Origin of the sequence: Jannaschia halovivens (genome assembly GCF_046452375.1) — a bacterium.
Lineage (GTDB): Bacteria > Pseudomonadota > Alphaproteobacteria > Rhodobacterales > Rhodobacteraceae > Jannaschia > Jannaschia halovivens.
Map to the genome: position 1 here is coordinate 2377338 of NZ_JBKFDJ010000001.1, position 112189 is coordinate 2489526.

General features: G+C 68.9%; 108 protein-coding genes (2 of these 108 only partly in view). 51 read left to right on the plus strand and 57 right to left on the minus strand.

Annotated elements, in window-relative coordinates:
- From ACK8OR_RS12070 to ACK8OR_RS12085, 4 genes are all read left to right on the plus strand, one after another.
- A protein-coding gene (locus ACK8OR_RS12070) for an ABC transporter substrate-binding protein (protein WP_410189632.1) crosses the window boundary here: on the plus strand, window positions 1-671 show its 3' portion. 118 nt of this gene lie to the left of the window's left edge; 671 of the gene's 789 nt are visible here — the last part of the coding sequence; the start codon falls outside the window, past its left edge; the stop codon is at window positions 669-671.
- A gap of 159 nt (window positions 672-830) precedes the next feature.
- Complete coding sequence (locus ACK8OR_RS12075; protein WP_458363907.1) at window positions 831-1802, plus strand: ABC transporter substrate-binding protein; 972 nt, start codon at window positions 831-833, stop codon at window positions 1800-1802.
- 61 nt (window positions 1803-1863) lie between these two features.
- Window positions 1864-2889: an ABC transporter permease gene (locus ACK8OR_RS12080; RefSeq protein ID WP_410189634.1), complete on the plus strand. Its 1026-nt coding sequence runs from the start codon at window positions 1864-1866 to the stop codon at window positions 2887-2889.
- Complete coding sequence (locus ACK8OR_RS12085; protein ID WP_410189635.1) at window positions 2886-3947, plus strand: quaternary amine ABC transporter ATP-binding protein; 1062 nt, start codon at window positions 2886-2888, stop codon at window positions 3945-3947. The genes ACK8OR_RS12080 and ACK8OR_RS12085 overlap by 4 nt, the downstream gene beginning before the upstream one ends.
- A gap of 81 nt (window positions 3948-4028) precedes the next feature.
- On the opposite strand, the gene betA is transcribed toward ACK8OR_RS12085, so the two are convergent.
- The 5 genes from betA to ACK8OR_RS12110 all read right to left on the minus strand — a co-directional run bounded on the left by betA (window position 4029) and on the right by ACK8OR_RS12110 (window position 10210).
- Window positions 4029-5675 (minus strand): choline dehydrogenase, encoded by a 1647-nt coding sequence (gene betA, locus ACK8OR_RS12090; protein WP_410189636.1) that lies wholly within the window; start codon window positions 5673-5675, stop codon window positions 4029-4031.
- 1 nt (window position 5676) lies between these two features.
- Window positions 5677-7137 (minus strand): betaine-aldehyde dehydrogenase, encoded by a 1461-nt coding sequence (gene betB, locus ACK8OR_RS12095; RefSeq protein ID WP_410189637.1) that lies wholly within the window; start codon window positions 7135-7137, stop codon window positions 5677-5679.
- A gap of 71 nt (window positions 7138-7208) precedes the next feature.
- On the minus strand, window positions 7209-8717 hold the full coding sequence (gene betC / locus ACK8OR_RS12100; RefSeq protein ID WP_410189638.1) for a choline-sulfatase: 1509 nt from the start codon (window positions 8715-8717) through the stop codon (window positions 7209-7211).
- The gene (gene betI / locus ACK8OR_RS12105) at window positions 8714-9274 is read right to left on the minus strand and encodes a choline-binding transcriptional repressor BetI (RefSeq protein ID WP_410189639.1); all 561 of its coding nucleotides are present in this window, start codon (window positions 9272-9274) and stop codon (window positions 8714-8716) included. Before betI ends, betC begins: the two co-directional genes overlap by 4 nt.
- Window positions 9275-9325: 51 nt before the next feature.
- Window positions 9326-10210 carry a hydrogen peroxide-inducible genes activator gene (locus ACK8OR_RS12110; RefSeq protein WP_410189640.1) on the minus strand — a complete coding sequence of 295 codons (885 nt, stop codon included), beginning with the start codon at window positions 10208-10210 and terminating at the stop codon, window positions 9326-9328.
- Window positions 10211-10324: 114 nt separating this feature from the next.
- On the opposite strand from ACK8OR_RS12110, the gene katG reads away from it, so the two are divergent.
- Entirely contained in the window at window positions 10325-12529 is a 2205-nt protein-coding gene (gene katG / locus ACK8OR_RS12115) for a catalase/peroxidase HPI (protein WP_410189900.1), read from the plus strand.
- A gap of 43 nt (window positions 12530-12572) precedes the next feature.
- Here katG and ACK8OR_RS12120 read toward each other — a convergent pair whose 3' ends face one another.
- Both ACK8OR_RS12120 and ACK8OR_RS12125 read right to left on the minus strand, forming a co-directional pair.
- Window positions 12573-14474, minus strand: coding sequence for a polysaccharide biosynthesis protein (locus ACK8OR_RS12120; protein ID WP_410189641.1), 1902 nt, complete (start codon window positions 14472-14474; stop codon window positions 12573-12575).
- Window positions 14475-14591: 117 nt separating this feature from the next.
- Window positions 14592-16697 carry a polysaccharide biosynthesis tyrosine autokinase gene (locus tag ACK8OR_RS12125; RefSeq protein ID WP_410189642.1) on the minus strand — a complete coding sequence of 702 codons (2106 nt, stop codon included), beginning with the start codon at window positions 16695-16697 and terminating at the stop codon, window positions 14592-14594.
- A 114-nt stretch (window positions 16698-16811) separates the two neighbouring features.
- Between ACK8OR_RS12125 and ACK8OR_RS12130 the strand changes: the two genes are divergently transcribed.
- Complete coding sequence (locus ACK8OR_RS12130; protein WP_410189643.1) at window positions 16812-17591, plus strand: metallophosphoesterase; 780 nt, start codon at window positions 16812-16814, stop codon at window positions 17589-17591.
- A gap of 18 nt (window positions 17592-17609) precedes the next feature.
- On the opposite strand, the gene ACK8OR_RS12135 is transcribed toward ACK8OR_RS12130, so the two are convergent.
- The 9 genes from ACK8OR_RS12135 to ACK8OR_RS12175 form a co-directional block, all read right to left on the minus strand.
- Window positions 17610-18959: a polysaccharide biosynthesis/export family protein gene (locus tag ACK8OR_RS12135; RefSeq protein ID WP_410189644.1), complete on the minus strand. Its 1350-nt coding sequence runs from the start codon at window positions 18957-18959 to the stop codon at window positions 17610-17612.
- Window positions 18960-19174: 215 nt separating this feature from the next.
- The gene (locus ACK8OR_RS12140) at window positions 19175-19399 is read right to left on the minus strand and encodes a hypothetical protein (RefSeq protein ID WP_410189645.1); all 225 of its coding nucleotides are present in this window, start codon (window positions 19397-19399) and stop codon (window positions 19175-19177) included.
- 92 nt (window positions 19400-19491) lie between these two features.
- On the minus strand, window positions 19492-20127 hold the full coding sequence (locus tag ACK8OR_RS12145; protein WP_410189646.1) for a YjbF family lipoprotein: 636 nt from the start codon (window positions 20125-20127) through the stop codon (window positions 19492-19494).
- Between the two features lie 8 nt (window positions 20128-20135).
- A complete protein-coding gene (locus ACK8OR_RS12150) occupies window positions 20136-22265 on the minus strand; it encodes a YjbH domain-containing protein (RefSeq protein WP_410189647.1) in 2130 nt (709 codons plus the stop codon).
- Window positions 22266-22365: 100 nt separating this feature from the next.
- A complete protein-coding gene (locus ACK8OR_RS12155) occupies window positions 22366-23472 on the minus strand; it encodes an NAD(P)/FAD-dependent oxidoreductase (RefSeq protein ID WP_410189648.1) in 1107 nt (368 codons plus the stop codon).
- A complete protein-coding gene (locus ACK8OR_RS12160; RefSeq protein WP_410189649.1) occupies window positions 23469-25040 on the minus strand; it encodes a thiamine pyrophosphate-binding protein in 1572 nt (523 codons plus the stop codon). Before ACK8OR_RS12160 ends, ACK8OR_RS12155 begins: the two co-directional genes overlap by 4 nt.
- Entirely contained in the window at window positions 25037-26536 is a 1500-nt protein-coding gene (locus ACK8OR_RS12165; protein WP_410189650.1) for a tripartite tricarboxylate transporter permease, read from the minus strand. The genes ACK8OR_RS12160 and ACK8OR_RS12165 overlap by 4 nt, the downstream gene beginning before the upstream one ends.
- Entirely contained in the window at window positions 26533-27000 is a 468-nt protein-coding gene (locus ACK8OR_RS12170; protein ID WP_410189651.1) for a tripartite tricarboxylate transporter TctB family protein, read from the minus strand. Before ACK8OR_RS12170 ends, ACK8OR_RS12165 begins: the two co-directional genes overlap by 4 nt.
- Window positions 27001-27093: 93 nt before the next feature.
- A complete protein-coding gene (locus ACK8OR_RS12175; protein WP_410189652.1) occupies window positions 27094-28071 on the minus strand; it encodes a Bug family tripartite tricarboxylate transporter substrate binding protein in 978 nt (325 codons plus the stop codon).
- 179 nt (window positions 28072-28250) lie between these two features.
- Between ACK8OR_RS12175 and ACK8OR_RS12180 the strand changes: the two genes are divergently transcribed.
- Together ACK8OR_RS12180 and ACK8OR_RS12185 are read left to right on the plus strand one after the other, a co-directional pair.
- Window positions 28251-29147 (plus strand): LysR substrate-binding domain-containing protein, encoded by an 897-nt coding sequence (locus tag ACK8OR_RS12180; RefSeq protein ID WP_410189653.1) that lies wholly within the window; start codon window positions 28251-28253, stop codon window positions 29145-29147.
- Complete coding sequence (locus ACK8OR_RS12185; protein WP_410189654.1) at window positions 29137-29880, plus strand: sulfite exporter TauE/SafE family protein; 744 nt, start codon at window positions 29137-29139, stop codon at window positions 29878-29880. The genes ACK8OR_RS12180 and ACK8OR_RS12185 overlap by 11 nt, the downstream gene beginning before the upstream one ends.
- Window positions 29881-29899: 19 nt before the next feature.
- Here ACK8OR_RS12185 and secB read toward each other — a convergent pair whose 3' ends face one another.
- Both secB and ACK8OR_RS12195 read right to left on the minus strand, forming a co-directional pair.
- Entirely contained in the window at window positions 29900-30424 is a 525-nt protein-coding gene (secB, locus tag ACK8OR_RS12190; RefSeq protein ID WP_410189655.1) for a protein-export chaperone SecB, read from the minus strand.
- 96 nt (window positions 30425-30520) lie between these two features.
- On the minus strand, window positions 30521-31015 hold the full coding sequence (locus ACK8OR_RS12195) for an FxsA family protein (RefSeq protein ID WP_410189656.1): 495 nt from the start codon (window positions 31013-31015) through the stop codon (window positions 30521-30523).
- 105 nt (window positions 31016-31120) lie between these two features.
- On the opposite strand from ACK8OR_RS12195, the gene ACK8OR_RS12200 reads away from it, so the two are divergent.
- Genes ACK8OR_RS12200 through ACK8OR_RS12210 form a run of 3 tightly spaced genes read left to right on the plus strand, consistent with a single transcriptional unit; the run spans window position 31121 to window position 33252 of the window.
- A complete protein-coding gene (locus ACK8OR_RS12200) occupies window positions 31121-31783 on the plus strand; it encodes a Tim44/TimA family putative adaptor protein (RefSeq protein ID WP_410189657.1) in 663 nt (220 codons plus the stop codon).
- 3 nt (window positions 31784-31786) lie between these two features.
- On the plus strand, window positions 31787-32671 hold the full coding sequence (gene mltA, locus ACK8OR_RS12205) for a murein transglycosylase A (RefSeq protein ID WP_410189658.1): 885 nt from the start codon (window positions 31787-31789) through the stop codon (window positions 32669-32671).
- Window positions 32668-33252: a Smr/MutS family protein gene (locus tag ACK8OR_RS12210; RefSeq protein ID WP_410189659.1), complete on the plus strand. Its 585-nt coding sequence runs from the start codon at window positions 32668-32670 to the stop codon at window positions 33250-33252. The genes mltA and ACK8OR_RS12210 overlap by 4 nt, the downstream gene beginning before the upstream one ends.
- On the opposite strand, the gene ACK8OR_RS12215 is transcribed toward ACK8OR_RS12210, so the two are convergent.
- On the minus strand, window positions 33220-34476 hold the full coding sequence (locus ACK8OR_RS12215; RefSeq protein ID WP_410189660.1) for an MFS transporter: 1257 nt from the start codon (window positions 34474-34476) through the stop codon (window positions 33220-33222). The genes ACK8OR_RS12210 and ACK8OR_RS12215 overlap by 33 nt on opposite strands.
- Window positions 34473-35771 (minus strand): ATP-dependent protease ATPase subunit HslU, encoded by a 1299-nt coding sequence (gene hslU / locus ACK8OR_RS12220; RefSeq protein WP_410189661.1) that lies wholly within the window; start codon window positions 35769-35771, stop codon window positions 34473-34475. Before hslU ends, ACK8OR_RS12215 begins: the two co-directional genes overlap by 4 nt.
- Window positions 35772-35906: 135 nt before the next feature.
- Here hslU and ACK8OR_RS12225 point away from each other — a divergent pair, with 135 nt between their 5' ends.
- A complete protein-coding gene (locus tag ACK8OR_RS12225; RefSeq protein WP_410189662.1) occupies window positions 35907-36281 on the plus strand; it encodes a DM13 domain-containing protein in 375 nt (124 codons plus the stop codon).
- A gap of 30 nt (window positions 36282-36311) precedes the next feature.
- Here the strand turns inward: ACK8OR_RS12225 and ACK8OR_RS12230 are convergent, their stop codons facing one another.
- The 14 genes from ACK8OR_RS12230 to ACK8OR_RS12295 form a co-directional block, all read right to left on the minus strand.
- Window positions 36312-37529: an acyl-CoA dehydrogenase gene (locus tag ACK8OR_RS12230; RefSeq protein ID WP_410189663.1), complete on the minus strand. Its 1218-nt coding sequence runs from the start codon at window positions 37527-37529 to the stop codon at window positions 36312-36314.
- 12 nt (window positions 37530-37541) lie between these two features.
- Entirely contained in the window at window positions 37542-39032 is a 1491-nt protein-coding gene (locus ACK8OR_RS12235; RefSeq protein ID WP_410189664.1) for a class I adenylate-forming enzyme family protein, read from the minus strand.
- On the minus strand, window positions 39029-40012 hold the full coding sequence (locus tag ACK8OR_RS12240) for an NAD(P)H-dependent flavin oxidoreductase (RefSeq protein WP_410189665.1): 984 nt from the start codon (window positions 40010-40012) through the stop codon (window positions 39029-39031). The genes ACK8OR_RS12235 and ACK8OR_RS12240 overlap by 4 nt, the downstream gene beginning before the upstream one ends.
- 8 nt (window positions 40013-40020) lie before the next feature.
- Complete coding sequence (locus tag ACK8OR_RS12245; protein WP_410189666.1) at window positions 40021-40800, minus strand: oxepin-CoA hydrolase, alternative type; 780 nt, start codon at window positions 40798-40800, stop codon at window positions 40021-40023.
- Complete coding sequence (locus ACK8OR_RS12250) at window positions 40797-41204, minus strand: PaaI family thioesterase (RefSeq protein WP_410189667.1); 408 nt, start codon at window positions 41202-41204, stop codon at window positions 40797-40799. Before ACK8OR_RS12250 ends, ACK8OR_RS12245 begins: the two co-directional genes overlap by 4 nt.
- 1 nt (window position 41205) lies before the next feature.
- Window positions 41206-42279: an acyl-CoA dehydrogenase family protein gene (locus ACK8OR_RS12255; protein ID WP_410189668.1), complete on the minus strand. Its 1074-nt coding sequence runs from the start codon at window positions 42277-42279 to the stop codon at window positions 41206-41208.
- A gap of 1 nt (window position 42280) precedes the next feature.
- Window positions 42281-43474, minus strand: coding sequence for an acyl-CoA dehydrogenase family protein (locus ACK8OR_RS12260; RefSeq protein ID WP_410189669.1), 1194 nt, complete (start codon window positions 43472-43474; stop codon window positions 42281-42283).
- The gene (locus tag ACK8OR_RS12265) at window positions 43471-44661 is read right to left on the minus strand and encodes an acetyl-CoA C-acyltransferase (protein ID WP_410189670.1); all 1191 of its coding nucleotides are present in this window, start codon (window positions 44659-44661) and stop codon (window positions 43471-43473) included. The genes ACK8OR_RS12260 and ACK8OR_RS12265 overlap by 4 nt, the downstream gene beginning before the upstream one ends.
- Window positions 44658-46730: a 3-hydroxyacyl-CoA dehydrogenase NAD-binding domain-containing protein gene (locus ACK8OR_RS12270; RefSeq protein ID WP_410189671.1), complete on the minus strand. Its 2073-nt coding sequence runs from the start codon at window positions 46728-46730 to the stop codon at window positions 44658-44660. The genes ACK8OR_RS12265 and ACK8OR_RS12270 overlap by 4 nt, the downstream gene beginning before the upstream one ends.
- A complete protein-coding gene (locus tag ACK8OR_RS12275; RefSeq protein ID WP_410189672.1) occupies window positions 46727-47551 on the minus strand; it encodes an IclR family transcriptional regulator in 825 nt (274 codons plus the stop codon). Before ACK8OR_RS12275 ends, ACK8OR_RS12270 begins: the two co-directional genes overlap by 4 nt.
- Window positions 47551-48888: a TRAP transporter large permease gene (locus ACK8OR_RS12280; RefSeq protein WP_410189673.1), complete on the minus strand. Its 1338-nt coding sequence runs from the start codon at window positions 48886-48888 to the stop codon at window positions 47551-47553. The genes ACK8OR_RS12275 and ACK8OR_RS12280 overlap by 1 nt, the downstream gene beginning before the upstream one ends.
- Entirely contained in the window at window positions 48888-49409 is a 522-nt protein-coding gene (locus ACK8OR_RS12285; protein ID WP_410189674.1) for a TRAP transporter small permease, read from the minus strand. The genes ACK8OR_RS12280 and ACK8OR_RS12285 overlap by 1 nt, the downstream gene beginning before the upstream one ends.
- 69 nt (window positions 49410-49478) lie before the next feature.
- The gene (locus ACK8OR_RS12290) at window positions 49479-50519 is read right to left on the minus strand and encodes a C4-dicarboxylate TRAP transporter substrate-binding protein (RefSeq protein ID WP_410189675.1); all 1041 of its coding nucleotides are present in this window, start codon (window positions 50517-50519) and stop codon (window positions 49479-49481) included.
- A gap of 99 nt (window positions 50520-50618) precedes the next feature.
- Window positions 50619-52493, minus strand: a complete 1875-nt coding sequence (locus tag ACK8OR_RS12295) for a DEAD/DEAH box helicase (protein WP_410189676.1) — start codon at window positions 52491-52493, stop codon at window positions 50619-50621.
- 180 nt (window positions 52494-52673) lie between these two features.
- Here ACK8OR_RS12295 and phnD point away from each other — a divergent pair, with 180 nt between their 5' ends.
- The 5 genes from phnD (at window position 52674) to ACK8OR_RS12320 (ending at window position 57028) form a co-directional block, all read left to right on the plus strand.
- Window positions 52674-53642 (plus strand): phosphate/phosphite/phosphonate ABC transporter substrate-binding protein, encoded by a 969-nt coding sequence (gene phnD / locus ACK8OR_RS12300; RefSeq protein WP_410189677.1) that lies wholly within the window; start codon window positions 52674-52676, stop codon window positions 53640-53642.
- 70 nt (window positions 53643-53712) lie between these two features.
- A complete protein-coding gene (gene phnC / locus ACK8OR_RS12305) occupies window positions 53713-54501 on the plus strand; it encodes a phosphonate ABC transporter ATP-binding protein (RefSeq protein ID WP_410189678.1) in 789 nt (262 codons plus the stop codon).
- Window positions 54498-55322 carry a phosphonate ABC transporter, permease protein PhnE gene (gene phnE / locus ACK8OR_RS12310; protein WP_410189679.1) on the plus strand — a complete coding sequence of 275 codons (825 nt, stop codon included), beginning with the start codon at window positions 54498-54500 and terminating at the stop codon, window positions 55320-55322. Before phnC ends, phnE (ACK8OR_RS12310) begins: the two co-directional genes overlap by 4 nt.
- Window positions 55323-55382: 60 nt before the next feature.
- A complete protein-coding gene (phnE, locus tag ACK8OR_RS12315; protein WP_410189901.1) occupies window positions 55383-56138 on the plus strand; it encodes a phosphonate ABC transporter, permease protein PhnE in 756 nt (251 codons plus the stop codon).
- The gene (locus ACK8OR_RS12320) at window positions 56138-57028 is read left to right on the plus strand and encodes an HAD-IIA family hydrolase (protein WP_410189680.1); all 891 of its coding nucleotides are present in this window, start codon (window positions 56138-56140) and stop codon (window positions 57026-57028) included. The genes phnE (ACK8OR_RS12315) and ACK8OR_RS12320 overlap by 1 nt, the downstream gene beginning before the upstream one ends.
- Here the strand turns inward: ACK8OR_RS12320 and ACK8OR_RS12325 are convergent.
- Complete coding sequence (locus ACK8OR_RS12325) at window positions 57025-57951, minus strand: beta-keto acid cleavage family enzyme (RefSeq protein WP_410189681.1); 927 nt, start codon at window positions 57949-57951, stop codon at window positions 57025-57027. The two genes, ACK8OR_RS12320 and ACK8OR_RS12325, sit on opposite strands and share 4 nt — an antisense overlap.
- 40 nt (window positions 57952-57991) lie before the next feature.
- Between ACK8OR_RS12325 and ACK8OR_RS12330 the strand changes: the two genes are divergently transcribed.
- Window positions 57992-58762 (plus strand): SDR family oxidoreductase, encoded by a 771-nt coding sequence (locus ACK8OR_RS12330; RefSeq protein WP_410189682.1) that lies wholly within the window; start codon window positions 57992-57994, stop codon window positions 58760-58762.
- Between the two features lie 7 nt (window positions 58763-58769).
- Here ACK8OR_RS12330 and ACK8OR_RS12335 read toward each other — a convergent pair whose 3' ends face one another.
- The 3 genes from ACK8OR_RS12335 to ACK8OR_RS12345 are packed head-to-tail and all read right to left on the minus strand — an operon-like array spanning window position 58770 to window position 60039.
- Entirely contained in the window at window positions 58770-59153 is a 384-nt protein-coding gene (locus tag ACK8OR_RS12335) for a rhodanese-like domain-containing protein (protein WP_410189683.1), read from the minus strand.
- A gap of 11 nt (window positions 59154-59164) precedes the next feature.
- Window positions 59165-59584 carry a DUF6691 family protein gene (locus ACK8OR_RS12340; protein ID WP_410189684.1) on the minus strand — a complete coding sequence of 140 codons (420 nt, stop codon included), beginning with the start codon at window positions 59582-59584 and terminating at the stop codon, window positions 59165-59167.
- Window positions 59584-60039, minus strand: a complete 456-nt coding sequence (locus tag ACK8OR_RS12345; RefSeq protein ID WP_410189685.1) for a YeeE/YedE family protein — start codon at window positions 60037-60039, stop codon at window positions 59584-59586. The genes ACK8OR_RS12340 and ACK8OR_RS12345 overlap by 1 nt, the downstream gene beginning before the upstream one ends.
- 123 nt (window positions 60040-60162) lie before the next feature.
- On the opposite strand from ACK8OR_RS12345, the gene ACK8OR_RS12350 reads away from it, so the two are divergent.
- Window positions 60163-61800 (plus strand): thiamine pyrophosphate-binding protein, encoded by a 1638-nt coding sequence (locus tag ACK8OR_RS12350; RefSeq protein ID WP_410189686.1) that lies wholly within the window; start codon window positions 60163-60165, stop codon window positions 61798-61800.
- Here the strand turns inward: ACK8OR_RS12350 and ACK8OR_RS12355 are convergent.
- Both ACK8OR_RS12355 and uraH read right to left on the minus strand, forming a co-directional pair.
- Window positions 61797-63044, minus strand: coding sequence for a urate hydroxylase PuuD (locus tag ACK8OR_RS12355; protein WP_410189687.1), 1248 nt, complete (start codon window positions 63042-63044; stop codon window positions 61797-61799). The two genes, ACK8OR_RS12350 and ACK8OR_RS12355, sit on opposite strands and share 4 nt — an antisense overlap.
- 1 nt (window position 63045) lies before the next feature.
- On the minus strand, window positions 63046-63396 hold the full coding sequence (gene uraH, locus ACK8OR_RS12360) for a hydroxyisourate hydrolase (RefSeq protein WP_410189688.1): 351 nt from the start codon (window positions 63394-63396) through the stop codon (window positions 63046-63048).
- Between the two features lie 66 nt (window positions 63397-63462).
- Here uraH and puuE point away from each other — a divergent pair, with 66 nt between their 5' ends.
- Together puuE and ACK8OR_RS12370 are read left to right on the plus strand one after the other, a co-directional pair.
- On the plus strand, window positions 63463-64863 hold the full coding sequence (gene puuE / locus ACK8OR_RS12365) for an allantoinase PuuE (protein WP_410189689.1): 1401 nt from the start codon (window positions 63463-63465) through the stop codon (window positions 64861-64863).
- Window positions 64860-65342, plus strand: coding sequence for an ureidoglycolate lyase (locus ACK8OR_RS12370; RefSeq protein ID WP_410189690.1), 483 nt, complete (start codon window positions 64860-64862; stop codon window positions 65340-65342). The genes puuE and ACK8OR_RS12370 overlap by 4 nt, the downstream gene beginning before the upstream one ends.
- A gap of 9 nt (window positions 65343-65351) precedes the next feature.
- On the opposite strand, the gene ACK8OR_RS12375 is transcribed toward ACK8OR_RS12370, so the two are convergent.
- Genes ACK8OR_RS12375 through crtD form a run of 5 tightly spaced genes read right to left on the minus strand, consistent with a single transcriptional unit; the run spans window position 65352 to window position 70244 of the window.
- Entirely contained in the window at window positions 65352-66176 is an 825-nt protein-coding gene (locus ACK8OR_RS12375; protein WP_410189691.1) for a bifunctional allantoicase/(S)-ureidoglycine aminohydrolase, read from the minus strand.
- A gap of 18 nt (window positions 66177-66194) precedes the next feature.
- Window positions 66195-67253 (minus strand): hypothetical protein, encoded by a 1059-nt coding sequence (locus ACK8OR_RS12380; RefSeq protein ID WP_410189692.1) that lies wholly within the window; start codon window positions 67251-67253, stop codon window positions 66195-66197.
- Window positions 67250-67801, minus strand: coding sequence for an ATP-dependent protease subunit HslV (gene hslV / locus ACK8OR_RS12385; RefSeq protein WP_410189693.1), 552 nt, complete (start codon window positions 67799-67801; stop codon window positions 67250-67252). The genes ACK8OR_RS12380 and hslV overlap by 4 nt, the downstream gene beginning before the upstream one ends.
- 53 nt (window positions 67802-67854) lie before the next feature.
- Entirely contained in the window at window positions 67855-68700 is an 846-nt protein-coding gene (crtC, locus tag ACK8OR_RS12390) for a carotenoid 1,2-hydratase (RefSeq protein WP_410189694.1), read from the minus strand.
- Window positions 68697-70244, minus strand: coding sequence for a 1-hydroxycarotenoid 3,4-desaturase CrtD (gene crtD / locus ACK8OR_RS12395; RefSeq protein WP_410189695.1), 1548 nt, complete (start codon window positions 70242-70244; stop codon window positions 68697-68699). The genes crtC and crtD overlap by 4 nt, the downstream gene beginning before the upstream one ends.
- Before the next feature lie 91 nt (window positions 70245-70335).
- Between crtD and ACK8OR_RS12400 the strand changes: the two genes are divergently transcribed.
- The 12 genes from ACK8OR_RS12400 (at window position 70336) to pufC (ending at window position 81122) form a co-directional block, all read left to right on the plus strand.
- A complete protein-coding gene (locus ACK8OR_RS12400; protein ID WP_410189696.1) occupies window positions 70336-71214 on the plus strand; it encodes a polyprenyl synthetase family protein in 879 nt (292 codons plus the stop codon).
- A gap of 55 nt (window positions 71215-71269) precedes the next feature.
- Entirely contained in the window at window positions 71270-72340 is a 1071-nt protein-coding gene (locus ACK8OR_RS12405) for a methyltransferase (protein ID WP_410189697.1), read from the plus strand.
- Between the two features lie 96 nt (window positions 72341-72436).
- Complete coding sequence (bchC, locus tag ACK8OR_RS12410) at window positions 72437-73372, plus strand: chlorophyll synthesis pathway protein BchC (protein WP_410189698.1); 936 nt, start codon at window positions 72437-72439, stop codon at window positions 73370-73372.
- Window positions 73369-74370, plus strand: a complete 1002-nt coding sequence (locus tag ACK8OR_RS12415) for a chlorophyllide a reductase iron protein subunit X (RefSeq protein ID WP_410189699.1) — start codon at window positions 73369-73371, stop codon at window positions 74368-74370. Before bchC ends, ACK8OR_RS12415 begins: the two co-directional genes overlap by 4 nt.
- Entirely contained in the window at window positions 74363-75865 is a 1503-nt protein-coding gene (gene bchY / locus ACK8OR_RS12420; RefSeq protein WP_410189700.1) for a chlorophyllide a reductase subunit Y, read from the plus strand. Before ACK8OR_RS12415 ends, bchY begins: the two co-directional genes overlap by 8 nt.
- Window positions 75865-77340 (plus strand): chlorophyllide a reductase subunit Z, encoded by a 1476-nt coding sequence (bchZ, locus tag ACK8OR_RS12425; protein ID WP_410189701.1) that lies wholly within the window; start codon window positions 75865-75867, stop codon window positions 77338-77340. Before bchY ends, bchZ begins: the two co-directional genes overlap by 1 nt.
- Window positions 77333-77554 carry a cytochrome PufQ gene (gene pufQ, locus ACK8OR_RS12430; protein ID WP_298437888.1) on the plus strand — a complete coding sequence of 74 codons (222 nt, stop codon included), beginning with the start codon at window positions 77333-77335 and terminating at the stop codon, window positions 77552-77554. Before bchZ ends, pufQ begins: the two co-directional genes overlap by 8 nt.
- 190 nt (window positions 77555-77744) lie before the next feature.
- Window positions 77745-77900: a light-harvesting antenna LH1, beta subunit gene (gene pufB / locus ACK8OR_RS12435; RefSeq protein WP_298437891.1), complete on the plus strand. Its 156-nt coding sequence runs from the start codon at window positions 77745-77747 to the stop codon at window positions 77898-77900.
- 12 nt (window positions 77901-77912) lie between these two features.
- Window positions 77913-78083 carry a light-harvesting antenna LH1, alpha subunit gene (gene pufA / locus ACK8OR_RS12440; RefSeq protein ID WP_298437894.1) on the plus strand — a complete coding sequence of 57 codons (171 nt, stop codon included), beginning with the start codon at window positions 77913-77915 and terminating at the stop codon, window positions 78081-78083.
- Between the two features lie 117 nt (window positions 78084-78200).
- The gene (pufL, locus tag ACK8OR_RS12445) at window positions 78201-79043 is read left to right on the plus strand and encodes a photosynthetic reaction center subunit L (protein ID WP_410189702.1); all 843 of its coding nucleotides are present in this window, start codon (window positions 78201-78203) and stop codon (window positions 79041-79043) included.
- Window positions 79044-79053: 10 nt separating this feature from the next.
- Window positions 79054-80022, plus strand: coding sequence for a photosynthetic reaction center subunit M (gene pufM / locus ACK8OR_RS12450; protein ID WP_410189703.1), 969 nt, complete (start codon window positions 79054-79056; stop codon window positions 80020-80022).
- Complete coding sequence (gene pufC / locus ACK8OR_RS12455; RefSeq protein WP_410189704.1) at window positions 80022-81122, plus strand: photosynthetic reaction center cytochrome PufC; 1101 nt, start codon at window positions 80022-80024, stop codon at window positions 81120-81122. The genes pufM and pufC overlap by 1 nt, the downstream gene beginning before the upstream one ends.
- A 260-nt stretch (window positions 81123-81382) precedes the next feature.
- On the opposite strand, the gene idi is transcribed toward pufC, so the two are convergent.
- The 6 genes from idi to ACK8OR_RS12485 form a co-directional block, all read right to left on the minus strand.
- Window positions 81383-81913, minus strand: coding sequence for an isopentenyl-diphosphate Delta-isomerase (idi, locus tag ACK8OR_RS12460; RefSeq protein WP_410189705.1), 531 nt, complete (start codon window positions 81911-81913; stop codon window positions 81383-81385).
- 3 nt (window positions 81914-81916) lie between these two features.
- Window positions 81917-83125, minus strand: a complete 1209-nt coding sequence (locus ACK8OR_RS12465) for a geranylgeranyl diphosphate reductase (protein ID WP_410189706.1) — start codon at window positions 83123-83125, stop codon at window positions 81917-81919.
- A 2-nt stretch (window positions 83126-83127) separates the two neighbouring features.
- Window positions 83128-84381 carry a BCD family MFS transporter gene (locus tag ACK8OR_RS12470; protein ID WP_410189707.1) on the minus strand — a complete coding sequence of 418 codons (1254 nt, stop codon included), beginning with the start codon at window positions 84379-84381 and terminating at the stop codon, window positions 83128-83130.
- A gap of 1 nt (window position 84382) precedes the next feature.
- Entirely contained in the window at window positions 84383-85285 is a 903-nt protein-coding gene (gene chlG / locus ACK8OR_RS12475) for a chlorophyll synthase ChlG (RefSeq protein ID WP_410189708.1), read from the minus strand.
- An 88-nt stretch (window positions 85286-85373) separates the two neighbouring features.
- On the minus strand, window positions 85374-86759 hold the full coding sequence (gene ppsR, locus ACK8OR_RS12480) for a transcriptional regulator PpsR (RefSeq protein WP_410189709.1): 1386 nt from the start codon (window positions 86757-86759) through the stop codon (window positions 85374-85376).
- 58 nt (window positions 86760-86817) lie between these two features.
- Window positions 86818-87603: a hypothetical protein gene (locus ACK8OR_RS12485; protein WP_410189710.1), complete on the minus strand. Its 786-nt coding sequence runs from the start codon at window positions 87601-87603 to the stop codon at window positions 86818-86820.
- Between the two features lie 191 nt (window positions 87604-87794).
- On the opposite strand from ACK8OR_RS12485, the gene bchF reads away from it, so the two are divergent.
- From bchF to ACK8OR_RS12560, 15 genes are all read left to right on the plus strand, one after another.
- Complete coding sequence (bchF, locus tag ACK8OR_RS12490) at window positions 87795-88274, plus strand: 2-vinyl bacteriochlorophyllide hydratase (RefSeq protein WP_410189711.1); 480 nt, start codon at window positions 87795-87797, stop codon at window positions 88272-88274.
- Window positions 88271-89557: a ferredoxin:protochlorophyllide reductase (ATP-dependent) subunit N gene (locus ACK8OR_RS12495; RefSeq protein ID WP_410189712.1), complete on the plus strand. Its 1287-nt coding sequence runs from the start codon at window positions 88271-88273 to the stop codon at window positions 89555-89557. The genes bchF and ACK8OR_RS12495 overlap by 4 nt, the downstream gene beginning before the upstream one ends.
- 88 nt (window positions 89558-89645) lie before the next feature.
- Entirely contained in the window at window positions 89646-91163 is a 1518-nt protein-coding gene (bchB, locus tag ACK8OR_RS12500) for a ferredoxin:protochlorophyllide reductase (ATP-dependent) subunit B (RefSeq protein WP_410189713.1), read from the plus strand.
- Window positions 91153-94665, plus strand: a complete 3513-nt coding sequence (locus ACK8OR_RS12505) for a cobaltochelatase subunit CobN (RefSeq protein WP_410189714.1) — start codon at window positions 91153-91155, stop codon at window positions 94663-94665. The genes bchB and ACK8OR_RS12505 overlap by 11 nt, the downstream gene beginning before the upstream one ends.
- A gap of 9 nt (window positions 94666-94674) precedes the next feature.
- Window positions 94675-95562, plus strand: a complete 888-nt coding sequence (gene bchL, locus ACK8OR_RS12510) for a ferredoxin:protochlorophyllide reductase (ATP-dependent) iron-sulfur ATP-binding protein (protein ID WP_298437934.1) — start codon at window positions 94675-94677, stop codon at window positions 95560-95562.
- Entirely contained in the window at window positions 95563-96237 is a 675-nt protein-coding gene (gene bchM, locus ACK8OR_RS12515; RefSeq protein ID WP_410189715.1) for a magnesium protoporphyrin IX methyltransferase, read from the plus strand.
- Window positions 96234-97676: a PucC family protein gene (locus ACK8OR_RS12520; protein WP_410189716.1), complete on the plus strand. Its 1443-nt coding sequence runs from the start codon at window positions 96234-96236 to the stop codon at window positions 97674-97676. Before bchM ends, ACK8OR_RS12520 begins: the two co-directional genes overlap by 4 nt.
- Before the next feature lie 16 nt (window positions 97677-97692).
- On the plus strand, window positions 97693-98451 hold the full coding sequence (gene puhA / locus ACK8OR_RS12525; RefSeq protein WP_410189717.1) for a photosynthetic reaction center subunit H: 759 nt from the start codon (window positions 97693-97695) through the stop codon (window positions 98449-98451).
- A 36-nt stretch (window positions 98452-98487) separates the two neighbouring features.
- Entirely contained in the window at window positions 98488-99144 is a 657-nt protein-coding gene (gene puhB, locus ACK8OR_RS12530) for a photosynthetic complex putative assembly protein PuhB (protein ID WP_410189718.1), read from the plus strand.
- Window positions 99145-99149: 5 nt separating this feature from the next.
- Window positions 99150-99617 carry a photosynthetic complex assembly protein PuhC gene (puhC, locus tag ACK8OR_RS12535; protein ID WP_410189719.1) on the plus strand — a complete coding sequence of 156 codons (468 nt, stop codon included), beginning with the start codon at window positions 99150-99152 and terminating at the stop codon, window positions 99615-99617.
- Between the two features lie 20 nt (window positions 99618-99637).
- Entirely contained in the window at window positions 99638-99934 is a 297-nt protein-coding gene (locus ACK8OR_RS12540) for a hypothetical protein (protein WP_410189720.1), read from the plus strand.
- Window positions 99931-101055: a magnesium-protoporphyrin IX monomethyl ester (oxidative) cyclase gene (gene acsF, locus ACK8OR_RS12545; RefSeq protein ID WP_410189721.1), complete on the plus strand. Its 1125-nt coding sequence runs from the start codon at window positions 99931-99933 to the stop codon at window positions 101053-101055. Before ACK8OR_RS12540 ends, acsF begins: the two co-directional genes overlap by 4 nt.
- On the plus strand, window positions 101055-101846 hold the full coding sequence (gene puhE, locus ACK8OR_RS12550; protein WP_410189722.1) for a putative photosynthetic complex assembly protein PuhE: 792 nt from the start codon (window positions 101055-101057) through the stop codon (window positions 101844-101846). The genes acsF and puhE overlap by 1 nt, the downstream gene beginning before the upstream one ends.
- A complete protein-coding gene (gene hemA / locus ACK8OR_RS12555) occupies window positions 101833-103047 on the plus strand; it encodes a 5-aminolevulinate synthase (protein ID WP_410189723.1) in 1215 nt (404 codons plus the stop codon). The genes puhE and hemA overlap by 14 nt, the downstream gene beginning before the upstream one ends.
- Before the next feature lie 87 nt (window positions 103048-103134).
- A complete protein-coding gene (locus tag ACK8OR_RS12560) occupies window positions 103135-103596 on the plus strand; it encodes a c-type cytochrome (protein ID WP_410189724.1) in 462 nt (153 codons plus the stop codon).
- On the opposite strand, the gene bchO is transcribed toward ACK8OR_RS12560, so the two are convergent.
- Genes bchO through crtA form a run of 4 tightly spaced genes read right to left on the minus strand, consistent with a single transcriptional unit; the run spans window position 103568 to window position 107797 of the window.
- Window positions 103568-104443 (minus strand): alpha/beta fold hydrolase BchO, encoded by an 876-nt coding sequence (gene bchO / locus ACK8OR_RS12565; protein ID WP_410189725.1) that lies wholly within the window; start codon window positions 104441-104443, stop codon window positions 103568-103570. The genes ACK8OR_RS12560 and bchO overlap by 29 nt on opposite strands.
- Window positions 104440-106053, minus strand: coding sequence for a VWA domain-containing protein (locus ACK8OR_RS12570; RefSeq protein WP_410189726.1), 1614 nt, complete (start codon window positions 106051-106053; stop codon window positions 104440-104442). The genes bchO and ACK8OR_RS12570 overlap by 4 nt, the downstream gene beginning before the upstream one ends.
- Entirely contained in the window at window positions 106050-107051 is a 1002-nt protein-coding gene (gene bchI, locus ACK8OR_RS12575) for a magnesium chelatase ATPase subunit I (RefSeq protein WP_410189727.1), read from the minus strand. Before bchI ends, ACK8OR_RS12570 begins: the two co-directional genes overlap by 4 nt.
- The gene (crtA, locus tag ACK8OR_RS12580; RefSeq protein WP_410189728.1) at window positions 107048-107797 is read right to left on the minus strand and encodes a spheroidene monooxygenase; all 750 of its coding nucleotides are present in this window, start codon (window positions 107795-107797) and stop codon (window positions 107048-107050) included. Before crtA ends, bchI begins: the two co-directional genes overlap by 4 nt.
- Window positions 107798-107862: 65 nt before the next feature.
- On the opposite strand from crtA, the gene ACK8OR_RS12585 reads away from it, so the two are divergent.
- Genes ACK8OR_RS12585 through tspO form a run of 3 tightly spaced genes read left to right on the plus strand, consistent with a single transcriptional unit; the run spans window position 107863 to window position 110921 of the window.
- A complete protein-coding gene (locus tag ACK8OR_RS12585) occupies window positions 107863-109398 on the plus strand; it encodes a phytoene desaturase (RefSeq protein ID WP_410189729.1) in 1536 nt (511 codons plus the stop codon).
- Window positions 109395-110432, plus strand: a complete 1038-nt coding sequence (gene crtB, locus ACK8OR_RS12590; protein WP_410189730.1) for a 15-cis-phytoene synthase — start codon at window positions 109395-109397, stop codon at window positions 110430-110432. Before ACK8OR_RS12585 ends, crtB begins: the two co-directional genes overlap by 4 nt.
- A 30-nt stretch (window positions 110433-110462) precedes the next feature.
- The gene (gene tspO / locus ACK8OR_RS12595; protein ID WP_410189731.1) at window positions 110463-110921 is read left to right on the plus strand and encodes a tryptophan-rich sensory protein TspO; all 459 of its coding nucleotides are present in this window, start codon (window positions 110463-110465) and stop codon (window positions 110919-110921) included.
- Here tspO and ACK8OR_RS12600 read toward each other — a convergent pair.
- Both ACK8OR_RS12600 and ACK8OR_RS12605 read right to left on the minus strand, forming a co-directional pair.
- Complete coding sequence (locus ACK8OR_RS12600) at window positions 110912-111607, minus strand: thiamine ABC transporter ATP-binding protein (RefSeq protein ID WP_410189732.1); 696 nt, start codon at window positions 111605-111607, stop codon at window positions 110912-110914. The genes tspO and ACK8OR_RS12600 overlap by 10 nt on opposite strands.
- A protein-coding gene (locus ACK8OR_RS12605) for an ABC transporter permease family protein (protein ID WP_410189733.1) crosses the window boundary here: on the minus strand, window positions 111597-112189 show its 3' end. Its footprint extends 901 nt past the window's final position; 593 of the gene's 1494 nt are visible here — the last part of the coding sequence; the start codon falls outside the window, past its right edge; it ends in the stop codon at window positions 111597-111599. The genes ACK8OR_RS12600 and ACK8OR_RS12605 overlap by 11 nt, the downstream gene beginning before the upstream one ends.

The following is a 112189-nucleotide window of genomic DNA, read 5'->3' on the forward strand; positions in this document are numbered from 1 at the left end:
CGATCCGCGAGGAGACGGGGCTCGAGGTGGCGCTCCTGGTGGTCGGAACGGGTCAGGCGTTGCGGCTCGGGGCGGCGGGGGATGTCGATGCCGTGCTGGTTCACGACGCCGCCGCCGAAGCCGCCTTCGTGGCCGCGGGACACGCAACCCATCGGCGCGAGATCATGTATAACGATTTCGTCCTGATCGGTCCCGCGTCCGACCCGGCGGGCCTGCGCCACGCGGCAAGCGCCCGCGACGCGCTCGCCGCCATCGCCCGGACCGAAACGCCCTTCGTCAGCCGGGGCGACGACAGCGGGACCCACAAGGCCGAGCTTCGCCTCTGGGACGCCGCGGGGATCGAGCCGGACGGGCCGTGGTATCGCCCCGTCGGTGCCGGCATGGGCGCCGCGCTCAACACCGCGACGGCGATGCGGGCCCATATCCTGTCGGACCGGGCAAGCTGGCTGAACTTCGGCAATCGTGCGGGGCTGGCCATCCTCTTCGAGGGCGATCCAGCACTTTTCAACCAATACGCGTTCCTGCCGGTGAACCCCGCGCGCCATCCCCATGTCGATGCGGCGGGGGCCGTGCAGCTCGAGGACTGGCTCGTCTCCGACCGCGCGCGCGCCCTGATCGACGGGCACCGGATCGCGGGCGCGGCCACGTTCACGTGGAATGCCGTGCGCTGAGGTCGCACCCGTAACGTCCCTGTTCCAATTCCGTCGCGGATATGTCGTTATCGGGCGATTGCAGGTGTTTGCCCTTCGGTGGCGGACCCGCATGACGACGACCGCGACGATCCGGCCTGACTGAAATGGACCGGGCGCGCCCACAGGGAGAAACCAATGATCAAGACGACCACACTCGGTCTGGCGCTCGCGCTGCCGCTGACCGCCGGGGCCGCGCTGGCCGACGGCCATGGCTGCGGCGAGGTGTCCATCACCGAGATGAACTGGGCTTCGTCCGCCGTGGTGACGGCGGTGTCCAAGTTCCTGATGGAACAGGGCTACGGCTGCACGGTGAACAGCATTCCGTCCTCGACCAACCCCGCGATCACGTCGGTCGCCGAGACGGGCGAGCCGGACATCCTGACCGAACTCTGGGTCAACGCGGCGCCGGTCTACGACCGCCTCGCGGCCGAAGGAAAGGTCGAGCCCCTGACCGAAGTGCTGTCGGATGGCGGCATCGAGGGATGGTGGGTGCCGACCTACGTGGTCGAGGCCAACCCCGAGGCGGCGACGCTGGAAGGCATCCTCGCCAATCCCGAACTGGTCGGGAACCGCTTCCACCAGTGCCCGGACGGTTGGGCCTGCAAGACGGTGAACATGAACAACCTTGCCGCCGCGGGCACCGAAGCCGCCGGTATCGAGACCTTCGTGCACGGCTCGGGCGAGACGATGGCGACCTCCATCGCCGCCGCCTTCGAGAACGAGGAGCCGTGGTTCGGCTATTACTGGGCGCCGACCAGCGTGCTCGGCAAGTACCCGATGACCCTCGTGGACGTGGGCGAGTTCGACGCCGAGGCGCATACCTGCAACGCGCTCGACCCGTGCCCGGACCCGGCCCTCTCGGCCTATCCGCGCGGCAAGGTACTGACCGTAGTGACGGCCGACTTCCGGGACAACAACCCCGAGGTCACCGAGCTGATGCGCAACGTATCGTTCACCAACGCCCAGATGGGCGAGGTGCTGGCCTGGCAGGAGGACAACTCCGCCTCGGCCGAAGAGGCCGCGGTCTACTTCCTGACCAACTATAAGGACGTGTGGCCCAACTGGCTGAACGACGACGCCCGCGAAAAGCTGGCGGCGATCATTCAGTAGGCACGCGATGGACGGGCCGGGGGGCGACCTCCGGCCCGATCCACATCCGGGGGACGGAACGATGGCATATTACGACGGCGCGTTCGACGCGCTCGGCTTGCGCGACTGGTGCGACGGGGGCGACGACGGCGGACCGATGAGCATGGCGGACCTGCTCGCGCGGTCGGGCAACGTCCAGGAGGGACCGGCGCTGCCGTTCCCCTCGCTCGACGAGCTGCACAAGGCCTGCAACGCCGTGCCGCGCACGCGTGAGATGACCAACGGCGTCGAGACCGCCTTCCTCGAGGCCAAGGACGCGCTCAAGTTCGTCCTCGACCCCATCACCCAGCCCCTGTCCTGGATGCTGGACGGGGCGCTCGATCTCTTTACCTGGATGCCGTGGTGGATCCTGATCCCCGGCCTCATCGCGCTCTGCTGGTGGGTGTCGCGCAGCATCGGCGTCACGATCTTCGTGGCGCTCAGCTTCCTGTTCCTCGGCGTAATCGACCATCTCGACGTGGCGATCCAGACGCTGTCCATCATCTTCGTCTGCACCGGGCTCTGCGTGGTACTCGGCGTGCCCATCGGCATCGCGATGTCCAAGTCCGACCGGCTGCAACGCGCGACGATTCCCGTGCTCGACCTGCTTCAGACGCTGCCCAGCTTCGTCTACCTGATCCCGCTGATCTTCCTCTTCTCGGTGACCGAATCCAAACTCTACGGCATCGCGATCATCCTCTATGCCATCGTGCCGGTCGTGCGTCTGACCGATCTCGGGATCCGCCTCGTGGACCGCGACGTGATCGAGGCGGCGGACGCCTTCGGCATGACGCCGCGCCAGAAACTTTGGAAGGTGGAGGTGCCGCTGGCGCTCCCCAACATCATGGCGGGCGTGAACCAGACGATCATGATGTCGCTGGCGATGGTGGTGATCGCGTCGCTCGTCTCGGCGCCGGGCCTCGGGGTCCTCGTGCTGCGCGGCATCCGCAATCTCGAACTGGGCGTCGGCCTCGTGGCCGGTCTCGGGATCGTGCTCCTGGCGGTGATGCTGGACCGGGCCTCCAAGGCCGCATTGGCGCGCGTCGACGTGTCGAGGAGTGTGAAATGAAGACCTCGCGCCAAGGCACGCCCCAAGTCCGGATCGACGGGCTCTACAAGATCTTCGGCCCGCAATCGAAGGCGATGATGACCCAGGTCCGCGGCGGCATGGGCAAGCCGGAGCTTCTGGCCGAGCACAATCACGTGCTGGGGCTCCAGGACATCGATGTCGACATGTGGGCGGGCGAGATCACCGTCGTCATGGGCCTGTCGGGATCGGGCAAGTCGACCCTGATCCGGCACCTGAACCTGCTGATCGAACCGACGGCGGGCGTCGTCGAGGTGGATGGCGTCGACGTCACGTCGCTGAACGAAGACGATCTCCGCGAGATGCGGCGCAAGAAGATGTCGATGGTCTTCCAGAAGTTCGCGCTCCTGCCGCATCGCACGGTGCTCGGCAACGCTGCCATGCCGCTCGAAGTGCAGGGCATCGATCAGGAGACGCGCGAGGCGGAGGGGCGCAAATGGCTCGCCCGCGTGGGGCTCGCCGGCTACGAGGATCGCTATCCGCACCAGCTCTCGGGCGGGATGCAGCAGCGCGTCGGCATCGCCCGCGCGCTGACCTCGAACTCGGACATCATGCTGATGGACGAGGCGTTCTCGGCCCTCGACCCGCTGATCCGGACCGACATGCAGGACCTGCTGCTGGAGTTGCAGGCGGAACTGCACAAGACGGTCGTGTTCATCACCCACGACCTCGACGAGGCGCTGAAGCTGGCGGACCATCTGGTAATCCTGAACGACGGCGCAGTGGTCCAGCAGGGCGAGCCGCAGGATATTCTCCTGAACCCGGCCGATCCCTACATCGAGGACTTTGTGAGCGACATCAATCGCGCCCGCGTGCTGCGCGTCCGCTCGGTCATGCACCAGACGCCGACGGGGCGCGAGGTTGCGGGGGATGTCGATGCGAATGCCACGCTCGAAAGCCTGATCGCCGAGTCGGGAGGAGAGACCGACCGCGCCTATCGGGTCATGCTGGACGGGCGTCCCGTGGGCGAGATCGACATGGCCGACCTCGTCCGTGCGCTGGTGCCGCGCGTGTCCGAAGGGGCCGCGCGGGCGAGCTGAGGCCGGGCCGGGGGCCAGCCCCCGGACCCCCGAGGTATTTCCGGCCAGAGGATCGCAGACCGGGCGATCCTCGATGCGCGGTCAGCGCTGCGAAACCCGCCAGTCCGGGTGAATCCACGGCTCGGCGTTCGAGGCGGGCAGGCGGCGGCCCAGGATGTGGTCCGACGCCTTTTCACCCACCATGATCGACGGCCCATTGAGGTTGCCGTTGGTGATGCGCGGGAAGATCGAGCTGTCCGCGAGGCGCAGGCCCTCGACCCCGATCACCCGGCACTCCGGGTCGACCACTGCGCCCGGATCGTCCGCGGCACCCATCCGGCAGGTGCCGCAGGGGTGATAGGCGCTCTCGGCATGCTCGCGGATGGCCGCGTTCAGCTCGCCGTCGGATTGCACGGCCTCGCCCGGCTGGATCTCGTGGCGCCGGTAGGGCGCGAAGGCGGGCTGGGCGAAGATCTCGCGCGTCAGACGGATACAGCGCCGGAACTCGGTCCAGTCGTCGGGATGGCTCATGTAGTTGAAGCGGATGCGGGGTGCATCGGTCGGGTCCGCCGAGCGCAGGGTGACGTCGCCACGCGAAGTCGAGCGCATCGGCCCGACATGCGCCTGGAACCCGTGCCCTTCGGCCGCGGCCTGCCCGTCATAGCGTACGGCGAGCGGGAGGAAGTGGAACTGGATATCCGGGTATTCGATGCCCGCTTCAGACCGAATGAAGCCGCAGCTTTCGAAGTTGTTGGTCGCCCCCGGCCCCGTTCGCGTGAACAGCCAGCGCGCGCCAACATAGGCCTTGCCCAGAAGGTTCCAGTAGCGAAACAGCGTGACGGGCTGACTGGCCGCCATCTGGACATACATCTCGAGGTGATCCTGCAGGTTTTGCCCGACGCCCGCGCGGTCGGCACGCGATTCGATCCCGTGCTCGGCCAGATGCGCGCCCGGCCCGATGCCGGACAGCATCAGGAGCTTCGGCGAGTTGATCGCCCCCGCCGCCAAGACCACCTCGGCGCGGGCGCGGACGATCCGACCCCCGGCCAGGACCACCCCGACGGCACGATGGCCGTCGAACAGGATACGCTCGGCCAGCCCATGCACCACTTCGCAGCGCTGGGTCGCGCGCGCGGGTTTCAGGTAGGCGTTCGCCGCCGACCAGCGTCGGCCTTTCCAGACCGTCTGCTCGAAAGGGCCGAACCCCTCCTGCTTCTCGCCGTTGTAGTCGTCTGTCGTCTCGTACCCGGCCTGCCGACCAGCTTCGACGAAGGCTCTGTACAAGGGATTTTCGCGGGTACCCCGGCTGACATGCAGCGGCCCGTCCGTCCCGCGCCAGTCGGGATCGCCACCATGGCCACCATCGTGCCAGCTTTCCATTCGCTTGAAATAGGGAAGCACGTCGGCATGGCGCCAACCCGCCGCGCCCATTTCGGCCCAGTGATCGAAATCCCGCGCATGGCCCCGCACATAGACCATCCCGTTGATGCTGCTCGACCCGCCGATCACCTTGCCGCGCGGCGTCGCGAGGCGGCGTCCGCCGAGATGGGGCTCGGGCTCGGAGGCATATCCCCAGTCGTAGCGCGCCATGTTCATCGGAAAGGACAGCGCGCCCGGCATCTGGATCAGCGGACCCGCATCGGTGCCGCCATGCTCGATGACAAGGACGGAGCGGCCCGCCTCGGCCAGCCGGTAGGCCATGGCGCAGCCGGCGCTGCCCGCGCCGACGATGACGTAATCGGCTTCCATGTCAGTAGGCCGCCTCGACCGGGCCCATGCCGACATAGACACTCTGGATCTCGGTGAAATGGTCCATCGCCGCGCGCGCATTCTCGCGACCGATGCCCGAGGCTTTCGAGCCGCCGAACGGCAGCCCGGCGGGCGTCAGGTTGTACTGGTTGATCCAGCAGGTCCCGGCCTGCAATTGCCGCACGATGCGATGCGCCCGCGCGAGATCGCGCGTGAACAGACCGGCGGACAGGCCGAACGGAGTCGCATTGGCGCGGGCGACGACCTCGTCCTCGTCCTCGAAGGTCAGCACGGACATGACCGGGCCGAACACCTCCTCGCGCACGACCTGCATGTCGTCGGTCAGGTCGGTCAGTACGGTCGGCGCGATCCACCACCCTTCGCGGTCGATACGGTGGCCGCCCGTCACCACGCGCGCGCCCTCGTTCTTTGCCATCTCGAGGTAGCGCAGCACAATCCGCGTCTGTGCCTCCGTCGTCATGGGTCCGAAGTTCGTGTTCTCATCGAGTGGATCGCCCGTAATCACACCGTCGAGGCGGGCCGTCAGGCGCTCGAGAAAGGCGTCCCGTAGTCCGGCCTGCACGAAGACCCGGGTCCCATTGGAGCAGACCTGCCCGGATGAATAGAAATTCGCGTTGATCGCCCCCGAGACCGCGTCGTCCAGATCGGCATCGTCGAACAGAATCAGGGGCGATTTGCCGCCCAGTTCCAGCGTCACCTGCTTCAATTCGCCCGCCGCCGTCGCGGCGACCTTGCGCCCCGTCGGCACCGATCCGGTGAGCGACACCTTGGCGACGCGCGGGTCGGTCGTCAGCGCCGCGCCGACCGCGCCCAAGCCCTGAATGACGTTGAACAGACCATTCGGAAGACCCGCTTCGCACAGGATCTCTGCGATCTTCAGGGCGCAGAGCGGCGTCGCCTCCGAGGGTTTGAACACCATCGCGTTGCCGGTCGCGAGTGCTGGCGCGCCCTTCCAGCAGGCGATCTGCGTCGGGTAGTTCCACGCGCCGATCCCGACGCAGACGCCCAGCGGCCGCCGGATCGTGTAGGCCCAGTCGGTTCCGAAGCTCATCTGCGTGCCGGTGTGATCGACCGCCAGCCCGCCGAAATACTCCAGCGCCTCGGCACCTGATGCCGCGTCGGCCACCAGCGTCTCCTGGAGCGGCTTTCCGGTGTCGAGCGTTTCCAGTTCGGACAATTCGCGGTTCCGGTCACGGATCAGGTCCGCCGCCCGCCGCAGGATGCGCCCGCGCGTCGCGGGGTCTGTCGTCGCCCATTCGATCTGCGCGCGCGCGGCCGAAGCCAGCGCGCGGTCCACGATCTCGGGCGTCGCGGCATGGACGGTCGCGATCGTCTTGCCGGTCGCTGGATAGATCACCGGGATCGGGGTGCCGGCCGTGTCGTCGACATAGGCCCCGTCGATGAAATGGCTGGCGATGGGCTGGGCTTCGGGTCGGGCCATGATGCTGCGACGCCTCCTTCGATGTTCTTCAAAATATGCCGGGGAGCGCGAGGGGCCGGCCCCTCGCCTGTTCATTCGCCGCGGGGAAAGCGTTTCTCGTCTTCGAGTACGTTGAGATCCATGTGGTTGCGCATGTACCGCTCGGAGGCGACGCGCAGCGGCTGGTAGTCCCACGGATAGTATCCGCCCTCGCGCAGCGCCTCGTAGACGACCCAGCGGCGTGCTTGGCTTTCGCGGACCTCGGCGTCGAACCGGTCGAGATCCCAGCGGGCGTCCGACCCGGCGCGGAACCCGGCCAACGTATCGGCATGGGCCGGGTCACCCGCGAGGTTCGTCAATTCATGCGGATCGGCCTCGAGGTCGAAGAGTTGCTCGGGGTCGAGCCTGCAGCGCGTGTATTTCCAGCGCCCCCGCCGCAGCGCGACGAGCGGTGCATAGGAGCCTTCGGCGGCATATTCCATCGCGACCGGCGTCGTGCGCGTGCCGCCCCGTCCCAGGTGGACCAGCGATTCGCCCGTGGTCCAGGGCGCGACCTCGGACATGTCGACGCCCGCGATCTCGCAGAGCGTCGGGCAGACATCGATGTTCGACACGGGCGTCTCGTCGAGACCGGGCTCGATGCCCGGCGAGGCGAGCATCATGGGCACCCGCGCCGAGCCTTCGAGGAAGCTCATCTTGTACCAGAGCCCCCGCTCGCCCAACATGTCGCCGTGATCGCTGACGAAAAGGATCGTCGCCTCCTGCCGCGTGTCTTCCAGCACCCGGAGGACCTCGCCGATCTTCTCGTCGAGATAGGAAATGTTGGCGAAATAGGCCCGGCGCGACCGAATCACGTCCGCCTCGGTCACGTCGAAATTCCCCCAATCGTTGGCGTCGAGGATGCGGCGGGAATGCGGGTCGTGCTCCTCGTAGGCCATCTCGGGGACCGGCGGCAGCAGGTGCGCGCAATCCTCGTAGAGATCCCAGAACCGCTTCCGCGCCAGATACGGATCGTGCGGGTGGGTGAAGCTGACCGTCAGGCACCAGGGGCGATCGTGCTGCGCGCGCGCCGCGTCATAGAGCCACGCCTTCGCGTGATGCGCGACGTCGTCGTCATATTCCATCTGGTTGGTGATCTCGGCCACGCCCGAGCCGGTGACGGACCCCATGTTGTGATACCACCAGTCGATCCGCTCGCCCGGCTTGCGGTAGTCGGGCGTCCAGCCGAAATCGGCCGGGTAGATGTCGGTCGTCAGCCGTTCCTCGAAGCCGTGGAGCTGGTCGGGGCCGACGAAATGCATCTTGCCCGACAGGCAGGTCTTCCAGCCCGCGCGCCGCAGATGATGCGCGTAGGTCGGGATGTCCGAGGCGAACTCGGCGGCATTGTCGTAGACCCGCGTGCGGCTGGGCAGCAGGCCCGACATGAACGAGGCACGGCCCGGCGCGCAGAGCGGGGACGCGGTGTAGCAGTTTGCGAAGCGCCGCGACCGGGCCGCCAGCGCCTTGAGGTTCGGCGCGTGCAGCCAGTCGGCGGGCCCATCGGGAAAGAGCGTCCCGTTGAGTTGGTCGACCATCAGGATGAGGATGTTCGGCTTCGTCATCGCAGGGCCTTCCGGATGGTGTCGCGGACGAGCGCGATGGCCGCGGCGGGGTCCGTGTCCGACAACGCGTGGCGCACGTAGAGCCCGTCGATCAACGCGCCGACCGTTTCGGCCAGGCGCTCGGGCTGGTGGGTCAGCGGTCGCGCGGCATGGACCAGGTTCGACCGCAGCCGACGCTGGTAGACATGCAGGAGCCGCCGGGTCCCCGCATCATGCTGCGCGTGGACGTAGAACGTCAGCCAGGCGGCGACGATGTCGCGCTCGAAGGTGCGGGGCGCGAGGCAGGCGGCGACGATCGCGTCGAGCCGGTCCTTGGGCGTCTTCGCTTCGGCCAGCTCGACGCGGACGCTGAAGCCGAGATCGCGCAGGATGTGCCGCATCGCGGCCACCAGCATCCGATCCTTCGATCCGAAATAGTGATGCGCCAGCGCGGGGGACATGCCGGCCCGCTTCGCGATCCGGGCGACCGTCACGTCGAGCGAGCCGCGCGCCCCGATCTCGGCGATGGCGGCCTCGGCCAGGGCGGCGCGGCGGACGGGTTCGGGCTGGGTACGCATCGGACATCCATTGATTGACTGGTCAATCAATCATACCGCCGCCACGGTTTGTCAATCGAGGTCGCGCAGCACCGTCGCGAGGTCCGCGAGGTCGTCGCCCAACGCCGCGCCCTTTCGCCAGACGAGGCCGATGGTCCGCGTCGGCTGCGGGTCCGGGAACCGGTCGACGGTGACGGGCGCGGCCGCGGTCTCGACCGCGACGGCCATCTCGGGGATCAGCGTCACGCCCAGGCGCGCGCCGACCATCTGCACGAGCGTCGAGAGCGATGAGCCGTCCATGCCGGTCCTGGGCCGCGTCGGCCGCATGTCGCAGAACGACAGCGCCTGATCGCGAAAGCAGTGGCCTTCCTCCAAGAGAAGGAGGCGCATCAACGGCAGGGCGTCCGGCGTCGGCAGCGGCGTTCCCGCGTCGCCTTCGGGTCGGACGAGCACGAAGGTCTCGTCGAAAAGCGGGGCTTCGGCGAGGGAGGGCTCGGAGACGGGCAGGGCGACGAGTGCCGCATCGAGGCGACCTTCCTGCACATCGGCGATCAGCCGGGGCGTGATCGTCTCACGCAGGTCGAGGTCGAGATCGGGATAGGCCGCATCCAGCGCGGCCACGAGGCGCGGCATAAGATAGGGCGCGATGGTCGGAATGACCCCCAGCCGCAGCCGTCCACCGAGGACGTCGCGCGCCGTTCGGGCGAGGTCCGACAGAGCCTCCACCTCGCGCAGGACGGACCGGACGCGCGGGGCCACCTCGTGGCCGAACGCCGTCGGCACGACGCCGCGCGGCCCCCGTTCGAACAGCGCGGCCCCCAGCGCGGTCTCAAGCGCCTTGATCTGCACCGAGAGCGCAGGCTGCGAAATCGCGGAGGCTTCGGCGGCGCGGCCGAAATGCCCATGGCGTACCAGCGCCTCGAAATAGCGGAACTGGCGAAGTGTGACGTTGTCCATAATCTCGGCTTATAGAACAGATATGAAAATGCAACTTAGGGTCATGGCGTCCCCGTGCTATCCGGCCGCATCCGCGTGGCCCGCCGGGCCCGTGCAACCGGGAGAGATATCATGATGGACGGATCGGATAGCGGCGCGGGCAAGTGCCCCGTCATCCACGGCGCCACGCTGCACGTCACCAACAAGGGACGTTCGAACCGCGAGTGGTGGCCGAACCAGCTGAACCTCAAGATCCTGCACCAGAATCAGCCGGTCACCGACCCGCTGGGCGAGGCGTTCGACTATGCGACCGCGTTCAAGGGGCTGGACCTCAAGGCGCTAAAGGCAGATCTCGCCGACCTGATGACCGACAGTCAGTCGTGGTGGCCCGCGGATTACGGGCATTACGGGCCGTTCTTCGTGCGCATGGCGTGGCACGCGGCGGGCACCTACCGCACGGCGGATGGGCGCGGCGGTGCGTCGACCGGGAACCAGCGCTTCGCGCCGCTGAACTCCTGGCCGGATAATGGCAATCTCGACAAGGCGCGGCGCCTGCTCTGGCCGATCAAGAAGAAATATGGCGACGCGATCAGCTGGGCCGATCTCTTCGTGCTGACGGGCAACGTCGCGATGGAGACGATGGGCTTCGAGACCTTCGGCTTCGGCGGGGGCCGGGCCGATATCTTCGAGCCCGAGGAAGATATCTACTGGGGCGCCGAGGACACCTGGCTCGAAGTCTCCGGCGGCCCGAACACCCGCTACGACACGGGCGAGGACGGCAAGGGCCGGTTCCTCGAGAACCCGCTGGCCGCCGTGCAGATGGGCCTGATCTACGTGAACCCGGAAGGCCCCGACGGTCACCCCGATCCGCAGGCCAGCGCCCATGACATCCGCGATACCTTCGCGCGCATGGCGATGAACGATGCCGAGACGGTGGCGCTGGTCGCGGGCGGGCACACGTTCGGCAAGGCCCATGGCGCGGGCGACGCCGCCAATGTGGGTGCCGAGCCCGAGGGCGGGGCCATCGAGGACATGGGCTTCGGCTGGAAGAACGCGTTCGAGCAGGGCCATTCCGGTGCGACCATCACCTCGGGCATCGAGGGCGCGTGGAAGCCGAACCCGACGACCTGGGACATGGGTTATCTCGAGACGCTGCTCGGCAACGAATGGGAGCTGACCAAGTCCCCCGCCGGTGCGAACCAGTGGAAGCCCGTGGGCGACGCGATGGCTGGAACGGTCGTGGACGCGCATGACCCGTCGAAGCGGCACCAGCCGATGATGACGACCGCCGACATGGCGATGAAGGTCGATCCCGCATACCGCGTGATCGCCGAGGACTACCTCGCGAACCCGGCCAAGTTCGCGGACGCCTATGCGCGTGCATGGTTCAAGCTGACCCATCGCGACATGGGGCCGAAGGTGCTTTATCTCGGCGACGAGGTGCCCGCCGAGGACCTGATCTGGCAGGATCCGGTGCCTGCCGGGACGACCCTGTCGGACGCGGACGTGGCGGACCTGAAGTCGAAGCTGCTGGACTCGATCCCCGCGCGCGACCTGATCCAGACGGCCTGGGCGTCGGCCTCGACCTTCCGGGGCTCGGACCGTCGTGGCGGTGCCAACGGTGCGCGCATCCGGCTCGCGCCTCAGAAGGACTGGGAGGTCAACAGCCCCGCGACCCTGGCCGGCGTGCTCGACACGTTGGAGGGCATTCGCGCCGATCACGGCTCGGTCTCGATGGCCGACCTGATTGTGCTCGGCGGTGCCGCGGCGATCGAGGCGGCCGCGAAGGCCGGCGGTCACGAGGTGACCGTGCCGGTCAGCACGGGCCGCGGCGACGCCACGGCCGAGCAGACCGATGCCGAGAGCTTCGAGCCGTTGGAGCCGCGCGCCGACGGGTTCCGGAACTTCCAGGCGGCGGACTTCACCGCCTCGCCCGAGGAACTCATGGTCGACCGCGCCCAGCTTCTCGGCCTCAGCGCGCCCGAGATGACGGTGCTGATCGGCGGTATGCGGGCACTGGGCCAGAACGCCGATGGCAGCACACATGGCGTGCTGACGGACCGGCCCGGCGTTCTGTCCAACGACGTATTCGTAAACCTCTTGGACATGGCCATCGAGTGGAAGCCGGTCGAGGACGGGGGCCGCATCTACGAAGGCCGCGACCGCGTATCGGGAACGGCCAGGTGGACCGGGACGCGCTGCGACCTCGTCTTCGGGTCCAACTCGCAGCTTCGCGCGATCGCCGAGGTCTATGCCCAGGACGATTCGGGTGCGCGGTTCATGCGCGACTTCGTGGCGGCGTGGACGAAGGTCATGGAAGCGGACCGCTTCGACATCTGATGCGCGTCGGCGGGCGGCCCGGACCGGGCCGCCCGATCGCGCCTCAGGCGGCGGGCTTGCGGATCGGACCCGCCGGGGTGGTGGTCACGGGCGTGGGTCCCGGCGGCGCATAGCCCTCGACATACTCGGACAGAAGCGCCCGCAAGACATCCGCGCGCCCGTCGTGGATCGCGGCCGCGAGGGCGTCGAGCATGCCGCAGACCGCCCCCTCGGTCAGACCCGCCTCTTCGGCGCGAAGGATCTTGGGATGCGGTGTGGCGCGCAGGCTGGCATCGTCGATCAACAGCTCCTCGTAGAGCTTTTCGCCCGGCCGAAGCCCCGTGATCCGGACTTCGATATCGCCCTGACCCGTTTCAGGATCGATCGGCTTGCGACCCGACAGCGCAATCATCCGCAGCGCGATGTCGACGATCTTCTGCGGCTCGCCCATGTCGAGAACGAAGAGGTCGCGCCCCTGGGCAAAGGCGGAGGCGAGCAGGACCAGCCGGGCCGCCTCGGAGATGGTCATGAAGAAGCGGGTGACGTCGGGATGGGTGACCGTCACGGGTCCGCCCGCCCGGATCTGTTCCTCGAAGAGCGGAAGCACCGATCCCGACGAGCCGAGCACGTTGCCGAAGCGGACCATCGCGAATTTCGTGCCCGGATGGCGCGGCTGGAGGTCCTGCACCACCAGTTCGGCCAGCCGCTTCGTCGCGCCCATCACATTCGTGGGGCGCACCGCCTTGTCGGTCGAGACGAGGATGAACCGCTCGACGCCCGCATGCGCGGCGGCCTCGGCGGCGATGCGGGTGCCGATGACGTTGTTTGCGCCACCGACGAGCGCATTCTCCTCGACGAGCGGGACATGCTTGTAGGCGGCGGCGTGCAGCATGATCTGCACCCCCTCGCGCGCGAGTACGCGGGCCAGTGTCTCGGCATCGGTGACCGAGCCGAGGCGTGGGACGATGCGGACGCCGTGGCGCGCGGCCAGCGAGAGCAGATCGCGATGCGCATCGTAAAGCGCGTGTTCGGAATGATCGAAGAGGATGATCGTGGCCGGCCCGCAGGTCACGAGCTGGCGGCAAAGTTCGGACCCGATGGAGCCGCCGGCCCCGGTGACCATCACCACCTTGCCGGAATAGGCGGCGGCGATTTCCGGCGTATCGAGATTGACTTGGTCGCGCCCCAGGAGCGCGCCGGGTTCGACCGCGCGCAGCGTGTCGTCGTCGGTTCCGGCCATGATCTCGACATATGACGGCAGGACCTGCGTCCGGATCGGCAGCGGCTCCAGCCGTTCGAGTATCTCGCGCCGCACCTCGTCGGGTACGGACGGCATGGCGAGAAGCACGCGCCGGAGGTCGTGGCTCTCGACCAGCGAGGGCAGTCGCTTGGCGGGATAGACCGGAAGCCCCGCGATCAGGAGGCCGGAGAGGCCGGGATCATCATCTACGAAGAGAATCGGTCGTGCTTCCTGGCTCTGACGAAGCGCCGCGGCCAGCTGGATCCCGGCCCGTCCCGCACCGTAGATCGCGACAGGTTCGGCGACCGTAGGGGTCCAGAACGTCTCGAGAAGGATGATCGCCGCGAGGCGACCCAGGATCGTAAAGCAGAAGAACAGCGCGCCGGTGATCGCTGGTACCGAGCGGGGGGATCCAGCCTGCAGCATGAAGCTCAGCGCGGCCATACCGACGGCGATCGCCCCCGCCGCGAGGGCGATCTTGATGATGGCGTGCGATTCCAGCGCGTTGAGCTTGATCCACGGCAGGCGCAACACGGTGACAATCACGAGGCCGAGCGCCGTCGCCAACATGATATAGGGCGCACCGCCCTCAAGCGGGGGCGTCGCCGTCCCGTAGCGGAGCGCATGCGCCAGATAGAGGCTGACCGGCACCAGCAACCCGTCCATGACGAGCAGGATCATCCGCTTCGTGCGACGGGACAGGTCTTGTGGGGTGAAACCGGACATCCATCTCCCTGCGGTCCGATTCCCTGCGGACTCAAGCGGAGCCGACAATACCAGATATGTCGAATGATGTAGAGATCGCCTCTAACGCCTGGCGCAGGGGGCGATTCCCGGTCTCGATCAGTCGGAGTAGTAGCCCCGGCCGTAGCGTCCATATTCGCCGTAGCCCATCTTCTCCATCCCCGCGAGGTCGATCTGGGTCAGCACGAGACCCGAGACCTTGACGCGCGCGGTCTCCAGCAGGCGCAGACCCTCGCGCACGGCGGAGCGGGGGGTGTCGTTCCACTTCACCGAATAGAGGACGGCATCGACCTTCTGGGCGATGACGCGGCTATCGGGCACGGCGAGCACGGGGGCCGTGTCGATGACGACGACGTCGTAGCGCGCCCGCATGTCGGCGAGGAACTGCGCGAAGCGGTCCGACTGGAAGGTATCGACCGGGTTCACGTTGCTCTTCTCGCCGATCAGGACGTCGACGCGCCCGAGCTGCGGGCTGTGCTGGATGACCTCGCCCAGTTCGGCCTCGCCGGACAGGACCGAGATCAGCCCGAACCCTTCGGTGAAGCCGAGCTTTTGCGCGAAGACCCGGCGGCGGACGTCGCATTCGATCAGCAGGACGGTCTTGCCAAGGCTGGCGAAGTTCTGTGCCAGGGCGAGCGACTGGGTCGTCTTGCCTTCGCCGGGCAGGGAGGAGGTCGACATGATCACCTTCGGCGGCGTGTCGAGATTGGACAGCATCACGCTCGTGCGCAGATTGCGGAACGCCTCGGCCAGCCGCGAGGTCGGCTTCTCGGCGAGATAGTCGAGCATCGCCTTGCGCGACTTGATCTTCACGCGCGGCAGCTGGCCCATCACGGTGACGCCGGTCTGCGCCTCGAGCTGCTCGGCCGAGCGGAAGCCGGTCTGTCGCTGCTCCCGGAAGATCAGCGCGCCTGCGCCGGCCATCATCCCGAGGATCGCCGACAGCGCGAGGATCAGCGGCTTGCGCGGGCTGGTGGGATTGATCGGAACCACGGCGGAGCTGAGGATGCGCGCATCGGCCTGCTGGATGCCCTGCTGGACGGCGGTTTCGCGCAGGCGGTTCTGGAAGTAGTCGAACAGGAGCTGCGCTTGCTCGACCGCGCGCTCCAGCCCTTGGCGTTCCAGAAGGGCCTCGGACTGCCCGGCGAGCTGTGCTTCGAGCTCGACCAGCGAGGCGCGCAGCGCCCGGGCCTGCGCCACGTTGCGCCGGTCACCGCTCCGTGCCGCCTCGACCAGCTGGGTGCTGCGGGCCCGCAGGGCGTCGGCGCTGGGCGCGTCAAGCGACATGATCCGGGCCAGCGCGCGGTCGCCGGTCAGCTCGAGGATGCGGGCGAAGTCCTCGGCGTCGAGCGCAGCCTGCAGCGTGTCCGCCGCGCCTTCATCCGCGTCCGCCGCGCCGTCCATCCCGGCGATGCGCGTGCGCAGATCGGCGATCTGGCGATTGAGGGCGGCGACCTCCTCGGGAGTGACGAGTTCGGAGACGGCGGTGAAGGCGGTCAGCTCGTCCTGCACGGTCTCGAGCTCGGCGCCCTGTTCGGCGACCTTCTCGCTCAGCCAGGCGGTGGCGCGCGCTGTCGCCTCGAACTTCACTTCGATCTGTTCGAGAATGTAGAGATCGGCCAAGGCGTTGGCGATCTCGGTCGCGGTCGCGGCACTTTCGGAGCGGACGGAGATGCGGAAGACGAGGGAGTTGCGGACATTGGTGATCGACAGCGCGTCGAGGACGGCATTGATCGTCCGGTCGCGGATCTGCTCCTCGGTCGGTGCCTCCATCGTGTCGGGTGCCAGCCACGGGGCGACCGATGCGACGATCGACCCGATAGACACGCCTTCCGGACGCAGCGTCGCGTTGAACTCGGGATCGGTCGTCAGGTCGAGCCGGTCCACGAGCTTTCCGATCAGGCCACGCGATTGCAGCACCTCGATCTCGGTGTTGATGATCGACTGGTCGCCCGACAGGCCCGATACGACGCTTTCGAAATCGACGACGGACTGCTCGCGGCTTTCGAGCGCGACGGTCGCGGCGGCGGTGTAGATCGGCACCGCGAGACGGAATGCGTAGAGGCCGCCGACTGCGATGGCCACCAGGGTGGCCAGGATAACCCACCATTTCCCCAGCCAGATCGTCAGGAGCAGTCTTCCGAGATCGATATCGTCGTCATGCGCGGACTCGACGGTCGAACTGATCGCGAGACTGTCATTCATGCCGGTACGACCATCGTAATTCGGTGTCTTACGCCTATGTCATAGGAACCGGCGGGCGGCAACGCGGCGCGCGGTCGTGACCCTGCCGCCGCGCGAAACAGAGCCATGGATCCCATGCTGAAGACATTGAGCAAACGCTTAGGGCGCAGTGCCACGGGTTCGGTCTTCGACGCCGCGCTGCGGCCCGATACCCGGACCTATGTCGTCGGGGATATCCATGGCCGGTTGGATCTTCTGCACGGCGCGCTTGCGTTTCTGGACGGCGACATCGCCGAGAACGGCCCCGATTGCGAGATCGTGTTTCTCGGGGATTACGTCGACCGGGGCGAAACCTCAGCGGGTGTCCTGGCGCTTTTGCAGGGGATCGAGGCGGCCTGTCCCGTCCCCGCGACTGTGCTGATGGGCAATCACGAGCGGATGATGCTGGATTTCATGGATCAGCCGGTCGTGGCCGGACGTCGCTGGCTGGTAAATGGCGGGCTCCAGACGGCGGCGAGCTTCGGCGTCGCGGGGCTGACCGACCGCGCTGGCCCGAAGGCCCTTGTCGCCGCGCGCGCCGCCATCGCCGAGGCCATGCCCGACGGGATGCTGCGCTGGCTGGAGCGCCTGCCCCTGATGCACCGGAGCGGCAACCTCGTCTGCGTCCATGCGGGGGCCGACCCGGACGTGCCGATCGACGCGCAGGACAAGGAAACGCTGCTCTGGGGGCATCGCGCCTTTACGACAACGCCCCGGCGCGACGGTCTCTGGATCGCCCATGGCCACCATATCGTCGAGACGCCGACCGTCACCGCCGGTCGGATCGCGGTCGATACGGGGGCATATCATTCGGGGCGTCTGACCATCGGCATCCTCGACACCGACCGAATCGACTTTCACATCATCGGGGCCTGACGGCCGGCCGGCTGCGGGTCAGTCGTTGACCGCATTCCCGACCGCGATGACCTGCGGCAGAAGCTGGCTGATGGCGCGGTTCCACCGGGTGATGGGCTGCTCGGCCAGGAATACGACGTCGCCGGGCCGCATCTGCATCCTCGTGGCGACCGTCAGGTTGGCGGCGTTGCGCGCGTCGAGATGCCAAGCGGTGACGGCCCCCAGATCGGCCGGATCGCTGGCCGCCCGGAGCACGTAGATCTGGCCCGGATTGGCCGTCTGCGTCGTGAAGCCGCCATTGTCGTAAAGCGCGTCGGCCAGCGTCGCCTGCCGCCCGAAGGGCAGCAGGAACCGGCTGGGATTGTTCACCTCCCCCGTCAGGTAGACATAGTCGCGGTCGACGGCATCGAGCGCGATGCGGTCGCGGAAGTTGCCCCGTGCCTCCTCGAGATTGCCGCGGCGGATGCCGATCTGGGCCTGCAGCTCGTTGAGAGCCTGATTGCGCTGACCTGCCCGGAAATTGGCGAGCTGGATCTGTTCTACGAAATAGGCCTGCGCCCGGTCGAGATCGAACTCGTCGCCGACGAACACGCTGTCTCCCGCCAGAAGCGTCGTCTTCTGCAGCGCCGGGCGCTGGAGGTAGTCCGCGACGGGAATCTGGTAGAGCTGACCATCGCGATAGATCCGGACCAGCGCGAAATCGAGATCGCCGGTGGCGATACCGCCCGCCCCGGCCAGCGCCTCGTCCAGCGTCAGTTCGGTCAGGGTGACCGGCACGACGGTCGGCTGGGCCACGGCGCCGCCCACGGAGACGCGCTTGGAGTTGAACTCGGCGACTTCGAGACTGAAGGTCGGGTCGATATTGTTGGCGACAAGCGCCTGGAAAAGTGCGTCCTCGGCGGCCGAGAGCGTCAGGCCGGCGACGTCGACGCGGCCGATATCGGGGATCGCGATCGCACCGTCATCCTGCACGGTATAGCCTTGCCGCCGATTGGACGCGGCCAGAAGACCCGACAGCTCCTCGACGGTGGACCCGGTCTGACGGGTGGCGAGCAGAAGGACGTCACCGACCCCGATCTCGTAGGGGCCGCGGCTGACCTGCGGCGGCGCGATCAGCGACAGCTGGCCGGGCCGAACGGGCCGCGAGAGCGAGGCGGGCGGAACCGGGCCGCCGCCGGCGCCGAGGCTGCCGCCGCCGGCGGTCAGGCCGAACACGGCGGGCACGGCACGGGGGATGTAAGGCGCGCGGTTGGCGATCAGGGCAGATTCCGCGGTCAGCGGCAGGACGCGCACACCGTCTGCGTCTCGGGGCACGGAGGGCGACTTGTAGACGACGCCACACCCCACGAGCGCGACGGTCAGAATCCCGGCAGCAAGCGTTCTGATCATTGCCGTATCCCCATCGTCCCGATTCTCGAATGCAACCGCTTGGTCCCAGACGAGGCCCATTGAAGCAAGGCCGGGCGGGTCGATCCGCGCGCGAAATCGGTCGCCTGTGGTTTCCGCATCAGGAGTTCGGGGGGATTCATGCAAAAAGGGCCCGCATCGGGATGCGGGCCCTGAAAATGTCATCCGTCGCGGGGTCTACCCGCGGAGCCGGAGAATCAGGGGGTGCTGCTGGTCGCGTCGCTGCCGCCGCTGGACGCCGCAATACCCGCGACGATCAGGATCGTGACACCCGCCGCGATCAGTCCGGCGCCGCCGGTTCCGAGTTCGAGGCTTGCGACACCTTGGGTCGACTGGGTGGTGTCGACCGGCTTGATCTCCTGCGCGAAAGCACCGGTGGCGGCGACGGTCAGGGCGGCGGTAAGTGCGAGAATGCGCGTCATGATGCTCTCCGTTAAGGCTGAAGTTGCGGTAATCCTACCCCGTTTTGCCTGTCGGTCCAAGGCGAAACGGCACGCTGCACGGTCCGGCCGGGTCAGTTCACCCGTTCGATGCGGATATGGCCCTGGACCGGACCCGACCATTGCCGCGACGCGACGATGTTGCCGCCCCGGATCACGTAGTCGTTCTCGAAGGCGAGGCCGATGGCGTTGCAGGTCTCGGTGATCCGGCCGCCTACGGGCTGAATCCCGCAGGTGAAGCCCCGACGGACGATGGCCCCGGTGCCGTCCAGCCAGCTCATGGTTCGGGTGATGCGGGTCGTGCGGCCGGCGCGGATGGCGGCCGATGCCTCGGCCACGTCGGCGGCCATCAGGTCGAACCCGATGCCGCGTGTCCCGACCAGCATGCCGTCCCTGAAGGCCAGCGTGCTGTCATCCTCGGTCAGGTAGGTTTCGGTGGCGCCGTTGACGGTGATCCGCTGCGGCAGGGACACGCCGCCGGTGCCCTCGACCTGGACGAGAAGCGTCGGCGCGGGGAGTGCGGCGCGCACCTCCGGCGTCAATGCGGCGCGCACCTGCGCGACGGTCGGCGGGGGGGTGGCGTCTTCGCCGCCGCCGAGGCCTGCGCGGATCCGGTCCGTGACGATGCGGGTGACGCCGTCGCCCTCGGCCTGACGGTTGCCGATGTTGCAGGCGGTCAGAACGGTCATCAGCAGGACGGCGCGGATCATGTGTCCCATCATCGCCAGAACCGCCCCCAGCTGCGGCGCAGGGCCGGATCGTGATCCTCGCGCACCTGCTCGTAGAGCCGGTTGTCGACCCGCAGGCGCGCGCCGCCATCCCGCAGGATGGGCTGGATCGTGCCGCGGGCCTTCCGGGTCGAGGCGTTGCCGGTGAAATGCGACAGCGGGATCGAGACGCGGATGCCCTTGTCGAAGGAACCTTCGCCGAAATCGGTGAACGACACGTCGGTCAGCGTGGCATAGGCGCCGACACGCCAGCCGTTGCCGAAGGTGCGGTCGATCGACAGGGTCGCACCGGTATCGCCCGCCAGGTAGCGGCCTGCGTCGAGTTGGACATCGAACCCGTTCGGGGCGCGCCAATAGGCCGAGGCGTGACCCGTCACGACATCGTAATCCTGCAGGTCGAACAGGTCGTCGAAGGCGCGCTGTCTTGCGTAATTCAGCTCGACCCCGAGGGCGAGGCTGCTGGACGGCGGCTTCCACAAAAGCTCGGTCGAGACCCCCGCATAGGCGCGTTCGAGATAGCCCGCCGTGACGCGGCCATAGAGGTTCTCACCGGGCCGGAACTGGTAGTTGCCATAGAGCCGGGTCAGCGACAGGTCCTCGCGGGCGTAGAGGTTCGATTCCGACCGGACCCGCTGGATCACCGAGTTGGACGGGCGGGTCGCGTCGTCGCGATTGCCGATTAGTCGCTGGCGCAACGTCCCGGCGAGGCTGAGGCCGGGGGCGATGTCGTAGCGGGCGTCGAGCTCCGCCCCAAAATCCAGCCGCACCGGCGAGTCGGGGTCGAAATAGGACGCCTCGACATACGGCCCCAGCGCCCAGGTGAAGCGGGGATAGAGCTCGGGTGACCGGACGGCGCCATCCCAAGCGTCCTCGGCACTGTCGAGTTCGGCGCGGACGTAGCTGCGCCAGCTCGCGTCCGGGTCGTTCTCCAGAAGCTCGATATCGGTGCGCGCGAGGGTCACGCCGACGGTGGGCGTGCCTTGCGAGGTCGGGACGATCTCGAACGTCTCGACCGAGGCGGGCAGCGTCCGGGTCATCACCCGCGCGGTGCGCCCGACCGCCTGCGCCGTCGAGTTCCAGCGGGTGTTGCGGATCAGGATCGTCGCCGAATTGCCGTCGAGCCGAAGCCCCTCGAGGACCATCCCGTCATTGGCCAGCGCGGTCTCGAGATTGCCGCGCAGGATCTCGGTCACGTCCGCCTGCGCGGTCCAGCCGAGATCGGCGGCGGCCCCCGGTGCGCGAACCAGAACGGCCTGCGGCGCGGGATCGAGCCCGCCATTCACGGCCGGGCGCTTGGCATTCAGCGCGAAGGTGACGCCGATGGCCGCCGTGTCGCCATGCAGAAGCGCTCCTTGCAGCCGAATGCCGGGCCGCAGGTTCCAGTCGACTCCGAAATTGATCGGCGTCCGCCGTTCGAAATTACCCGCCGCGGTCTCGGCGAAGGACGCATCGGAGGAATACTCGATCTTAAAGAGCAGATCGTCGCTATGGGCGTAGGACAGGCCGCCGAAGAGCGCGGCATCGCCGCGGAAGTACCGACTGGCGTCGAAATTGCCCCCTTGGCCGAAATTGTTGGGCGGGCGGGTGTCGAAGCGTCCGTCGAACACGCCCAGCGGATTGTCGAAGGCGCCGACCCCCGCAAGGCGACCCCAGCCGATCCCCACCGTGCCGGTCAGGCGATCCGTCAGGGACTTGGTCGCGACGACGTATTCGCTGGAATAGAGACCGGTGCCCACAAGGTCATTGATGCCGATGGCGATGGCGGGGGTGATCCGGCCCTCGTCCAGCACGCGGTAGCGCAGGTCGAAGGACCGGTCGTAGGTCGTCGTCCCGCCGAGACCGAGCCCGTCGATGCTGGCATAGCGGAACGTGCCCGAGAGACGCGGCGTGATCTGGAAGGTCAGGGACGTCCGGGCCGTGCCGGCGCCGTAGGACAGCGTCGCGGCTAGCTCGGCATCGGGCGCGCTCCGGGCGGTCGGCATCTCGATCAGGCCGGGCGCGCCGCCCAGCGTGTAGCTGACGGGCAGGAGCGCGGGCTCGATGCCCTGACCGCCGACGGGACCGGCCACGGCGACCGTACCGAGCAGGATCGCGGCCAACCTCGTTCTGCTCCGTGCCATGTCGTTCACCCACCTCTGCCAGCGACATGCCTACAGACGGCGCCCGGCCGCCTCAATGGCACGGCGGGCGTGGGTCCGATTTTCGAGGGATGTGCAGCATTCACGCCATGAGCCGGGCGACATGGACTCCGATCGCCATCGACGACGTCAGACCGGGCGATTCCATACCGAAGAGATGCACCAGTCCTGGCCGTCCGTGATCGGCGGGGCCGCGGATCATGAAATCGGCCAGCGGCGCGCCGGGCGGTGTGATGCGGGGCCGGATGCCGCAGGTATCGGGAACCAGCGCAGCCTCGGGGAGGCCGGGCCAGAACCGGCGAATCGCGGTGGCGAAGGGGGCGGGGTCGACATCGTTGCGGTAGTCGATGGCCGCGCCGTCGAGGAAGTGGACCGACGGGCCGAACCGAACCTGCCCGCCGATGTCGCGCAGGCTGTGTACCCCGAGCGAGGCCGCGTCGGGCGCGGGGTAGATCAGACGCTCGAAGGGCGAGGCCGCGCCGCCGAGCGAGAAGTAGCAGGCCTTGACGTGATTGCGGGTCGGAATGGCGATGCCGGGATCGTCCATCGCCGCGGCCACGTCCCACGACCCGAGCCCGGCGGCGTTCACGAGGTTGGCGCAGGTCAGGCAGGTGTCGTCCGCGTCGCCGATCTCCAGCCGCCATCCCCTAGGGTCCGAAGTCGCGCGCCGCAGGGGCGCATGGGTCGCGAAGGACGCGCCCGCGGCCTCGGCCTCGCCCTGCAGCGCGCGCATGAAGCCCGGCGCGTCGACGACCCCGGTGGACGGCGAGACCAGCGCGCCCAGGCAGCGCAGCTCGGGCTCGAGCGCGGTGGCCCCGGCGCCGGAGATCAGGTGAAGGTCGTCCACGCCGTTCGCATGGCCGCGGTCGTGGAGCACCTGCAGCTCGGCCAACTGCGCCTCGGTCGTGGCCACGATCAGCTTGCCGCAGTTCACGTGGTCGACATGCCGGGTGGCGCAGAAGTCGTACATCATGCGCCGCCCCTCGACGCAGAGCCGCGCCTTTAGCGATCCGGGCGCGTAGTAGATGCCGGCGTGAATGACCTGGCTGTTGCGGGCGCTGGTGTGGTGATGGCCCGACTCCTCGGCTTCGAGGACCAGCACCTCGTGGCCGGCCTGCGCCAGCGCGCGCGCGATGGCGGTGCCGATGACGCCCGCGCCGACGACGACGGTCTGGATATGGTCTGTCACGGCGCGGCGGGGGCGGGCAGGCCGTGCATCGCGACGTTGATGCAGGCGACCTTGCCCGACCTGGCCGCGCGCTCCAGCGCCGCGTCGAGATCGCCGGCCTCCGTGACGTGTTCGCCGTGCCCGCCCAGAGCCGCGACCGCCTCGTCGTAGCGCGCGCCGCTCAGATCGCAGCCGATGCCCCGGTCGAGGCCGAAATCGCGCATCTGGATGACGTGCTCCGCATTCCAGCGGCGGTCGTTGCCGATCACGACGGTGAAGGCCGCGCCGGCCCGCGCCGCCGTCTCGAACTCGGCGAAATGGAAGCCCACCGTGCCGTCGCCGACCATGACGATCACCTGCGCGTCCGGTTGGGCGAGGGCCGTAGCCAGCCCGTAGCAGGGTCCGCCCCCGATCGCGCCCGAGATGCCGTTGACGATCCGCCGGGGGGCGGACGTATAGGCCTGCGCCCATTGCCCGAATTCGCCGCCGTCGCAGATGACGATTGTGTCTGGATGCGCGTCGATCCGGCGCTGCACGGCGGCGCAGATCAGGTCGGGCGTCAGACCGTCGGCCCCAGGCGCATCGGCGCGGGCGGCGATGCTGGCGTCGAGCGTCGCTTGCCAGTCGGCAGGAGCGCGCGCGGTCGCGGCGGCGACGAGCGAGGACACGGCGTCCCGTGGATCGGCCACATGGGTCGTCAAGCGGCCCCCGAGGTTCAGGTGGGCGCGGGCACGCTCGGCCTCGTCGGGTGTGACGACATGGATGCGGGCGTCCGCGGCGAAGGCGGCCCCGGCCCCCAGCGTGAAATCGATGCGCTTGCCGAGGCAGAGGATCGTGTCGGCCTCGCCCAGCATCCCGCCGAAGCCGCCCAGCGCGGGGTCGCGCAGCCCGCGGGGGCTTTCCATGCAGAGGACGCTGGCGCCGAACGCGTCGGTAAGCTGCCGGGCCAGTCCTGGCGCACGCGTTTCCGACAGGACCGGGCCGGTCAGGATGACAGGGCGCGCGGCGGCGGCCATGTCGGCGGCGATGGCCCCGATCGCTTCCGGAGACAGCGCCATCATGTCGCGCGCGGTCGTCGGGACAGGCGCGTCGGTCTCGGCTGAGAGGACGTCGAAGGGCAATGCGAGATGGACAGGCCCGGGCCGCCCGGAGGCCGCGACGCGCATGGCGCGGGCAGTCGCGGTGCCGAGGTCGTCCGCACGCACCGGTCGGACCGAGAGCTTGGTCAGCGACGCGGTCAGCGCGGTCTGGTCCATCTCCTGAAACGCGCCGCGCCCGTCCTGCGCGACAGGCGAATCGCCCGACAGCAGAAGCACCGGCGTGTCGGATTCCCGCGCGCAGAGCAGCGGGCCAATGGCGTTCCCGAGGCCCGCGCCCGCCGTAACCAGCGCCACGCCGACCTCGCCGGTGACCTGGGCATGGGCCTCGGCCATGAAGACGGCCGCACCCTCGTGGCGGGTATGGACGATCTCGATCCCCGCGCCGAGGCAGGCGTCGTAGACCGGCATGATCTGGTTGCCCGACAGCGAGAAGATGCGCCGCACCCCGGCGGTCTTCAGCGTCTCGACCAGAAGGTCCGCACCCCTCATGCGGGGGTGCCCTTCCGGCGCGTGGCCCGGAACCCGGCGCGCGCGATGGCAACCACGGTGATCGCGGTCAGCGCCCAGAACACCCAGGTGATCGGCCCCCGGAAGAGGATCGTCGGGTTCGAGCCGGACATCAGCATCGCCTGGCGGAAGTTGTCCTCGAGCAGCGGCCCGAGGATGAAGGCGATGAGGAAGGGGGCCGCGGGGATCTGGAAGCGGAGGAAGAAGAACCCGACCCAGCCCATCGCGAACATCACGCCCACGTCGAAGAGATTGTTGTTCACCGCGAACACCCCGTAGATGCAGAGCACCATCACCGCCGGGAAAAGCACGCCGCGCGGGATATCGGCCACGTAGCGGAAGGCGCGGATCGCGACCGAGCCCACCGCGAGAAGGAAGATCGAGCTGACGATCAGGCCGATGAAGAGCCCGTAGATGATGTCGACGTTGAGGATGAACATCATCGGGCCGGGTTGCAGGCCATGGACCATGAACGCGCCCATGATGATCGCCGTTATGACGTCGCCCGGCACGCCCAGTGCCAAAAGGGGGATCAGGGTGGCGCCCGCGACGCCGTTGTTGCCTGCCTCGGCGGCGGCGACGCCCTCGAGTTCGCCCTTGCCGAAATTCGCCTTGTTGGGGGACTTCCGCCGCGCCTCCGAGTAGCTGAGGAAGGCGGAGGGGGCCGCGCCGATGCCGGGGATGGACCCGAGGAAGACGCCGATGAAGCTGCCCCGGACGATGGATTTCAGGCTGGCGCCGTATTCGCGCAACGTGACCCAGTTCTGGCCCAGCGCGCGCGTCTGCCCGTCATGGGCGCGGGGATTCCAGACCATGGACAGGATCTCGGGGATGGCGAAGAGTCCGATCAGGACGGCAATGAAGTTCAGCCCGCCCATCAGGTTCGGATCGCCGAAGGTGAACCGGTTGGTGCCGTAGACGAGATCGAGCCCGATCGTCGCCAGAAGGAGCCCCAGCAGCGCCGAGAGCGCGCCGCGCAGGAGGCTGTCGCCGGAGACCCCCGCGATGATCGTCAGCGAGAAGAGGATCAGCGTGAAGAATTCCGGCGGCCCGAAGGAGAGCGCGAAGGACGCCAGCCACCCCGCGAAGAGGATCAGCGCGAGGTTCGAAATGAGGTCCGCCGTGCAGGACGCATAAAGCGCCATCCCCAGCGCCTTGCCGGCCTTGCCCTGCTCGGCCAGCGGGTAGCCGTCGAGCACGGTGGCCGATGACGCGGGCGTGCCGGGCGTCTTGATGAGGATGGCGGGGATCGAGCCGCCGAAGATGCCGCCCTTGTAGACGCCCAGAAGCAGCAGGATGCCGGTGATCGGCTGCATCGCGAAGGTGAAGGGCAGGGTCAGGGCAACGGCCATCGTCGCGGACATGCCGGGGATTGCGCCGCCGATGACGCCGATCACGACCCCGAGGCCGAGCGCCAGGAACGCCTCGACATTGCCGACGAGAGAGAGCCCGGCGAGGAGGCTGTCGACGAAGCTCATGGCAGTCTCACGAAGAGGCCCTGCGGGATGGCGACGCCCGCGACCTTGGCGAAGAAGAGATAGAGGACGAGCGGTACGACCACCGCCGAGGCGAGCGCCCAGACGGGGTGTTTCGTGCGGACGAGGAGGGCGAGGGCCACGAAGGTCAGCATCGCCGTCCAGACGAGGCCGAGCCGGGGCAGGGCGAGGAACGTCAGGACCATGACGACCGCCGCGCCCGCAAGGCGAAGCATCGCCGCGCCGCGATCATCCACGTCCGGGGCCGGCGCCGGCTCGGACGGTTGGCGCCAGGCGGTGGCGATCAGCGACAGGCCGATCAGCGCCGTCAGGATCGCCAGGGCGTTCGGCCAGAAGAGCGGCGACAGCACGATGTTGCGGACATTGGAGGGCGAGGAGACCCAGCCGGGGATCGCGTAGAACAGGAGAAGCGCCGCCACCGCGACGGCCCCGACGCCCAGCTGCATGTGCAATCGTCGATCGTGCAAACCGGCTCTCCCCTGGCGTCGGTGCGGCGCGGCACGGATTGACCGCGCCGCGCCTCGCGTCGGATCAGCCTGTCAGCCTTCGATACGCATGCCAAGCTCGTCGACCAGTGCGCGGAAGGTCTCGTATTGCTGCTGGATGAAGGCGTTCGCCGCCTCGGGGTCCATCACCTCGATGATCGAGCCTGCGGATTCCATTACCTCGCGGAAGCCTTCGTCCGCGGTGGCGGCGGTCATCCATTCGCCCCAGCTGGCCGCAACGTCGTCGGGCAGGCCCGCGGGCCCCGCGATGCCGGTCCAGCCAACGAGCTGTTCCAGCTCGGGATGGCCCAGATCGGCGGCCGAGGGTGCGTCGAAGCCGGGCACGGGCTCGGCCGTGGTCACCAGAAGCGGGCGCATCTGGCCGTTGGCGACGAAGCCCGCGATCGACGAGGAGTTGGTGCAGAGGAAGTCAGCCGTGCCGTTCAGCACCGCGGTCGCCGCGGCCCCACCGCCCTGTTGCGGGATGTGCGTCGCGGTGTTGGCCGCGTCCTCCAGCCCGAAGGCGTCGAGCACCATGGTCGCGCCCAGATGCAGGCCCGAGCCCACGCCCGAGGACGAGAAGGCGATGCCGTCGCCCTGTGCCTTGGCGATCAGGTCGTCCATCGACTGGATCTCGGAGCCGGTGGCCACCGCGCAGGCGAAGGGATTGATCTCGTAGACCGTGACGAAGCGGAAATCGTCGAGCGTGTAGGGCAGCGTCGCCTTCATCGCCGGGTTGACCGAATGGCTGCCGACGCGCGCGAAGAGCATCGTGTAGCCGTCGGGCTGCGCGTTCTGGACGGCGACCGAGCCGGTGGCCCCGCCCGCGCCGGTGATGTTCGACATGACCAGCGCCTGGCCCACGGCCTCGCCCAAGGGGGCCGCGATGGCGCGCGCCGAGATGTCGGTGGCGCCGCCAGCGCCGTAGGGGATCACCATGTTGATGGCCCGCTCGGGGTACTCGGCCCAGGCGGCGGTCGCTGTCAGGCCGGTCAGTGCAACGGCCACAAGGCCGGTGTGGAAACGTGTCATGCAATCCTCCCATGCGAAGCGGTGGTCCGCGCCGTCCTCCCTGACGACCCGTCCCCGGTTCTTGACAAAGGATAGGGTTAAGGGAAAATCGGTAGAAAGCACCAATAATTTACAGGATACGAAAGCAGCGCTTACGTATCCTGTCGGTCGAACCATGGGGGCGGACCATGTCGATCCGAATGCTCCGAACCCTCATCGCGGTCGACGATCACGGCACCTTCTCGGCGGCGGCGGGCGCGGTCTTCGTCACCCATGCCGCCGTCAGCCAGCAGATGAAGGCGCTCGAGGCCGAGTGGGACGTCAAGCTTTTCGACCGCTCCCGGCGCACGCCGGTCTTCACGCCGGTCGGGCGCGCCATGGTCGCACGTGCCCGGCAGGTCGTGGCCGATTACGACGACCTCGTGCCCTCGGTGCTGGGCGATGGCGGGCTGTCGGGCGAGTTGACGCTTGGCGTGGTGCCGACGACGCTCACGGGACTGGCGCCGCTGGCGGTCTCGGCGCTCCGCCAAGCCTATCCCGATCTGCAGGTGCGATTGCAGGGCGGGCTGACCTATGCCCTTCTTCGGATGGTCGAGCGCGGGCAACTCGATGCCGCCGTCGTCTCGCGGCCCGCTCTGGTTCCGCAAGGGCATGACTGGCACGCGGTCGCCGCGGAGGAGTTGCAGCTTCTGGCGGCGGAAGGCACCGAGGGCGACGATCCCGTCGAACTCCTGCGCAGCCATCCGTTCATCCGGTTCAGTCGCGATGCCGTGGTCGGCGCGATGATCGAGGCCTGGCTTCAGGAGAAGGGCATCGTCGTGCGCGAGGCGATGGAGCTGGAGGGGCTCGACGCCATTTCGTCCATGGTCCTGTGCAACATGGGCGTTGCCATCGCGCCCCGCCGTGCCGTCCAGCCGCAGCAGCCTCTGCCGCTCCGGCGCATCCCGCTGGGCCCCGACGCGCCGGTCCGGCATCTGGGCCTCGTCTGCCGCGCCGACAGCACCAAGACGCGTGCCATCGAAGCGCTGGTCGCGCGGCTCCGCGGCGCAGTCGCGCTGGGGGTTCTCCGGCCCGAAGGGATCAGCGATGTCGTTTGAATTCGTGATCTTCCTTCTGGCGGGCGCGGCGCTGGGTGGTTTCATCAACGGCCTCGCGGGGTTCGGGACGGCCCTCTTCGCGCTGGGCTTCTGGCTTCAGATCATGCCACCCGTGCAGGCCGTCGCGATCGTCGTCGTCATGTCGGTGGTCAGCGGGCTTCAGGGCGTCTGGCTCGTACGTCGCGCGATGATGTCCCAGCGGCGCCGCCTCGCGCGGTTCCTGCTGCCCGCGCTGCCCGGCATCCCGCTGGGTGTCGCGGCGCTGTCTGTCCTGTCGGCGGATGTGCTGAAGGCCGTGATCGCGGGGTTCATGCTGCTCTATGGCGGGTTCTTCGGGTTTCGGGCGGCCTTGCCGAAATTCGAGCGGCCGACCCCGGTCGGGGACATGGCTGTGGGCTTCCTCGGCGGGGTGCTGGGTGGCGCAGCTTCGCTCTCGGGGGCGCTCCCGACGATGTGGTGCGCCCTGCGACCCTGGCCCAAGGCTGAGGTCCGCGCGGTCCTGCAGCCGTTCAACGTGACCGTGCTGGGACTGACGGCGCTGACCCTCGCCATCCAGGGCACCTACGACCGCGAGACACTCATCTTCATCGCCGTCGCCCTGCCAGTGACGATGATCTCGGCGCAGATCGGGATCGCGGTGTTCAAGCGGCTGAACGATGACGGCTTCCGCCGCCTCGTCATCGCGATGATGCTGGTCTCGGGGGTGATGCTGCTGGCGCGGGTCGCGCTCTGACGCCCGCGCCGAACAGGAATCAGGAGGGCGTGACCTGTGCGGCCTCGGCCTGCGCGCGGCGCGTGATCTCGTTGCGGTAGAGCGCGACGAAATCGATGTTCTCGAGGTTGAGCGGCGGAAAGCCCCCGTCGCGGGAGACGTCCGAGACGATGCGGCGCAGGAACGGGAAGAGCATCCGCGGGCATTCGATCAGAAGGTAGGGATGCAGCTGCTGGTCCGGCACGTTCTGGATCGCGAAGAGGCCGGCGTAGTCCAGCTCCATCGCGAAGATCGTGGCCTCGCCGCCCTTGGCCTTGGCGGTGATGTTCAGCTTCACCGCGACCTCGAACTGGCCATCGGTCGAGCGCTTCTTGGCGTCGAGCCCGACCTGCACGTTGATGTCGGGCTGGCCCTCCATCGTGATGCCCTTCTGGACGGCCACGTTCTCGAACGACATGTCGCGGATGAACTGCCCGAGCACCTGCATCTGGGGCGGGGCCTGCGCGGCATCGGTTGGCGCGGCCTCGAGGGCGGCTTGGGCATCGGGGTTCTGTTCGTCGGCCATCGGGCGAAATCCTCGGGTCTGGTGTCTGGAAAAGATCGCCGACGGACGTATCAGAGGGGCCCGAGGCTCACAACAGGGCGCGGGCGGGCGCGGGCCTCAGCGGCGTTCGGTCCAGCCCGACGGCCCGTCGCGGCGCGGCATCTCGACATACTCGCCCTCGACCACGTCGTCGCGGGGATCGAGCGGGCGCGGGTCGCCCTGCGGATCGGCCGAATGCGGCGGCTGGCCCATCGTGAAGGACTGCACCCGGATACGCTTGCGAACATAGCCCATGATCGCGTCCCGCACCCCCGGCACCAGGAGCGCGAAGCCCAAGGCGTCGGTGAAGAAGCCCGGCGTCAGCAGGAGGAGTCCCGAGGCGAGGATCATCGCACCATGGGCCAGCGGCCGCGTCGGGTCCGACAGGTTCGAGAGCGAGCCCTGGATGCGCGCCAGTTCGGCGAGGCCCTGGCGGCGCACGAGATACGTGCCCAGCGCCGCCGTCGCGATCACGATTGCGAGGGTCGGCCAGAGGCCGAGCCAGCCGCCCACCTGGATGAACAGCGCGATCTCCAGGATGGGAACGGCGACGAACAGGGCGAAGAGCCACATCGGCGGGAACTCCGGTCTTCGGGGCGGAGTGCTTTCCTTGACCCCATCGCGGCCTTACATATGTGCGGAGCGGGCGATACCAACCCGCCGCGCCCGGAGAGAAGGATGGACGACGCTGTGATTCAACTGCTGGTACTGGCCGCGATCGCCCTGTTCCTGGTCATCCGCCTGAAGAACGTTCTGGGCACGCGCACGGGCTTCGAGAAGCCGCCCGCCGTCGACGGCCCTTCGCCGTCGCGCGACGTCCGCCGCGACTTCGAGGTGATCGAGGGCGGGCCCGATACCGACATCACCGACCATGCCGCCGATGGGTCCGAGACGGCCAAGGCGCTGGCCGCGATGAAGCTGGCCGAGCCGGGCTTCAACGTCACCGAGTTCGTCGGCGGCGCGCGGCAGGCCTACGAGATGATCCTGATGGCCTTCGAGAAGGGCGACCTGGCGCCGGTGCAGTCGTTCCTGTCCGAAGACGTCTACGAGGCATTCCTGTCGGTCGTGTCGGACCGGGAGGACAAAGGCCTGACGATCGAGGCGAATTTCGTCGGCGTCCGCGAGACCGCGCTGACCGAGGCGGAGTTCGACCGCGCCACCGAGGAGGGCCAGATCACGCTGCGCTTCGTGGCCGAGCTGACCAGCGTGGTGCGCGATGCCGAGGGCACCGTGATCGAGGGCAATCCCAACGAGATCAAGAAGCAGCGCGACGTCTGGACCTTCGCCCGCACCATGGGCACCGGCGATCCGAACTGGAAGCTCGTCGCGACGGGCGGCTGAGCCATGACGCCCGCGGATGACACCGAGGCCGCCTCCGGGCGGCCTTCGCATGGCGATCTGACCGGCTGGGCGACCGACGATCTGGACGCGGCACTGGGCGCGTTCCTGCACAACCCCGAGGGCCTGCTCTCCGCGGCGGCGCGGGCCGCCCCCGACGGGCGCCGCTTCTTCGAGACGCATTTCACGCCCGACGCATCGGTGGCCGGGCACTTCACCGGCTATTACGAACCCGAGATCCGGGCCTCGCGGACCCGGACCGATGACTTCCCGGTCCCGATCCATGCCGACCCGCCGGGCGGCATCGCGCTGCCCCGCGACGGGATCGACGCCCATCTCGCCGGCTATGAGATCGCGTGGCTGCGCGACGAGGTGGACCGGTTCTTTCTCCAGGTGCAGGGCTCCGGGCGGTTGATCTTCGAGGATGGCACGACGCTGCGGGTCGGGCATTCCGCCAAGAACGGGCATCCCTACGTGTCAATCGGGCTTCTGCTGATCGAACGGGGCATCTTCGGCGCGGACATCACGGCCGACGCGCTGAAGGACTGGCTGCGTGCAGATCCCGAGCGCGGGCGCGCGGTGATGGCCGAAAACCCGAGCTACGTGCTGTTCCGGGTGGTCGACCTGTCGGATGCGACGGGACCGATGGGCACGCTCTGCCCGGTGACGCCGATGCGGTCGGTTGCCGTCGATCCGGCGCATGTGGCGCTGGGCACGCCCGTCTGGATCGAGGTCGAGGGCCATGCCCGGCTCTGTATCGCGCAGGATACGGGCTCTGCCATCAAGGGGCCGGGCCGGGCGGATCTGTATCACGGGTCGGGCGACACCGCGGGCCATGCGGCGGGACGGCTGAACGCGCGCGGCACGCTGACGCCGCTCCGGCCGCGATGACCCGGCGGCGACGGGGCCTCTCGCCCGAGGATCGGGACATCTGGGCGCGGGTCACGCGCGACGCCGACCCCTTGCACCCCGAGCGTCGGGCCGCGCCGCCCCCCGAGCCGGTCGCGCGTCCGACGCCCGCGCCGCAGGCCCCCCGGATCGACCCGTTCCGCATCGGAGGTGCGGCGCGGGCACGGGGCTCGACCCATGCGCTGGCCCCGGCTCTGCCCGACCAGATCCGGGCCCAGCCGCTCCGGATGGATGCGAAGACCCACAAGCGGATGCGGTCGGGCAAGATGCGCCCCGAGGCGAAGCTGGACCTGCACGGGATGACGCTCGACGCGGCACAGCCCGCATTGGTGCGCTTCGTGATGGGTGCCCATGGCGACGGCAAGCGGCTGCTTCTGGTGGTGACGGGCAAGGGCAAGTCGAAGCCGGGCACCGGGCCGATCCCGAACCGCCTGGGCGTGTTGCGCCACCAGGTGCCGCAATGGCTGCGGATGGCGCCGCTGGCGCCCCTGATCCTGCAGGTGACCGAGGCCAGCCGGGCCCATGGCGGGTCAGGCGCGTATTACGTCTATCTCCGGCGCTAGCCGCGCCCGCGCCCGGTGGAGCGCCGCGGCAGCCAGCGCGCCCGCGGCGAGGAAGTAGAGCGCGATCGCCGTCATCTGGCCCGGAAAGTCGATGCCGCGATCGATGACCCAGCCGGTCAAGCCCGGACCGAGCGCCGAGCCCAGCACCATCACCGCCGCCGCCATCGCCTTGATCGCCCCGAGATGCCGCGTCCCGTAGAGCTCGGCCCACATCGCGGTCGGCAGGGTGCCCTGCGCGCCCGTGCCGATCCCGAAGACGGTCAGGGCAATCGCCGCGCCCCAGAGCGTCTCCGCTGATCCCATCAGAAGGAATGCGAGCGCGAAGGGCAGAAGGTAGACCTGCATCAGCCGCGCCGCGCCGATGCGGTCGATCGCGGCACCCGAGGCCAGCATGACGGCGACCGACACCGCCGTCAGGAGCGGCAGGAGCGCCACGTAGTCGATCAACGGCCAGCCCTTTACGGCGGCGAGGTGGACCTGGTGGAAGAAGAGCGCGGTGCCGAAGGCGGGCGGCCCGAGCAGGAGCGGGACGAGCGCCCAGAAGGTGCCGGAGCGCAGCATTTCGCCGCGGGTCCAGTGGCGGGCGTCGATGCCGGTCGCGACCGTTTCGGCGGCGACCGCCTGGGGCGTGCGCTCGGCCCGGAGCAGGGTGAGGATCGCCGGGATCGCGAGGATCGTCAGACCGGCCGCGACGACCCAGAGCGTGCGCCAGCCCAGCCATGGCTCGGCGCCCACGAAGGCCACGGGTAGCACCGCCTGGCCCAGCGCGAAGCCCGTGGCCGAAACGGCGAGCGCCTTGCCGCGGGTGGCGACGAACCAGCGGGCCATGGCGACCGCCGAAAGATGGCTCATCATGCCCTGCCCGAGAAAGCGCAGCGCGAAGACCACCGCCACGAGCGCCACGAGCCCCTGAGCGCCCGCCATCGCGAGGCAGGCCGCCGCAAGCCCAAGGCCGACGAACACCGCCAGACGTCGCACTCGCAGCCGGTCGGTCAGGACGCCCGCGTAGACCATCGCCGCCGCCGACGCGATGGTTGCCGCGGCGTAGAGGAGGCCCCAGCCGCCGTCGCTGAGGCCGTATTCGGCCATGATGTCGTCGGCGAAGAGCGCGATGAAGAAGGTCTGCCCGTAGCTCGACGTGAACGAGATCAGCATTCCGGCCGCGAGGAACTTCGCATTGTCGCGGATGAACACCCCGAACCCGGTTCGGGGCGCGTGGGTCACAGGACGTACCGGCTGAGATCGGTGGAGCGGGACAGCTCGCCCAGATGGGTCTCGACGAAACCGGCATCGACCGTGACCTCGTCGCCGCCCCGGTCGGGGGCCTCGAAGGACAGCTCCTCGAAGACGCGTTCCAGCACGGTGTAGAGCCTGCGCGCGCCGATATTCTCGATGCTTGAATTCACCTCGGCCGCGATGCGGGCCAGCGCGGCGATGCCGTCATCGGTGAAGGTGACCGTGACCTCCTCGGTGGCCATCACCGCCGCGTATTGCCGCGTCAGGGCGTTGTCGGTCTCGGTCAGGATGCGGACGAAATCCTCTTCGGTCAGCGCGCGCAGCTCGACCCGGATCGGTAGGCGGCCCTGCAATTCGGGCAACAGGTCAGAGGGCTTGGCGATGTGGAACGCCCCGCTTGCGATGAAGAGGATGTGGTCTGTCTTCACCGGCCCGTGCTTGGTGGACACCGTCGTCCCCTCGATCAGCGGCAGCAGGTCGCGCTGCACCCCCTCGCGGCTGACATCGCCGCCGCGCGCGTCCTGCCGGGCGGCGACCTTGTCGATCTCGTCGATGAAGACGATGCCGTTCTGCTCGACGGCGCGCACGGCCTCGCGCGTGACGCTCTCGGCATCCAGAAGCTTGTCCGCCTCCTCGTCGATCAAGAGGTCGTAGGACGCGGCCACGGTCAGGCGCTTCTTGACGCGGCGCTGCATCATCTTGCCGAAGATCTCGCCCAGATTGGCCATCTGGTCCATGCCCGGCTGGCCGGGAATCGCCATGCCCATCGGGTTCGACGTGTCGGCTACCTCCAGCTCGATCACCTTCTCGTCCAGCTCGCCCGACCGCAGCTTGCGGCGGAACGACTCGCGCGTGCCCTCGCGGGCGTCGGTGCCGGCCAGCGCCTCGATCACGCGATCCTCGGCGGCATCGTGGGCCTTGGCCTTCACGTCTTCGCGCATCCGTTCGCGGATCATGATCTGCGCCGCGTCGACGAGGTCGCGGATGATCTGCTCGACATCTCGCCCGACATAGCCGACCTCGGTGAATTTCGTCGCCTCGACCTTCAGGAACGGCGCCTGCGCCAGCTTGGCGAGACGGCGGCTGATCTCGGTCTTGCCGACGCCGGTGGGCCCGATCATCAGGATGTTCTTGGGGTAGACCTCGTCGCGCAGGTCGTCGCCCAGTTTCTTGCGGCGCCACCGGTTGCGCAGGGCGACCGCCACGGCGCGCTTGGCGCCGGACTGGCCGATGATGAAGCGGTCCAGCTCGGACACGATCTCGCGCGGGGTCAGATTGGTCATGCGGCCTCCTGTTCCGGCCTACTTGGGGGGACGTTCACGGAAACGCAACGTCGGTCACATCGCCGTGCGGGGGGATGGCCAGGTGTGGCGCGGCGTCGCAGGGTCCGAGCAACGCAAATCGAAAGGACCCTACCCATGAACCGTCGTTCCTTCCTCACCACCGTCGCCGCCACCGCAGCGAGCCTCGTCACCCTTCCCGCCCTCGCCGGTGGTCATGGCCGCCTCGGCACCTTCTCGGGCGCGGCGCGCTACGGCGCGGGCGGCACCGCCGAGCTGGCCGGCAACCAAGTCAACCTGCTCGCGGATTTCACCTTCGGCAGCGCACCCGATCCCAAGATCGCGCTCGGCCGCGACGGGTATGACGCCAACACGCTGATGGGGCCGCTGAAATCCACGTCCGGCGCGTCGAGCTACACGCTGCCTGCCGGGATAGATCCGTCGCAATACAACGAGATCTGGATCTGGTGCGAGCAGTACAACGTCCCGCTCGCCGTGGCGAAGCTCGGCTGACCGGTCCGGGGGCGCGGTCCGGCCGCGCCCCTAGAAGAACGCCTGCAACCCCGTCTGCGCCCGCCCGAGGATCAGGGCGTGGACGTCATGCGTCCCCTCGTAGGTGTTCACGGTCTCGAGGTTCATCATGTGCCGGATGACGCCGTATTCCTCGGAGATGCCGTTGCCGCCATGCATGTCGCGGGCCAGCCGCGCGATCTCGAGCGCCTTACCGCAATTGTTGCGCTTGATGAGCGAGATCATCTCGGGCGCGGCCTTCCCCTCGTCCATCAGGCGTCCGACCTGAAGCGCCGCCTGAAGGCCCAGCGCGATCTCGGTCTGCATGTCCGCGAGCTTCTTCTGGAAGAGCTGTGTTTGCGCCAGCGGCTTGCCGAACTGCTTGCGATCCAGCCCGTATTGCCGCGCCGCGTGCCAGCACGCCTCGGCCGCGCCCATGACGCCCCAGGCGATGCCGTAACGCGCCCGGTTGAGGCATCCGAACGGCCCCTTGAGGCCCTGCACGTTGGGCAGGAGCGCGTCCTCGCCCACCTCGACGCCGTCCATCACGATCTCGCCCGTGGTCGAGGCGCGCAGGGATTGCTTGCCCTTGATGGTGGGCGCGCTGAGGCCCGTCATGCCCTTTTCCAGAACGAATCCCCGGATCTTGCCGTCATGCGCTTCGGACTTGGCCCAGACGACGAAGACGTCGGCGAAGGGCGCGTTCGAGATCCACATCTTGGCGCCCGTCAGGCGGTAGCCGGTGTCGGTCTTGACCGCCCGCGTCTTCATGCCGGCCGGGTCGGAGCCCGCATCGGGTTCGGTCAGGCCGAAGCAGCCGATCAACTCGCCCGACGCGAGGCCGGGCAGGTATTTGCGGCGCTGCGCCTCGGACCCGTAAGCGTGGATCGGGTACATCACGAGCGACGACTGCACCGACATCATCGACCGATAGCCCGAATCGACGCGCTCGATCTCGCGCGCGATGAGGCCGTAGGTGACGTAGCTGGCGCCCAGCCCGCCATATTCCTCGGGCAGCGTCGCCCCTAACAGGCCGGCAGCCCCCATTTTCGGGAACATGCCGGGATTGACCGTCTCGCCGGCATAGGCCTCGCGGACGATGGGCTGCATTTCGGTCTCGGCGAAGGTCGCGGCCGCATCGCGCAGCATCCGCTCCTCTTCCGAGAGCTGGTCCTCGAGGCGGAAGGGATCGGCCCAGTCGAACTGGCCGAGATCGGGGCCGAAGCCGGGGGCGTGGGTGTCCTTGGGCATGGGCGTGCTCCTTCAGGTCAGGCGGTCGGCGAAAACGGTCGTCAGTCGGTGCTTCAGTATCTTGCCGGTGGGGGCGGCGGGAAGGGCCGTCGCCGCGACAATCCGCGCCGGGCGCTTGTAGGCCGAGAGCCGGGCGGCGGCAAAGGCGCGCAGATCGTCGAGGTCGAGCGTCTCGGGATCGGCGCATTGCACGAAGGCCAGCACCTCCTCGTCGCCATCCACCGCGCGCCCGATCACGGCGCATTGGATGACGTCCGGGTGATCGTTCAGCGCGGCCTCCACCTCGGGCGGATAGACGTTGAAGCCGCCCCGGATGATCAGCTCCTTCGAACGGCCGACGACATGCAGGACGCCGTCTTCGATGCGGCCCAGGTCGCCCGTCCGCATCCAGCCCTCCGTGTCCAAGACGGTGCGCGTCGCCTCCGGGTTGCGGTAATAGCCGTCCATGACGTGCGGCCCCCGCGTGCGGATCTCGCCCACGGTCCCGTCCTCGCCGCCCTTATCCGTGTCGAGGTCGATCTCGATGCCGGGCAGGGGCGGGCCGACGCTGACATCGGGCTGCCCGATCGGGTTGCGCGTGCCGCAGATGCCGGCCGTCGTCTCGGTCATGCCGTAGCCATTCTGCAGCGGCAGGCCGTAGAACGCCTCCGCCTTCCGCTTCCAGGCTGGATCGAGCGGGGCCGCCCCCGAGGAGACGTAGCGCAGCGCGGTGCCCTCCAGCCGGTCGAGACCCTGTTTCGCGACATGGGCCATCAGGATCGCATGCATCTGCGGTACGCCGGGAAAGATCGTGGCCCCGCCGGTCAGCGCGCGGTGCAGCGCTTCGGGGTCGAACCGCGCCTCGAGCTGGATCGCTGCGCCGACCGAGGTGGCGGCCATCAGCATCGAAGCCAGCCCGAACACATGGGTCATCGGCAGAACGCCGTAGACGAGGTCGTCCGGCCCCATCGTCCGAAGGTCCGCGGAGGTGCGGCCAGCGAAGCGCAGGTTGCCATGGGTCAGCATCACGCCCTTCGGGTCGCCCGTCGTCCCCGTGGTGTAGAGGATGACGGCCGTGTCGGGCGTGGTCGCGTGGTCGTGGGGGGCGCCCGCGGCCAGCGCGATGCGCCCGAAGCCGTTGTCGTGGCCGGTCGCGCCTGCGGCGTCCGCATGGGCCGCGGCGTCGGGCGAGATGCCGGTGGTGAAGGCGACGACGCGCGGTCCGGCATGGTCGAGGATGCGCGCGAGTTCCGCCGCACTCATGCGCGCGTTCACGGGCACCGCGACGGCGCCCGTCATCGCGGCGGCGAAGATCAGGACGGTCGTCGCGTGGCAATTCTCGGCCACGATGCCGAGCCGGTCGCCGGGGCGGAGGCCCGCGTCGCGAAGGATGGTGGCAGCGGTGCGGATCGCGGCCAGGTGGTCCGCATAGGTCACGTCCCGCCCGTCGCAGTCGCGAATCGCGAGCGCGTCGGGCCGCCTGGCGGCGCAGGTCTCGACCATCAGGTGAACGGGTTCGGTCATGACGCCCTCTCGGGTCTGAGGCGGTCGAGCGCGACCATGGCCTCGGCCTCCAGTTCGGCCACGATGGTGGCCAGCGGTGCGATGCGGTCGGTCAGTCCCAGCGACTGCCCCGCCGAGAGCATACCGCGCGAGATGTCGCCGCTTCGGTAGGCCGCGCGCCCGATCCGGCCCGCGACGAGCGGCATCAACCGCTCGATCCCGATTTCGGGGTCCTCGCGTTCCAGCGCCGCGACCTCGCGCGCGGTGTCGTTGGCCAGCGTCCGGATCGTGTTGCGCACGCTCGCCATCGTCAGGAGGGTGTCGCGCTCGGACGCGTCGGCCAACGCCTGCTTGTAGCCGACATGCGCGCCCAATTCCTCGGCCACGAGGAACCGCGTGCCGATGACGACGCCCGCTGCCCCCGCGGCCAGTGCGCCGATGATCTGGCTTCCCGCGCCGATGCCGCCGCCGATGAGGAAGGGGATCGAGAGGCGGCGCTCGGCCAGCGCCTCGTTGACGACGGTGCCGATCAGGTCGAGCCCCGGATGCCCGCCGCATTCCGCGCCCACGATCGAGACCATGTCGACGCCGACCGCCTCGGCCTTCAGGGCGAAGCGTACGGACGGCACCTTGTGGAGCACGGTGATGTCCGCATCGCGCAGGATCGGCAGATAGGGTTCGGGGTTGCGTCCGGACGTCTCGACGAAGCGCACGCCCTCGTCCGCGATCAGGCGGAAGGTCTCGGCCACGGTCTCGCCCTCGACCAGCTTCGGCAGCATCGAGACGTTCACCCCGAAGGCGCGCCCGTCGCAGAGGTCGCGGGCGCGTGCGACCTCGGTCCGGAGGTCGGCGGGCTCGGGAAAGCTCGCCGCCGTGATGAACCCGACGATCCCGGCATCGGCGCAGGCGGCGACGTAATCCGCGTCCGAGAGCCACATCAACCCGCCCGCGACGATGGGCAAGCGGGTCCCGAAGGCGCGGGTGACGGCGGTGTCGAACACGGGATCGCTCACCGGACGGACCGGAAATCGGGGCGGCGGCGGTCGAGGAAGGCCGCGATGCCCTCGGCCGCCTCTTCGGCGGCGACGGCTGCGGCCATTGCATCGCGTTCGGCATCGAGCTGTGCCGCCGGGTCGCACGCGTAGGCGGCGTTCACCAGCCGCTTGATCCGGGTCTGCGCAACCACGGGTCCGTCCGCCAAGCGGTCGGCGAGGGCGTGGGCCGCGGCCAGCGCGTCGCCCGGGTCGCAGAGTTCGCCCACGGCCCCGAGATCGTGCAGCCGTTCGAACGCGACCGCTTCGCCGGTCAGCGCCATGCGCATCAGCATCGGACGGGGCAGGCATGTGGCGAGGTTCGCCGTCAGCCCGCCATCAGGCACCAGCCCCGCCTTGACATAGGCCGCGGACACGGTCGCGCCGCGCGCCGCCACGATCAGGTCGCAGGCGAAGGCGATCGACGCGCCCGCGCCCGCGGCTCCGCCCTCGATCGCGGCGATGACCGGCACGGGACAGGCCATCAGCCCCCGGATCAGTTCGTGCAGTGCCTCGATCCGGGCGATGCGTTCGGGTTCGGGCAGGTCGCGCCGCGTCGCGATCTGCGCAAGGTCGCCCCCGGCGCAGAAATAGCCGCCCTCGCCGTGAAGGATCAGCGCCGCGACCCCGCCGCGTTCGGCCCGGTCGAGCGCTTCGGCCAACGCGGCGTAATAGTCGGGCGAGAGGGCGTTCCGCTTGGCCGTGTTGGCGTTCACCACCACGAGGCGGTCGCCCTGATCGTCGATCCGCGCGATCATCCCAACCGCTCCGGCGGGACGCGCTTGAAGACGCCCGTGGCGGTCGCGATCAGGAGGTCGGGCGTCCGTAATTCGCCTGCGACGAAGATCAGGGAACGTCCCCCGCCGGTCACCCGGCCCGTGGCTTCGAGCGTGTCGCCCGCATGGGCCGGAGCGTGGAAGTTGAGCGTCATCGAGACCGTCAGGAAGGGCGCGGTGCCCGTGTCGTCCACGGTGAGGCTCGCGGTCGCGCCAAGTGCGTTGTCCAGCACCGCCGCCGCGATCCCGCCATGGAGCGCGCCATGGCGGTTGGTGTGGTCCCCGGTCAGCTCCAACCGGCAGCGCGCTGAGGCCGGGTCGGAGACATCGAGCACGTAGCCGAGCAGGCGCTGGGTGCCGGTCTCGTCCCGGATGACGCCGGTCACCTCAGGCCGCCGTCAGCGCGATGAAGCGCTGCATGTGATGCATCGCATCGCCGAAGCGGTGCTCGACCATCGAGAGCCGCTTGGCGAGTTGACCGAGATCGTATTCCTGCGTCATTCCGATCCCGCCATGCATCTGGATCGCTTCCTCGACGACCAGCCGCGCGACCTCCGAGACGAGGTTCTTCGTCGCGGCGACGTGGCGGTCGCGGTCGGGGCCATCGACATGGCCGGCGAGGTTGATGACGGCGGAGCGCGCCTGTTCGATCTCGATCAGGAGGTCGGCCATGCGGTGTTGCAGCACCTGGAACGTGCCGATGGGGCGGCCGAACTGCTTGCGGGTCCTGAGGTAGTCGGTGGTCAGCGCGCGAATCGCTTCCATCAGGCCCAACGCCTCGGCGCATTGGGCGAGCGTGGCGCGGGCGATGGCGGCGCGGAGCAAGTCGGAGGCGTCGTCGGACAGCCGTGTCGCGGGCGCGCCGTCGAGCGTCACCTCCGCCGCCATGCCCCCGCCGACCAGCGGGTAGGCCCGAAGGTCTAGCGTGGACGGCGCCACCTCGTAAAGGCCGATCCGGTCGCCGTCGCGCGCGGTCACCAGCACGCGATCCGCGGCGGGCGCGTTGACGACGACCGCCTTCCGCCCGTCCAGCCGCCAGCCGTCGCCATCCGGGGTGGCCTTGGTCGCAACGCGCATCGGGTCGTACCGCCCGCCGGGTTCACCCATGGCCACGGCGATTTGGACCGTGCCGTCGATCACGCCGTCGATCTCGGCGCCGCAAGCCGCGAGCAGTCCGCCGCCGAGGATGCCGGTGTCGAGCAGCGGATCGACCGCGCCCGCGCGACCCATCTCCTCGAAGACGAGTGCGATGTCGAAGCCGGTCCCGCCGAAGCCGCCGACCTCTTCGCGAAAGAGCGCGCCGATCACGCCCATCTCGGCCAGCCCAGACCAGATCCGCGGGGCGAAGCCGCCGGGCGCGTCCGCCGCTTCGGTCCGGCCCGTCGCGTCGTAGGCATTTGCCAGGAACCGCCGCAGCCCGTCCTGCAGCATCCGGCCTTCGTCGCTCAGCTCGAAATTCATGTCAGAGCTCCAGCATGGTCTTGGCGATGATCGACCGCTGCACCTCGTTCGACCCGCCATAGATCGAGAGTTTGCGGTTGTTGAGATATTGTCCGGTCGCCCGCATCGCGTGGTCGGGACCGATGGGGCCCTCGTTGTCGCCCTCGACTGCCTCGGACTGGAACGGCAGTGCATAGGGTCCGACGGCGAGCTTGGTCAGGGCGTTGATCTCCTGCCGGATGACGGTGCCCTTGATCTTGAGCATCGAAGATTCGGCGCCCGGTGCCTGGCCCGCGGCGGCGGCGGAGACAACGCGCAGGTTGGTCGTGGCCATCGCCATCAGGTCGATCTCGACCCGGGCGACCCGTGCGGCGAAATGGGGGTTCGCGGCCAGCGGCGCGTCGCCGTCCATCTCGGCGGCCGCGATCCGCTTGAGGCTGGCGAGCCCCGCATTGGCGAAGCCCACGCCTGCAATATTGGTGCGCTCGTGGGTCAGCAGGTACTTGGCATAGGTCCAGCCCTTGTTCTCCTCGCCCACGAGGTTGGAGACCGGCACGCGGACATCGGTGAACCAGACCTCGTTCACCTCGGCGCTGCCGTCGATCAGGACGATGGGCCGGACTTCGACGCCGGGGGTGTCCATGTCGATCAGGAGAAAGCTGATCCCCTCCTGTGGTTTGCCCTCCTTCGAGGTCCGCACGAGGCAGAAGATGTGGTCGGCATATTGCCCCAGCGTGGTCCAGGTCTTCTGACCGTTGACGACGTAGTGGTCGCCGTCGCGCACCGCTTCGCAGCGCAGGCTTGCCAGATCGGACCCGGCCCCCGGCTCGGAATAGCCCTGGCACCACCAGTCGGTCCCGTCGAGGATGCGCGGCAGGTAATGCGCCTGCTGTTCGGGCGAGCCGAATTTCTGCAGCACCGGCCCCAGCATCGCGATCCCGAAGGGCACGATCCGGGGGGCACCGCGCGCGGTCGTCTCGTCCTCGAAGATATGGCGCTGCACGGCGTCCCATCCCGCGCCGCCATGGTCTGCGGGCCAGTTCCCCGCCAGCCAGCCCTTCGCGTTCAGGATCGCGTGCCATTCCTCGTGATCGGCCTTGGTCAGAGCGCGCCCGGCGCGGCCCCGATCGGTCAGGCGGTCGGGCAGCTCGGCGTCGAGGAAGGCCCGCACCTCGTCGCGGAAGGCGAGCTGGTCGTCGGTGTAGTCGAGATTCATGTCGCGTCTCCGGGATAGATTTCGAAGAGGCCCGCCGCCCCCTGGCCGCCGCCGATGCACATCGTGACGACGCCCCATTTCGCGCCGCGCCGTCGCCCCTCGTGCAGCAGGTGCATCGTCATCCGCGTGCCGGTCATGCCGAACGGGTGGCCGACCGAGATCGAACCGCCGTCCACGTTCATCCGGTCGTCGTCGATCCCGAGCCGGTCGCGGCAATAGAGCGCCTGGGAGGCGAAGGCCTCGTTGAGCTCCCAGAGGTCGATGTCGTCCACCGTCAGGCCGTGGCGTTCGAGGAGTCGCGGAACGGCGAAGACCGGGCCGATGCCCATCTCGTCGGGCGCGCAGCCCGCGACGGCGAAGCCCCGGAACGCGCCCAGTGGCGTCAGCCCTTCGCGCCCCGCGGCGGCCTCGCTCGTCATCACCAGCGCCGCCGCGCCGTCCGAGAGTTGAGACGCGTTGCCCGCTGTCACGAACTGGTCGGGGCCGCGGACCGGGTCGAGCGCGGCGAGGCCTTCCAGCGTCGTCGAGGGGCGATTGCATTCGTCGCGCGACACGGTGACCTCGCGCATGGCGGTTTCGCCCGTGTCGCGGTCCTTCACCTCCGTCGTCACGGTGATCGGCGCGATCTCGGCGTCGAAGCGGCCGGCCTCCTGCGCCGTCGCAGTGCGCTGCTGGCTCGCCAGCGCCAGCGCGTCCTGATCGGCGCGGGACACACCGTAGCGCGCGGCGACGATATCCGCCGTCTCGATCATCGACAGGTAAAGATCGGGGCGATGCGCCTTGATCCAGACCTCGCGCGAATGGCGCGGCGGCGGCAGGTTGAGACTGATGCTCTCCAACCCGCCGACCAGAACGGCCTCGGCGCCCTCGGACGCGATCATGTGGCCCCCTTGTGCGATGGCCTGCAGGCCGCTGGCGCAGAAGCGGTTGACCGTGGCGCCCGCGATGGCGTCGGGCAGGCCCGCGCGCAGCACGATCTGGCGCGCGATATTGCCGCCCGTCGCGTGCTCGGGATAGCCGCAGCCCCAGATGCTGTCCTCGATCAGGTCCGGGTCGATCCCGGCGCGCGCGACGGCGGCGGCGGCAACATGACCGCCCAGCGTCGCGCCGTGGGTTGCGTTGAACGACCCGCGCCCGGCTTTGCCGATGGGCGTGCGCGCGGTCGAGACGATGACGGCCCCGGTCATGCGGCGTCCTTTGCGTTGAGGTCGGCGAACGCCCCGCCGCTCTCGGCCAGTCGGCGCAGAAGCGGTGCGACTTGCCACGCATGGGGGTCGTGTTCGGCGAAGCGTTCGATATCGGCGACGATGCGGGCGAGACCGTGCTGGTCGGCCCAGTGCATCGGGCCGCCCCGCCAGCGCGGGAAGCCGTAGCCGTGGAGCAGGACCGCGTCGACGTCGAGCGGGCGGGCGGCGATGCCCTCCTCGACCACGCGCGCCGCCTCGTTGACCATCGCGGCCATGTAGCGGGCGACGATCTCGTCCGCATCGAATTCGCGGGGCGTCAGCCCGAGATCGCGTCGCGTCGCTTCGACGATTTCGGTGACGGCCGGGTCCTCGGCCCCGCGCCTGTCCTCGGCGTAATCGTAGTAACCCCTGCCGGCTTTCCGCCCCAGCCGACCGGCGTGGTGGAGCCGGTCGGCGAAGACCGGGCGGCGGTCGTGGGGACCGGCCTCGGGGGCCTTCCGCTCGCGGGTCGCGAATCCGATATCGAGCCCGGCGAGATCAGAGACCTGGTAAGGGCCCATCGGGAACCCGAACCCCCGGATCGCGCGGTCGACCTCGTAGGGATGCGCCCCGTCGAGCACCATGTCGTCTGCGGCGCGGCGATAGGCCGAGAGGATGCGGTTGCCGATGAAGCCGTCGCAGACGCCCGCCCGCACACCGATCTTGCCCAGCCGCTTGGCCAGCGCGAAGGCGGTGGCGGTGACGTCGTGGGCGGTGCCGTCCGGCACGACGATCTCGAGCAGCTTCATGACATGGGCGGGCGAGAAGAAGTGCAGCCCGATCACATCGGCGGGGCGGCCTGTCGCGGCGGCGATCTCGCCCACGTCGAGATAGGAGGTATTGGTCGCGAGGATCGCGCCGGGGCGCAGGACGGCGTCGAGCGCGGCGAAGACCTCGCGCTTGACGGCCATGTCTTCGAACACCGCCTCGATGGCGAGGTCGGTGTCGGACAACGCGTTATAGTCGGTCGCGGTGCGGAAGGGCGGATCGGCGCGGGCCTCGGGGGCGAGCTTGCCGCGCGTGACAGCTGCGTCGAGATTGGCGCCGACGGTTGCGGCGGCCCGCGCCGCGCTGTCCGCGTCTCGCTCGACAAGCGTGACGTTGAGCCCGGCGAGGAGTGCCGACGTCGCGATGCCCGCGCCCATCGTGCCGCCGCCGATCACGCCGATCCGGGCGATGTCGCGCGGCGTCGCGTCCAGCCCCGGCACCTTCGAGACAGCGCGGTCGGTGAAGAAGGCGTGGATCAGGCCCGCGCGCTGGGGTGTTTCCACCAGATCGAGGAAGAGGCGGCGCTCCTCGGCCAGCCCGGCGTCGAAATCGGCGCCCGTCGCGGCCATGATCGCGTCGATCGCGGTCACCGGCGCGACCTGTCCCACGGTGCGCGCGGCCGTGCGGTCGCGGAGGTCCGAAAGGTCGCCCGTAGGCACCGGGCGGTCGCGGGTCCGGCGCGGGGGCTTGCCCCGTAGCTTGTCGGCGAAACGCCGGGCGGCGTCGCGCAGGTCTCCTTCGCCCACCCGGTCGATCAGGCCCATCTCGCACGCGGCCTCGGGGTCGACGGGTTTGCCGCTGGCGATCATCTCGCCCGCCGCTTCGAGCCCGATCAGGCGCGGGGTCCGCTGGGTGCCACCCGCACCCGGCAGGATGCCCAGCGCCACCTCGGGCAGACCCAGCACGGTGCCCGGCATCGCCAGCCGCCAGTGGCACCCGAGCGCGACCTCCAGCCCGCCGCCCAATGCCGCCCCGTGAATTGCGGCCATCACCGGCTTCGGACTGGCCTCGATCGCGTTCACGACGTCGGGCAGCGAGGGCGCCTGCACGGGCTTGCCGAATTCGGTGATGTCCGCTCCGCCCAGGAACAGGCGTCCGCCGCCCATCACGACCGCGACCTCTGCGCCGCCATCGGCGCCGAAGCGCGCGATGGCGGCGTCGAGACCGGCACGCACGGCATGGCCCAGCGCGTTGACCGGCGGGTTGGCGACGGTGATCCAGGCGATGCCGTCCTCGAGGTCGTAGGTCACGGGCATCGTCATGCGGGCCTCCGGGTGTCGATATCCGCCGCCTCGGGGATCGGGGCAGGGGCGGGCGGCTGGCCCATGATGCGCTCCAGCTCGCGGACGGTGTCGCGCAGCGCGGGGCCGACGCGGCTGCGCATCGCCTCTACGGTCAGCATCTCGGGCAGGGCGCCGCAGGTGAAGACCACCGGCTCGCCCAGCTCGCGGGGATGGAACGGCACCGCGACGGCGTGGATGTTCGCCGCGAAATATTCCGCCGGGTCCGCGATGACATAGCCCTGTGCCAGAAGCTGTCCCGCCGCGTCCCGCCGGATCGTCGCGGCCCGCGCGGGCGTCAGGCCGCGCGCGCCGTCGGATTCGGTCACGACGTTGCCGAAGGTCTCGGCGGGCAGCGTGCCCAGAAGCGCATGCCCCGAGGAGGAGCCGTTGAGTGGCGGCCGCGCCCCGACCTCGAGCCAGAGCGATGCAATCCCGCGCGGTCGCCACGTCCGCACGATCAGCATGTGCCCGCCGTCGCGCACGAGGAGCAGCGACATCGTCCCCGTCTCGTCGGCCAGCCGCTGCATCAGGGGGGCGGCGATCTCGACGAAGCTGATCGACGTGGCGGCGAGGTTCCCTAGCACCAGGAGCGCCGGGCCGGGGCGGTAGCGGTCGTGGCGGCGCGTGTGGGTCAGATAGCCCAGCGATTGCAGCGTGAAGGTCAGCCGCGAGACGGTCGATTTCGGCAGGCCCGTCCGCTCCGCGATCTCGGCATTGCCCAGCCCGTCGTCGCCCGCCCGAAAGGCGCGCAGGACGGACAATCCGCGGGCGAGGGTCGTGGCGAAGCGGCGGTCGTCCATCAGAGGCCTCCGGGGATCAGCAGCGAGATGATCGGGAAGGCCATGATGAGGACCAGGACGATGACGTCCACCGTCAGAAAGCGCAGGATGCCCGCGAAGATGCGGTCGAGCGGCACCTCGCGGCCCACGACGTTGGCGATGACGAAGACGTTGAGGCCGACCGGCGGGGTGATCAGCCCGATCTCCAAGAGCTTGATCACCACGACGCCGAACCAGATCAGGTCGAAGCCGTAGGTCTCGACCAGCGGGATCATCAGGGGCAGCGTCAGGACCATGATCCCGATCGGGTCGAGGAACATGCCCAGCAGAAGGTAGATCGCGGCGATGGCGATCAGGAGGACGAGGGGCGAGAACTCGGCCGCCGTGACCGCGCCGACGATATCGGGAGCCACCCCGGTCAGGGCGATGAAGGCGACGAAGATCTTGGCGGCGGCGGCGATGAGGAAGATGCTGGCCGTCTGGATCGCGGTCTCGCGGAGCGCCTCCCAGAGCGACGCGAAGGTCAGCTTCCGCTGGGCGAAGCCGATGAGGACCGCCATCGTGACGCAGACGGCAGCGGCCTCGGTCGCGGTGAAGATACCGCCATAGATGCCGCCGACGATCACCGCGAAGAGCGCGACGGCGGGCCACGAATCGAGCGCCGCGCGGCCCCGGTCGCGCATCGTCGTCGTCCCGTCGGGGATGGGGGCGGCGGCGGGGTCGCGCCAGACCCAGACCGCGATCACGAGGATGAACCCCGCGAGCGACAGCAGCCCCGGCAGGATCCCTGCGAGGAACAGCGCCGAGATCGAGGTCTCGGTGAAGATGCCGTAGATGATGAAGAGGACCGAGGGTGGGATCAGCGAGCCCAGCGTGCCGCCCGCCGCGACGCTCGCCGTGGCCAGCCGCTTGTCGTAGCCCATTCGCAGCATTTCGGGAGAGCAGATGCGGCCCATGGTCGAGGCGCAGGCGATGGATGACCCGGTGATGGCCGAGAAGCCGCCACAGCCCACGACGCTGGCCATGGCCACGCCGCCGGGCAGGCGGGCCAGCCAGACGCGGGCGGCGTAGTAGATCTTGGTGGTGATGTCGGCGCGGTAGGCGATGTGTCCGAGCGCCACGAAGAGCGGGATCATCGACAGGTCGTAGGAATGGATCAGGTCGAAGGAGTTCGAGAACACCATCGACGTCGTGGGCCGGATCGCGCGCCACGGGGTGAAATCGCCGGTCCGAAACGCGAAGAGGACGAAGCTGCCTACCGTGGCCACCCCGGCCAGCGCGAAGGCGATGGGCACGCGGATCGCCAAGAGGCCGATGACGCTGGCGAAGGCGACGATGCCGATCAGCGTGCCGTCCATCAGGGGCGGTCCATCAGGTCGAGCGTGGTTTCGGGTTCAGCCAGGTGGCCGCCCGCCCGGATGGTGCGGATGTCGGCCACCGCCATTAACAGCAGGCGGATCCAGCAGAACACCATGCCGACGAGGAAGATCACGCGCCCCGGCCATTTCGGCAGCGAAAGCTCGCCGAAGAAGAACGACCCCGAGGCCCAGGTCTTCGCCAGCTCGTTCCAGCCCGCGTAGATCAGCGGCGCGAGCGCAAGCACTCCGGCGAGGCTGCCCGCGACGATCAGCAAGTCCTGCACGCGCGGCGGCATCATCTTCGAGAGGAACTCGACGACGATATGCGACCGGGCGGCCGTCGCGGCGGCCAGCGGCAGGACGATCGCCGCGACCATCAACTCGCGCACGATGACGATCGTGTCCGGGATGGCGCCGCCCATGGTCGCGCGCATCACGACGCTGGTCGTGATCAGCAGGCCCAGCCCCATGATCGCGATCACGGAGAGGTCGAGCAGCAGGCGTTCGATGCGGTGGAGCATGGGCGTCCCTCGGGTGACATCGGTGCGCGCGGCGAACGCGCGCACCGGGATCCGGTCGTCAGGGCCCGGTCAGCGGTCCCAGGGGTAGCCCTGGTCGTCGCGCTCGGCCGCGTACTGCGCCAGAAGACCGCGATACTCCTCGAGCAGCGCCGCACCGTCGAGGCCGACCTGTCCGGCCCGCTCGACCCAGGCGTCGACATATTGCGCACCCTGTTCGACCAGCTTGTCGCGCTCGGCGGCGTCCAGCTCGATGATCTCGACCCCCGTGTCGCGCATGGTCTGCACCGCGCGCTCGTTATCGGCGGTGATGAGTTCGCCCAGCGTGTCGGCCATGGCGATGCCCGCCTCGCCCATCGCGGTCTGAACCGCGGGGTCGAGCGCGTCGTAGGCATCCTTGTTCATGAAGATCCCGAGCGCGCCGACCTGACCCCAGTCGAGCAGCGTGTAGGAGGTGATGACCTCCTGCTGCTTGAGGGCGGCGACGGCGTAGGAATAGCCTTGACTGCAATCGAGAAGCCCGGTGTCGAGGCCCTGATAGGCATCGTAGATCGACATCGCGACCATGTTGGCGCCGTAGTCGCGGAACGTGTCGCCATAGGCGCCGACGCCCCGGACCTTCAGCCCGTCGATATCGTCGACGCTGCGGATCGCGGCGTCCTTGCAGCCGATATTGACGGCGCTGGTGGTGAAGGTGCCGAGATAGACGAGGTTCTGGTCGGCGAGGCTGGCCTGGATCGCGTCCGAAGACCGCATCAGCGCATCGGTCGCACGCATCCCCACCCAGGCATCGGCGTTCTGGAGCGGCAGGTCAGCGATGCCGTAGCCCACCATTTCCTGCGGAAAATAAACGCCGATCACGGTGCCGAGGTCGGCCACGCCGTCGGCGATGGATCCGGCGGCGGCATTCGCCTTGAAGAGCGCGCCGCCCCACTGGACGTCGATCGAGACGTCGCCATCGGTGCGCGCCTCTACGTCGTCGACGAAGCTTTGCAGCGCGGCGGCACGCGCCCCGCGATTGGGTCCGGCCTCACCCAGGATCAGCGTCGTCTGCGCGGCGGCGGACGTGGCGGCAAGGCAGAGCGCGGTGGCCGCGATGGCGAACGATTTCATGATGTCTCCTCTCAGAGTTCCACTATGCGGAATAGTGTTTCACTTAAGGGAGGCTAGGAAGCGCGGCGCGGGAAGGCAATCCCTTCCCGCGTTCCGGCCTCAGGCGGGCGGGCCCTTGCGGTGGGGCTTGGCCTTTCCGGCGGCGCGCGCCTTGTTCATCTTGCTGTCGGGCTTGCCCGCGGGCGGCTTGGGTCCCTTCGGCTTTCCCTTGGATGCCCAGTCCTTCACCACGCCCTCGGGTCGGGTGGCATGGGGCTTGGCGGGCTTCGGCTTCGGACCCTTGGAGCGCGGCGCGTCTCCGTCCTCGGCGCGCGGCTTGCCCTTGTAGGGCGCCTTCCCCTTGAAGGGTGGCTTTCCTTTGGGGCCGCCGGGCCTGAACCCGCCGGGCTTGCGATCATCGGGCGGCGGGCCGTCGGCGGTGTCGAGGCGCAGGCCGGGTTCGATCTCGGACCCGACGAGCTTTGTGACGGCGCCGGCGGAGGCTTCGCTCACCTGCAGGAAGCTCGCGCCCTCGCGGATGCGGATCGCGCCGATATCGTCGCGTCCGAGGCCGGCGGCCTTGCAGATCATCGGCAGCAGGCGGCGCGGCTCCAGCCCCGCCTCGCGCCCGCCGGAAACCTGGAACCAGCGGCTGGGTCCGAACTCGCTGCGCTTGGCCTGTGCCTTGGCGGCCACCTCGCCCGGAGAAGACAGCTCCTCCGGGGCGGAATGGCGCGCGGCCCGCAGGCGCAGGTAGCCGGCGGCCAGCTGCTCGGGCGTGAACCGTGCGGCGAGGTCGTTGACCGTGCCGCTCTCCTCCTCGGTGATCTCCTCGAACCAGGCGGGATCGTCCAGCATCCGGGCGCGGTCGGCGTCGCGCACGGCATCGGCCGAGGGCGCGTCGGCCCACCCGGCCTTGAGCTTGGCCCAGCCGATCAGGCGATGCGCCTTCTTGCGGGCGGCGGGCGGCACGATCATCACGCTCGTCCCCTTGCGCCCGGCCCGGCCCGTGCGCCCAGAGCGGTGCAGAAGGCTGTCGGAGCCGGTGGGCAGTTCGGCATGGATCACGAGGTCCAGATTGGGCAGGTCGATGCCCCGCGCCGCGACATCGGTCGCCACGCAGACCCGCGCGCGCCCGTCGCGCATCGCCTGAAGCGCGTTCGTCCGCTCGGATTGGGTCAACTCGCCCGAAAGCGCCACAACCGGGAACCCCCGGTTCGACAGGCGCGTCGTCAGGCGGTTCACCATCGCGCGGGTGTTGCAGAAGACAATGGCGTTCGGTGCCTCGTAGAAGCGCAGAACGTTGATGATCGCATTCTCGCCGTCATGCGATGCGACGTTCAGCGCACGGTACTCGATATCGGCATGGGCCTCGGTCTTCGAGGCGGTGGCGATACGCTTGGCGTCCCGCTGATAGCTTTCGGCGAGCTTGGCGATGGCGGCGGGGACGGTGGCCGAGAACATCAGCGTCTGACGGTCCTCGGGGCATTCGCCGAGGATGAATTCGAGATCCTCGCGGAAGCCGAGGTCCAGCATCTCGTCTGCTTCGTCCAGCACGACGGCGCGGATCGCGCTGAGGTCGATCGAGCCGCGCATGATATGGTCACGCAGGCGCCCCGGTGTGGCGACGACGACATGGGTGCCGCGCGCGAGGCTGCGCCGTTCGTCGCGCATGTCCATGCCGCCGACGGTCGAGGCGATCTGCGCGCCCGCCTTGGCATAGAGCCATGCCAGTTCGCGCCGGACCTGCATCGCCAGTTCGCGCGTCGGCGCCACCACGAGGGCCAGCGGCGCGCCCGCATCGGCGAACCGGTCGGCCTCGCCCAGAAGCGTCGGCGCGATGGCCAGCCCGAAGCCCAGCGTCTTGCCCGATCCGGTCTGCGCCGACACCAGGAGATCGGCCCCGTCCAGCGCGGGATCGAGCACGGCCTCCTGCACGGGGGTGAGCGTGTGATAGCCCCGCTCTTCGAGCGCGGCGGCGATGGTGGCTTTCATGGAAGCGTCCCCGGTGGGATTGGGCAAGGCGCGGCAGCTACGCCACGACGGCGGGAATGTATAGGGCCGCGCAAGTGCTGGACACTGTCTGCCGCTGTGTCACATTCCCGTCATTCCGCCGGTGCTAGGGACCCGGCGGATCGAACGGGGCCCGAGCGCTCCGAAACAGGGAGAGATCTTATGACCAAGAGCCACCTTCTGGGTGCCGTCGCATTGGCCGCGCTGGCCTTCGCGATGCCGGCTGCCGCGCAGGATTGCGAGCGGGGCGACCTCGATGACCGATATTGCGATACCGACGGCGACCTGATCGCCGACATCCCCACGGATGCCGCCGACCAGATCGACCCCGACACGCTCATCTTCGCCTATACCCCGGTCGAGGATCCCGCCGTCTACGAGACCGCATGGGCCGACTTCCTCGCGCATCTCGAAGCGGCGACCGGCAAGGACGTCGTGTTCTTCCCCGTCCAGAACAACGCCGCCCAGATCGAGGCGATGCGGTCCGGTCGTCTGCATATCGCAGGCTTCAACACCGGGTCGAACCCGCTGGCCGTGAACTGCGCGGGCTTCCGTCCGTTCACCATCATGGCGGGCGAGGATGGCAGCTTCGGCTACGAGATGGAGATCATCACCCATCCCGACAGCGGCATCACCGAGGTGGCCGACATCGCCGGTGGCCAGCTGGCCTTCACCTCCGAGACGTCGAATTCGGGCTTCAAGGCGCCGTCGGCGATCCTCGCCTCGGAGTTCGGCATGAGCGCCGGCGAGGATTTCGAGCCGGTCTTCTCGGGCAAGCACGACAACTCGATCCTCGGCGTGGCCAACAAGGACTACCCGGCCGCCGCGATCGCCAACTCGGTCAAGGCGCGGATGCTCGAGCGGGACGTGGTCACCGACGACCAGCTCGTCACGATCTACACCTCGCAGACCTTCCCGACGACGGGCTACGGCACGGTCTACAACCTGACCCCCGAGCTGCAGCAGTCGATCCGCGACGCCTTCTTCAGCTTCGACTGGGAAGGCACGTCCCTGGCCGAGGAGTTCGGCAAAAACGGCGAGTCGCAGTTCCTCGAGATGACCTACCAGGAATTCTGGGACGTCATCCGCAAGATCGACGCGGCCAACGGCGTCAGCTACGCTTGCGAATGATCGCCTTCGGGTGACACAAGACTGCGCGGGGCGGCTTCACGGCCGCCTCGCGTTTATCGGGGGGACGGACATGCTGCGGCTCGACAAGCTGGTGAAGACCTACAAGACCGGCGACCAGGCGCTGAAATCCGTCGAACTCGACGTGCCGGCCGGACAGGTCGTCGCCCTGATCGGCCCCTCGGGCGCGGGCAAGTCTACGCTCATTCGCTGCATCAACCGCCTGGTCGAGCCGACCTCGGGCGCCGTCTGGCTCGGCGATACCGACCTGACGCGGCTGGGCGCCGGGGCGCTGCGCCGCGAACGCCGCCGCATGGGCATGATCTTCCAGGAATACGCGCTGGTCGAGCGCCTGACCGTGATGGAGAACGTGCTGTCGGGACGGCTCGGCTATGTCGGGTTCTGGCGCTCGCTGACGCGCCGCTTCCCGCAATCGGACGTGGACGAGGCATTCCGCCTTCTGGACCGCGTCGACCTTCTGCACATGGCCGACAAGCGCGCGGATGAGCTGTCGGGCGGGCAACGCCAGCGGGTCGGCATCTGCCGCGCGCTGATCCAGAATCCCGCGCTCCTCCTGGTGGACGAGCCGACGGCCTCGCTCGACCCCAAGACCTCGCGCCAGATCATGCGCCTGATCTGCGAGCTCTGCGCCGAGCGCGGCCTCGCCGCGATCATCAATATCCATGACGTCGCCCTGGCCCAGATGTTCGTCGCCCGCGTCGTCGGCCTGCGCTTCGGCGAAGTGGTGTTCGACGGCCAGCCCGACGCGTTGACCCCCGACAAGCTGACCGAAATCTACGGCGAGGAAGACTGGGAGGCGACGATCGAACCCGTCGAAGACGAGGTCGAGGCCGCCGAATGAGTGCCGCGACCCACCGCGAACTCGACGACATGCTGGGCACGGCCTGGCGTCGGCCCGCCTTCATCAAGCGGCCCTGGCTGCGCTGGGTGCTGGGGATCGGGTTCCTGCTCTACCTCATCGCCGCGATCGCCTCGGTCGAGGTCAACTGGACGCGCGTCTACGAAGGGCTGGATCGCGGCTGGGCCTTCGTGCTGGCCTTCACCTCGCCCGACTTCACGAGCCGGGGCAGCGACATCTGGAACGGCATGGTGGAATCGATCGTCATCACGGTCGCCTCCTCCGTCGTCGGCATCCTGATCTCGATCCCCATCGCGCTGGGCGCCGCGCGCAACATCGCGCCACTGCCGGTCTACGTGATCTGCCGGGGCATCATCGCCGTCAGTCGCGCGCTGCAGGAAATCATCGTCGCGATCCTGCTGGTTGCGATCTTCGGCTTCGGGCCGCTCGCGGGGTTCCTGACGCTCAGCTTCGCAACCATCGGGTTCCTGTCGAAGCTCCTGGCTGAGGATATCGAGAGCATGGACCGCAGCCAGGCCGAGGCCATTCGGGCCACCGGCGCGCGCTGGACGCAGTGGATCAACTACGGCGTCCAGCCGCAGGTCATCCCCCGCCTGATCGGGCTGTCGATCTACCGCGTCGACATCAATTTCCGCGAGAGCGCGATCCTCGGGCTGGTGGGTGCGGGTGGCATCGGCGCGACGCTGAACACCGCCTTCGACCGCTACGAATACGACACGGCTGCGGCGATCCTGCTGCTGATCATCGCGGTGGTGATGGCGCTGGAATACATCTCGGGCGTCGTCCGGGCGCGGGTGCAATAGATGCCGGTCCTTCAGACATCCGACCGCCCCGTCTGGCGCAAGCGCACCACCGGGCAGGCCATGGTCCGCTGGTTCGGCTGGCTCCTTGGCGTTGCCGCGTTCCTGTGGTGCTGGGCGCAGATCTCCGACGCGACGACCTGGTTCTTCGTCTGGGACGCGCCGCGCATCGCGGGCGACATCCTCGGGCGCGCCACGCCGCCCCGCTGGTCCTATATCGAGAACCTCTGGTGGCCGATCTGGGACACGCTCAACATCGCGACGCTGGGCACCATCGCGGCGCTCATCATGGCGGTGCCCGTGGCCTTCCTCGCGGCGCGAAACACGACGCCCTCGGCGCTCTTCATCCGGCCCGTGGCACTTTTCATCATCGTGGCGACGCGCTCGATCAACTCGCTGATCTGGGCGCTCCTGCTGATCGCGATCATCGGGCCAGGTGTGTTCGCCGGCATCGTGGCCATCGCGATCCGATCCATCGGCTTTTGTGCCAAGCTGCTCTACGAGGCGATCGAGGAGATCGACCGCACCCAGGTCGAGGCGATTAACGCCACCGGCGCGTCCCGCTGGCAGGTCATGGCCTGGGGAATCGTGCCCCAGATCGCGCCGGCCTTCGCGGGGATCGCGGTCTTCCGCTGGGACATCAACATCCGCGAATCGACGGTGCTGGGCCTCGTCGGCGCGGGCGGGATCGGGTTGCAATTGCAAGGCTCGCTCAACACGCTGGCCTGGCCGCAGGTGTCGCTGATCCTCCTGGTGATCCTGCTGGCGGTGGTCATCTCGGAATGGGTTTCGGCGAAGGTCCGGGGCGCGATCATCTGATGTTCGGCCCGATCTTCGACGGCTACGAGGCGGTCCGCGACCGGCTGCCCGATGCCGGTCCCGGCGGCGCCTGCACGCACGAAGCCGATCTGTCCGAGATCGCGGATCGCTACGAGGTGTTCCTGCTCGATGCGTTCGGCGTGCTGAACGTGGGCGAGACGGCGATCCCCGGCGCGGTCGAACGAGTCCGTGATCTTCGAGCGGCTGGAAAACGCGTCCTGATCGTCTCTAACGCGGCGGGTTTTCCACATGTGCGCCTCATGGAGAAGTACGACCGACTGGGCTTCGACTTCGGTGCGGGTGATGTGATCACAAGTCGGATGGCGCTGATCGCAGCACTCGACGGCGCGCGCGCGCGGCATTGGGGCGTGATGGCGAACCCCGATCTAGGGCGCGTTGATCTGGAGTCGCTTGACTTGAGGTTCCTAGGGGACGATCCCGCCGACTACGATGAGGTCGAGGGGTTCCTGCTAATCGGATCCGCCATCTGGACCGAGGATCGCCAGACGCTTCTCGTGAGGAGCCTCACGGCGAACCCACGCCCCGTCTTCGTCGGCAATCCCGATCTCGCCGCTCCGCGCGAAGGCGGCCCGTCGCGCGAACCGGGGCATTGGGCGCACCGGCTGGCCGACGCCACCGGCGTCGTGCCCGTGTTCCACGGCAAGCCCTTCGCGGATATCTACGACCTCGCTTTCGCGCGGCTCGGCCAGCATCCAGGGCGGCGCGCAGTTATGGTCGGCGACAGCCTGCATACCGACATCCTCGGCGCGCAGGTCGCGGGGGTCGACTCAGCGCTTATCACCGGACATGGCATCCTGCGTGAGCACGATGCCGAGGGCGCCATCGCGGCCAGCGGCATTCGGCCCGACTGGATCCTGCAGACCACCTAAAAGCCGACGCGGTCTCCGCCCTTGAGCTTCAGCATCGTGCGTGCCTCGGCGGGGGTCGCGGTTTCGAAGCCCAACCCTTCGATCAGGCCGCGCATGGCCGTCACCTGCTCGGCATTGCTCTGCGCGAGCTGTCCCGGCCCGATCCAGAGGCTGTCCTCCAGCCCGACCCGCACATGCCCGCCCAACGCCACCGCCTGCAGCGCGACGGTGCGCTGGTTGCGGCCCGCACCCAGCACGGACCATTCGTAATCGGCACCGAACAGACGATCCGCTGTCCGCCGCATATGCATCACGTCCTCGGGATGGGCGCCGATGCCACCGAGCAGGCCGAAGACCGACTGGACGAAGAACGGCGGCTCGACCAATCCGCGATCCGCGAAATGCGCCAGCGTGTAGAGATGCCCGATATCGTAGCACTCGATCTCGAACCGGGTGCCGTTCTCGGCACAGGTGGTCAGGATGTACTCGATATCCGCGAAGGTGTTCCGGAAGGGGCGGTCGCGCGATCCTTCGAGGAAGGGCCGCTCCCAGTCATGCGCGAAGTCACCGTAGCGGTTCAGCATCGGGTAGAGCCCGAAATTCATCGTGCCCATGTTCAGCGATGCGACCTCGGGCGCGAACTGGGCTGCGGGGCGCACGCGCTCCTCCACCAGCATCGCGGGCGAGCCGCCGGTGGTGACATTGATGACCGCGTCACAGCCCTGCCGGATGACGCCGAGGATCGGGGCGAAGGCTTCGGGCGACTGGTCGGGGGCGCCGGTCTCGGGATCGCGGGCATGGACATGAACGAGGGCGGCACCCGCCTCTGCCGCGCCGATGGCGGCATCGGCGATCTGGCTGGGCGTGACCGGCAGATGCGGCGACATGCTGGGCGTGTGGATCGCGCCGGTGACGGCGCAGGTGATCATGACCTTGCGGGGCATCGCGTCCTCCCTCTTCTATGCCAGCGTGGGAGGAACGGGCATGAACATGCAACTGAAAGACGCGCGCGTCGTCGTCACGGCGGGGGCGAACGGCATCGGGCTGGCCATGGTCCGCGCATTCCTGGCCGAGGGCGCGCGGGTCGCGACCTGCGACGTGGACGCGGCGGCGCTGGAGCCGCTGCGGGCGGAGGGGCTGCACGCGAAGGTCTGCGACGTGGCCGACACCGCGGCGGCGGCGGGGTTCATCGCGGGCGCGATCGACGCGCTGGGCGGGCTCGATTGCCTCGTGAACAATGCGGGTATCGCGGGGCCGACGGCGGGGGTCGAGGATGTCGATCCGGGCGACTGGGCCCGTGTCATCGATGTCTGCCTGACGGGGCAGTTCAACTGCACGCGGGTCGCCGTGGCCGCCCTGCGCGCCAGCACGAACGCCTCGATCCTCAATGTCTCCTCGGCCGCCGGCAAGTTCGGCTTCGCGCGCCGGTCGCCCTATGCCGCAGCCAAGTGGGGCGTGATCGGCTTCACCAAGTCGCTGGCGCTGGAACTGGGGCCGGATGGCATCCGGGCCAACGCGCTCCTGCCCGGCATCGTCGCGGGCGACCGGCAGCGGCGGGTGATGGAGGCGCGGGCACAGGCGCAGGGCCGCTCCGTGGCCGAGGTGGAGAAGGACGCCTTCGCCGCCGCCTCGATCAAGGACTACGTCACCGCCGAGCAGCTCGCCGACCAGGCGGTGTACCTCGCCAGCCCGCGCGGGCGCACCATCTCCGGGCAGGCCATCGCGGTGGATGGCGACCTCGGGATGCTCGGCTGAGCGGGTCTCATCCCGCGACCGGCAGCCCCGCCGATTTCCAGCCGTTCAGGCCGCCCTTGATGACCAACGCGTCGTAGCCCATCCGGCTCAGCGTGTCGGCGGCCAGCGCGGCGCGGCCCCCGGCGGCGCAAAGCACCAGTACCTCGCCCGATCCCGCCTTCGCGGTCAGCGCCACGTCGGCGGCGTCCCCGCCCGGATCGGCCTTCCATTCCAGAAGGCCGCGCGGCACGTGCAGCGCGTCGGCGACGCTGCCGTTCTGCTGCAGTTCGCCCGGCTCGCGGATGTCGAGGATCAGCGCGCCATTCCCTTGCCGGTTCAGCGCATCGCCGGGGTCGATGGTGGCCACGCGGTCGTTGGCGGCGGCGATCAGGTCCTTGAGGCTTTCGGCCATCGGGGTCTCCTTCAGGTGGCGAGGGCGGGCTTCAAGCGCCCGCCGAGGGTGAGCCCGATCAGCATCGCGGGCAGGAAGACGAGGGTGCCCGGCGCGCCCATCGCAAGGGCCGCCCAGGCCGGGCCGGGACAGAACCCGCCGATCCCCCAGCCGATGCCGAAGAGCGCGGCACCCATCAGGAGGGGCCGGTCGATATCGGAGGTGGCGGGCATGCGAAACGTGTCGCCGAGCATCGGCGCGGGACTGCGCCAGACGAGGCGGAAGCCGAGGAACGCGGTCACCGAGGCGCCGCCCATCACGAAGGCGAGGCTGGGGTCCCATGGCCCGGCGACATCGAGGAAGTTCAAGACCTTGGCCGGGTTCGCCATCCCCGACATCAGAAGGCCGATCCCGAAGACCAGGCCCGCGACGAATCCCAGAGCGATGCGCATCAGACCGCTCCCCACGGACCGTGGCGCAGCAGGAACACCGTGATCCCCGCGGTCGCCATGAACATCGCCACCGCCGCCAGCGAGCGCGGCGACAGCCGGGCCAGCCCGCAGACCCCGTGCCCCGAGGTACAGCCCGAGCCGATGGCCGTGCCGATGCCGACCACGAGGCCCGCGATGGCCATTCCGGGAAGGTTGTCCGACACGGTCTGCGCCGGAAACGCGCCCGTTGCCACCAGCCAGACCAGCGGCGCGGATACCAGCCCGCCGAGGAACGCGATCCGCCAGCCGCGGTCGCCTTCGGTCGCGGCACTTGGGATCAGGCCTCCGGTCGTGATGCCCGAGATGCCCGCGATCCGGCCGAACAGAGCCATGACCATCACCGCGCTGAGCCCGATGAGGATGCCGCCCCCGAGCGAGGCCCATGGCGTGAAATCAGTAGGGATGGCGGGGGGCATGGCGGTCTCCGTCGGATCGGGCGTTCCGCACGGATGCCGCACCGCGCGCCCGCCGTCCAGATCGGCGTCTTGGCGCGGCGGTCCGGACGTGGCACCGATGGGCGATCCGACCGGAGGCTTCAGATGACACAGACCATTCGCCATGGCGGCGCGCTGCTGACCGAATGCCTCGTGGCGCAGGGGGTCGAGCGGGTGTTCTGCATTCCGGGCGAGAGCTTCCTCGCCGCGCTCGACGGGCTGCACGACGCGGATATCGACGTGGTCGTCGCGCGCCAGGAGGGCGGCGCCGCGATGATGGCCGAGGCGACCGGCAAGCTGACCGGGCGGCCGGGCGTGGCCTTCGTGACGCGCGGCCCTGGGGCGACGAATGCCAGCGCGGGGGTCCATGTCGCGTTCCAGGATTCGACGCCGATGATCCTCTTCGTCGGACAGGTCGCCAGCGACCAGCAGGACCGCGAGGCCTTCCAGGAGGTCGATTACCGCCAGATGTTCGGGCCGCTGGCCAAGTGGGTCGGCCAGATCGACCGCGCCGATCGCATCCCCGAATACGTCTCCCACGCCTTCCACGTCGCGCAGTCGGGGCGACCGGGGCCGGTGGTGCTGGCGCTGCCCGAGGACATGCTGTCGGGACCGGCAGACGGCGAGGCGGCTCCCGCGGCGACGCTTGCGTCGGGCAAGGCGGCGGATGACGACATCGCCGAGATCGTCTCGCGGTTGGCCAGGGCCGAGCGTCCCTTTGTCATCGTGGGCGGCGGCGGTTGGGACGGTGATGCCCATTCAGCCATCGCGCGCTTCGCCGCGGCGATGGACCTGCCGGTCGGCGCGTCCTTCCGCTGTCAGGACTACATGGATAATGGGCACCCGAACTACGCGGGCGATGTCGGCATCGGGATCAACCCCGCCTTGGCCCGTCGTGTGCGGGAGGCCGACGTGATCCTCGCGCTCGGGTCGCGGCTGGGGGAGATGACGACGTCGGGCTATACGCTCCTGACGCCACCGGTCCCGAAACAGAGCCTGATCCACGTCCATGCGGACCCGTCCGAGCCGGGCCGCGTCTATCGCCCCGACATGGCGGTCACCGGGCGGCCCGGCGCGGTGGCGGTGCAACTGGCCGAAGCCGCGCGGCCCGTCACCGGCGGCCGCGCGGCCGTGGCGCGGGCCGAATACGCGGCGTGGCAACAGCCCGAGGAGACGCCCGGCGCGCTGAAGATGGAGCGCGTCGTCGCGCATCTGGGCGATGTGCTGCCCGAGGATGCGATCTGGACGAACGGGGCGGGCAACTACTCGGCCTGGGCGCATCGCTACCACCGCTATCGCCGGTGGCGCACGCAGCTCGCGCCGACCTCCGGTTCGATGGGTTACGGCTTGCCCGCGGCGATTGCCGCCAAGCTGCAGCACCCGGGGCGCGAGGTGATCTGCCTGGCCGGCGACGGCTGCTTCCAGATGGTCAGCCAGGAATTTGCCACCGCCTGCGGGGCTGGGGCTAACGTGATCGTCCTCGTCTGCGACAACGGCATGTACGGCACGATCCGGATGCATCAGCAGAAGCACTATCCCGGCCGCCCCTCGGGCACCGCGCTGCACAATCCGGACTTCGCAGCGCTCGCCCGCGCCCATGGCGGCCATGGCGAGACGGTAGCGGCGGATGGAGAATTTTCCGAAGCGCTGGAGCGCGCGCGGGCGAGCGGCCTGCCCGCGATCATCCATCTCAGGCTCGACCCTGCGGCCCTGTCCCCGAAGCTGCGGCTCGAAGGGACCTAGTTCGCCGCCATCTCGGTGCCGACCGAACGGTACCAATCGCGAAGGGTCGCCCGTTCCTCGGGCGTGATGCCGGTCAGGTTGGCAGGCGGCATCGCGTGGCTGACCCCGGCCTGCAGGTAGACCTCGCGCGCGTGGCGGGCGATATCGGCGGGCACCTCCAGATGCACGCCCTTCGGTGCCCAGAGCATGCCGTCCCAATTCGGCTCGCGCGCGTGGCACATCGAGCAGCGCCCAGCGACGACGTTGGCCGCCGCCTCGAAGCCGGGGGCGGCGGCGAAGCGGGCCTCGGCGGGTGTCAGGGGCGCGGCGTCCAGCGTCTCGTAATCGCCGTCGAACATCCGCGCCGTCGAGAGCCAAGCGATCGCGACGAAGATCAGGCCCGTCGCGAGCCATGTCCAGGCGGGCCCCTGGCCGGTGGCATGCAGCGTGTTGAAATAGTGCCGGATCGAGACGCCCATCAGGAAGACCAGCGCTGCGATGATCCAGGCCGCGTCGGTTCCGAAGGCCAGCGGGTAGTGGTTCGACAGCATAAGGAACAGCACGGGCAGCGTCAGGTAGTTGTTATGCGTCGAACGCAGCTTGGCGATCTGGCCATACTTGGCGTCCGGCGTGCGTCCGGCCTTGAGGTCCTCCACCACGATCCGCTGGTTCGGCATGATGACGAAGAACACATTGCCTGACATGATCGTGGCGGTCATTGCGCCCAGGTGCAGTAGCGCCGCGCGCCCAGTGAAGACCTGGTTCAAAAGCCAGGACGATGCGACGATCCCCGCGAAGAGAACGAGCATCACGACCGTCGCGTTCGACTTCAGCGGCGAGCGGCAGAGCGCGTCATAGCCGATCCAGCCGCCTGCGAGGAACGCCGCCGACAGCGCGATGGCCTGCCACGGCGCGAGGTCGGCACGGGCCGGGTCGATGAGATAGAGCTCGGACCCCGCCCAGTAGACGATGGCCAGCAGCGCCGCGCCCGAAATCCAAGTCCAATAGGCCTGCCATTTGTGCCAGGTCAGGTGCTCGGGCAGGCGGTCGGGCGCAACGAGGTACTTCGTCGTGTGGTAGAAGCCCCCGCCATGCACCTCCCATTCCTCGCCATACGCGCCCTTGGGCATTCCCGGCGCTTGCCGCAGCCCGAGGTCGAGCGCGATGAAATAGAAGCTCGACCCGATCCACGCGATGCCGGTGATGACGTGCAGCCAACGGACCCCGAAGGCCAGCCAGTCCCACATGACGGCATAGTCGTACATCTCAGCTGCCCCGATAGGTCGAGTAGCCGAACGGGCTGAGAAGGAGAGGGACGTGGTAGTGGTCCGCCGCGTCCATCCCGAAGCGGATCGGGATCTCGTCGAGGAACAGGGGCTCGGTTCCGTGGCCCTGCGCCCGCAGGTAGTCGCCCGCGTGAAAGGTCAGGGTATAGGTGCCGGTCGCGAACTCGGCTTCGGGCAGGATCGGCGCATCGGTGCGGCCGTCCGCGTTCGTCATGGCTTCGGACAGGCGCGTCGCTCCGTCGCCGTGGATCCGGTCGAGCGTGATCCGGAGGCCCGCCGCGGGGCTGCCCCGCGCGGTATCGAGCACATGCGTCGTCAGGTAGCCCGCCATGATCGTCCCCTTGCCTGTCGTCCCGCCCCCCGGTCTAAGGTGAGCCGGTCTGCGAAGGAAGATGCCATGGACGCCCCCCGCTATCCCCGCGACATGCACGGCCACGGCGCCAACCCGCCCGATCCGGCCTGGCCCGGCGGCGCGCGCATCGCGGTCCAGATCGTGCTGAACTACGAGGAAGGCGGCGAGAACAATGTCCTGCACGGCGATCCGGCGTCGGAGGCATTCCTTTCTGAGATCACGGGCGCCCAGCCTTGGCCGGAGATGCGCCATGCGAACATGGAATCGATCTACGAATACGGCGCGCGGGCCGGGTTCTGGCGGCTGCATCGGTTGATGGGGGACCTGCCGGTCACGGTCTACGGCGTCGCCAGCGCGCTCGCCCGCGCGCCCGCGCAGGTCGAGGCGATGCGGGCGGCGGGCTGGGAGATCGCGTCCCACGGTCTGAAATGGATCGAGCATCGCGATATGCCCGAAGCCGAGGAACGCGCCGCGATCGCGGAGGCAATCCGCCTGCACACCGAGGTCACGGGCACGGCCCCGCGCGGGTTCTATTGCGGCCGGTCGAGCGAAAGGACGCTGGCGCTCGCCGCCGAGACGGGGGCCTTCGCCTATCTCGCCGACAGTTATGCGGACGATCTGCCCTACTGGGTGGAGTACGGCGCGCGCGATCAGTTGATCGTGCCCTACACGCTGGACGCAAACGACATGCGCTTCGCGATCCAGGCCGGGCATCCCGACGGGGCCTCGTGGGAGCGGTATCTGCGCGACAGCTTCGACTGCCTCTACCGCGAGGGCGGGCGGATGATGTCGGTGGGCCTGCATTGCCGCCTCGCGGGTCGGCCCGGGCGGGCCGAAGCGCTGCGCCGGTTCCTCGACCACGCGCGGGGCCACGAAGGCGTCTGGTTCGCCACGCGAGAGGCGATCGCGGATCATTGGGCCGCGACCCATCCCCATGTCCGGCGCGACCGGCCCTCGGCGATGGATCGTGCGGCGTTCGTGGCGCGCTTCGGGGGTGTCTTCGAGCACAGTCCGTGGATCGCAGAGCGGGCGTGGGCCGGGGAGCTGGGCCCGGTCCACGACACGCCCGCGGGCTTGCACAACGCGCTGGCGCGGGTCTTCCGGACGGCGTCGGCGGAGGAGCGTCTTGGCGCCCTCCGCGCGCATCCCGACCTTGCGGGCAAGCTGGCCGCGGCGGGTCGGCTGACCGAGGAGAGCACGTCCGAGCAGGCGAGTGTCGGACTGGACCTTCTGACCAATACCGAGCGCGACACCTTCGAGGAGTTGAACGGCGCGTATGTCCGGAAACACGGCTTTCCGTTCATCGTCGCGGTGCGTGATCACACCAAGGCCGAGATCCTCTCGATGTTCGGGCGGCGGATCGACAATGACACGCCGGCCGAGATCGCGGAGGCCTGCCGCCAGGTCGAACGCATCGCGCGGCTGCGACTGGAGGACATGCTGTGAGGACGATCACCGCGCGGCCCATGACGGCCGAAGCCTTCGCGCCCTTCGGCGACGTCCTGGCGCTGGGCGAGACGCCGACGAAGATGATCAATGCGGGGATGTGCGGTCGGCACCACGATCTGGCCGCGCTCGATTTCGGGGACGGGCGGGCGGGGATCAGTCTGTTCGACGCGACGCCGCGCGCGCTGCCCTACACGCTCGACCTCATGGAGCGGCATCCCGAGGGCAGCCAGGCGTTCATCCCGATGCACCGCGCCGAATGGCTGGTGACCGTGGCGCCGGATGTCGGCGGCGTGCCCGGCGATCCACTCGCCTTCATGGTGGCGCCGGGGCAGGGGATCAACCTGCATCGCGGGACGTGGCATGGCGTGCTGACACCGCTTGCAGCACCCGGCCTCTTCGCGGTGCTCGATCGGATCGGCGCGGGCGCAAACCTTCAGGAACACCCGCTCGACCCGCCCTGGACGGTAACCGCCTGACGCCGCGCGTCAGCCCCGGCGGGGCAACGGCGCATGGCGATTCACATCCTTGTAGAGCAGGTAGCGGAACGGCCCCGGCCCGCCTGCGTAACAGGCCTGCGGGCAGAAGGCGCGAAGCCACATGAAATCGCCCGCCTCGACCTCGACCCAGTCACGGTTGAGCGCGTAGACTGCCTTCCCCTCCAGCACGTAGAGCCCGTGCTCCATCACATGCGTCTCGAGAAACGGGATCACGGCACCGGGCTGCAGGGTCACGATGGTGACATGCATGTCATGGGCCATGTCGTCTGGATCCATGAACCGGGTCGTGGCCCAGGCGCCATCGGTGCCCGCCATCGCCGTCGGCGTCACGGCATCGTCGGACGTGACGAAGAAGGCGGGCGCGTCCACCCCTGGCGCAGGCTCCCACGCCTTCCGGATCCAGTGGAAGGTCAGCGCCGCATTGCCCCGGTTCCAGAGCGTCCAGTCCGCGCCCGGCGGGACATAGGCGAAGCCGCCCGCGGCCAGCGCCTCGGTGCGGTCGCCCACCGTCAGCGTCGCCTCGCCGCCCGTGACGAAGAACGCGCCCTCGGCGCCGTCATCCGCCTCGGGGCGGTCGGACCCGCCGCCGGGCGCGACCTCCATGACGTATTGGCTGAAGGTCTCGGCGAAGCCCGACATCGGCCGCGCGATTACCCAGAGCCGGGTATCCCGCCAATGGGGCAGGGCGCTCGTAGTGATGTCGCGCATCGTGCCGTGGGGGATGACCGCGTAGGCGTCGGTGAAGACCGCGCGCCCGGTCGTAAGGTCGGTCTGGGGCGGCAGGCCGCCGCTCGGTGCGAAGTAGTTGGCCATGCCCTCCCCTAGCCGGTTTCAGGCCGAGGGGGGAAGCCGCTCGCGCAGGGCGGCGGGCATGCGGCGCAGGATTACCGCGCGAACCGTCTGCCAGCCCGCGCCCAGCCCGACCAACAGCGCGCCGAGTGCCAGGATCGTCGGCGCGGCCGCGTTGCCTTCGGTCGCGATGATGACGAGCGCCACGATGTAGCCGACCGCAGAGATCAGGAACGAGCGCCGGTCGATGGCGATGGCCACAAGCGCGAAGCCGAGCAGGATCAGCCCGAGCGCGAGGGAGGCCAAAGGCGTGTCGCGGCCGATCAGGGTCAGCGCGACCGTGTTGACGATGGCCGGGGCGGCGACGATGTGCAGCCAGAAGCCGTTCGCCGCGCGCAGGCCCACGCGGTAGGGGTCCGACATGTCGAAGTGCATGGCGATCGCGAAGAGCACCAGCCCGAAGAGAAGCGTGCCCCAGGCGAACGGCCCCTCGGCGGAGAGAAGGAACAGGTTGCTGCCGGTCACCTCGGCCCCCGAGAGCGTCGCGAGCCCAAGGACGAGGCAGCCGAAGGCCGTCGCCGCGAGGATCGCCATCGCGAAGGGGACGCGATAGCGCAGCCAGTAGGCGAAGGTCGAGGCCGTGGTCAGTGCCAGCGGCACCACCGCCGCCTCGAGGTCGAGCCCACCGAAGACGGTCACGCTGCGGTTCCACATCGCCCAGAAGCCGAAGGCGACCACGGCCCAGCTGATCGTCAGGGCGATGGCCGGCGCGATCATGCGGCGGCGACGGATGAAGTATTCCGACAGCAGCGCGATCAGGCCGAGCGTCGCCAGCGCCCCGATCATCGCGACCGTGGCGACATTCGACGAAGACGAGACGAAGATCGACCAGACGCCGAACCAGCCGAAGGACAGTATCCCGAGTCCGACGACGATGAAGATCTCGTTGAAGCCGCGGAAGAGCTCGAACGGCTCCTCACTCGGACGGATCGACGCGCGGCCCCGGCGGCGCGCGTCGGCGAGGCCGACGAGGCTGGCCGCCTGCGCTTCCGTGAGGGTGCCCGCGCCGACCGCGGCGCGCAGGTCGTCGCGCTCGATCACGCCTCGATCGCTTCGAGCGTGAGGCTGCCATTGGTGTAGACGCAGATATCGGCGGCGATCGCCATGGCGCGGCGGGCCACCTCCTCGGCCGAGAGATCGCCGTCCATCAGCGCGCGCCCGGCGGCCAGCGCGTAGTTGCCGCCCGATCCGATGGCCGCGATGTCATGCTCGGGTTCCAGCACGTCGCCCGCGCCGGTGACCACAAGGAGGTCGGTGCCATCCGTCACGATCAACATCGCCTCGAGCTTCTGGAGATACTTGTCGGTCCGCCAGTCCTTCGCCAGCTCGACGCAGGCCCGTTGCAGCTGGCCGGGCGTGGCCTCCAGCTTCTGCTCCAGACGTTCCAGGAGGGTGAAGGCATCCGCGGTCGAGCCCGCGAAGCCGCAGACCACGTCGTGTCCGCCCGGCGACAGGCGGCGTACCTTGCGCGCCGTGCCCTTCATCACCGTTTGGCCGACGCTGACCTGTCCGTCGCCCGCGACGACGACGCGCCCGCCCTTGCGGACGCCGATGATGGTGGTGCCGTGCCAGCCGGGAAAATCGCTCATGCCGTGGTCCTCCTGCCGCGCGAAGGGGCGCGGTCGCATGGCCCCGATATGGGTCAGGCGTCGGCGAACCGCCAGCCTTTGCGCCTCGGAACACGCACGGCGAGCATCGGCATCAGCCACGGGCCGCGGAAGCGGTTCAGGTCCAGCGCCTCGTAGACGCCGGTCGTGCGGTGCCCGTCGATCACCGTCTCCACGGCGCAGCGGTTGTAGAACGGCGCGTCCAGCATGGCCTTCACCTGCCGCGGCGCTTGGCCCGCGTCGCAGCGCGTCTCGCGGCGCACCAGCCAGTTCGAGCGGCGGAAGCGTTGAAGGGGCGGCGCCCCGATCGCCTCGCAGCCGCCGTCCCGGTCAAAGCGCAGTGCCACGCCAAGGGTCGAGCCATCGCGGCGCACCGCGTCGTAGAATGCGACCGCCCCCTCGGGCGTCGGGAAGCGACCCCAGGTCCAGTAGTCGAAATCCGCCTCGAGCGCGCGGGTGCCGAAATTGGCGTCGAGATAGCCGTGCCCGTCCCAGGTCCAGCCGGGCCTGTCGATCTCGACCGAGATGTCGGCCACGGGCGCGAAGGGTCGCCAGACATGCGCGCCGTCATCGGTCAGGGGCACCTCGACATCGGTGATCGCGCTGGGCGTGACGGTGATGCGGCCGCGCAGGCGCTGGGCATGGGGGGTCGAGACCTCGTCGAGGGCGATGATCAGCCGCCCGCCTTCCCAGCGCAGCGACGATGGCCCGACGGTGAAGCTGTCCCCGGTCTGGCGCAGCGCGGCGCGGCCCCGGTCGGTCATCGCCCAGCGCCCGCCCCGCCCGTAGGTGACGACGTTGATGCAGATGTTGTCCTCGGGGTCGGCGCGTCCCGACCAGCGATACCAGGGCGAGAAGACCGACCCGATGAAGGCGATCACCGAGACGGCGCGTTCCCCGTCCTCCGAGAGGCCGTCAACATACCACCACGCATAGCCGTCCGGCGGGACGGCGAGCGCGAAGTTCGGTCGCTCTCGATCGCCTCGGCCGCGAGCCTGCCGGACGTGGCCGCCATCGGGATGCCCGCCCCCGGATGCGCCCCGCCCCCCGCCAGATAGAGCCCTTCGATCTTCGTTCGCGCCCGCGGCCGCCGGAACGCCGCCATCATGCCCCCGGGCGACAGCCCGTAGAGCGATCCGCGACTGGCCGGGAACATCGCCCCGAACTGCTCGGGGGTCGTCAGGGCCATTGTCTCCGGGCGCGGGTCGAATCGCAGGCCCATCGAAGCCAGTCGCGTGAAGGTCGTCTCTCGGCATCGGGATTGCTCCTCGGGGTCGGGGTGGGCGCCTGTGCGGGGCGGGCCGTTCATGATGATTTCGAAGCGCTCGGGGCCGGTCGGCGGCGCGCCGCCCCGGTCCTGCGCGCAGACATAGAGGGTCGGGTCGGTCGGCATGTCGCCGCGCGCGATCTCGGCGAATTCCGAGTTCGGGGTGCGGGCGAAGAAGACGTTGTGATGCTCGGGCGCGCGCCCGGTCGGCGTCGCGGCGAAGGACCAGACATAGGCCGAGAGACTGCGCGCCGCGACGGCGGGGGCCGGGACGGATCGGCGAAGCGCATCGCCCAGAAGGCCATCATGCAAAGCATGGGGATCGCCGTTGAATACGACCCTATCGGCGGCGATGCGGGCGCCTGACGTATGGACCGCCGTGACGCGACCGCCCTCGGTCTCGATCCGATCGACGGGTGCCCCCAGCCGGATGTCGGCCCCCGCGGCGTCGGCGATGGCCTCCATGGCCCGCGCCAACTGTGCCATGCCGCCCCGTACGGCCCAGACGCCGCGCGATTCGGCGTGCCAGACCAGCGAGAGCAAGGCGGGCGACGCGGCGGGATCGCCGCCGACATAGGTGGCGTAGCGCCCGAAGAGCTGGCGCAGACGGGGATCGTCGAAGCGTTGGGCCAGGTCCGTGGCCATCGTGCGTCCGGGCGCCAAGGCGCGGATGAGCCGGGGGTTGCGCGCCACGACACCGGCCATCCCGAGGAGTGATGGCGCGCCGGACTGCATCATCGGCCCCTCGAATGCCGCGAAGAGCCGCGCCATGTCGCGGTGGAAGGTCTCGAATTGCTCGGCGGCGCGGGCCCCGGCGAAGGCGCCGATGGCGTCCCGCGATCGGTCGGCGTCGGCGAAGAGGTCGAGCGTCGCATCCCCGTCCCAATGATGGCGCGCCAGCACCGGGAGCGGGTCGAGCATGACATGGTCAGTTAGCGCGTGGCCGCAGGCGTCGAACAATTCCTCGAAGATCGGGCGCAGCGTCAGGACCGTCGGACCGGCATCGACCGGACCGACCACGCTCGGCACGGTGCGCATCTTGCCGCCGACATCGGACCGCGCTTCGAGGACCGTCACGTCGTGGCCGCGATGCGCCAGCCGCATGGCCGCTGCCAGCCCGCCGATCCCGGCCCCGATGATGACGATACGCTCGGACATGCGCCCACCGTCGTTGACAGGCGCCCAATGTGTCAACATCATGTGACACCAACTGTCATGTCAAAATGACATCTTGAGTGCGAGGTCTGCCATGCCCCTGACCAGCCGGATCGAAGGCGCGATCGACGCCGCGCTGACGCGCGCGACACGCGGCACGGTGCCGCGCAAGCTCGCCGCGGCGCTCGATCACGCGGTCAAGCCGGGCGGTGCACGCATCCGCCCAACGATCTCGCTTTCGGTGGCGCTGGCCTGCGGCGACGACCGCCCGGCCCTTTCGGATACGGCGGCGGCGGCGATCGAGCTGATCCATTGCGCCTCGCTCGTGCATGACGACATGCCCTGTTTCGACGACGCCGCGATCCGGCGCGGCAAGCCGTCGGTGCACCGCGCCTTCGGCGAGGATATCGCGCTCCTGACCGGAGACAGTCTGATCGTGCTGGGGTTCGATATCCTCGGGCTCGCTGCGCAGGACCATCCGACGCGCGCGGGGCAGCTGGTGCTGGAAATGGCGCGCTTTACCGGCATGCCGCACGGGATCTGCGCCGGGCAGGGCTGGGAGGCCGAAGAGGTGATCGACCTCCAGACCTATCACCGGGCCAAGACCGGCGCGCTGTTCACCGCCGCGACGCGAATGGGTGCCGTCGCCGCCGGTCGCGATCCCGAGGAATGGAGCGAGCTGGGCGCGCGCATCGGCGAGGCGTTCCAGGTGGCCGATGACCTGCTCGACGTGATGCAGCCCAGCGATGTGACCGGAAAGCCCGTCGGCCAAGACGCCCTCCATGGCCGCCCGAGCGCGGTTGGGGAGCTGGGGATCGACGGCGCGATCCGGCGGCTGGAAGACATCCTCTCGGGTGCCATCGCCTCGATTCCCGCATGTCCGGGCGAGGCCATGCTGGCCGAGATGGTGCGCCGCACGGCCGAGCGCCTGACGCCCGCGCACCACGCCGCCCATGGTACGGCGGCCGAGTGAGGTGACCCTCGCCGAGCCGCGCCTGCCCGCATCCGCGCCGCGCGCAGGCTGGGCCATGCGCCTCGTCGCATCGCGCCGCTTCCAGTCCATCGTCGCCGCCATTCCCGGCCTGCGCCGCATCGCGCGTGCCGACGGCGAGGCGCTGTTCGATCTGGTCGCGGGCTTCGTCCATTCCCAGATCCTGAGCGCCGTGGTCGAGCTCCGGCTACTGCACCGGTTGATGGACGGGCCGGCGGAGGCGCGCGATCTCGCGACCCACGCCGGGCTCGAGACGGACCGGATGACCCAGCTCTGCGACGGGGCGGTCGCGCTGGGCCTGATGCGGCGGCGGCGCGACGGGCGATATGCCATCGCGCGGCGGGGGGCGGCGCTTCTGGGCGTGCCGGGGCTCGAAGGGATGATCCGGCATCATGCCGTGCTCTACCGCGATCTGGCCGATCCGCTCGCGCTTCTCCGGGGGGGCGAGACCGAGCTGTCGGCCTTCTGGCCCTACGTGTTCGGGGCGGGCGCGGCCTCGAATCCCGAGACGGCGCGCCGCTATTCGGACCTGATGTCCGAGAGCCAGGCGCTGGTCGCCGAGGAGACGCTGCGCCGTGTCGACCTCTCGCGTGCCGGTACCGTCCTCGATATCGGCGGCGGCACGGGGGCCTTCCTGACGGCGCTGGGACAGGCCCATTCCGCGCCCGACCTGCACCTCTTCGACCTGCCCGCCGTGGTGCCCGATGCCCAGGCCCGGTTCGAGGCCGCGGGGCTCGGGTCGCGGAGCCGGATCACCGCCGGGAGCTTTCGGGACGATCCTCTGCCCGGCGGCGCGGATACGATCACGCTGATCCGCGTGCTCTACGACCACGACGATGCGACCGTCGCCGCCCTCTTGCGGGCCGCGCACGACGCGCTGCCGTCCGGCGGACGGCTCGTGGTGAGCGAGCCGATGACGGGCGGCGCGGCCCCGAACCGGTCGGGAGATGCCTATTTCGCCTTTTACTGCATGGCGATGCGAACGGGCCGCGCGCGGTCGCCCGAGCGTATCGCCACGATGCTCCGGGAGGCGGGCTTTGCGGAGGTGGACGACCATGGCACGAGCCGCCCCTTCGTGACGCATGTCCTCTCCGGCAAGCGAGCCTGACAGACCATCTGTCTAACTTAGTTGACACAGATCAACGTCACGGTAGAGTTACACCGTGTCGTGGACGCGTTGTCCGCAGACCGTGAGGGGGGCCGCGTGCAGACAGACGCCATCACCATTTCCGGGCCGCGCGACATCGCGCTTCGGACGTTGGCCCTCAAGGCTCCGGGTGCAGGCGACGTGGTCGTGCAAACGCTTCATTCCGCGATATCCACCGGCACCGAGAAGCTGCTCTGGTCGGGCGAGATGCCGCCCTTCCCGGGCATGGGCTACCCGCTGGTGCCGGGCTATGAGGCCGTGGGCGAGGTCGTCGAGACGTCCGATTCGCGATTCGCCGTGGGCGACCGGGTCTTCGTGCCGGGCGCCGATTGCTACGAGGACGCGCGGGGACTCTTCGGGGCCGCCGCCAGCCATGTGACGACCGCCGCCGACCGGCTGGTCCGCGTCGATGCGGGCCACGGAGCACAGGGCGCGCTGATGGCGCTGGCCGCGACCGCGCGCCATGCCATCGCGGGTCTTCGTACCGAACTTCCCGACCTGATCGTCGGCCATGGTACCTTCGGGCGGCTTCTGGCGCGCCTGACGATCGCCGCCGGCGGACAGCCCACCGTCTGGGAGGTCGATCCGGCGCGTCGCGACGGCGCGACCGGCTACGATGTGATCGACCCGGCGACGGATGACCGCCGCGACTACGGCGTGATCTACGATGCGTCCGGGAATGCCGCGCTGCTGGACGAGTTGATCGGGCGCACCGCGCGCGGCGGCGAGATCGTGCTGGCGGGCTTCTACGCCCAGCCGCTGAGCTTCGCCTACCCGCCTGCCTTCATGCGCGAGATCCGGCTTCGCGTCAGCGCCGAATGGAACCGCGACGACCTGACGGCCACGCGCGACCTGGTCGAGGCGGGCATCCTCTCGCTCGACGGGCTGATCACCCACGAGGCTTGGGCCGCCGACGCCGCCGATGCCTACGCGACGGCGTTCAGCGATCCGGCCTGCCTGAAGATGATCCTGAACTGGGGAACGGTCCAATGAACGACATTCCGAACCTCAAGGACTTCTCGTCCCGCCTGCGCGACGAGGCCGCCGAGGAGCCGACGCTGGAAGTGCCGCAGGGCGAACCGACGTCGAAGACGCAGATCATCGCGATCTACGGCAAGGGCGGCATCGGCAAGTCGTTCACTCTCGCGAATCTCAGCCACATGATGGCCGAGCAGGGCAAGCGCGTTCTGTTGATCGGATGCGACCCGAAATCCGATACCACCAGTCTGCTGTTCGGTGGAAAGGCTTGCCCGACGATCATCGAGACCTCGACCCGCAAGAAGCTTGCGGGCGAAGAGGTCTCGATCGGCGATGTCTGCTTCAAGCGGGGCGGCGTCTTCGCGATGGAGCTGGGCGGCCCCGAGGTCGGGCGCGGCTGCGGCGGACGCGGCATCATCCACGGCTTCGAGCTGCTCGAGAAGCTGGGCTTCCACGATTGGGATTTCGACTACGTCCTGCTCGACTTCCTGGGCGACGTGGTCTGCGGCGGCTTCGGCCTGCCGATCGCGCGGGACATGGCGCAGAAGGTGATCCTCGTCGCATCCAACGACCTGCAATCGCTCTACGTGGCCAACAACGTCTGCTCGGCTGTCGAGTATTTCCGCAAGCTGGGCGGCAATGTCGGCGTCGCGGGCCTCGTCATCAACAAGGATGACGGCTCGGGCGAGGCGCAGGCCTTCGCCGAAGTCGCGGGCATCCCCGTGCTGGCCTCGATCCCGCAGGATGACGACCTGCGCAAGAAATCCGCCAACTACCAGATCGTCGGCACCGATGCGTCCGAATGGGGCGGGCTTTTCGCGGCCTTGGGCGACGCCGTCGCCATCGCGCCGCCGGTGCGTCCGACGCCGGTCGATCAGGACGGGCTCCTGGCGCTGTTCGATGGGTCCGAGACGGGGGCCGGCATCACGCTGGAGCCCGCGACGGACGAGGACATGCGCGGCAAGTTCTACGAGGTGAAGCCGTCGCTGGAGGTCGTCTACGACGATGCCTGACGACTTCCGACATATGGAGGCCGCCGAAGGTGGCTGCTCCTCATCGGAGACGATGGAGGCGGCTGCGCGGAAGGCGGGTCAGGGCGATCTGCTCGACCGGTTCAAGGCCGATTACCCGGTGGGTCCGCATGACAAGCCCCAGAGCATGTGCCCGGCCTTCGGGTCCTTGCGCGTCGGGCTGCGGATGAAGCGGGTCGCGACGATCCTCTCGGGCTCGGCCTGCTGCGTCTATGGTCTCAGCTTCGTAAGCCATTTCTACGGCGCGCGCCGGTCGGTCGGCTACGTGCCGTTCGACAGCGAGACGCTCGTTACCGGCAAGCTCTTCGAGGATATCCGCGACGCGGTCCACGACATCGCCGACCCGGCGAAGCTCGACGCCATCGTGGTCACCAACCTCTGCGTGCCGACGGCCAGCGGCGTTCCGCTGCGCCTGCTGCCCGACGAGATCGACGGCGTCCGCGTCATCGGCATCGATGTGCCGGGCTTCGGCATCCCCACCCACGCGGAGGCGAAGGACGTCCTCGCCGCCGCCATGCTTTCCTACGCTCGCAAGGAGGTGGCCGCCGGTCCGGTGCCCGCCCCCGCCGCGGGCGTGGAAGATCGTCCGACAGTCACGCTGTTGGGCGAAATGTTTCCCGCTGACCCCTTGGGGTTGGCGGGAATGCTCGCGCCACTCGGTCTGGCGGCAGGTCCGGTCGTTCCCTGCCGTGAGTGGCGCGAGTTCTATTCTGCGTTGGACTGTGGCGCTGTCGCCGCCATCCACCCGTTCTATACCGCTACCGTGCGGGAGTTTCAGGCGGCCGGACGCCCGATCCTCTCCTCAGCACCCGTGGGTGTCGACGGTACGGCCGCATGGCTCGCTTCAGTCGGCGAGACGTTCGGGATCTCGGGGACCAAGGTCTCCGAGGCGCAGAACCAGTTTCTCCCTGCGATCGAGGGCGCGCTCGCCGCGTCCCGGATCGACGGGACGGTGACGGTGTCGGGCTACGAGGGCTCCGAGCTGCTCGTCGCCCGCCTCTTGATCGAGAGCGGGGCGGACGTGCCCTATGTCGGCACGGCCTGCCCGAAGACGCGGTGGAGCGCGCCCGATGTCGAATGGCTCGAGGCGCGCGGCGTGACGATCAAGTTCCGCGCCTCGCTGGAAGATGACCTCTCCGTGGTCGAGGGCCTGCGCCCCGACCTCGCGATCGGGACGACGCCGGTGGTGCAGCGCGCCAAGGAAATGGGAGTTCCCAGCCTCTACTTCACGAACCTGATCTCGGCGCGGCCCCTGATGGGCGTGGCTGGCGCGGGCTCGCTGCAGCAGGTGGTCAACGCGGCCATGGGCAACAAGGACCGCATGGCGAAGATGCGCGGCTTCTTCGAGGGCGTCGGCCACGGAGACACCGCGGGTGTCTGGGAGCGCGATCCGAACCTGCGTCCCGATTTCCGGGCGGCACATCAGAAGAAGCTCGACAAGAAGGCGCGCGCCGATGCGGCCGCGAACATGATCTGATGCTGGTCCAGGACCATGACCGGGCCGGTGGCTATTGGGGCGCGGTCTACGCGTTCTGCGCCGTGAAGGGTCTGCAGGTCGTCATCGACGGCCCGGTCGGCTGCGAGAACCTGCCGGTCACGTCCGTCCTGCATTACACCGACGCGCTTCCGCCGCACGAACTGCCGATCGTGACCACGGGGCTGGGCGAGGAAGAGCTAGGCCGCGAGGGCACCGAGGGTGCCATGAAACGCGCCTGGAAGACGCTTGACCCGGCGCTGCCTGCGGTCGTCGTCACCGGATCCATCGCCGAGATGATCGGCGGGGGCGTGACGCCCCAGGGCACCAACATCCAGCGCTTCCTGCCGCGCACCATCGACGAGGACCAGTGGCAGGCCGCCGACCGCGCCATGACCTGGATCTTCACCGAGTTCGGGATGACCAAGGGCCGGATGCCGAAGGAGGCCAAGCGCGAGGAGGGCGCCAAGCCGCGCGTCAACATCCTCGGGCCGATGTACGGCACGTTCAACATGCCCTCGGACCTGGCCGAGATCCGGCGTCTGGTCGAAGGTATCGGCGCCGAGGTCAACATGGTGATGCCGCTGGGCGCGCATCTGGCCGAGATGCGCAACCTCGTGAACGCGGACGTCAACATCTGCATGTATCGCGAGTTCGGGCGCGGCCTCTGCGAGGTGCTGGGCAAGCCCTACCTTCAGGCCCCCATCGGGGTAGATTCGACCACGTCCTTCCTGCGCAAGCTGGGCGAACTGACGGGACTGGACCCGGAGCCGTTCATCGAAACCGAGAAGCATTCGACGCTCAAGCTCGTCTGGGATCTCTGGCGCAGTGTGACGCAGGATTTCTTCGCCACGGCGAGTTTCGGGATCGTCGCGAACGAGACCTATACGCGCGGCATCCGGCTGTTCCTCGAGGAGGATCTGGGCCTGCCCTGTGCCTTCGCGACCGCGCGGGTCGCGGGCAAGAAATCCGACAACGACCAGGTGCGCGCCGACATCCACACCAAGCGGCCGCTGATCCTGATGGGGTCGATCAACGAGAAGATGTACCTTGCCGAGATGGCGGGCGGTTTCGGCCCGAAGCCCGCCTTCATCGCCGCAAGCTTCCCCGGCGCCGCCATCCGGCGTCATACCGGCACGCCGTTCATGGGTTATGCCGGCGCCAGCTATCTTCTGCAGGAGATCTGCAACGGGCTGTTCGACGCGCTCTTCCATATCCTGCCGCTGGGCTCCGAGATGGATGCCGGCGACGGCACGCCGAGCCAGCTCCGCCGCGACATGCCGTGGGAGCCGGAGGCGCAGGCCTTGCTCGACCGGATCGTCGACGGCTTCCCAGTCCTGACCCGCATTTCCGCCGCCAAGAGCCTCCGCGACGAGGCCGAGGCGGCGACTCTGAAGGCGGGTGCGCTCCGTGTCGTCGCCGACACGGTCGCACGCCTCGCCCCCACCCATCCCGAAAAGGAGGAGAGCCATGTCTGACATGACCTCGAACATTCCTGTCGCCCGATCCCGCAAGGAGCCGGGGCTGGAATACTGGATGTATTTCGCGCCGGTCTTCGCGCTGTCGCTGCCGCTGGCGGCTGTGCGTGCGACGGCCGCGATCGTGACCTCGGACATGACGCCGCGACCCGGCATCCTGACCGATGCCTGGACCCGCGCGGGCGACGTGACGCGGACCATCTGCTCGGTCTGACGACCGGGTAACGAGATACCCCGGCACGTCAGACACGCCGGGGGTTGGATAGGCTCCCCTTCCCGTGGCCGGGCGGAACGGAGCGAACGGTTTCATCCCCCGCCAGGGGGGTGGACGGCCGGTGTCGCAATGAGGCGGCGCCGGGGCCCGGCCGCAGGGTGTGCGGCGTCGGCTTCATAGGAGTTTTCCAATGGCTGACAGAACTGACCTGTCTTTTACGGGTCTCACCGACGAGCAGGCCCAGGAGCTGCATGCGGTGTATTTGAGCGGGCTCTGGCTTTTCACGGCCGTGGCCGTCGTCGCTCACATACTCACGTATATCGTGTTCCCGTGGTTCAGCTGGTGACGGAGGGTGGATATGAGCAAGTTCTATAAGATCTGGCTGGTCTTCGACCCCCGCAGGGTTTTCGTCGCGCAGGGAGTCTTTCTCTTCCTGCTCGCCGTGATGATCCACCTCGTCCTGCTTTCCTACGATGGGTACAACTGGTTCGAGCTCAGCTCGGACGCACGCCTCGTCGTCGTGGAATGATCCCAGGATCATGAACACGGTCGCGGGCGGCCTCCGGGTCGCCCGCACCAACCCCACAGGAAATTCCGACGGCCGGTTTCTCGAACCCCCCGTCCCTCAACCGCGGAGGCTGCCCCGATGGCATTGCTCAGCTTCGAGAGAAAATACCGTGTCCGTGGCGGGACATTGATCGGGGGCGATCTGTTCGATTTCTGGGTCGGGCCCTTCTATGTCGGCTTCTTCGGCGTCACGACCATCTTCTTCGCCGCCCTCGGCACGCTGCTGATCTTCATCAGCACGGCCTGGCAGGGCAACTTCAACCCGTGGACGATCAACATCGCACCGCCCGACCTCGCCTACGGGCTGGGACTGGCGCCACTGGCGCAGGGCGGGTTCTGGCAGATCATCACGATCTGCGCGGTCGGCGCCTTCGTCAGCTGGGCGCTCCGCGAGGTGGAGATCTGCCGCAAGCTCGGCATGGGCTATCACGTGCCCTTCGCCTTCTCGGTCGCGATCTTCGCCTTCGTGACGCTGAACGTGTTCCGCCCCGCGCTGATGGGCGCCTGGGGCCACGGCTTCCCCTACGGGATCTTCAGCCATCTCGACTGGGTGTCGAACACCGGCTACGCCTATCTGCACTTCCACTACAATCCGGCCCACATGCTCGCGGTGACGCTGTTCTTCACCACGACGCTGGCACTTGCGCTGCACGGCGCACTGATCCTCTCGGCGGCCAATCCCGAGAAGGGCGAGGCGGCCAAGACGCCGGATGACGAGGACACGTTCTTCCGCGATTTCATCGGCTACTCGATCGGTACGCTGGGCATCCACCGTCTCGGGTTCCTGCTGGCGATCAATGCCGGCTTCTGGAGCGCGGTCTGCATCATCATCAGCGGACCCGTCTGGACCAAGGGCTGGCCCGAATGGTGGAACTGGTGGCTCGAACTGCCGATCTGGCCCGCCGTTCAGGGAGGACTCTGAGATGTCATGGATGCCTGAATATCAGAACATCTTCACCCAGGTTCAGGTGCAGGGCGCACCCGAGATGGGGATGGACAACGAACACGAGATGTTCCGCGAGCGGACCAAGGGCGCCAGCTTCTCGACGCTGGTCGGCCTGATCGGCAACGCGCAGCTCGGCCCGATCTATCTCGGTTTCTTCGGGGTCATCAGCCTCGCGACCGGGACGCTCTGGCTCAACATCATCGGGTTCAACTTCCTCGCGCAGGTCGACTGGTCGATCCCCGAGTTCATCCGCCAGCTCTTCTGGCTGTCGCTCGACCCGCCCTCGCCCGAGCACGGCCTCCACATGCCGCCCTTGAAGGATGGCGGCTGGTACATGATCTCGAGTTTCCTGCTCCTCGTGTCGGTCATCTCCTGGTGGCTGCGGTCCTACTGGCTCGCGCAGCAGCACAAGATGGGCAAGCACGTGGCCTGGGCCTTCGGCGCGGCGATCTGGTTGTTCCTCGTTCTCGGCCTCTTCCGCCCGATCTTCATGGGCTCCTGGTCCGAGATGGTGCCCTACGGCATCTTCGCGCATCTCGATTGGACGACGGCCTTCTCGATCCGCTACGGCAATCTCTACTACAACCCGTTCCACTGCCTCTCGATCGTGTTCCTTTACGGCTCGGTCCTGCTCTTCGCGATGCACGGCGCGACCATCCTCGCCGTGACCCGCTACGGTGGCGACCGAGAGCTGGAGCAGATCTACGACCGCGGCACCGCGACGGAACGCGCCTCGCTCTTCTGGCGCTGGACCATGGGCTTCAACGCCACGATGGAAGGCATCCACCGCTGGGCGTGGTGGTTCGCAGTCCTGACCCCCATCACCGGCGGCATCGGCATCCTTCTGACCGGGACGGTCGTCGATAACTGGTTCATCTGGGCGCAGGAGCATCACTTCGCCCCCACCTATCTCGAGCCCTACGGCTACGAGGTCTATGTCCCGGAGGCGAACTGATGTTTCCCAAATGGTTCGGCGACTGGAATGCCGAGAATCCCACCAATGTCTTCGGCCCCGCCATCCTGGTGGGGGCCGTGGGCGGGGCCCTGTTCGTCGCGGCCATGGTCGTGACCTACGGCCAGCCCTTCAACGACGAGTTCGACCAGACCGGCCCGCGCGGCACGGGGATGCAGATCGCGGCGATGACGCGCTCGGTCGATCCCACCATCGCGGAGTACTACTCCGAGCCGCCCTACGAGCTGGAGGCCGGCGAACAGACGGCGGGCGAGCTCTATGAGAACGTGCAGGTGCTGGGCGAGGTGTCGGACGGCAACTTCAACCGCCTGATGAACGCGATGACCCAGTGGGTGTCGCCGGACGAGGGCTGCACCTATTGCCACGTCGTCACCGAGGACGGGGACGTCAACTACGCCTCGGATGCGAACTACACCAAGGTCGTGTCGCGGCGCATGATCCAGATGACGCAGTACGTGAACGACGAGTGGTACGCCCACGTCAACGCGAATGCCGAGGTCGGGGTCAACTGCTACACCTGCCACCGCGGCCAGCCGGTCCCGTCCGAGGTCTGGTTCCGCATCGACCCGGTGACGCAGGCGACCGAAGGCTGGGCGTCCGTGCAGAACCGCGCCACCGCCATGTCCCAGAGCACGTCGCTGCCCTCGGACGCGCTCTATCGCTACCTGCTCGAGGACAACCGGATCACGGTCCACGACCTCGAGAGCCGGGTGCCAGGCGTGCCGGGCGAGGGCGATTACGCCTCGATCCAGGACACCGAGCGGACCTACGCACTGATGAACTACTTCGCCAACTCGCTCGGCGTGAACTGCGTGTTCTGCCACAACAGCAGGGCGTTCTACGATGCGGGCCAGTTCACGCCGCAATGGGCGACGGCGTCGCTGGCCATCGAGATGGTGCGCGACATAAACGGAACGTTCCTCGAGCCGCTGGGCCCGGTCTATCCGCCCGAGCGTCTCGGGCCGGTCTATGCCGACGCGCCCAAGGCCGCCTGCAAGACCTGCCACAAGGGCTACAACAAGCCGCTGCAGGGAATGAACATGACCGCCGACTGGCCCGAGCTGACGCTCGTCGCCAACTGACCCCCACCGGCGCGCCGCCCCAGCCGCGCCGGACCGCACAAGACGAAGACAGGCGCGCCCCCGACAGGTGGCGCGCCTGTTTTGCGTGCGGGCGAAGCTGCGTGTCTGCTGAGAAGGCACGCGTTCCGGGACGCGGAGCCGGTCCCGGCGCGATAGCGACAGGCCAGCAAACGTATTGCGAATTAGATGAGCGTCGCTGTGGTCCCACGTTCGAGGCGCGAGACGACGTCAGGCGATAAAGCCGCGATCCGCGACGGATGTCACACGCGCATATCCGCTCCGAAGATCGCCTCGGCATGTTCGGCCATGTAGATCCGCAGCCACGGCGTGAAGCGTTCCGGCGCGGCCGCGATCTCGGCGCGAAGATCGTTGAGCGCGACCCAGCGGACGGCCTGCACCTCGTCGGGGTTGAGGTCGTGGGGCAGGTCGGCGGGCGCGTCGGCGGTGAAGATCTCGACCACCTCGTGCTCGACCAGGCCGCCGCCGACATCGGCGCGATACTCGATGCCCGGCCGCGGGAAGAGGACGAGTCCCTCGATCCCCAACTCCTCGCGCAGGCGGCGGGTGGCGCAGGCGGCGCCGTGCTCCATCCAGTCGGGATGGGTGCAGCAGGTGTTCGCCCAGAGGTTCGGCGTGTGATATTTCGAGGCCGCCCGCTGCTGGATCAGAAGGCGGTCCCCGTCCATCACGAAGACGGACACCGCCTTGTGGCGCAGGCCGCGGCGATGCACCTCGAGCTTCTCGACCGGCGTCAGTTCGTCGTCGATCCAGGCGGGAATGAGTGTCGCCATCGCCTATTCCGCGGGATGCGTCGCCCGCGGGGCGCGGCCCATCGCGGGCACGATCCCCAGAAGATGCGCGACGTTCTTCAGGCCGATCTTCAGGTGGGCGAGCGGGCGCGCCTTGACCAGTTCCTTGTTCATGTAGGCCTCGAAGGTCAGGCGCTGGACGTCGATATCGTGGCAGAGCGTCACGAAGCGCTCGCGCCGTTCGTCGGAGCGATAGTAGGCGTTCTGCATCGCGCCGAGGACTTTGAAGACCGCCTTGTGATCCTTCATGAAGAGCTTGCGCGCGAGGGCCAGGTGTTTCGCCTGCCCGGTCGCCAGCACCTTCTCGCAGGCGAGGGCGGCGACCCGTCCACCGACCATCGCGTAGAAGATCCCTTCGCCCGAACTGGGCGCCACGACGCCCGCTGCATCCCCGGCCAGGACCACGTCGCGTCCGTTGTCCCAGCGATCGAGCGGCTTCAGTGGGATTGGCGCGCCTTCGCGGCGGATCGTCTCGCATTCGCTGAGGCCCGACGCGGCGCGCAGGTCGGCGGTCGCCGCCTTAAGGTCGATGCCGTCCTTGCCGGTGCCCATGCCGACGGAGGCCTGTGCACCGTGCGGGAAGACCCAGCCGTAGAAATCGGGAGAGATCGCGCCGTCATAGATCACGTCGCAGCGCTTCGGATCATAATTGGCAGCCTTGGGCGGGGCCGAGATGATCTCGTGATACGCGATCACATAGGGGATCGTGTCCCCGCCCGGCACCTCGGCGCGGCCTAGCTTGGACCGCGCGCCGTCCGCCCCGATTACGAGCCGGGTGCGCAGGCGCTGCTCCGTGCCGTCCGCTTTGTCGCGGAACACCACGGCCGTCTCGTCGCCGTCGCGCTCGATCCGCAGGAAGGTGCCCGTGTGCCGCTGTGCCCCGGCGCAGGCCGCGCGGTCGCGCAGGAACTCGTCGAAATGCTCGCGGTCGACCATGCCGACATAGCCGTCCTCGATCGGGATATCGACGTGACGACCCGTGGGCGAGACCATGCGTGCCGTGTCGATCCGGGCTACGATCTGGCTGTCGGGAATGTCGAAATCGCGGATCAGGCGCGGCGGCACCGCGCCGCCGCAGGGCTTGATGCGCCCGGCCTTGTCGATCAGCGCGACGCTGTGCCCCTGGAGGGCGAGATCATAAGCTGCGGTCGCCCCGCATGGGCCACCTCCGACGACGACGACGTCATGGATCATGGTCATTCTCCGGGGACGAGGGTTGGGGTGGGGGCGGGCACGGTGCGGGTCGCCATCAGGGCGGCCAAGAGGAAGAGGCCCGCTTCGATCACGAAGACGGTGCCGAAGGCCTGCGCGTCGGGCAGGCCGGTCCTGAGGAGGTCGGCCAGCGCCGCCCCCGTCAGCCCGCCGAAGCCTGCGGCCACGGCCTGCGCCGCCCCCCAGAGCCCCATGCGCGTGCCTTCGCGCGACGCCCGGCCTTCGCCCGCCAGCGCCATCATCGCGCCGATGGCGGCGACGGCGAACATGCCGTTGAAGAAACCGAGCGCAATCGTTGCGGGCAACAGCGGGGCCTGCGCCGCGATCGCCGCCAGCGCCAGCGCCGAGCCGAGGCAGCCCGCGATCACCCAGTGGCGCAGGCCCCCGATCCGAAGGCCGGTGGCCATGATCCCGACGGTGACCATACCGATGAAGACGCCGCCGTTCTGCGCCCCGGAAAGGGACGTGCTCTGGCCCGGCGTGAAGCCATGGGCGAGGCCGGCATAGGGCTCGAGGATGAGTTCCTGCATGAAATAGGCGGTCATCGAAAGAAAGACGAAGAGCGTGAAAGCCCGCGCGCGCGGTTCGGCCCAGACCTCGGCCAGCCCGGCCATGAGCTTCGGGGCGGGCGTCGGCGGCACGGCGGGGACACCACGCTCGATCCGGCCCATGGCGAGCGCGGCCAGAAGCGTGGCGACCACCGCGAGCGCGCCGGTGATCTTCAGGAGGCGGGCGGGGGTGTAGGGATCGAGAAGCTGACCGATCACACCGGCGGTCAGCGCGATCCCGAGTATCATCATCAACCAGGTGATCGTCGCGGCCGCGGCCCTGCGACGCGGTGCCGTGGCCGAGGCCAGCAGCGCCAGGAGCGAGGTGCCCGACGCGCCGACCCCAAGCCCGATCAGCGTGTAGGCAACGACCGACAGGGCGAGTCCGGCCGTGAAACTGTCGGCGAGGACAACGATTCCGAAGGCGGCCAGCACTGCCCCGAGACCGAGTGCCGCCATGCCGCCCACGATCCATCGCGTGCGATTGCCGGTGACGTCCGAGCGGTAGCCCCAGCCCGGGCGCGTGACCTGGATGCCGTAATGCAGCCCGACCAACAGGCCCGGCAGCACTGCGGGCAGCGACAGTTCGACGACCATCAATCGGTTGAGCGTGGAGGTCGTCAGCACGACGATCGATCCCAGCGCCATCTGCACGAGGCCGAAGCGCGCGATCTGGATCCAGCTCAGCATCTCACATCCCCCCGAGCGCAAGCGCGGCGACCATCATGCCGGCGACAGACAGCAGAACACCCGTGCCGTTGTACCAGGGCGCGAGCCCCTCCGGATCGGTCAGCAGCCGGCGCATGGCGAGGACCTGAAGCCCGATCAGCCCGGCGATGATCGCGGCGTGGATCGGTGCGCCCCAGAGGACCAGCGCGACGACGACCGCAACCTGCGGAATGGCCATGATCCAGCAGGCCACGCGGGCGGCCCGGTCGGGCCCGAGCGTCACCGGAAGCGAGTTCACGCCGTGGACGCGGTCGCCCTCGAGCGCCTTGAAATCGTTCAGTGTCATGATCCCATGCGCGCCGATCCCATAGGCCAGCGCCACGATCAGGATGCGCGCGTCGGGCATCCCGGCGGCAAGCACGGCGGCGCCGGTGATCCAGGGCAGCGTCTCGTAGCTGAGCCCGACGAGGCCCGGCCCCCACCAGCCCGACCGCTTCAGCCGAATCGGCTCGGCCGAATAGGCCCAGGCGGCGACCACGGCGAGGCAGGTCGCGCCGAAGCCCCACGGTCCCAGCTGCCATCCGATCACCAGTGACAGGACCGACATCGCCAGCGCGATCCAGAGGCCCCAACGCCCCGGCACGCGGCCCGACGGGATTGGGCGGTCGGGCTCGTTCACCGCGTCGACATGCCGGTCGCACCAGTCGTTGGCTGCCTGGCTCATGCCGCAGGTGACGGGACCCGCCAGGAGGAGGCCGAGGAAGACGAGGCCGAGAGACGAGAAGGGCGAGACGCCCGAGGATACCGCGCCGCAGAGATAGGCCCACATCGGCGGAAACCATGTGATCGGTTTGATCAACCGCAGGAGCGCACGCGGCTCGGGGAGGCGGCGCGGTCCGGGGTGTAAGGTTTCCGTGACACTCATGCCGCGATGATAGACGCCACGGGCGCGTCGTCACAAGGGAATTACGCGGAATATGTCCAGTGTGCGTGACAGTGGCGAGGGGTCGCCGTCACTCTTCGTCGCGCTGAAGCAGATCGTATTTGCGGAGCTTCACATAGAGGCTCTGACGGCTGAGCCCGAGCATCTCGGCGGCGGCGACACGGTTGTTTTCGGTCAGCTCGACGGCGGCGGCGATGCACTGCTTCTCGATCACGTCGGTCATCGAGGCCACGATCTCGCGCAACGGCACACTGCCGACCTGGTCGGTGGCGTCGATCGCCCCGAGACCGCTCCCGGCGCTTTCGGTGGCTTCCATCCGGCCCACGGCGTCGCGCAGCACGTAGGCATGGCCGCCATCGGGCAGCGGGGTCGCCGTGACGTCGACGGGACGCTGCGACCCGAACGGGGTCACGAGCCGCGTCGTGAAGCTGCGCGGGCCGTCCGCGTCGTGCAGCACGTTGAGGTCGATGGTCCCCCGCACGAGAAACTCCGACATCTGCTGGCCCGCGACATGGCTGGCCGAATCGACATCCGCGAGCGTCAGGAACGCGTCGTTGCAATCGGCCACGGCACCGCTCGGGTCGGTCAGGACGATGCCCTCGACCGAACCCTGGTACAGCGCCGAGAGCCTGGCCTGTCGGGGATCGTCGGCGCGGATATCCGCGTCGCCGCCCCGCGTCTCGAACCGGCAGAGCAGGATGCGCTCGCCCGCGTTGCGGAACAGTCGCGGCACGAGCGTCGCGGCCCCGCCGGTCTGGCGCATCTGCACGGCGAGCGAGGTGCCGTCCGCGGCCACCAGCGCGTCGATGAACTCGCCACGGCGGCGTCCCTCGAAGGCCTGGGTGAAGGGAGAGCCGGTCAGTTCGGGGACGCCGCCGCCGAGCATCCGTGCGGCGGGCGCGTTCAGATCGACGATTCGTCCGCTGGCCACGTCCACCAGCACGAGCGGGTCGCGTACGCTGTCGAGGATGACGCGGTAACGCGTCTCGTGGATCCGCTCGGTCTGGTAGTCGCGCTCCAGCGCGAGCTGGGCCTTGACTAAGCGTTGCTGCAATTCGGCGAGCGGGCGCATGTCGCGCCCCAGCATCAGCACGCGGCCGTCGCGACCGGTTCGGTGGAACGTGTAGCGGACCGGGAAGTCCCAGATCGCCCCGTCGGCATGATTGACCTCGATCGCGTCGGGCCGACCGGCGCGGCCCTCGGACACGGCGTCGAGCTGGTCCCTGACCTTGGCCTGGCTGTCGGGCGCGAGGAAGGACGTGATCTCGCGGCCTTCCCAGTGATCGATGCGACCGATGCCGGAATTCAGCGGGTTCGTCGTCACCGACAGGATGCGACCGTTCTCGGAAATCAGAAGCGCGAGATCGGCGGCGGTCGCCACGATATCCCCGAAATATTCGGGCGCGATCCGCGGGCCGCTCCGTTCATTCCAGAAATCGCTCTCGCGCGTGTTCATCGCGCCAACTCCAGCGGCTTGGGGGCCAGATCGCCCCGGCACGGGGCCTCGCATATCGTCACGAGAGGGCCGGGGAAAGACATGGCGTCAGATCGCAGAATGCCAAGGCCTCCGCTGCGGAATTGGTTCCGAGGTCGCCCCCCGCGCGAAGCCCGAGGTCGGGGTCGGTGATCAGCGCCGCGCCACCGACGACGACCGGCAGCGCGCGGCGCACATGCCGCCGCAGGTCGCGGATCAGTTCGGGGACGCGGGCCGCCGCGCGGCCACTGCTGGAGGAAATCATCAAGGCCGCGGCCGGGAACCGTTCGAGCAGGGCGGGGATGTCTCGCGCCGCGGTGCCCGCCACCAGTCGGACGGGCGCGCCGAGGCGGCGCATCTCCTCGGCGGCGAAGGTCGCGGCGAGCGCATGTTGCTCCCAGACCGGGACGATCATCGCGACGGCCGGCATCTCGGCCGGCGGCAACGCGATGCGGCCGAGACGGCGCACCCCGTCCTGGATACGTGCGGCGGCGATCGTGACGTCGACGAAGGACAACCTGTCATGGTTCCAGCCATCCTCGAGCCGGAGCGCGATCGCAGGCAGGATATCGGTCAGCATCCAGCCAGATAGCCGTGCGTCGCTGCGGGCCTGCGCGATCAGGGCGCGGCGGGGCACGTCCTCCTCGTGAAGGAAAATCCGCTCGCCCAGCTCGATCAGGGCCGCCGTGACGCCGGGATCGCCCGGAGCCGCCGGCATCAGCCGAAGCGCCAGCGTCAGCAACCCGGACCCGTCCAGCGTGTCGGGAATCGTCGGGATCAGGATCTTGGCGCGATACGGTGCGCTGTCGTCGTAGGGGGTCGTCATGCGTCGCCTCCCTCGTGACCGGGGCTCCGGCAAACCAAGCGTTCGACCGGCAAATGTCAAGTTTGAGTTACGGCCGAAAGGCAGGTGACCGTCGTGCCATCGTGACACATTGTCCCCCGTGGTGTAAATTGAAATTGACACTAGCCGCGTAACTCCGATGATACGTACAACTGACAGGGGGGAGTCGTCACATGAAGGTGCCGCGCCGAACCCGCGCCCGCACCCGGCTCTACTCGCCGGAGGAACGCGCGAGACGAGACCGGACCGTCTGGACCCTGATCCAGGGGCTTCTGGCGCCGTTGCAGTTCGTCGTCTTCCTCGTCTCCCTCGTCCTCGTGATCCGCTATCTCGCGACCGGCACCGGCTACGTGGCGGCCTCCGCTTCGATCGTGGTGAAGACGGGCGTTCTCCTGACGATCATGGTCACGGGCTCCATCTGGGAGAAGGTGGTCTTCGGCCGCTGGCTCTTCGCCCCCGCCTTCTTCTGGGAAGACGTCGTCAGCTTCGGGGTCATCGCGCTGCACCTCGCCTATTGCTGGATGCTCTGGGACGGCGGCTTCGCGCCTTTGGCCGAAATGACCGTCGCCCTGACCGCCTATGCCGCCTACCTCATCAATGCCGGGCAGTTCCTCTGGAAGCTGCGCGCCGCACGGCTCGAGGCGCCGGCATGAGCGTGGGCTGCACCGATACCCCGGTCCTGCGCGAGCGCGGGCAGCACGAGGTGTTCTGCGGTCTGACAGGGATCATCTGGCTGCATCGCAAGATGCAGGACGCGTTCTTCCTGGTGGTCGGGTCGCGCACCTGCGCGCATCTGCTGCAATCCGCCGCCGGGGTGATGATCTTCGCCGAGCCGCGCTTCGGCACGGCCATCCTCGAGGAGGGCGACCTCGCCGGTCTCAAGGATGCCAATGACGAACTCGACCGCGAGGTGGCCCGCCTGCTCGAGCGGCGGCCGGATATCCGGCAACTCTTCCTCGTCGGGTCCTGCCCGTCGGAGGTGATCAAGCTCGACCTCGCCCGCGCGGCCGAACGTCTGTCCGACGCCCATGCGCCCCATGTCCGCGTACTGAACTATTCCGGCTCGGGAATCGAGACGACCTTCACGCAAGGCGAGGATGCCTGCCTTGCTGCGATGGTCCCGAAGCTGGCCGCGACCGACGCACCGAACCTCCTGCTGGTGGGTGCCTTGCCCGACGTGGTCGAGGATCAGGCGCGCGCGCTCTTGGCCGCGATGGGCATCGAGCGGGTGCAGGTCTTGCCGGGACGACGCGCCGACCAGGATCCGCAGGTCGGGCCGAACACGCGCTACGCGCTGCTGCAGCCGTTCCTCGGCGACACCTCCGACGCGCTGGACCGGCGCGGTGCCACCCGCATTCCCGCCCCGTTCCCCTTCGGAGAGGAGGGGACGACGCTCTGGCTACGCGCCGTGGCCAATGCGTTCGGCGTCGATGCCGATACGTTCGACCGCGTCACCGAAGCGCCCCGCGCCCGTGCTCGGAAGGCCGTCGCCGCCGCGACCGAGACGCTGGCCGGCAAGCGCGTCTTCTTCCTGCCCGACAGCCAGTTGGAGCTTCCGCTCGCCCGGTTCCTGACCCGTGAATGCGGTATGTCCGCCGTCGAGGTCGGCACCCCGTTCCTGCACTCGCGCATCATGGCCGAGGAGCTAGCGCTTCTTCCTGAAGGGCCGCGCATCGCCGAGGGGCAGGACGTCGAGATGCAGCTCGACCGCGTCCGTGCCGACCGGCCCGACCTGACGGTCTGCGGCCTCGGCCTCGCTAACCCGCTGGAGCGCGAGGGCCTGACGACCAAATGGGCGATCGAGCTGGTGTTCACGCCTGTGCATTTCTACGAGCAGGCGGGCGATCTGGCCGCCCTCTTCGCGCGTCCCATCCGTCGCAAGGCGCTGCTCGCGGCCGGGCGCGGGGAAGCCGCGATCGCGGTGGCGGCGGAATGAGCCCGGTTCGTATGGATATGTCGACACCCGCGAGCGCGCTCGACGGCGGATGCGGTCTCGGGCCAACGACATCCCGAAGGATCGGCGCGTGAAGCTGACGGTCTGGACATATGAGGGCCCGCCCCATGTCGGCGCCATGCGCGTCGCGACGGGAATGGAGGGCCTGCATTACGTCCTCCACGCGCCGCAGGGCGACACCTACGCGGACCTGCTGTTCACCATGATCGAACGGCGGGGCCAGCGGCCGCCGGTAACCTACACGACCTTCCAGGCGCGTGATCTCGGGGCCGATACGGCTACGCTGTTCAAGGATGCCTGCATGGCCGCCTACGAGCGGTTCCGCCCCGAGGCGCTGATCGTCGGCGCATCCTGCACGGCCGAGCTGATTCAGGACGATCCCGGCGGTCTGGCCGAGCGGCTGGGCCTGCCGGTGCCCGTGATCGCGCTGGAGCTTCCGAGCTATTCGCGCAAGGAGCTCTTCGGCACCGACGAGACCTTCTATCAGCTTGCCCGCGCGCTGGCGCAGCCCTGCGAGCGCACCCCCGAAGTGAGCTGCAATATCCTCGGGCCGACGGGCCTCGGCTTCCGCCACCGCGACGACGTGGTCGAGGTCACGAAGCTGCTCGACGGGATGGGGATCGCGGTGAACGTGGTGGCCCCCATGGGCAGCCGTCCGTCCGATCTCGCGCGCCTCCCGGCGGCGCATTTCAACGTCGTGCTCTACCCCGAACATGCCGAAGCGGCTGCGCGGTGGTTAGAGCGTGATCACAGCCAGCCCTATACGAAGACCATCCCCATCGGCGCGGGCGCGACGCGGGAATTCATCGCGGAAGTTGCCGAATTGGCCGGGTTAGACCCTGTTCTCGACGATGAGAGCTTGCGTCAGCCATGGTGGGCCGCCTCGGTCGACAGCACCTATCTGACCGGCAAGCGCGTCTTCGTCTTCGGTGACGCGACCCATGCGATGGCGGCCGCCAAGGTCGCCCGCGACGAGATGGGTTTCGAGGTTTGCGGGCTCGGCTGCTACAACCGTGAGTTCGCCCGCCCGGTCCGCGCGCTGGCCCGCGAGATGGGTCTCGAGGCTGTGATCACGGACGACTATCTCGAGGTCGAGCGTGCCATCACCGAAGCCGCGCCGGAGATGATCCTCGGAACGCAGATGGAGCGGCATATCGGCAAGCGCCTGGGCATTCCCTGCGCCGTGATCTCGTCGCCCGTCCACGTGCAGGACTTCCCCGCGCGCCATTCGCCGCAGATGGGGGTCGAGGGCGCGAACGTCCTTTTCGATACCTGGGTGCATCCCTTGGTGATGGGGCTGGAGGAACACCTCCTGACGATGTTCCGGGACGATTTCGAGTTCTCGGACGCCGCCGGGCCGTCGCATCATGGCGGCCATGCACCGAATTCGACCGACGCGGTCGAGCCGTTGGTACAGCCGAACGGGGACATCGTCTGGCTGGCCCCCGCCGAGAAGGAGTTGCGCAAGATCCCGTTCTTCGTGCGCGGCAAGGCGCGGCGGAACACCGAAGCCTTCGCCGCCGAACGCGGAGTGGCCGAAATCAGCGTCGAGACCCTCTACGAAGCGAAGGCCCATTATGCGCGGTGACGGGCCCATATCCGCATTCGCGCCTTACAGGGTCGCCATCGTGACGCTGGACGCCCATGCGGCGGGCCCGGTCGCACGGGTCGGGCTGCGCATGGCGGCCGAGTTCCCCGGCCTCGAGGTAACAGTTCATGCCGCCGCCGAATGGGCCGAGACGCCCGATGCGCTGGCCGAGGCCAAGCGTGCCGTCGCCGAAGCCGATATCATCGTCTGCGGCCTTCTCTTCATCGACGAGCACCTGCGCGCGATCATGCCGGATCTCGTGGCGCGTCGCGACGCCTGCGACGCGCTGGTCGGGATGGTCAGCGACCCCGCGATCGTCAAGCTGACGCGGATGGGCGATCTCGACATGGCGCAGCCGTCCTCGGCGGCGATCCAGCTTCTCAAGAAGCTGCGCGGCTCGAAATCCCCTTCGGGGAGCAGCGGCGAGAAGCAGATGAAGATGCTGCGGCGCCTGCCCAAGCTCTTGCGCTACGTGCCCGGCAAGGCGCAGGACCTGCGCGCCTGGTTTCTGTGCATGCAATACTGGCTGGGCGGGTCGGACGACAATTTCGAGGGCCTGCTGCGGCATCTGATCGGGCGGTACTCCGACCGGTTCGAGACCGAGGCGCGCGCGCCCGTCGAGTATCCCGAGGTCGGGCTCTACCACCCGGATCTCGGCATCGTCACCGACCCGGACCGCCTGCCGCGCGCGAAGGGACGGACCGTCGGTCTCCTGATGATGCGGTCCTACGTGCTGGCCGGCGACACCGCGCATTACGACGCCGTCATCCGCGCCTTCGAGGCGAAGGGCATGCGGGTCCGCGCGGCCTTCGCGGGCGGGCTCGACATGCGTCCCGCCATCGACGCCTATTTCTCGGACGATCGCATCGACGCGCTGGTCTCGCTCAGCGGCTTCAGCCTGGTGGGCGGACCCGCCTACAATGACAGCGCGGCGGCGGTCGATGTGCTGACAGCGCTGGACGTGCCCTATATCGCGGCCCATCCGCTGGAGTTCCAGACGCTGGGCCAGTGGGGGACTTCGAAGCAAGGCCTCGGGCCGGTCGAGACGACCATGCTGATCGCCCTGCCCGAGATCGACGGCGCGACCAATCCGACCGTGTTCGCCGGACGTCACGACTCGGGCGGCTGCCGGGGCTGCGCGCGCAACTGCACCGCGGACGGCTCGCGTGCGATGGCACCCTGCCATGAGCGGATCGCGCATCTGGTCGCGCGGGCGTCGAACCTCGCCGATCTACGGCGTTCCGACGCGCGGGCGCGCAAGATCGGGATCGTCCTCTTCAACTTTCCCCCCAATGCCGGGGCCGCCGGGACCGCTGCCTATCTCGGAGTTTGGGAATCGCTTCTGAACACACTCCGCCGCCTGCGCGCCGAGGGCCACGATGTCGACCCGCCCGCCGACGTGGATGCCCTGCGCGCCGCCGTGCTCGAGGGGAATGCCGCGACCTACGGGCAGGACGCGAACGTCATCGCACGCATCCCGGCCGACCGCCTCGTGGCCGAGGATCCGTGGCTGGCCGAAACCGAGGCCGCCTGGGGCCCCGCTCCCGGACGTCAGCAATCGGACGGCGCCGGGGTCTTCGTGCTGGGCGCGCGGTTCGGGAACGTGGTCATCGGCCTCCAGCCCGCCTTCGGGTGGGAGGGCGACCCGATGCGCCTGATGTTCGAGAACGGCTACGCGCCGACCCATGCGTTCGGGGCATTCTATCGCTGGATGAAGACCGAGTTCGGGGCCGACGCGCTTTTGCATTTCGGGATGCACGGGGCGCTGGAGTTCATGCCGGGCCGACAGTCGGGCCTCGGGGCCGAGGACTGGCCGGATCGCCTGATCGGCGACATGCCGAACGTCTATCTCTACGCGTCCAACAACCCGTCCGAGGCGACCCTCGCCAAGCGGCGGTCGGGTGCGGTGACGGTGACCCACGTGACACCGCCGGTGATGGCGAGCGGTCTCTACAAAGGGCTTCTGGCTCTGAAGGAGAGCGTACAGCGCTGGCGTTCGGGCGACCGCTCGGAAGATTTGGCGCGGCTGATCGCGGATCAGGCCGAGGCGGTCGATCTGGACGGGGCGCCGGACGACCTGTGGCTGGCGCTGCTCGAGACCGAGCAGGCGATGATCACCGACGGGCTGCACGTCGTGGGCGCGCGGCTGAGCGAGGCGCATGTCGCCTCCTATGTCGCGCATCTGCCCGAGGCCGCCCGTGAGGCGGCCGCCGCCGCGCTGCGTGGTGACGCAGAACTCGACGGGCTGATGCGGGCGCTGTCGGGTCGGTTCATCGCGCCCGTTCCCGGTGGCGACCTCGTGCGCTCGCCCGAGGTCCTGCCCGCCGGGCGCAACATCCACGCCTTCGACCCGTTCCGGATGCCCACGGCCTATGCCCTGCGCGATGGTGCGGCACAGGCGGACCTGCTTCTGGCGACCCATGATAGGGTCCCGCGCTCGGTCGCGCTGGTCCTCTGGGGCAGCGACAACATCAAATCCGACGGTGTGCCGGTCGCGCAGGCGCTGGCGCTGATGGGCGCGCGGCCGCGCTTCGATCACTACGGGCGGCTCTGCGGGGCGGAACTGATCCCGCTGGCCGAACTCGGGCGTCCGCGCATCGACGTGGTGATGACGCTTTCGGGCATCTTCCGCGACCTGCTGCCGCTCCAGACCCGGATGCTGGCCGAGGCCGCGTGGCTGGCCGCCAGCGCCGACGAGCCGTCCGAGGTGAACCCGGTCCGGGCCCATGCGCTGGCCTACGCCGAAAAGGTCGGGTGCGACTTCGAGACCGCGGCGCTGCGCGTCTTCTCGAATGCCGAGGGCGCCTACGGGTCGAACGTGAACCAACTGGTCGATAGTGGTGCCTGGGACGACGAGGGCGAGCTGGCCGATGCCTACGAGGCACGGAAGTCCTTTGCCTACGGGCGCGACGGCAAGGCGGCGCGCAATGCCGACCTGTTGCAGGCCGCGCTGGGCGACGTGGATCTCGCCTACCAGAACCTCGAATCGGTCGAGCTGGGGGTCACCACCGTGGACCATTACTTCGACACGCTGGGCGGAATCAGCCGCGCGGTGAAGCGCGCGAAGGGGTCCGAGGCGCCGGTCTATATCGGCGACCAGACGATGGGTGCGGCCAAGGTCCGCACGCTGGCCGACCAGGTCGCACTCGAGACGCGGTCGCGGAGCCTCAACCCCCGCTGGTTCGAGGGCCTCCTGAAGCATGGCGCGGAAGGCGTCTCGATGATCGAGGCGCAGGTGACGAACACCATGGGCTGGAGTGCGACGACCGGCACGGTGGAACCCTGGGTCTACCAGCGCCTGTCCGAGACCTTCGTGCTGGACGACGCGATGCGCCGTCGTCTGGCCGATCTGAACCCGAAGGCGAGCGCCCGGATGGCGAACCGCCTGCTGGAAGCCGGGGACCGCGAATTCTGGCGCCCGGATGCCGACACACTTGCCGCGTTGCAGAACGCCGCCGACGAGCTCGAAGACCGGCTCGAAGGCATCATGGCCGCGGAATAGGAGAGAGACATGCCGAGAGACATTCCGGATCTTGGACAGGACGGCGAAGGCTCCGTCCAGGTTCATCAGGACGAAAGCGCCAAGATCGAGGGGGCCAAGGTCTTTTCGGTCTACGGCAAGGGCGGGATCGGCAAGTCGACCACCTCGTCCAACCTGTCGGCAGCGTTCACCAAGCTGGGCAAGCGCGTGCTCCAGATCGGCTGCGACCCGAAGCATGACAGCACCTTCACCTTGACGGGCCGGTTGCAGAACACCGTGATCGACGTGTTGAAAGAGGTCGATTTCCACGCCGAGGAGCTGCGCCCCGAGGATTTCGTCGCGGTCGGCTACGGCGGCGTGCAATGCGTCGAGGCGGGCGGCCCGCCCGCGGGCACGGGGTGTGGCGGCTACGTCGTGGGCCAGACCGTGAAGCTCCTCAAGCAGCATCACATGCTTGAAGACACCGACGTGGTGATCTTCGACGTCCTGGGCGACGTGGTCTGCGGCGGCTTCGCGGCGCCGCTGCAACATGCGGACCGCGCGCTGATCGTGACGGCCAACGATTTCGACAGCATCTACGCGATGAACCGGATCATCGCCGCGGTGCAGGCGAAGTCGAAGAATTACAAGGTGCGGCTCGCGGGCTGCGTGGCGAACCGCTCCAAGGACACCGACGAGGTGGACCGGTATTGCCGCACGGTCGGCTTCGACCGCATCGCGCATATGCCCGATGTCGACGCGATCCGCCGCTCGCGCCTGAAGAAGAAGACCCTGTTCGAGATGCCCGACGAGGAGGACATCGTGCGCTGCCGCGCCGAGTATGTCCGGCTGGCCAAGCTTCTTTGGGACGGGACCGAGGGCAAGGCGCCGGAATCGCTGCCCGACCGCGAGATCTTTGAATTGCTGGGCTTCGACTGAATGAGCGCCACGCGCACATATGACGCCACGCGGGCTCGGGTCGAAGGCTATTTCGACCGGACCGCGACGCAGGTCTGGGATCGCCTGACCTCGGACGCGCCGGTCAGCCGGGTGCGCGCCACGGTGCGCGCGGGCCGGGACCGGATGCGGGGCGTGATGCTGTCGCGGCTGCCCTCCGACCTGCGGGGGATGCGCGTGCTGGACGCGGGCTGCGGCACCGGGGCCAAGACCGCGGCATTGGCCGCGCAGGGGGCGACGGTGGTGGCCGTGGACATCTCGCCGAAGCTCCTGGCGATCGCCTCAGACCGGCTCGACCCCGCCCATGCCGGGCGCGTGACCTTCGCCGCGGCCGACATGTTCGACGCCGATCTCGGCAATTTCGACGCGGTCGTCGCACAGGATTCGATGATCTACTACGGCGCGCCCGAACTGGCCGAGCGCCTGAATGCGCTGGCGCCGCGGGCGGGGCAGGTCGTGTTCAGCCTCGCGCCGCGCACACCGCTCCTCATGACGATGTTCTGGGCGGGCAAGGCCTTCCCGCGCGCCGACCGCTCGCCCGCCATGGTGCCCCATGCGGCCGCCGACCTCGGGCCCCGCCTCGACGGGACGCTGACCGAAGTCGAGCGGGTGACGAGCGGGTTCTACATCTCGACCTGCCTGGAGCTTGCCCCATGAGCGCGCCGGCGGTCCTCAAGCAGTTCGCGCTGTCGATGCTGCCCTTCTCGGATGCCGGCTCCGAAGCGCTGCCGCTGCGCCAGCTTCTGCGCCTGTCGCTCTTCCAGGTCTCGGTCGGCATGGCGGCGGTGATGCTGCTGGGTACGCTGAACAGGGTGATGATCGTCGAGCTGGGGCTGAGCGCCTTCCTCGTCGCCGCGATGATCGCGCTGCCGGTTCTGGTGGCACCGTTCCGCGCACTTCTGGGCTTCCGGTCGGACACCTATCGCAGCGCCATCGGCTGGAAGCGCATTCCCTATCTGTGGTTCGGCACGCTCTGGCAGTTCGGCGGTCTTGCCATCATGCCCTTCGCGCTTCTGATCCTCGGGGGCTACGACCAGGTCCGCATCCCGCCCTTCGCCGGCGAGATCGCGGCCGGCCTCGCCTTCGTTATGACGGGCCTCGGCATGCACATGACGCAGACGGCGGGCCTCGCGCTGGCGGCCGACCGGGCCGACGATGCCACCCGGCCCCGCGTCGTGGCGCTTCTCTACGTGGCATTCCTCGCCGGAATGCTCGTCAGCGCCATCCTGATCGGCTGGCTCCTGCGCGATTTCGACGGCGTGCGCCTGATCCAGGTCGTGCAGGGCACGGCGGTCGTGACGCTGATCCTCAACGTCATCGCGCTCTGGAAGCAGGAAAGCCTGCGCCCCACGACCAAGGCCGAGCGTGCCGCGCCGACGCCGCGCTTCGCGGACGCCTGGGCCGACCTGTCGCGTGGCGGCACGGCCGGGCGGCTTCTGGCGGCGGTGTTCCTCGGGACGATGGCCTTCAACATGCAGGACGTGCTGCTGGAGCCCTATGGCGGCGAGATCCTCGGGCTTTCCGTCTCGAACACGACGCTTCTTACGGCAAGCTGGGCCATCGGCGCGCTGGGCGCCTTCGCATTGGCGGCCCGGTGGCTGACGCAGGGCATCGACCCGACCCGCATGGCCGCACGCGGCATCCTGGCCGGAATCGCGGCCTTCTCGGCGGTGATCTTCGCCTCGCCGCTCGGTTCGGCACCTTTGTTCTTCGCGGGCGCGATGGGCATCGGCTTCGGCGGCGGACTCTTCGCGGTCGCGACGTTGACCACGGCGATGACGCTGCCGGTGACGGACATCGCGGGCCGAGGTCTCGCCCTCGGGGCCTGGGGCGCGGCGCAGGCGACGGCGCAGGGCCTCTCGACGGCGCTGGGCGGCGGTATCCGGGACGGCGTGGACGCGCTGGCGACCTCCGGCATGCTGGGCACGGGGCTGGACGACCCGGCGACGGGATATTCCGTCGTTTACCATCTCGAGATCGGACTTCTCTTCCTGACGCTGGTGGCCTTGGGGCCGCTCGTCGGGCGCACGGACAGACCTTCAGACAGACCCGAACCGAAGGAGGCCAGGATCGGACTGGCCGACTTCCCAACATGATACGGAGGACACCCTGATGGTGGACCCATTCTTCGGCAATTTCGACTTGGCCAGCCTGTCGCTCTGGCTGTTCTGGGGCTTCTTCGCCCTGCTGATCTACTATCTCCAGACGGAGAACATGCGCGAGGGCTACCCGCTCGAGAACGATGACGGGACGCTCGCGCCGAACCAGGGCCCGTTCCCTGTGCCGTCGCAGAAGACCTTCATCCTGCCCCACGGGCGCGGCACCGTGACCGTGCCCGACGGCAAGCCCGAAGGCCGCGAGATCGCAATGGCCAAGACCGCCGTGCCGAACGGCTTCCCGTTCGAGCCGACGGGCGACCCGATGCTTGACGGCGTCGGTCCCGCTTCCTGGGCGCCGCGCCGCGACGTGCCGGAACTCGATGGCCACGGTCACCCGAAGATCGCGCCGATGGACGCGATGCCCGACTTCCGGGTCAGCGCCGGGCGCGACCCGCGCGGCCTGCCGGTGATGGGCGACGACGGCAAGATCGCCGGCACTGTCAGCGACATGTGGCTGGACGCGCCCGAGCAGCACGTCCGCTATATCGAGGTCGACGTGGAAGGCGCGGGCAAGCGGCTGGTGCCAATCCAGCTGGTGCGCATCCATGGCGACCATGTCGAGGTAAAGGCCCTGCATCACCGGCACTTCGCGCAGATCCCCGCAACCCGTTCGCCGACGCAGGTCACCCTGCTGGAGGAGGACAAGATTTCCGGCTTCGTGGGCGGCGGCAAGCTCTACGCCGCGCGCGACCGGCAGGAGCCGCAGCTCTGACCGCTGCGGCCTGACGACGAGAAGGAGACGATCCCGATGACCGACCATGACGACTTCGACCAGGAACCGATCCGGGGGCTGCCCGAGCTGCTGCCCGAGGGCGAGGAAATTCTGTGGCAGGGCAGCCCCGACTGGTGGGCGCTGACGAAGGAGTCGTTGTCGGTCCGGGGGGTCGCGCTCTATTTCGGTCTGCTGTTCGGGTGGCAGACCGTGTCGGCCGCGGCGGATGTGCCATGGGCCACGGCCCTGGCGCAGTCCTCGTTCTACCTCGTCCTCGGTGCGGTCACGTGCGCCATCCTCGCGGCCATCGGCTGGTGCCAGGCGAAGGCCGCGATCTACACCATCACCAACCGCCGCGTGATCCTGCGGATCGGGGCGGCGCTGACGATGACGCTGCAATTCCCGTTCCGCTGGATCGCGGCGGCGGACCTGACGACCCGGAAGGACGGCACGGGCACGATCGCGCTCCGCACGCTGGGCGAGACGCGGTTCAGCTACCTGATGATCTGGCCGCATCTGCGCCCCTGGCGCTTCACGCCGACGCAGCCCGCGCTGCGCGCGATCCCCAAGGCGGCCGAGGTCGCGCGTCTTCTGGCCGAGGCGGCGCAGGCCGACCTGTCGATGCCGCAGGTGACGAGCGCGCCCGTGGCCCCCACACCTGACACGGGCGCGATGCCCGTCCCGGCGGAGTAGGCGCGATGACCCCCGAAGCCCGCCTCGCCAATCGCGACAAGGAAATGGTGCCCACGCTGCTGTTGCGCGCGATGGGCGTCCTCGTTGTCTGCGCGCTCTTCATCACGGGCTACGCGGCCCTGACCGATCGTCCGCTCGAAGCGATGCCCGCCCTCGACGGCGAGGCGGGCGTGGTGCGCGAGCGGATGATCTTCATCGATGCCGACGGCATGACGGGCGCGGCGCGCGTCCTCGATGCCAACGGTGTCGTCATCGCCGACCTTGATCCCGGTCAAGGCGGGTTCGTCGCAGGGGTGCATCGTGCCCTCGCGTTCGAGCGGGATCGGCGCGGCGTCGGGATGGAGGCGCCGATCCGCCTCGTCCTTTATGAAACGGGCCAGCTGTCGTTGCGTGACGACGCGACGGGATGGCGGGCCGAACTGATCGGATTCGGGGCGGAGAACGCAGACACCTTCGCCAAACTGCTGAACTGAACCAACGGGAGGAACGACCCATGGGACTGTTGACGAGAACGAAAGAGGAAGCGCCCTGCACCGTCGAGGTGTCGCATCGCTTCGAGGAACTGAGCGCGCATGTCCGGCTGGACAACGGCGCGATCATCCATCCCGGCGATGCCGTCGAAGTGCAGGGCCCCGAGATCATGGCCCCCTACGGCGAGGTCGTGCGCGAGAAGCGCACCGCGATCATCACCCGGGCCTCGGGCGTCGAGCGGATGTGGACCCGCATGACCGGCGACCTGGAGTTCATGGAGCTCTGCGAGTTCTCCTTCTCCGAGGAGACGCTGCAATGAACGCCCATGCCACCCATTCCGCCGATGCCAGCACCGTCGAGGAGGCGCTGGCCGCCGACAACCAGAGCGCCGTCATCGACAGCGAGACCGCGACGCAGGTCGCGATGTCGAACACGCTGCTGACGCCGCGTTTCTACACGACCGATTTTGACGAGATGGACGCCATCGACGTGACACCGGTGCGCGCGGACTGGGACGCGCTGATCGCGCAGATGCAGGCCGATCCGAACAAGGGGCACTTCAAGAAGAACGAGGACTGGGACAAGGTCGACTGGGACGGGATGGAGCCGAAGCTCCGGGCCGAGTTCATCGACTTCCTGATCTCGTCCTGCACGGCCGAGTTCTCGGGCTGCGTCCTCTACAAGGAAATGAAGCGGCGCGGGTCCAATTCGGACATCACCACGCTGTTCCAGCTGATGGCGCGGGACGAAGCGCGGCATGCGGGCTTCATCAACGACGCGCTCCGCGAGGCGGGGATCGCGGTCAATCTCGGGTTCCTGACCCAGAAGAAGAAGTACACCTACTTCCGGCCGAAATTCATCTACTACGCCACCTATCTTTCCGAGAAGATCGGCTACGCCCGCTACATCACGATCTTTCGGCATCTCGAGAAGCATCCGGAGCATCGCTTCCACCCGATCTTCAAGTGGTTCCGGGAGTGGTGCAACGACGAGTTCAGCCATGGCGAGGCCTTCGCGCTGCTGATGAAGACCGACCCGAAGCTGACGACCGGGCGCAACGTCTGGTGGATCAAGTTCTTCCTCACCGCGGTCTACGGCACGATGTACGTGCGCGATCACCAGCGGCCGGAATTCCACAAGGCGCTGGGCGTCGATCCCGACTGGTACGCGCACGCGGTCTTCGAGAAGACGTCCGAGATTTCGCGGCAGGTCTTCCCGATCACGCTCGATATCGACCATCCGCGCTGGCAGCCGACGCTGGAGCGTCTGCAGGCCGCGAATGCCGATCTCGCGGCGGCCGAGAAGAAGACGGGCCTCGCCCGACTGGTGGCGCGCACGTCCGCGCAGGCCCGCGCGGCGGCGGCCTTCGTGGCGCTCTACACGATCCCGGCGATCCGGCACGACGTGCCCGCCGCGACCCGTCTCGAGCCGGCCTACTGATGGCGGGCAGCCCGTGGATCGCGGCGTGTTTCGCGCTTTTCGCCTGGTGGGCTTCCACCGGGGCGATCCTTGTGGCTGTCCGCACCACGCGCCGCCCGATAGTGGTCGTGCTCGCGACCCTGCCGATCATGTTCGCGGGTCTCGCGGCCTTCGTCTGGGTTTCCGGCGGATCGGGCCTCGTCGCGGTCTACGGCGCCTTCCTCGCGGCGCTGGTGATCTGGGGCTGGATCGAGCTCGCGTTCCTCGTGGGCGTCATCACCGGCCCCTCGACCCTGCCCGCCAAGCCCGGCGTGCCGGAATGGGAGAGGTTCGTCCGCGCCTGGGGCACGGTTGCCTATCACGAGATGACGCTGACGGCGGCTCTGATCGGCCTCGCCATCCTCAGCCACGGGACCGAGAACCGCATCGGTTTCTGGACCTTCGCGGTGCTTTATGCCGCGCGGATCAGTGCCAAGCTGAACCTCTATCTGGGGGTGCGGAAGGTGAACACGTCCTTCATCCCGCACCACCTGTCTCACCTGCCCAGCCATTTCCGCGAGGCGCGGATCAACTGGCTTTTCCCGACCTCGGTGACAGCGTTGTCCTTCGTCACCTTCGGCTGGCTCCAGCGGATCTGGGCGGCGGGCAGCCCCGCCGAGGCGGCGGGCTTCGCGCTGCTTGCGGCGCTGACGGCGCTCGCGCTGTTGGAGCATTGGTTCATGGTCGTCCGCCTGCCGGACGAGAAGTTGTGGCGGTGGATGCTGCCCGAGAAAGACACTTTGACGGAGGAGGGTCCCGATGCCGTTCGATAAGCTGTTTCAGGCACAACTGGATGTGCTCAAGGCCGAAGGCAACTATCGCTATTTCGCGGATCTGACGCGGGAATGCGGCCAGCATCCGCGCGCCAAGACCCACAAGGACGGCGAGATCCGGGACATCACCGTCTGGTGCTCGAACGACTATCTCGGGATGGGCCAGCATCCGGACGTGGTTCAGGCCATGGCCGACACCGCGCGCGCCTGCGGGACCGGCGCGGGCGGGACGCGCAACATCTCGGGGACGAACCACCACCACCTGATGCTCGAGGCCGAGCTGGCGGATCTTCACGGCAAGGAGGCGGCGCTGCTCTTCACTTCCGGGTACGTGTCGAACTGGGCCGCGCTCTCAACGCTCGGGTCGCGCCTGCCCAACGCGGTGATCCTGTCGGACGCGCTCAACCACAACTCGATGATCGAGGGTATCCGACATTCGCGCGCCGACAAGGTCATCTGGAAGCACAATGATGCCGACGACCTCGACCGGAAGCTGGCGCGCCTGCCCGCCAACGCCACCAAGATCGTCGCCTTCGAAAGCGTCTATTCCATGGATGGCGACATCGCGCCCATCCGCGAGATCGTTGAGGTCTGCGAGAAGCACGGCGCGCTGAGCTATATCGACGAGGTTCACGCGGTTGGCATGTACGGCCCGCGCGGCGGCGGCGTGGCCGAGCAGGAGGGGCTGATGGACCGCATCACCCTGATCGAGGGCACGCTGGGCAAGGCCTTCGGCGTAATGGGCGGCTATATCACCGGGTCGGCCGCGCTCTGCGACTTCATCCGCAGCTTCGCGTCCGGCTTCATCTTCACCACGGCCCTGCCGCCGGCGGTCGCCTCGGCCGCCGCGACGTCGATCCGCCACCTGAAGTCCAGCCAGGCCGAGCGCGACCAGCAGCGGCGCCAGGTCGCCCGCCTGCGCGCGCGGCTGGATGCGGAAGGCATCCCGCACGAGCCCAACCCGAGCCACATCATCCCGGTGATGGTGAAGGACCCCGTGAAGTGCCGGATGCTGTCGGATTACCTGATGGATCAGTTCGGAATCTACGTGCAGCCGATCAACTATCCCACGGTGCCGAAGGGGACCGAACGGCTGCGGTTCACGCCGGGGCCGAACCACACCGACGAGGATATCGATCGGCTCGTCGCGGCGTTGTCCTCGCTTTGGAAACAATGCGCGCTGGCCCGCAAGACCGCCTAATCGCCACATGGCAGAACGTTGTTATTGGAAGACGGCGGGCCGCGGCCTAGCTGTCCATCCGAACGAGAGATCTAGGGAGACTTCGAGATGATCCGCACGCTCACCATCGCCGCCGCCATCATGGCCGCCGCCCCCGCCTTCGCCGACAGCCACGGCGTCGATCTGACCGCCACCGGCGATGCCGGCGCGGGCGAGAGCGCGTTCCGCCAGTGCCAGTCCTGCCACGTCGTGCAGGATGCCGATGGCGAGGTTCTGGCCGGGCGCGCCGCAAAGACCGGACCGAACCTCTACGGGGTCGTGGGCCGGGCCTATGGCGCGGTCGAGGATTTCCGCTACTCGGACATCATCGTCCTGGCAGGCGAGCAGGAAAACGTCTTCGACGAGGCCCGCTTCGTCGCCTATGTCCAGGACCCGACCGGCCACCTGCAGGAGATCACCGGCGACAACGGGCGCGGCAAGATGACCTACAAGGTCCGCAAGGAAGAGGACGCGGTGAACCTCTACGCCTTCCTCGCGCAGTTCAGCGACGAGGCCGCGGCGACGAACTGACGCCCGCCTCCTCGAGGAACGACATCATGGCCCCCGCCGCCTCGGCGGGGGCTTCTTCATGCATGAGATGGCCCAGATCGTCGAAAATCCGCAGCTCCGCGCGGGGCAGGCGCTCGGCCATCTCGCGGCTGACGCGCGGCTCGACCGCACGGTCGCGCCCGCCCGCCAGTAGGAGCACAGGGGCCTCAAGGCCCGAAGCATCGCGCACCAGCCGGTCGAGCGACCAGCTCGCCATCATCGCAAGGGCACCGCCGACATGGCCGCGATCCGAAATCAGCCGATGATATTGCCCGAGCCCCGCCGCGTCGATCCGGCTGCCGGTCCCTTCGATCAGGCGCCGCGTCCGCGCCGGGCTTCCGGCGGCGGCAAAGAGGAACGGCGTCAGCGGATTGACCGCCAGCGCCTTGGCCATGATCGGGAAGAGCCAGCCGGCCAGCCCGTCGAACATCTGGAACGCGCCGTTGATCGACACGACCGGGACGGGGCGGGCGAGGGCCAGGCGCAGCGCGATCGCGGCGCCGGCGGAATGGCCGAGGATCGCGGCGGGTGTCAGGCCCAGCGCGCCACAGAGCGTCGTCACGTCCTCGGCCATCGCATCGAGCCCCGAGCGCCCGGACGATCCGAGCCGCGTGAACCCGTGGCCGGGAAGGTCGATCATGGTGACGCGGTATCGCTCCGCCAGGAGCGGGACGAGGCCGCGCCACGAATGGGTGGCCCCGCCCGCCCCGTGGAGCAGGAGGACGTCCGGTCCTTCCCCGATCTCCTGCACGTGCCAGCGATGTGGCCGGGACGCGACCATGCGGCTCGCCTTTGCGAAGGGCCAATCTGGGGGAACCGGGCCGCTCACACCGTGTCCGCCACGATCCGGCTGAGCCCATGGGCGTCCGCGCGCGGCAACGGACGGCAGGCCGCGCCCATGCGGGCCGCGAGGTCGGCCAGCGCCGGGGTCGGACGTGTTCCGGTGTCAATCACCACCGCCGGCAGGCGCTGCGCCCGGATTGCCCCGGCCATGGCCTCGGCGTCCGCCAGCGCCTCCGTTCGGGCGGCTTCGCCTGAAAGCGCGATGTTCGGCCGCCCGTCGGTCAGCACCACCAGCGCCGGGTCCATGCCGCGCCCGCGCGCCTGGTGGGCCAGCGTCAGCCCGTCGCGCAATCCTGCCGCCAGGGGCGTGCCGCCGCCTCCGGGCAGAGCGGCCAGTTCGCGCTTGGTGCGCACGAGGCTGCGCGTCGGCGGCAGCAGGAGTTGCGCCGCATCGCCCCGGAACGCGATCAATGCCACGTGGTCGCGCCGGGCATAGGCCTCGGCCAGCAGAAGCTCGACAGCACCTTTCGCCTCGGCCAATCGCCCGAGTGCCGAGGAGCCCGAGGCATCCACGGCGAAGACGATCAACCGGTCAGACCGCGTTTCGTATCGCCTCAGGTGAATGTCGGAGGCCCGCACCGCGACGGGCTGTCCGGGGCCACCGCCGCGCATCCGCTGCCACGGGGCCGCCGCGCGCAGCGTCGCCACGAGGTCAATCCGCGCCTGGCCATCCAGCCGTCCGGGCCGTGACGGCAGGGGTCGCCCGCGCCGGTTGCCGCGCCGCACGGCACCGGCCCCGATCCCGGACGCTCGCGGCGTAAGTCCGGCCGCGATCCGCGCCAAGAGATCGGGCGGCAGGAGGGCCAGCGCCGCCTCGACCGTCAGCTCCGCATCGGCGGGTAGGGTGCTCGGGTCGGGCGGCGGGGCCTCGGCAGGGTCGGGCGCGTCCTCCGGGAGGTCGGGTTCGGGCGGCGGGGCCGGAAGCGTCGTGGCGCGTGGCAGCAGGCTGACGGCGATGGCGAAGGTCAGGTCCGCTTCGGCCAGTCCACGTCCGTCCAGCGCCGCCGACGCCTCGGCCACGCGCAGCGCCTGGATCACGGGTCGGACCGACGCGATCCCGAGGGCCGCAGCCGTCGCCGCGAGCCGTGCGCGCGCCAGATCGGTCGCAATGGGATCCGAGGGATCGAGCGGTGTCGGCGCGGGCCTGTCGGCGGGCCGGAGTCCGTCGAGATCCACGCGCATGGCCATGCGGTCCGACAGGGCGGGGGCCAGCGCCTCGTCCTCGACCCCCTCGTCGAGCGCGAGCAGGCCGACCCGGCGCCCGTCGAGCGCCTGTCCCAGTCGCGCGGCGAGGCCGCGGGGCGCGCGCTCGGCCATGGTCAGGACCGCAAGATCGTGCCGGTCGAGGACGCCGCCGCGCCGCACGGGCCGACCCGCCTTCAGCGTCGCGGCGAGGTCGAGCCCGCCGAAAAGCGCCTCGTCGGACATGTCGGGATGGAGGCGCGCGGCCACGGGGGCGTCTTCATTGAAGACGGAAAGCCAGGTATCGCGCGCGTCCGACGCCCGTGCCCGGAGATGCAGGCCGCCGAGGCCGACGGGATCGGCGGCGAAGCATCGTGCCGCGCGGACCGCGCTGGCCCAGCGCGCGGCGGTCACGCCAGCACCTCCTCCGCGGCCCGCGCGACCCGCGAGGTGGATCCGGCCTCGTCCAGAGGATCGCGGCGCAGGCGGTGGCGCAGCGCCATCGGCGCGACCCGTCGGACGTGGTCGCGCGTCGCCTCGGGGACGCCGTCGAAGGCGGCGAGCGCACGGGCCGCGCGCAACAGTGTCAGCTCGCCCCTGAGCCCATCCGAGCCGAGCGCGATGCAAAGTGCCGCGCAGTCGCGCAGCGTGGCATCCGACGCCGTCGTATCCGGCAGGGCGGCGCGGGCGGCGACGATCCGAACGCGGAGCGCGTCCTGCGCATCCGCCCAGTCCCGCGCGAAGCCGTCCGGGTCGCGATCAAAGCGGTCGCGGCGCTTCACGACCTCGATTCGGTCGTCGATCTCCGTGGGCGAGACCACCTCGACCGAGAGACCGAACCGATCCAGAAGCTGGGGCCGAAGCTCGCCCTCTTCGGGGTTGCCGGAGCCGACGAGCACGAAGCGGGCGGCGTGCCGGATCGACAGACCCTCGCGCTCGACGACGTTCTCGCCCGACTGGGCGACGTCGAGCAGCAGGTCGACCACGTGGTCCTCGAGCAGGTTGATCTCGTCGATATAGAGATAGCCGCGATTGGCCCGCGCGAGGAGGCCCGGCTGGAACGCCTTCTCGCCGCGGGTCAGCGCCGCCTCGATGTCGAGCGCGCCAGTCACCCGGTCCTCGGTGACGCCGAGGGGCAGGTCGACCACCGGGGTCGGGCGGCTGACCATCGCCGTCCCCGCGCGGGCCCAGTCGGGCACGTCCCCGGGGCGGGCGGAGTTGACCGGGCAGTTCTCGACCATCTCGAGCGGCGGCAGCAGGCCCGACAGCGCGCGCACGGCGGTCGACTTGCCAGTCCCGCGGTCGCCGAAGACGAGGACGCCGCCGATGCCGGGGTCGATGGCCGTCAGGATCATCGCGGTCTTCATCTCGTCCTGCCCGACGATGGCCGCGAAGGGAAAGGCCGCGCTCATGCCGGGGCCGACGGGGCGAGGACGTCGCCGATAGGTCGCCCCTGCCACTGGCCCGTCGCGTCCGAGATCGCGAAGCGGGCGTAGAGTTCTTCGGCGAACCAGTCACCGTCGCGCACGGCCTTGATGGCGGCGGCGTGGGGGCCGGAGGTGCGGGCGAAGCGCGTCATGGAATCGGCATCGGGCCAGACCGAGAAGGTCACCTGGTGGAGGAGCGGCACCTCGCCCACGCCGATCTTGAGGCGGACGGCCGGGTCGTCGCCGATCCGCGCCGAGATGTCGGGCACGCGGCGCCAGAAGCGCATGAGGTTCCGGGGGCGCACGCTCGCGCGGGTGAGTGCGGCGAGCGGGCCGACCGGCGCGACTCGGCCGGGGCCGAAGGGCGCGCGGCCCGACCAGACGCCCCGTGCCGAGATCGGATCCATCCTGAGGGTGCAGACCTCTGCAGCACGGGCTGCCCAGCGCGCGAAGACGTCGCTGCCGAGGCCCGCCTCGGCCGCCGCCGCGTCGTCCCAGACGCAGAGGATCGCCCAGACGGCGGTGTTCGGCACTGGGGTAAAGCCCTCGCCCGTTCCGGAGCCCATGAGCTTCCAGAAGTCGAGGCCGGGCAGGCGGGCGAGCGGGCGACGGGCCAGACCCATCTGCGCAAGCGCCCAGAGCCGATCCCGAACGGGGCCGAATCGGTGAAGTGTAAGCGTGACGGTCGGAATGGTCGTTCGTCCCCGGTGTCGTGGTCGTGGGTCGGTCACGCGACACTCGCGTTCCCCTTCGACGTAGTGTAAACACAACTGGACAGTGAGGGAAGTCCGACAAGATGACACGTCACGAACGGATCGACGGCGCAGGCCCCCATGCGGTCGTGATCGGGGCGGGGCTGGGCGGACTGGCCGCCGCGATGCGACTCGGAGCCAAGGGATGGCGCGTCACGGTGGTCGACAAGCTCGACATGCCGGGCGGCCGTGCCAGCAGCATCACGATGGACGGGCACCGCTTCGACCTCGGGCCGACGATCGTCACGGCGCCCGAAGTGTTCCGCCGCCTGTTTTCCGATTGTGGACGCGATTTCGACACGGCGGTCGATCTGCGTCCGCTCGATCCCTTCTACCGCATTACCTGGCCTGACGGGTCGCATCTCGACACCTTTGCGGGCGATGCGGCGATGGAGGCCGAGATCGCGCGCGTCTCGCCCGGTGACGTGGCGGGCTGGCGGCGGTTTCTCGAGGCCGCCGAGCGGCGTTTCGTGGTCGGGTACGAGGGCATGCTGACCAAGCCCATGCACCGGCTCTGGGAGACGGTGAAGGTGCTGCCGGAATTCGCATGGCTGCGGGCGGATCGCTCGATCCTCGGGCTGGCGCGCAAGCATGTGAAGGATGAGCGGCTGCGGATGGCGCTGTCGTTCCACCCGCTCTTCATCGGCGGCGATCCGGCGCGCGTGACGTCGATGTATGCGCTGGTGAGCCACCTGGAGAAGACGCAGGGCGTGCATTACGCGATGGGCGGAGTCGGCGCGATGGCCGATGCCATGGCCGGTGTCGTCGACGACCAGGGCGGTCTCCTGCGGCTGGGCGCCGAGGTGGACCGGATCCTGCAGGACGATGCGGGCCGCGCGCGGGGCGTGCGGCTGACCGGCGGCGAGGAGATCGCGGCCGACATCGTCGTCTCGAACGCCGATGCGGGCCATACCTACGCGCGGCTGCTCAAGGGCACGCGCAAGCGGTGGACCACGGCGAAGCTCGACCGCAGCCGGTGGTCCATGGGTCTCTTCGTCTGGTATTTCGGGACCGAAGGCACGCGCGGGATGTGGCCCGATGCGGGGCACCATACGATCCTGTCGGGCCCGCGCTACGAAGGGCTTCTGCGCGACATCTTCCGGCGCGGGCACCTGGCCGAGGACATGAGCCTCTACGTCCACCGACCGTCCGTGACCGATCCGACCGCGGCACCCGAAGGCGGCGACACGTTCTACGCACTGAGCCCGGTGCCGCATTTGGGGCATGCGAACCCGGTCGACTGGGCCGCCGAGGCCGAGAGTTACCGCGCGAAGGTGCAGGCGGTACTGGAGGAGCGGCTCTTGCCCGGGCTGGGCGATCACGTCACCGCGCAGATGACGCTGACGCCCGAGGATTTTCGCGAACGCTATCTCTCGCCGCATGGCTGCGGCTTCTCGATCGAGCCGCGCATCCTGCAATCCGCGTGGTTCCGGCCGCACAACCTCTCGGAGGAGGTGCCGGGGCTTTACCTCGTGGGCGCGGGCACGCATCCCGGCGCGGGACTTCCGGGTGTCGTCGCCTCGGCAGAGGTGGTCGAGCAGATCGTGCCGCCGGTCCCCGCCCGCGTGGCCGCCGAATGAGCGCGCCCGCACCCGCCTCGGCGCAGGCCGACATGGATCACTGCCGCGAGGCGATCCGCACCGGCTCGCTGTCCTTCCATGCCGCCTCGCGCTTGCTGCCACGGTCGGTCCGCGATCCGGCGCTGGCGCTCTATGCGTTCTGTCGGCTGGCCGACGACGCGGTGGACGAGGTGGCCGACAAAGGCCCTGCGGTGCTGGAGTTGCGCGACCGGCTCGACCTCGCCTTTGCGGGGCGTCCCAAGGACGCGCCCGCCGACCGCGCCTTTGCACGCGTGATCGAGGCGTTCGACATGCCCCGCGCGCTGCCGGAGGCCCTGCTCGAAGGGCTGGCCTGGGATGCGACGGATCGGCGCTATGCCACGCTGTCGGAGCTGCGCGGTTATTCGGCGCGCGTGGCCAGCGCCGTGGGCGCGATGATGTGCGTCCTGATGCGGGTGCGCGACGCCGATGCGCTGGCGCGGGCCTGTGATCTGGGCGTCGCGATGCAGCTCACCAACATTGCACGAGACGTGGGCGAGGATGCCCGCGCCGGACGGCTCTACCTGCCGACCGAATGGCTCGATGCGGCTGGCGTCGATGCCGAAGCCTTCCTTGCCAATCCATGCTTCACCCCCGAGATTGCCGGGATGGTCCGTCGCCTGCTGGCCGAGGCGCGACGGCTCTACGATCGGTCCGAGGCGGGCGTCGCGGCGCTACCAGTGGCGGTGCGCCCCGGCATCCTCGCCGCGCGGCACATCTACGACGGGATCGGCGGGTCGATCCGGCGGGCTGGCCATGACAGCATCACCGTCCGGGCCCGCACATCGAAGGCGCAGAAGCTCGGCTGGCTCGCGCAGGCCACGGTGCAGGCCGGTCTCGTGACGCTGCTGCCCCGCTCGGCGATCCTGCACGCCAAACCCCTCGACGAGGTGGCCTTCCTCGTCCATGCCGCCGCCGACCCGCGCCCCGCGCGCGGCGGCTGGAGCGAGGAACTCACCGCCGTCTTCGCCCAGCTTGCGGCCCATGATCGGCCCGACGGCGCGCGCGGCACCTGACTTCGTGCGCCCGCGCCCTACCTGACGCCGATGGACTGGATCCTCTTCCCGATCTTCCTCGGCGCCTGCGGAGCGGCCGCCGCGACCGGCGCGATGTTCCAGCCGGGCGCGTGGTACGACGACCTGTCGAAACCCGACTGGACGCCGCCGAACTGGGTGTTTCCGGTCGTCTGGACCTATATCTACGTGGCACTCGCCGTGGCCGCCTCACGGGTCGCGGGACTGGACGGATCGCACTACGCCATGGCCTTCTGGGCAATGCAGATCGCGTTCAACACCCTCTGGACGCCGGTCTTCTTCGGGCTGCGCCGGATGCGTGCCGCACTCGTAGTGATCGCGGGGCTGTGGGTGGCCGTGGCGGGCCTCCTCTGGTCGCTCTGGTCGCTCGACGCGATCTCGTTCTGGATCGTGGCGCCCTACATCGTCTGGACGAGCGTGGCCGGCGCGCTGAACGCGTCCGTGGCGCGTCGGAACCCCACCTACGCCTGACCCAGATAGGCCCGGAGTTCGGGGGTCGGCGCAGCGAACAGCGCGTCGGTTGGTGTGGGCGCGATGACGCGGCCATCGGCGATCAGCGCCGTCTGCTGCGCGATGCGTCGCGCGTCGTCCGGGTCGTGGGTCACCATCAGCACCGAGAGGTCCCGCGCGGCAGCGGTCTGCTCCAGAAGGTCCAGCATCTCATGGCGCAGGGCAGGCCCGAGCGCGCCGAAGGGCTCGTCGAGAAGAAGCCAAGGCCGATCGCGGAGCAGCGCGCGGGCCAGCGCCGCGCGCCCCTGCTGCCCGCCCGAGAGATCGCGCGGACGGCGATCCCCGAGGCCAGCCAGCCCGACATCCGCGAGCACCGAATCACGCCGCGCGATCTGATCGCGTGACAGGCGCAGGTCGGGCCGCAGGCCCATCCCCACGTTCTGTGCGACGGTGAGATGCGGGAAGAGGTTCTGGTCTTGGAACAGGATCGAGAGCGGGCGGTCGCCCGGCGACAGGTCCGTGATGTCGCGATCCGCGATCACGATGCGCCCGGCGGCGGGGTCGAGGAAGCCCGCGATGGCCGCCAGCAGGGTCGATTTGCCCGACCCGCTGGCGCCCATCACCGCCGTGATCTGGCCGGTCGCGAAGGTGACATCCGCGGCGAGATCGAAGGCCCCGAGCCGGAGTTGCACATCGTCAAGTCGCATCGCGCGATCCCCTCTCGAATAGCCAGAAGAGCCCCAGGGACAGACCCACGAGCAGGACCGCCGCGGCCTTCGCCTCCTCGATGCGGTAGCTGCCCATGAGCTGGTAGAGCACGAGCGGCAACGTCGCCCGATCGGGCGAGGAGAAGAGCGCGATCACCCCGAGGTCGCCCGCTGCCAGCGCCGCGGTGAGCCCGCCCGCAAAGCCGAGCGGTCGGCGCAGGCGCGGCAAACCTACCCGTCGCAGCCAGGTCAGCCCCGTCAGCCCGAGCGAGGCCGAGAGCCGACCGTAGTCACGCCTGAGATCGCCCACCGCCGGGATCAGCGCGCGGAGTGCAAAGGGCAGGGCAAGGATGACGTTCACCCCCGCCGTCACCGGCAGGGCGAGGGCCACCGGGTTCGCGACCGGGAGGAGCAGGATATAGAGACCCGTCCCGAGGACGAGGGGTGAGGCCGCGATCGAGAGGTTGCCGACCGTCTCGATCCACGCGCCGAGCGGGGCCGTCGCCGCAAGGGCCATCGGTACGGCCAGCGCCAGCGTCAGAATTGCGGCGGCGAGGGCGATGAGGAGCGAGCGGAGCGCGG

Excerpts from the sequence above, each read along its gene's own strand:
- ppsR (WP_410189709.1), bottom strand. The coding sequence starts at position 86,759 with ATGAACACGCGCGAGAGCGATTTCTGGAATGAACGGAGCGGCCCGCGG.
- ACK8OR_RS12585 (WP_410189729.1), top strand. The coding sequence starts at position 107,863 with ATGACACGTCACGAACGGATCGACGGCGCAGGCCCCCATGCGGTCGTG.
- ACK8OR_RS12175 (WP_410189652.1), bottom strand. The coding sequence starts at position 28,071 with ATGACACGTTTCCACACCGGCCTTGTGGCCGTTGCACTGACCGGCCTG.
- betA (WP_410189636.1), bottom strand. The coding sequence starts at position 5,675 with ATGGAAGCCGATTACGTCATCGTCGGCGCGGGCAGCGCCGGCTGCGCC.
- ACK8OR_RS12415 (WP_410189699.1), top strand. The coding sequence starts at position 73,369 with ATGAACGACATTCCGAACCTCAAGGACTTCTCGTCCCGCCTGCGCGAC.
- ACK8OR_RS12195 (WP_410189656.1), bottom strand. The coding sequence starts at position 31,015 with ATGTGGCTCTTCGCCCTGTTCGTCGCCGTTCCCATCCTGGAGATCGCG.
- pufQ (WP_298437888.1), top strand. The coding sequence starts at position 77,333 with ATGTCTGACATGACCTCGAACATTCCTGTCGCCCGATCCCGCAAGGAG.
- ACK8OR_RS12335 (WP_410189683.1), bottom strand. The coding sequence starts at position 59,153 with ATGGCCGAAAGCCTCAAGGACCTGATCGCCGCCGCCAACGACCGCGTG.
- bchY (WP_410189700.1), top strand. The coding sequence starts at position 74,363 with ATGCCTGACGACTTCCGACATATGGAGGCCGCCGAAGGTGGCTGCTCC.
- phnE (WP_410189679.1), top strand. The coding sequence starts at position 54,498 with ATGAGTGCCGCGACCCACCGCGAACTCGACGACATGCTGGGCACGGCC.
- ACK8OR_RS12470 (WP_410189707.1), bottom strand. The coding sequence starts at position 84,381 with ATGCTGAGCTGGATCCAGATCGCGCGCTTCGGCCTCGTGCAGATGGCG.
- ACK8OR_RS12200 (WP_410189657.1), top strand. The coding sequence starts at position 31,121 with ATGGACGACGCTGTGATTCAACTGCTGGTACTGGCCGCGATCGCCCTG.
- pufB (WP_298437891.1), top strand. The coding sequence starts at position 77,745 with ATGGCTGACAGAACTGACCTGTCTTTTACGGGTCTCACCGACGAGCAG.
- ACK8OR_RS12255 (WP_410189668.1), bottom strand. The coding sequence starts at position 42,279 with ATGAATTTCGAGCTGAGCGACGAAGGCCGGATGCTGCAGGACGGGCTG.
- ACK8OR_RS12505 (WP_410189714.1), top strand. The coding sequence starts at position 91,153 with ATGCGCGGTGACGGGCCCATATCCGCATTCGCGCCTTACAGGGTCGCC.
- chlG (WP_410189708.1), bottom strand. The coding sequence starts at position 85,285 with ATGAGTGTCACGGAAACCTTACACCCCGGACCGCGCCGCCTCCCCGAG.
- ACK8OR_RS12520 (WP_410189716.1), top strand. The coding sequence starts at position 96,234 with ATGAGCGCGCCGGCGGTCCTCAAGCAGTTCGCGCTGTCGATGCTGCCC.
- pufL (WP_410189702.1), top strand. The coding sequence starts at position 78,201 with ATGGCATTGCTCAGCTTCGAGAGAAAATACCGTGTCCGTGGCGGGACA.
- ACK8OR_RS12600 (WP_410189732.1), bottom strand. The coding sequence starts at position 111,607 with ATGCGACTTGACGATGTGCAACTCCGGCTCGGGGCCTTCGATCTCGCC.
- ACK8OR_RS12165 (WP_410189650.1), bottom strand. The coding sequence starts at position 26,536 with ATGAGCTTCGTCGACAGCCTCCTCGCCGGGCTCTCTCTCGTCGGCAAT.
- secB (WP_410189655.1), bottom strand. The coding sequence starts at position 30,424 with ATGGCCGACGAACAGAACCCCGATGCCCAAGCCGCCCTCGAGGCCGCG.
- ACK8OR_RS12325 (WP_410189681.1), bottom strand. The coding sequence starts at position 57,951 with ATGCCCCGCAAGGTCATGATCACCTGCGCCGTCACCGGCGCGATCCAC.
- ACK8OR_RS12350 (WP_410189686.1), top strand. The coding sequence starts at position 60,163 with ATGACACAGACCATTCGCCATGGCGGCGCGCTGCTGACCGAATGCCTC.
- ACK8OR_RS12230 (WP_410189663.1), bottom strand. The coding sequence starts at position 37,529 with ATGCCCAAGGACACCCACGCCCCCGGCTTCGGCCCCGATCTCGGCCAG.
- ACK8OR_RS12495 (WP_410189712.1), top strand. The coding sequence starts at position 88,271 with ATGAGCGTGGGCTGCACCGATACCCCGGTCCTGCGCGAGCGCGGGCAG.
- ACK8OR_RS12295 (WP_410189676.1), bottom strand. The coding sequence starts at position 52,493 with ATGAAAGCCACCATCGCCGCCGCGCTCGAAGAGCGGGGCTATCACACG.
- ACK8OR_RS12150 (WP_410189647.1), bottom strand. The coding sequence starts at position 22,265 with ATGGCACGGAGCAGAACGAGGTTGGCCGCGATCCTGCTCGGTACGGTC.
- betC (WP_410189638.1), bottom strand. The coding sequence starts at position 8,717 with ATGACGAAGCCGAACATCCTCATCCTGATGGTCGACCAACTCAACGGG.
- ACK8OR_RS12280 (WP_410189673.1), bottom strand. The coding sequence starts at position 48,888 with ATGGACGGCACGCTGATCGGCATCGTCGCCTTCGCCAGCGTCATCGGC.
- ACK8OR_RS12170 (WP_410189651.1), bottom strand. The coding sequence starts at position 27,000 with ATGCAGCTGGGCGTCGGGGCCGTCGCGGTGGCGGCGCTTCTCCTGTTC.
- tspO (WP_410189731.1), top strand. The coding sequence starts at position 110,463 with ATGGACTGGATCCTCTTCCCGATCTTCCTCGGCGCCTGCGGAGCGGCC.
- phnC (WP_410189678.1), top strand. The coding sequence starts at position 53,713 with ATGCTGCGGCTCGACAAGCTGGTGAAGACCTACAAGACCGGCGACCAG.
- ACK8OR_RS12330 (WP_410189682.1), top strand. The coding sequence starts at position 57,992 with ATGAACATGCAACTGAAAGACGCGCGCGTCGTCGTCACGGCGGGGGCG.
- ACK8OR_RS12085 (WP_410189635.1), top strand. The coding sequence starts at position 2,886 with ATGAAGACCTCGCGCCAAGGCACGCCCCAAGTCCGGATCGACGGGCTC.
- bchI (WP_410189727.1), bottom strand. The coding sequence starts at position 107,051 with ATGAGCGCGGCCTTTCCCTTCGCGGCCATCGTCGGGCAGGACGAGATG.
- puuE (WP_410189689.1), top strand. The coding sequence starts at position 63,463 with ATGGACGCCCCCCGCTATCCCCGCGACATGCACGGCCACGGCGCCAAC.
- pufM (WP_410189703.1), top strand. The coding sequence starts at position 79,054 with ATGCCTGAATATCAGAACATCTTCACCCAGGTTCAGGTGCAGGGCGCA.
- ACK8OR_RS12210 (WP_410189659.1), top strand. The coding sequence starts at position 32,668 with ATGACCCGGCGGCGACGGGGCCTCTCGCCCGAGGATCGGGACATCTGG.
- ACK8OR_RS12375 (WP_410189691.1), bottom strand. The coding sequence starts at position 66,176 with ATGGCCAACTACTTCGCACCGAGCGGCGGCCTGCCGCCCCAGACCGAC.
- ACK8OR_RS12120 (WP_410189641.1), bottom strand. The coding sequence starts at position 14,474 with ATGTCCGGTTTCACCCCACAAGACCTGTCCCGTCGCACGAAGCGGATG.
- ACK8OR_RS12225 (WP_410189662.1), top strand. The coding sequence starts at position 35,907 with ATGAACCGTCGTTCCTTCCTCACCACCGTCGCCGCCACCGCAGCGAGC.
- ACK8OR_RS12265 (WP_410189670.1), bottom strand. The coding sequence starts at position 44,661 with ATGACCGGGGCCGTCATCGTCTCGACCGCGCGCACGCCCATCGGCAAA.
- betB (WP_410189637.1), bottom strand. The coding sequence starts at position 7,137 with ATGGCCCGACCCGAAGCCCAGCCCATCGCCAGCCATTTCATCGACGGG.
- phnD (WP_410189677.1), top strand. The coding sequence starts at position 52,674 with ATGACCAAGAGCCACCTTCTGGGTGCCGTCGCATTGGCCGCGCTGGCC.
- ACK8OR_RS12080 (WP_410189634.1), top strand. The coding sequence starts at position 1,864 with ATGGCATATTACGACGGCGCGTTCGACGCGCTCGGCTTGCGCGACTGG.
- pufA (WP_298437894.1), top strand. The coding sequence starts at position 77,913 with ATGAGCAAGTTCTATAAGATCTGGCTGGTCTTCGACCCCCGCAGGGTT.
- betI (WP_410189639.1), bottom strand. The coding sequence starts at position 9,274 with ATGCGTACCCAGCCCGAACCCGTCCGCCGCGCCGCCCTGGCCGAGGCC.
- ACK8OR_RS12180 (WP_410189653.1), top strand. The coding sequence starts at position 28,251 with ATGCTCCGAACCCTCATCGCGGTCGACGATCACGGCACCTTCTCGGCG.
- ACK8OR_RS12465 (WP_410189706.1), bottom strand. The coding sequence starts at position 83,125 with ATGATCCATGACGTCGTCGTCGTCGGAGGTGGCCCATGCGGGGCGACC.
- ACK8OR_RS12245 (WP_410189666.1), bottom strand. The coding sequence starts at position 40,800 with ATGATCGCGCGGATCGACGATCAGGGCGACCGCCTCGTGGTGGTGAAC.
- hslU (WP_410189661.1), bottom strand. The coding sequence starts at position 35,771 with ATGACCAATCTGACCCCGCGCGAGATCGTGTCCGAGCTGGACCGCTTC.
- ACK8OR_RS12275 (WP_410189672.1), bottom strand. The coding sequence starts at position 47,551 with ATGGACGACCGCCGCTTCGCCACGACCCTCGCCCGCGGATTGTCCGTC.
- bchF (WP_410189711.1), top strand. The coding sequence starts at position 87,795 with ATGAAGGTGCCGCGCCGAACCCGCGCCCGCACCCGGCTCTACTCGCCG.
- ACK8OR_RS12130 (WP_410189643.1), top strand. The coding sequence starts at position 16,812 with ATGCTGAAGACATTGAGCAAACGCTTAGGGCGCAGTGCCACGGGTTCG.
- idi (WP_410189705.1), bottom strand. The coding sequence starts at position 81,913 with ATGGCGACACTCATTCCCGCCTGGATCGACGACGAACTGACGCCGGTC.
- hemA (WP_410189723.1), top strand. The coding sequence starts at position 101,833 with ATGCCGTTCGATAAGCTGTTTCAGGCACAACTGGATGTGCTCAAGGCC.
- puhA (WP_410189717.1), top strand. The coding sequence starts at position 97,693 with ATGGTGGACCCATTCTTCGGCAATTTCGACTTGGCCAGCCTGTCGCTC.
- pufC (WP_410189704.1), top strand. The coding sequence starts at position 80,022 with ATGTTTCCCAAATGGTTCGGCGACTGGAATGCCGAGAATCCCACCAAT.
- ACK8OR_RS12110 (WP_410189640.1), bottom strand. The coding sequence starts at position 10,210 with ATGGACAACGTCACACTTCGCCAGTTCCGCTATTTCGAGGCGCTGGTA.
- ACK8OR_RS12135 (WP_410189644.1), bottom strand. The coding sequence starts at position 18,959 with ATGATCAGAACGCTTGCTGCCGGGATTCTGACCGTCGCGCTCGTGGGG.
- ACK8OR_RS12540 (WP_410189720.1), top strand. The coding sequence starts at position 99,638 with ATGGGACTGTTGACGAGAACGAAAGAGGAAGCGCCCTGCACCGTCGAG.
- hslV (WP_410189693.1), bottom strand. The coding sequence starts at position 67,801 with ATGAGCGATTTTCCCGGCTGGCACGGCACCACCATCATCGGCGTCCGC.
- ACK8OR_RS12160 (WP_410189649.1), bottom strand. The coding sequence starts at position 25,040 with ATGAGGGGTGCGGACCTTCTGGTCGAGACGCTGAAGACCGCCGGGGTG.
- ACK8OR_RS12345 (WP_410189685.1), bottom strand. The coding sequence starts at position 60,039 with ATGCCCCCCGCCATCCCTACTGATTTCACGCCATGGGCCTCGCTCGGG.
- crtD (WP_410189695.1), bottom strand. The coding sequence starts at position 70,244 with ATGTCCGAGCGTATCGTCATCATCGGGGCCGGGATCGGCGGGCTGGCA.
- katG (WP_410189900.1), top strand. The coding sequence starts at position 10,325 with ATGGACGGATCGGATAGCGGCGCGGGCAAGTGCCCCGTCATCCACGGC.
- ACK8OR_RS12125 (WP_410189642.1), bottom strand. The coding sequence starts at position 16,697 with ATGAATGACAGTCTCGCGATCAGTTCGACCGTCGAGTCCGCGCATGAC.
- ACK8OR_RS12560 (WP_410189724.1), top strand. The coding sequence starts at position 103,135 with ATGATCCGCACGCTCACCATCGCCGCCGCCATCATGGCCGCCGCCCCC.
- ACK8OR_RS12340 (WP_410189684.1), bottom strand. The coding sequence starts at position 59,584 with ATGCGCATCGCTCTGGGATTCGTCGCGGGCCTGGTCTTCGGGATCGGC.
- bchZ (WP_410189701.1), top strand. The coding sequence starts at position 75,865 with ATGCTGGTCCAGGACCATGACCGGGCCGGTGGCTATTGGGGCGCGGTC.
- ACK8OR_RS12260 (WP_410189669.1), bottom strand. The coding sequence starts at position 43,474 with ATGAATCTCGACTACACCGACGACCAGCTCGCCTTCCGCGACGAGGTG.
- puhC (WP_410189719.1), top strand. The coding sequence starts at position 99,150 with ATGACCCCCGAAGCCCGCCTCGCCAATCGCGACAAGGAAATGGTGCCC.
- uraH (WP_410189688.1), bottom strand. The coding sequence starts at position 63,396 with ATGGCGGGCTACCTGACGACGCATGTGCTCGATACCGCGCGGGGCAGC.
- ACK8OR_RS12320 (WP_410189680.1), top strand. The coding sequence starts at position 56,138 with ATGTTCGGCCCGATCTTCGACGGCTACGAGGCGGTCCGCGACCGGCTG.
- ACK8OR_RS12270 (WP_410189671.1), bottom strand. The coding sequence starts at position 46,730 with ATGACGATGCCCGTGACCTACGACCTCGAGGACGGCATCGCCTGGATC.
- ACK8OR_RS12485 (WP_410189710.1), bottom strand. The coding sequence starts at position 87,603 with ATGACGACCCCCTACGACGACAGCGCACCGTATCGCGCCAAGATCCTG.
- bchM (WP_410189715.1), top strand. The coding sequence starts at position 95,563 with ATGAGCGCCACGCGCACATATGACGCCACGCGGGCTCGGGTCGAAGGC.
- ACK8OR_RS12140 (WP_410189645.1), bottom strand. The coding sequence starts at position 19,399 with ATGACGCGCATTCTCGCACTTACCGCCGCCCTGACCGTCGCCGCCACC.
- ACK8OR_RS12405 (WP_410189697.1), top strand. The coding sequence starts at position 71,270 with ATGCGCCTCGTCGCATCGCGCCGCTTCCAGTCCATCGTCGCCGCCATT.
- ACK8OR_RS12290 (WP_410189675.1), bottom strand. The coding sequence starts at position 50,519 with ATGAAATCGTTCGCCATCGCGGCCACCGCGCTCTGCCTTGCCGCCACG.
- bchL (WP_298437934.1), top strand. The coding sequence starts at position 94,675 with ATGCCGAGAGACATTCCGGATCTTGGACAGGACGGCGAAGGCTCCGTC.
- puhE (WP_410189722.1), top strand. The coding sequence starts at position 101,055 with ATGGCGGGCAGCCCGTGGATCGCGGCGTGTTTCGCGCTTTTCGCCTGG.
- phnE (WP_410189901.1), top strand. The coding sequence starts at position 55,383 with ATGGTCCGCTGGTTCGGCTGGCTCCTTGGCGTTGCCGCGTTCCTGTGG.
- crtB (WP_410189730.1), top strand. The coding sequence starts at position 109,395 with ATGAGCGCGCCCGCACCCGCCTCGGCGCAGGCCGACATGGATCACTGC.
- ACK8OR_RS12400 (WP_410189696.1), top strand. The coding sequence starts at position 70,336 with ATGCCCCTGACCAGCCGGATCGAAGGCGCGATCGACGCCGCGCTGACG.
- ACK8OR_RS12145 (WP_410189646.1), bottom strand. The coding sequence starts at position 20,127 with ATGATCCGCGCCGTCCTGCTGATGACCGTTCTGACCGCCTGCAACATC.
- mltA (WP_410189658.1), top strand. The coding sequence starts at position 31,787 with ATGACGCCCGCGGATGACACCGAGGCCGCCTCCGGGCGGCCTTCGCAT.
- puhB (WP_410189718.1), top strand. The coding sequence starts at position 98,488 with ATGACCGACCATGACGACTTCGACCAGGAACCGATCCGGGGGCTGCCC.
- ACK8OR_RS12235 (WP_410189664.1), bottom strand. The coding sequence starts at position 39,032 with ATGACCGAACCCGTTCACCTGATGGTCGAGACCTGCGCCGCCAGGCGG.
- ACK8OR_RS12285 (WP_410189674.1), bottom strand. The coding sequence starts at position 49,409 with ATGCTCCACCGCATCGAACGCCTGCTGCTCGACCTCTCCGTGATCGCG.
- acsF (WP_410189721.1), top strand. The coding sequence starts at position 99,931 with ATGAACGCCCATGCCACCCATTCCGCCGATGCCAGCACCGTCGAGGAG.
- ACK8OR_RS12355 (WP_410189687.1), bottom strand. The coding sequence starts at position 63,044 with ATGTACGACTATGCCGTCATGTGGGACTGGCTGGCCTTCGGGGTCCGT.
- ACK8OR_RS12185 (WP_410189654.1), top strand. The coding sequence starts at position 29,137 with ATGTCGTTTGAATTCGTGATCTTCCTTCTGGCGGGCGCGGCGCTGGGT.